We start from the raw sequence: 115,343 nt of genomic DNA, 5'->3' as shown, positions 1-115,343 counted from the left end.
GGCGACGAATTGGTCAGATGGTCAACGGGTGACTTTGCCGCATGAAGAGGATCAGCCTGCAAGTCGCGTCATGGGTTGGGGCTCCAGCAGGGCAGAAGATCGTTTTCCTGGGGGGTGGCGCAATAGACTGCGCGGGCGATGGCGCGGCTCAGGCAGAGCGAGGCCGCATGGCCGATCTGGCCCAGCTCTGTGTCGATATCATCCAGCACGCGCCCGCCGGTGCTGGCAGCAAAGACCAGATCGCCGTCGCCGGGCGCATGGGCGGGAACAGTGGCGCGGCCAATCCCATCGTGGGCGGCGGTGGCCATCCGCTGACACTGCGCCTTGCTCAGGGCGGCATCGGTCGCAACGATGGCAATGGTGGTATTGCCGCGCTCGCTGGGCAGGCTGTCTGTCGCGGCCAGGGCGTGCATGGCCCGCATCTTGCGACTGTCGAGGCTGCGACCCAGCCCACTGGCGCTATCCGGGCCGAGGCCGCCAAATTCACCGTCCACCTCAAAGGGGGCAGCCCAGAAATGCCGATCCCCCGGGGTGGTGACGCTGCCCATCGGATTGGCGGCAACAAGGGCGCCAACGGTGACGCCATTGTCCAGCACAAAAGAGGCAGAACCCAGCCCGCCCTTTACCATGGCGGTCAGCGCCCCCATGCCAGCCCCATGGCTGCCAAGGGCGAAATCGGTTGCGGCCGCCTGAAAGGCGGCGCGGCCCAGGGCGCGATAGGGGTTATCCTGCCAGTCCTTGTCGCCACCATTCAGCAGATCAAACAGGATGGCGCCGGGCACCAGCGGGATGATGGCGGGACCCAGGGCAAAGCCCCTGCCAGCGGCCCGCAGCCCATCCACCACGCCGGAACAGGCATCCAGCCCATAGGCCGACCCGCCAGAAAGCACCAGCGCGTCAATCTTGGCGACCGATTTATCCGGTGCCAAGAGATCTGTTTCGCGGCTGCCAGGCGCGCCACCCATAACATGGACCGACGCGGTCAGCGGTTCTGGGCTCAGCAGTACGGTGGTGCCTGATTTTACCACCGGATCATCGGCATTGCCGACCAGCAGGCCGGGGACATCCGTGATAAGGTTCTTGGGACCTGGGATCATTTTGGCGGGTTCCTGTTCCAAAGCCAAGAACTGGGCAGAGAGGCCCAGCTCTATAGATGTCATCTGCCCGGTCTTTGATCTGTCTCAAACACACCTAAGGGTGCGGTCAAGACGACCGGGCAGGTGGGGGGGAGGCGGGTGGCCCCTAGATGCAGCGGCCGCCGTCGACTTCCATGGCGACGCCTGTGACCATGCTGGCCTCATCCGAGCAGAGATAGCAGGCGGCATTGCCCATGTCCTCGGGGGTGGAAAACCGCCCGATTGGAATCGACGAGATGAACTTGGCGCGCACCTCCGGTGTGTCTTCGCCCATGAAGGATTTCAGCAGCGGCGTTTCCCCGGCGACCGGGTTGATCGCATTGACCCGGATGCCCTGCGGGGCCAGTTCGACGGCCATGGTTTTGGTCGCGGTGATCATCCAGCCCTTGGAGGCGTTATACCAGTTGAGATTGGCACGCGGCGAGACCCCTGCTGTTGAAGCCACGTTGAGAATCACTCCGCTCGCGCGGGATTTCATGTGGGGCACCAGGGCGCGGGCTGTCAGGTAGACCGATTTCATGTTCACATTGAACACCCGGTCAAAGTCGTCTTCGCTGACCTCATCCAAGGGGGTCGGCAGATGGGTGACGCCGGCATTATTGACCAGGATATCGACCTGGCCAAAGTGGGCGATCGCGGCCTCGGCCATGGCGTTGACCGAAGCGGCATTCGCCACATCAACCTGCTGGGCCATGGCTGCGTCGCCGCGCTCTGCTGCCATGGTCTGGGCGGCTTCGGCATTGATGTCTGCGATCATCACCCGCGCGCCCTCGGCTAGAAATTTATCAACGATACCAAGACCAAAACCAGATGCGCCGCCTGTTACAATTGCGCATTTTCCAGCAAGCCGCATGATGTGCTCTCCTCAAAAATAATTTGGGCACAACATGGCGAAGGCGGCGGGTGGGTGCAATCGCTAGGATCACTCTGGAGTGATTTTTCCACGAGTTGATTTGATCGCACCGCGCTGTTTTTTGCTGTCCAGCCGCCGCTTGACGGATCCGCGGGTGGGTTTGGTCGCTATACGACGTTTTGGCGCCACCAGGGCCTGGCGGATCAGCGCCACCAGTCGGTCGCGCACCAGTTCTCGGTTGCGTTGCTGCGAACGGGTTTCGTCGCATTGCAACAGGATCGCGCCTTCCTTGGTCCAGCGGCGTCCGGCCAGCCGTTTGAGGCGGGATTTCACCGCCGGGGTCAGTGCCGGACAGCGGGCCGCTTCGAAACGCAGTTCAACCGCGGTGGCCACCTTGTTCACATTCTGCCCGCCCGGCCCCGAGGCGCGCATGAAGCTCTCGCTGAGTTCCCAGTCCTGCACTGTGATGTTATCTGTGATTTCGAGCATGGGGCAGGATCTAGCGCGACTGGGCCAAATGGAAAAGGCTGCAGCCGGGCAGGGCGCAGCCTTTTGTCGGAACTGTTGTATTGCGGCGTGGTGCTGCCTTAGCGGGCTGGCGTGGCTGTCAGCCGGGTCACCAGAAAGCGGAAGGGGATCAGCGCCAGCAGCGCCAGGCCCAGCTTGACCAGCCAGTCAGCCAGCGCCAGCGATACCCAAAGCGGCACCAGGGGGCCAAGGCCCAGCAGCGGCAGCATATCTTGCGCCCAGGAGGTGTCATTGCCAGGTTCAATCCAGGCCAGCGCACCGGAAAAGGCTATGGTGAAGAACAGCGCCGTATCCACCACAGAGCCAATCAGGGTCGAGGCCAGCGGCGCCCGCCACCATTTTCCGTCGCGCAGGGCGGCAAAGATCGAGACATCCAGCAGCTGCGCGGTGAGGAAGGCCAGGCCAGACCCAAGTGCGATGCGCAGGGTGACCAGGGGGCCAAATTCACCAATGATCTGGGTGCCGATGAGCGAGCAGGCCACCCCGGTGACAAAGCCGACCAGCACCACGCGGCGCGCAGCAGCGCTGCCATAGACGCGGTTCATCACATCGGTGATCAAAAAGGCAATGGGATAGGTGAAGGCCCCCCAGGTCAGCCATTGGCCAAACAGGAATTGCACCAGGATATTCGAGGCCACGACAGTGGCCGCCATGGCAAGAATACCAGGAAGATGAGAGCGGTTCATTTTTCAGTTCCGTTTTTTATACAAGGTCGCGGCGACTTGTTCCGCAGGATCTGCGAAAGACGCGCCCGTTTATCGCTGTGCAGGCCATTTGGCAAGCCTTTTGCCCCTGTGTGGCAGGTGGTGGCGTGACGGCAGCGATGACAACAGCCAGAACACAGGCGGGGCTCCCGCCCGGCTCCACACAGTCAAAGACTGTGCCTCTCCCGTTGGGCCGGGCACCGCGCGGTGCCCGGTGCGGCCGCGCCCGGTGGCGGGCGGGCAAAAGGAAGAGGCGGCGATACCGGAGGGGACAGGCCCTATTCGGGCAGGAAAAACTCTACCAGTTCGGTGCGCTGCAGGCTGCGGAAATTGTCATCCGACACCATGGTGGCCCGCAGCCGGTCTGCGGCGTCGCGCCAGACCGATAGTCCTTCGAGATTGTCGTAGGCGCCAAGCGCGCTTTGGAACAATGTGACCTCGTTCTGCGGCCCCTGTGCGGTGATGTCCCAACGACGCAGCCGACTGCGAAAGCCGATCAGCATAAAGCTGCGCTCAAGCAGGTAAAACCGGCCATCCGGGCCAAAATCCGCCCCTACAGGGAGAAAGCCGTCCCGGCGTGGCAGCGCAAAAGGCTGGCTCCAACGGTGGCCATTCCAGCGCCAGACAGGTATATCGCCAGCAGCATTCGGGGCATTTTCCGGCAGGGTGTACAGCCGCCCCTGCGCATCAACCGCCAGGGCCTCCAGCGCCTTGTTCAGGGGCATCGCGTCAAAGGCATCGGGGCGCGGCAACACCTGCGCGCGGGCGCTGTCGGCCCGCTGATAAGCCACCCGTGGCACCCCCTCGAAAGAGATGTAGACTGTGCCATCGGCGGAAATCGCCAGGCCTTCGCTGTCCATGACGCGGCCAAACAGGGTACGCCCGGTGGAGGTGCGCAACTGCTGGGAACTGCGCAGCTGGACCTTGGAAATCGTGCCCCTGTCGCGCTGGATATCGGCGCGGACCAACCGGGCACGATCGCTGAGCACCGTCATCGCGCTGCCATCTGCCGAAACATTGATCCCTGAAAATCCGCCAAACCAGCTTTGGCTTTCCTGCCAAATGTAGCGCCCGGCGAATTGGGCGGTCTCGTGGCGCGGGCGGGGACGGTTTGCGGCATAGGCCGCAACCGCCGCCAGACCGCTGGCCAGCAGCAGACAGATGAGCAGGCTGCGGCGCGATCTAGCGGCCATACGGGGTTTGCCGAGGTTCACAGCGTGTTGGTCCGTTTTGTATGGGCCGTGTCTGCTGCGGCGCAGTTTGCACACACCCAGTCTGCGCAGGCCCGTTCTGCATGGCTTCGCCTGCCGACTCTCGGGAATTCAGCTTTTAGTCTGATTGCAGAACGGCTGCGCATTGTCTGGGTAAATCCGATAGGGTGTAGTCGCGCCGAGGCTTAGGCGCTGGGGCGTTGGGGTCAACCGGTTTTGGTGGGGGAGGGTTCAAAATGTCATTGACCCAGCGCTGCGCGGCCTCGCAGCCGTCGCCACGTGGCGGGCGATCCTGATCGACGCAGCCGCGTGCGCCCCTTGGGCAGGCCAGCCGGACATGGAAATGATAGTGATGTCCCCACCAGGGGCGAATTTTGCGCAGCCAGCGCCGATCCCCCTTGGCATCCTTGCACATCTGCACCTTGGCACCGGGGAAGACGAAAATCCGCGCCACCCGCTTGTCCTGGGCGGCGGCCTTGATGATCTCGTGGTGGGCGCGGGTCCAGTCGGAATTCACATAGGCCCCGTTGTTGCGACGCATGGAAATGGAAGAGAGCTTTTCGCGCTGCGAGCGGCTATAATTCAGCCGGTCCGCCGGGCGCATCCAGATATCAATATCCAGCCCAACCTGATGGCTGCGATGCCCTGAGGTCATCGGACCGCCGCGGGGCTGGCTGATATCGCCGATATACAGGCCGTTCCAGCCCGGCTGACGGGCGGCAATACGGCTCAGCTTTTCTATGAAATCAATGGTTTCAGGATGGCCCCAGTTGCGATTTCTGCTCAGCCGCATGGCCTGCCAGGTGGGGCCGGTTTCCGGCAGTTGCACGGCACCAGCAACGCAGCCCTTGGCATAGGACCCATGCGGCGCCGCTGCCTGGCGAGAGCCGGTATCCTTGGCCCCAAACAGCTGCTTGGCCGGGGTGGCGGCGCTGGCCGGTACTGCCAGCGCAAACACAACACAAATACTCGCTATCAGTTTTTTCAAAACTGGTCTCCTCTTGCCTCGACCCGGTGCAATAGGATCAATCCAAGGATGAACAGAAAGACCACCGGGGTAATACCCAATCGTGCGCTACCTGTCAGGGTTGTGGCAACCCCAATCAGGAGCGGTGCCAAAAAGGCGGTCGCCCGACCGGATAGACCGTATAGTCCAAAGCTCTCTGTTGCCTTGGCAGGATTGGTATGGCGCACCATCAGGCTGCGGCTGGCGGCCTGCAAGATTCCGCCGAAACCGCCGATCAACATGCCGCAGCCAAAGAAAATCGCATCGGGCAGGCTAGAGCCAGGGGCAAGAGGCACGCCAAACAGTGTCTCACGCGACATGTTGACCACGATGATGCAGACTAGGGTCAGCACCAGAATCGACCCCACGATGACCGGCTTGGGGCCAAGCCGCTTGTCAGCAAAGCCGCCGACCCAGCTGAAGAGGGCCGCCGCAACAGCCGAGATGACGCCGAAAACTCCGATCAGCGTGATTTCCCAGCCCAGCACCAAGGCGGCATAGACACCACCAAAACTATACAGTCCGTTCAGCGCGTCCCGGTACAGCATCGAAGACCCCAGATACCGCATCAGGCTGGGCCGCTGGCGCAGCGCCTTGACCGAGGTGACCACCAGCCCGATGGCCTGGCGCAGGGTGCCGCGCTCGCCCGTGCGGGCATCATCCTTGACCCAGAGAAAATAGGGCACCATGAAGACGATGAACCACAACGCAGTGAAGGGCCCCACTGCGCGGGTGCCCTCGCGGCTTTCGGCGTTCAGTCCCAGAATGGGATCCAGCCCGATCAGGGTCTTGCCTGTTCCCTGTTCCACAAACAGCAGCAGCATGATGAACAGCGCAAGCACGCCGCCCAGATAGCCAAAGGCAAAACCGGACCCAGAGATCGCCCCGACGTCGTCTTTATCGCCAAGGCTGGGCAGTTGCGAATTGGCAAAGATCAGGGCGAATTCCGCGCCGATAAAGCCAAGGCCAAAGCAGATCAGCATTGTCCAAAGATTGGCACCGCCCGGATCCATGAACCAGATCGCCCCGGCACCGACAACATACATCAGCGAAAACCCCAAGAGCCAGGGTCGCTTGTGCCCGGAAATATCGGCCATTGCGCCAATGAAAGGCGCGCCAAAACCGATGAGCAATCCGGTAATGGTCAGCCCGCGCGACCACATGGTCTGGGCCTGGGCGCTGGCGGCTTCGGGGTCCAGGCCTTCCCCCATGTAGTAATTTGCGGCGACAGCGGCAAAGAAAGGGCCAAAGACAAAGGTCACCAGCAGCGTGTGATAGGGCTGGCTGGCCCAGTCAAAGAACCACCAGCCCCAAATGCGCTTGCGCGCCGAAATATTGCTCATCCTGTCCCCACCTGTTTTTCTGTGGCGATAAGACAGGGGTGGGGGCCGCTAGGCAAGCCCATCTTGCATCGGCGGTCGGGGGCGTTGCGCGTCCGCCGCGCGCCAGGCATCACTCCAGTCGGGCGTCGCTGTTTCTTGGCATGTGCCCCTGGTGCCACCGTTTAACCAATGGTCAACCGCAACCTCGTGGAAGCCTTGCACATGGGGGCCGGGCTGCTTACCTAGGGACTTGATATTTGAAAGAGGTAAATGATGCTCTCGCTGTTCCAAATTTTGCTGCTGGTCCTGGACATTGTCTGGTTCTTTATCATTGCCCATGTGATCATGAGCTGGCTGATCAATTTCCAGGTGCTGAACCTGCAACAGCAGCTGGTTGGGCAGATCTGGTACATGCTGCAACGCATTCTTGAACCGCTTTATGCCCCGGTGCGCCGCATTCTGCCCAATATGAGCGGCATTGATCTGGCGCCGCTGGTGGTGCTGATCGCGGTCTATGCGCTGCGCATCATCATTCAGAATAATATGATGGCCTTCTACTAGGCGCGATCAAACCGCCGCCGAATGCAATTTCAGCGGGCGAAGCCGATTAAATGTGTAGGGGTGAAGCGTAAAGCTTTGCCCCTTTCGCTTGCCGCCCGAATCGACCTGTGGGATTGTAGCGCCTAAATCAGAGCAGCCGCCCCCAACGAGGTCCCACTTCATGACAGCCGCGCCAGCGACCCCCGAGACAGAGGCCTCTGTCACTCCGCTATTGCGCGATATCTTTGGCTTTGATGCCTTTCGCCCCGGTCAGGAAGAGATCGTCGATGCGGTGACGCGCGGCGAGAACGTGCTGGCGATCATGCCCACCGGTGGCGGTAAATCGCTGTGCTTCCAGCTGCCCGCGCTGCAACGGGCGGGCATAACCGTGGTGATCTCGCCGCTGATTGCCCTGATGCGTGACCAAGTGCGCGCCCTGCAGGCGGTTGGCGTCAATGCAGGGGCGCTGACCTCTGGCAATACCGAGGAAGAGACCGAAGCCGTCTGGCAGGCCATCGAGGCGGGCGAGCTGAAGCTGTTGTATATGGCGCCCGAACGTCTGGCCTCGGGGTCGACCCTCAGCATGTTGCATCGCATCAATGTCAGCCTCATCGCGGTGGATGAGGCCCATTGCGTCAGCCAATGGGGCCATGATTTTCGCCCCGATTATCTGCGCATCGGGGAACTGCGTCAGGCGCTGGACGTGCCCCTGGCTGCCTTTACCGCCACCGCCGATTCAGAAACCCGCGAAGAGATCGTGCGCAAGCTGTTTGACGGCCATGTCCCGCGCAGCTTTCTGCGTGGCTTTGACCGGCCCAATATTCATCTGGCCTTTGCCGCCAAGGATGGTCCACGGCGTCAGATCATGGAGTTTGCAGGGGCCCGCAAAGGGCAGTCTGGCATTGTCTACTGCGGCACCCGCGCCAAGACCGAAGACCTGGCCCGCGCCCTGCGCGATGCCGGTCACGCCGCCTGCCACTATCATGGCGGTATGGAGGCCGGGGAGCGCCGCGATGTGGAAACACGGTTTGCCCGCGAAGATGGTCTGATCGTGGTGGCCACCGTGGCCTTTGGCATGGGCATTGATAAGCCGGACATCCGCTGGGTCGCCCATGCGGATCTGCCCAAAAGCATTGAATCCTATTATCAGGAAATTGGCCGGGCTGGTCGTGATGGGGCGCCTGCTGAAACGCTGACGCTGTTTGGATCGGATGACATCCGCCTGCGGCGCAGCCAGATCGACGAAGGTCTCGCACCGGCTGAGCGTCGCGCCGCAGATCATGGGCGGCTCAATGCACTGCTGGGGCTGGCCGAGGCCCTGACCTGCCGCCGCCAAAGCTTGCTGAAGTATTTTGAAGAAGCGTCAGAGCCATGTGGCAACTGCGATCTCTGCGATAGCCCGGTAGATGTGTTCGACGGCACGACGGCGGTGCGCAAGGCGCTGTCGGCTATTTTGCGCACCAATGAAACCTATGGCGCGGGCCATCTTATCGACATTCTGTTTGGCAATGAAACTGACCGGGTGCGCGAAAAAGGCCATGATGATCTATCGGTCTTTGGCTGCGGCAAAGAATACAGCAAACGCCAGTGGCAGGCGGTGTTCCGTCAAATGATGGGCCATGACCTGGTGCGCCCCGACCCCGAACGCCACGGCGCCCTGCGCATGACCGAGGCCGCCCTGCCGGTGCTGAAAGGCGACGCGCAGATCTCGCTGCGCCGCGATACCATCAAATCGGCGGAACGCCGCCCTGCAGTCAAGATGCTGGTCTCGGAAGAGGATGCGCCGCTTCTGTCGGCGTTGAAGGCTAAGCGTCGCGCCCTGGCCGAGGCGCAGAAAGTGCCCGCCTATGTGGTGTTCAACGACAAGACCCTGATCGAAATGGCCGAAGCCCGCCCGGAAACCCTGGATCAGATGGCCCGGATTGGTGGGGTGGGGGCCAAGAAGCTTGAGCGCTACGGGGCGGAGTTTCTGCAAGTCATCACCGGCGCGGTGGAGCAGCTGCACCCCGCAAGGCGCAAGCTGGCCATGCGGGCGGGGGCAGGCAGTACATATGACGCGCTGATGGCGGTGCAGGCGCAATTGACCCGTGGCACCTGTGGCACCCTCAAACCGCTGAGCTGCCCGGCGCAGTTGCTGGCCAAGGTGGCGCAGATGCGCGCGACGGATGAACGCGGCATCGCAATCCTGCTTGGCGACCGCCGGGCAGAGAGATTCTTGCCCGCCTTTCTGGACGTTCTGCGCCAGACTGACTAAGTCTGATCACGGAAACAAAGCGGCAACAAAAGGAGCGCGCGATGCTGGTAGTGGTATCCCCGGCCAAAAAGCTGGATTGGACAGAGCGGGAACAGGAGATGACCTTTCCTGCTTTTCAGAATGATGCCATCGCTCTGAATGCCGTGGCGCGTGGTCTGTCTGCGCCAGAGCTGATGAAGCTGATGCATATCAGCGAGGATCTGGCCAAGCTGAACTATGACCGGTTCCGCGACTTTGCCGCAGATCCGCAGGCCAAAGACCTGCGCCCTGCCGCGCTGGCCTTTGCCGGCGATACCTATCAGGGGCTGGAAGCGGCTTCGCTGGAGCCCGAAGAAATGGCCTGGGCACAGGATCACTTCCGTATTCTGTCCGGGCTTTATGGCCTGCTGCGGCCGCTGGACGGTTTGCAGCCCTACCGGCTGGAGATGGGATCGCGGCTGAAAACCCCGCGCGGCAAGAACCTGTATGAATACTGGGGCAGCCAGATCGCCGAGGCGCTGAACGCCCAGGCCGAGCAGATCGGCGCGCAGGTTCTGGTCAACTGCGCCAGCCAGGAATATTTTGGTGCCGTCGATCTGAAGGCGCTGAAATTGCAGGTGGTGACGCCGGTCTTCATGGAGCTGAAAAACGGCACGCCAAAGATTGTCAGCTTCTACGCCAAACGTGCCCGCGGGGCGATGGCGCGCTACGTGATTCAGCACCGGCTCTGCGAGGCCGAGGCCCTGCAGGGATTTGATGCCGGTGGCTATTGCTATCAGCCAGAGCTGTCCGAGCCGCAAAAACCGGTTTTCCTACGCAAGCCAGAGGCCTGATCCTAGGCGGCGGTGGTTACTTTGACGGGTTGGAAATCGGTCGTGGCGTGTTGCAGAATACGGTCCAGAATGACCGCCTTGCGCAGGGGTTTGGTCAGATAGTGATCCAGCCCAGCGGCAAGGATGCCTTCGGAATCTCCGTTCATGGCATGCGCCGTCAAGGCCACGATGGGCACGTGACGACCGGTCAGCATCTCTAGCTGACGGATGCGCTTGGTGGCCTCTTTGCCGTCCATCTGCGGCATGGAAATATCCATGAAGATCAGATCAGGTTCAAAGCTTTGATACTGTTCAAGCGCCTCTAGGCCATTGTTGGCAAACTGTAGTTCGATGTTGAGATCTTTGACCATCTTGCGAAAGACCAACTGGTTGGTCTTGTTGTCTTCGGCGGCCAGAATGCGCATCTGCCGCGCCTGCATCTCTTGCGGGGGCAGGGGAAGCTGTTTGGCTGCTGCATTATCTGCGGCATAGGCCTGTTCCAGGGTCAGTGGTTCTGGTTCGGCCTCTGCGGTCCCGTCTTCCAGTGTGATCAACTCTGGTACGGCGTTGCCGTTGGCGTCTGGGGCCTGGGGCCTGGTGATGGCATCGGCAGCGGTTTGTCTATCCAGCAGGGAATTGCCCAGGGTCGCAAGCTTGGCAAACAGCGCGTCGCGCGGCGTCGGCCTTGGCAGCAGATCCAGAGAGAGCTCCTCTATGTCGCTAGTGGGGTATTCGTGCAGATTGGAGCAGAGCATCACAATGGGCACATCCTGCCACCCCTGCTCGCGCAGCTGCCGGGGAAGCGCCAGCCCCCCATCGCCGGAGAGGGTGTGATCGCCAATGACGATGTCGATGCCATCGTGCATCTTTGCCCCTGCCTCTGAAACGTTCCTTGCTGCGGTGACTTCAATCCCCAGCAACATCAATTGTCGCTGCAGAATTTCAGTATTGAGCGCCGAATCGTCCACCAGCAGAATATGTTGCAGACTTTTGGGCAGATTGGGGGCGGGGCTATGGGTTAGCCCGACGGTGGGCAGCGGAATGCGGAAACCAAAGCAGGATCCTTTGCCCTCGTCGCTTTCGACCCAGATTTCGCCCTCCATCAATTCGATCAACCGCCGCGAGATGGCCAGCCCCAGACCGGTGCCTTCGAACTTGCGATTGCTCTCATCCTCGACCTGGTTGAACTCACCAAAGACGTGATCGATCTTGTCCTCCGGGATGCCGATGCCGGTGTCTTCAATCATGCAATGCACCGAGCAGACGCCTTCTTCCGGGTCGGAAACCCCGGTGACGCGCAGGGTGACATGGCCTGATTTGGTGAATTTCACCGCATTGCCTGCCAGATTGGTCAATACCTGACGGATCCGCCCCGGATCGCCAATGAACTGGGTGGGCAGAAACAGGTCGTAATCCACCAGCATCGACAGACCCTTGTCGCGCGCGGTGGGCTGCAACAGCATGACGATTTCGTGGATGCAGCGCTCCAGATCAAAGGCTTCCGTGTGCAGGACAAGCTTGTCGGCCTCGATTTTGGAATAGTCCAGCACGTCGTTGATGATCACCAAGAGCGCCTCACCCGAGTTCTGGATGGTCTTGGCGTAGAGCTGTTGTTCTTCGTTCAGGGCGGTGTCGTTCAGCAGTTCTGCCATGCCGACAACGCCGTTCATCGGGGTGCGGATTTCATGTGACATATTGGCGAGGAAGGCTGATTTGGCGCGGTTGGCCGCCTCGGCCCGTTCGCGGGCGTTGCGCAGCTCTTCCTCGTAATGCACCGAAGAGGTGATATCGAGTGCCAGGCTCACCACGTCGCCGCCATGGCCGCGTTGGTCAATAAGGCGCAGATAGCGGTCGTCCCACAGCTGGATGATAATGGGGTCGGGCGAGATCGACAGCCAGCGGTCGCCCATCATGGCGCGCCAGGCGTCTGGCTTCAGCTTGCCGGTATTGACCAGGCCTTCATCGGTCAGAATTTGCAGGATCCGCATGTACGAAACCCCTGGAGAGACCTCTTCCAGCCCATCAAAGATGTTGAGATAGGCAGTATTGGCACCAATCAGCTGGCTGTCTGCGTTGAAAAAGGCAAAGCCATCCTGAAAAGCCTGGATCGAATGCCAGAGCCTGCGTTCTGCAGTTTCGATCTTTTCATTGGCCATGCTGAGGTCGGATTTGACCTTGGCATTTTCATCCCGCACCGTTGCCACTTCGGCTTGGCTGACGCCGATCTGCTTGGTCAGCGCCAGTGCATGACGGCCCAGTTTGCGATTCGCAGCCGAGAGTTCAGCCTGCTTGAGCTCAAGCAGTCGTTCCGCGGCCAGTCTGGCGCGGCGCTCTTCTGTGATCTTGTCAGCAAGGCTCATCCCTGCGAGCTCCATCAAAATAACAACAGTTAGAATCCCCATAGGGGGCAACGGTTCAGCAATAATCAAATGTCTGGTAACTAGTCTTACGCGTGAACATCTTGCTATGACGTTAAGCCCGTGTCAGCCTTGTAGCGATTTGGGAGAGCGTCATGTCAGTTCAATTTTTTACACGAACCACGTTTTTTATTGTTTGGGCGCATCGGGTTGCTGCCAAAGTCGCCGCTGCTTTGGCAGGGCAGGTCAAAGGGTCCAGCTGCGCGCTGGTCGTGCTGGCGTTTGCGGCGACGGTCGCTGGCCTGCCCCAGCGTGCCACGGCAGACCCAGCTATTCCGCCGCTGCGCTATCAGGCCTTTATGGATACGGATTATTACGGATCGGACCTTCAGGCGCTGTTTGATACTGACCTTGCCGCCTGCGAACGGGCCTGCTCTGCCCAGGACAGCTGCGCTGGATTTTCCTATAATACGCGGGCCAATGCCTGTTTCCCAAAGCAGAATATGCAGACGGCCACGCCCTTTGTCGGGGCGGTTTCTGCGCTGAAGCGTGCCCAATCCCCACAGATGCTGGCCCAGGGCGAGAGCCGCGCCAAGGATCTGGCCTTCCTGCGCGAATCGGATTTGCAGCTGGCCTATCGCCAGGCGAAAGAGATCGGCCTGCGTCATGCCGCCGAAGGCGCCACCCTTGAGGACATGGTGATTGCCGGGCAGATCCAGGCCCGCAATGGCAATGACAAGGGCGCGTTGCGCTGGCTGGCGCAGGCGGTGGCGCTCAGTGATGAGGCTGGGCTATGGGCAGAATATTCCGCCGTATTGCTGCGCTACAGCGGGGACAAAAGCCGGGGCCAACAGGAACTGCGCAATCAGGCGCTGGCCTCCGGGTTGAACGCTTTTTTGCGCGCGCCTTCAAATGCGGTGCAGGCCAATGGGCTGGTTGCCGCCGCGCTGGCGCTGGAAAAACTGGGCCGGGGGCGGGACATGCTGCCGGTGCTGCGCCTGGCACAGGCCCGCTCTCCGCGCCAGGATATCGCCGGGCTGCTTGATCGCTCAATCGCAAAATACGGCTTTCACGTCACCGACAGCCGGGTGCATAGCGACAGTGCCAATCCGCGGCTCTGTGTTGAATTCTCGGAACCCCTGCTGCTTAGTGGGGTTTCCTATGAGGATTATGTCAAACTGCCAAGGCCCGGTGTCGTGGCCACTGCCCAGGGGCAGGAGCTTTGCCTCGAAGGTCTGGAGCATGGGACGCGCTACAGCCTGACCCTGCGCCGGGGGCTGCCTGCGGCGAATGGCGAGGCGCTGCTCAAAGATGTAGACCTGACCCATTATATTGGTGACCGCAGCCCGGCGGTGCGTTTCCCCGGGCGCGCCTATGTGCTGGCCAAGACAGATCAGGCGGCGCTGCCGATTGAAACGGTCAATCTGGATGAGGTCGATCTGCGCCTGCGCCGGATGAGTGACCGCAACCTGCTGCGCAGCATTCAGGATGGCTATTTTGGCCGCCCGCTGTCGCAGTGGCAGGAAGAACATTTTGCCAGCGATATCGCCGAAGAGATCTGGCGCGGCACCGCAGTTCTGCAGAATGAACTGAACCAGGATATGACCACCCGGCTGCCCCTGGCCGAAGCAATAAGCGGGCAACCAGTTGGCATCTACGCGCTTTCGGCCAGTATCAAGGGTGCCGACCCCTATGACAACCCCGGCGCCACCCAGTGGTTTGTTCTGACGGATCTGGGGCTTAGCTCTCTGTCTGGCAGCGATGGGCTGCATGTGCAGGTGCAGGGGCTGTCGGATGCCAAGCCGCGGGCCGGGGTTGAGGTCACGTTGATTTCCAACGCCAATGCAGTGCTGGGTAAAACCACCAGTGACGCAACAGGCTATGCGCATTTTGCGCCTGGTCTGGCGCGCGGGCGTGGTGGGGCTGCCCCGGCCATGGTTCTGGCCCGTGTACCTGGCTCTGATGACACAGAGGCGGGCGAGGATTTTGCCTTTCTGTCACTGAAAGATGCGGCCTTTGATCTGTCCGATCGCGGCGTCGAGGGCCGCCCGGCCCCTGGCCCGGTGGATGTCTTTCTGGCCACGGATCGCGGCGCGTATCGCGCCGGAGAGGTGATCCATGTCACTGCGCTGACCCGTGACAGCACCGCCCATGCGATCGAAGGCCTGCCGCTCAGCGCTATTTTGACCCGTCCAGATGGGGTGGAATACAGCCGCCATCTGTCGAGCGGCGGCAAGATGGGCGGTCATGTCTTTGCCCTGCCCGTGGGTCCAAGCGCGCCGCGGGGCACCTGGCGGCTGGATATCAAAAGCGACCTAAAGGCCCCGGCCCTGGCCACGCGCCAGATCCTGGTCGAAGATTTCATGCCGGAACGCATCGATTTTGAACAAAGCGTCGCCAATGCCGATCTTCTGCGCCAGGGCGAGGCCGCGCAGATCGACATCAAGGCGCGGTATCTGTTTGGCGCCCCCGGCGCTGACCTGGCCATCGACGGCGATCTGCGTCTGCGTCCGGTTGACCGTCTGGAAGGCTGGCCCGGCTATCGCTTTGGCCGTCATGACGCGCCGCGCGACAGCCAACGCAACTATTTTGGCGATGAAAGCACCGATGCGGCAGGCGCGGCCCGGATCACCGTGGCCCTGCCCGAGATCGAGGCCGCAGGCCGCCCGCTTGAGGCCTCGCTGACCACCCGGCTGACTGATGGATCGGGCCGCCCGGTGGAACGCAGTCTGGATCTGCCGGTCAGCCCCGAGGGGCCGATCCTCGGCATCAGGCCGCTGTTTGAGGATGTGGTCGCCGAGGGCACCGAAGCCGGCTTTGAACTGGTGGCGCTGTCGCCCAGCCGCCAGCCGATGCCGATGCGGGTGAAATGGAGCCTGAACCGGATCGAGACCCGCTATCACTGGTATCAGCTCTATGGCAATTGGAACTGGGAACCCAGCACCCGCCGCAAGAGCATCGCCACAGGCGAAGCCACGCTGGGCGAGACCCCCTTTGTGCTGTCGACCCCAACCGATTGGGGCCAGTATGAATTGGTGGTGGAGCGGCTGGATGGGGACTATGTCGCCGCTTCGCTGGATTTCTATGCCGGCTGGTACGCCCCGGCCGATGCTTCGGCAACGCCGGACCGACTGGAGGTGTCGCTGGATCGCGATAGCTATAGCCCCGGCGATACTGCCCGGCTGCGGCTGCTGCCGCAAAGCAGCGGCACGGCGCTGATATCGGTACTGTCGAACCGGGTCATCGAACGCCAGGCCGTAGAGGTCGAGGCCGGTGAAGTGGTGATCCCGCTGAACGTGACGCAGGACTGGGGGAGTGGTGCCTATGTGACCGCGACGATGCTGCAACCGCTGAGCGGGCGGGCCAGCCGGACCCCGACACGAGCGCTGGGGCTGGTGCATGCCAAGGTGACCCAACCGGGACAAGAGCTGCGGGTCAGCGTCGAGGCTCCGGAACTGGCGCGCCCCCGCAGCACGGAAACGGCGCGCATTGCCGTGACCGGGGCCGCACCCGGGGCGCAGGTCTGGCTGACGGTGGCGGCGGTGGATCTGGGTATTCTGAACCTCACCGGATTCAAATCGCCAGACCCAAGCGGGTACTATCACGGCCAGCGCCGCCTCGGGATGGAGCTGCGCGACCTTTACGGACGGTTGATTGATCCGGGCAACGGGGCCTTTGGGCAGTTGCGATCCGGTGGTGATGCGAACCGTGGCCTGCAGATGCAGTCGCCGCCGCCCACCCAGGATCTGGTGGCCTTCTTTTCCGGCGCAGTTCAGGTGGATGAAAGTGGATCGGTGGATTTTCCGATGGATCTGCCGGCCTTTAACGGTACCGTGCGGCTGATGGCTGTGGCCTGGTCCAAAACGGCGGTTGGCCAGGCCGAAGCCGATATGCTGGTGCGCGACCCGGTGGTTGTGACCGCGACCCTGCCGCGCTTTCTTGCGCCGGGAGATCAAAGCCGGGTGCGGATCGAAATGGTGCATGCCGACGGCCCGGCGGGTGAAATGCAGCTAAGCGTACAGAGCCTTGGCAGCGGCCTGTCCCTTGGAACGCTGCCCGCTTCGGTAGTGTTGGAAGAAAAGGGCAAGGCGGTGCTGGAATTGCCGGTCACCGCCACGGCTGTTGGTGATCCGGAACTGGTGTTGTCGCTGGTGACGCCTGCGGGCAAACAGCTGAGCCAAGTTCTGCGCCTGCCGGTGCGGGCCAATGATCCGGTTGTGGCGACCACCCGCCGTTTCAGCCTGCAAAAGGGCGGGACGTTCCAGCTGACGCCGGATGTCTTTGCCGGGCTGAACCCGGGCACCACCAGCGCCGTGCTCTCGGCGGGGCCGCTGGCCCGGTTTGACGTGCCCGGTCTGCTGCAAAGTCTGGATCAATACCCCTACGGCTGCACCGAGCAGGTGACCTCCAAGGCGCTGCCGCTGCTCTATCTGTCTTCGGTGGCGCAGTCGCTGGGCCTGGGGCAAGGGCCGCAGGTGGATGCGCGCATTCAGGCGGCAATTCAGCGGGTGCTGACCCGCCAGGCCGGCAATGGCGCCTTTGGCCTCTGGCGGGCCGAAAGTGGTGATTTCTGGCTTGATGCATATGCGTCTGACTTCCTGTCGCGGGCGCGGGCACAGGGGCATACCGTGCCCGAAAAGGCCTTTGTGCGGGCCATGGACAACCTGCGCAACCGGATCAACTATGCCTCTGATTTTGACGGAGGCGGCGAAGATGTGGCCTATGCGCTGCTGGTTCTGGCCCGTGAAGGGGCCGCTGCGATGGGCGATCTGCGCTATTATGCCGACGTAAAGGCAAATGATTTTGCCACGCCTCTCGCGGCGGCGCAGTTGGGGGCGGCGCTGGCGGCTTACGGCGATCAGCGCCGGGCGGACCGGATGTTTGCCCGTGCGGGCGCGTTGCTGGAACAGGCCGGGGCGGAACGCCCGGTTTGGCGCGCCGATTATGGCACCCAGCGCCGCGATGCGGCTGGCGTGCTGGCATTGGTGGTCGAGGCCAGGTCCGACGCCCTGCCGCTGGAACGGCTGACCCAGCTGGTGACGGCAACAACCGACCGCAGATCAACGCAGGAATCTGCCTGGACCCTGCTGGCGGCGCATGCGCTGATCAAATCGCCAGAGGAGTCAGGCATTCTGGTCAATGGCCAACCAAGCAAAGGCCCCTTTGTGCGGGTGAGCGGCGATCAGCTGGGGCTGGATCTGGCAATTTCCAGCGCCAGTGGCGCGGCGGCGGATCTGACCCTGACCACGCTTGGCGTGCCAGAGGTGGCGCCCGCAGCGGGGGGCTATGGCTATACCATCCAGCGCAGTCACTACAGCCTGGACGGGCAGAAGCTGGCCGGTACGGAGTTTGCGGTTGGCGATCGCTTTGTCACCGTGCTGCAGGTCACGCCGCATGAAACGACTGGCGCGCGGCTGATGGTGAATGATCCGCTGCCCGCCGGGGTGGAAATCGACAATCCCAACCTGCTGCGCTCGGGCGATCTGCGCGATCTGGAGTGGTTGCAACTGTCCGTGGCCGAGCACGCGGAATTCCGCAGTGATCGCTTTCTGGCGGCGGTGGATCTGTCCGGCAGCAAGCCGGTGACGCTGGCCTATATCAGCCGGGCGGTGACGCCGGGGCGGTTCCACCATCCGGCGGCGCAGGTCGAAGACATGTACCGCCCGGCCTATCGCGCCCATACCGCTGCCGGATCGGTTGAGATCCGGTGACCCAGGGCGCATCTGCCGGGTCGCAGGCCGGGGGGGCTTCGCGGCTGTGGTACCGGGGCTTTGCCCTGGCGCTGCTGCTGGCCCTGGCATCGGCCGGGCTGCGGGGGCTGGACCGCTGGGTGGCGGATACGGCGCTGCCGGTCACCCTGGCGGAAACCTCGACAGAGGTGCTGGACCGCAAGGGGGATCTGCTGCGGGTCTATCCCGTGGGGACCGGCATCTGGCGGATGGCACCGCAGCTGGAACAGGTCGATCCGCGCTTTATTGCGATGCTCACCACCTATGAGGACCGGCGGTTCCAGTCCCACGCGGGGGTGGATCCGCAGGCCCTGCTGCGGGCGCTGGGGCAGGCGCTGTGGCACGGGCGCACCGTGTCGGGCGGATCTACCTTGACGATGCAGCTGGCGCGGCTGCTGGAGGATGGCACCACGGGGGCCTGGGCGGGCAAGATCCGCCAGATGCGCCTGGCACTGGCACTGGAGCGGCACCTGTCCAAGGATCAGATCCTGGCGCTTTACCTCACCCATGCGCCCTATGGCGGCAATCTCGAAGGTATCCGCGCTGCCAGCTATGCCTGGTTTGGTCGCGCGCCCAATCGACTGACACCCTCGCAGGCGGCGCTGCTGATTGCCCTGCCACAATCGCCAGAACGTCGCCGCCCGGATCGTGCGCCGGTGGCGGCGCAGGCGGCGCGTGATCGGGTGCTGGATCGGTTGGCGCAGGCGGGATTGCTGACAGGAGCCGAGGTTGCCATGGCAAGCCAGGCCCCGCTGCCCTCTGTCATGCAGCCCTTTCCGCGTCTGGCGCCACATCTGTCGGACCGGCTGCTGGCGGCGCGACCGGGGGCGGCACGGCTAACGCTGACCCTGGAAGGGGAAGTCCAGGCCAAGATGGAACAGTTGGTGGCAGAGGCTGCGACCCGTGCGGGCGCGCGGATCTCGGCGGCGCTGCTGGCGGTGGATCACCAGACCGGAGAGATCATCGCCTCGGTGGGCTCCCCCGCCTATGCCGACAGCGCGCGGCAGGGCTTTGTCGATATGACCCAGGCGCTGCGCTCGCCGGGATCCACCCTGAAGCCGCTTGTCTATGGCATGGCGTTTGAGGCCGGTCTGGTGCATCCCGAAAGCCTGATCCATGATGGCCCGATTGATTTTGACGGCTATGCGCCGCAGAATTTTGATGGGGCCTTTCGCGGCGATATCCGTGTGCGTCAGGCGTTGCAACTGTCGTTGAATATCCCGGTGGTTCGCCTGACCCGAGAGATCGGCCCGGCGAAGCTACTGGCCCGGTTGCGGCAGGGAGGGGCGCAGCCACAATTGCCCGCCAGTGACAAGCCCGGATTGGCCATCAGCCTGGGCGGCATCGGCACCTCACTGCAGGATCTGGTGCAGGTCTATGCGGGGATTGCGGCGGGGGGGCAGGGGGTTGCCCTGCGCAGTGATCAGACCGTTACCCGCCGCCCGTTGCCCCGGCTGCTGTCCGAGGAGGCTGCCTGGCATTTGGGCGATATCCTGTGCGGGCTGGCACCGCCAGCGGGGGCGCGGGCTGGGGTGCTGGCCTATAAAACCGGCACCTCCTATGGCCACCGGGATGCCTGGGCCATTGGCTGGGATGGGCGGCATGTGATCGGGGTCTGGCTGGGGCGGGCGGATGGCACCCCGGTACCGGGGGCCTTTGGCGGCGATCTGGCCGCCCCATTGCTGTTCGAGGCCTTTGGCCGTCTTAAACCCGAGATGACGCCCTTTGCCCCGCCGCCTGCGGCGACGCTGTTGGTCGGGGCGGCGGAGCTGCCGCTGCCGCTGCGCCGGTTTCGCCCCCGCGATGCGGTTTTTGATGCGGCAGCGGATGCGCCGCAACTGCTGTTCCCGCCGGATGGTGCCCATCTGGCGCTGGAGGGCGGCCCGTTGGTGGTGAAACTGCGCGGCGGCCTGGCCCCCTTTGCCCTGCTGGCGGATGGTCGGGTCCTGACCAAGGGTCAGCGGCGGCGCGAATTCGAAGTGCCCAATCCCGGACAGGGGTTTTCCAGCCTGGTGGTGGTCGATAGCGCGGGCCAAAGCGCCCGTGCCGGGGTGGAGATCGACGCGCCTGGCCTCTGAGGCTGATCGCTGTGCCGGTTGTTTGTGGTGCCTCTTTGCCTGCCCGTCTGCCTGCCCGTACACCTGTGCGCCTGCCGTTTGGCCCGCCGCCCCTACTAGCGACGACCTTCGCGCAGCCAGCCAGCCAGTATGAAGGCAGCCGCCAGCAGCAGCCCCAGCCAAGCCGGCAAAAGCGCTGTTTGCGAGACAGATAGGGTTTCATGCGCGGCGCGGGGGGTCAGGCCTATCCAGTTGCGCCCGGCGGCGGGGCGGCCCGGCTTTACGTCGCGCAGCCTTGGCAGCCCCTCTTCCAGGCGCAGGCTGCCGCCGCGTAGCGGGGCCAGCACCGGGGCCAGGACTGTATCGGTGGCGATGTTCTGCTGGAATTCGCGCGGCGTCGCAGGGCCAAGGCCGACAACCGCGCTGGCCTCGCCTTCGCGCAAGCGGTAGAGGCCCGGCATGCTGCCGGTATGGGTTGCCTCCCACAGGCCGGGGGCGCGTTGCTGCATGGTCAGGGTGGTCTCTTGCCCATCGGGGGCGGTGATCACCAGCGGCCCGGCTGCGCCCTGCATGCGGCGGCGGAAAATCTGCATGCTCTGGCCGGTGCTTTCCGCCCAGAGCATCTCTTCCTCCAGTTCCGGTTCCTTCATCATCCAATGGGCAAGGCGGCGCAGCAGTTCCAGCTGTGGCCCGCCACCTTGATAGCCGCGACTCCAGAGCCAGGCATGGTCCGAGGCCAGGAGCGCCACCCGTCCGGCCCCAACCCGGTCAAGCACCAGCAGCGGCCGGGGGCCGAGGCCCTGCATCAGCACATGTCCCTGCGGCGAAGACAGTTCGATCTGGCGCAGCCAGCTGCCCCAGCTGGGGCCGTCATCGGGGCCGGTATTGGTGGATGTGGCGATGGTTCGATGAGCCTGTTCCAGGCCGGCGGTGACGGGGTGGCGATGGCCAAGATCGGTGATCCGGGGGCGGTAGGGCTGTTCCAGCACCCGCGCGGTGGGGGCGGCAGGCAGCACCCGCGACAGGGGCGAGCGATAGATCGAATCAGCGCTGGCAAAATCCGGCCCCGCCGCCACCAGAACAGCACCGCCCTGTTCCACATAGTTGGCCACGTTATCAAGATAGAGCGCCGGCAGAATGCCGCGCCGTTTGTAGCGATCAAAGATGATCAGATCAAAATCCTCGATCTTTTCCAGAAACAATTCGCGGGTGGGAAAGGCGATCAGTGACAGTTCATCCACTGGCACCCCGTCCTGCTTTTCTGGCGGGCGCAGGATGGTGAAATGCACCAGATCAACCGAGCTGTCGGATTTCAGCAGATTGCGCCAGGTGCGCCCGCCTGCATGGGGCTCTCCCGAGACCAGCAGGACCCGCAGCCGGTCACGCACGCCATTGATCTGCACCAGGGCGGCATTGTTGCGGTCAGTCAGTTCGCCCTCTGCCTGCGGCGTGGCAAAGCGGATCACGTTGCGCCCGCCATGTGGCAGGGTCAGGGGCAGGTCGAAATCCACCCCCAGCGGCAGGACAAAGCTCTGCACCGGGCCACCGTTTATGGAAATTTCCACCGGGGCCTGGCCTTGATCTGGCGGCGCGGCGCCTTGATCCTCGATCCGCAGGGTCAGGGTGACAGGTTCGCCGATAATGGCAAAGGCGGGTGCCTGGCGCAGCACCAGGCGGCGATCCCAGTCGCCCTGCCGTCCGGTCAGCAGCAGATGCATCGGCGCGGGCAGATCAACCGGCTGATCGGCATCATGCACCAGCCCGTCTGACAGCGCGATAATGCCAGCCACACGGCCCTGTGGCTCATCCGCGAGCGCCCGTGACAGCGCCTGCATCAGCGCGGTGCCACTGTCCGCTGCGCCATCGGGGAGGTCGATCCAGCGGGTTTCGGTATTGGGTCGCGCAGCCAGCTGCTGCTCCAGCCCGGCGCGGGCGGTTGCCAGCTGGGCCTGCCGGTCTGACAGATGCTGGCTGGCGGTATTGTCCACCGCCACCAGCACGATATCCTTCAGGTCTGCGCGGTTTTCTTGCTGCGCCACTGGCCCCATCAGCGCCGCCAGCAGGCACAGCGCTGCTAGCCCACGCAGCCCCCAGCCGGGCAACCGGCGCCATAGCGCCAGCGCAATGCAGGCCACAGCCAGCGCCATCAGTGCCCAGAGCACCGGCCAGGGCAGCAGTGGATCAAAGAGCAAAACCTGTGTCATCGCATCTGCCCCTATTGTCCCAGCCGTTCCAGCAGGGCTGGCACATGCACCTGGTCTGATTTGTAATTCCCGGTGAGCACATGCATCACCAGATTGACCCCAAAGCGAAAGGCCAGTTCGCGCTGGCGTTCGCCGGAATAGCCACGCCCGACTGGCAACAAGGGCCTGCCGTCGCGATCCACCGCCCAGGCCGCAGCCCAGTCATTGCCGCCAATTACCACCGGCGTCACCCCATCGTTGAGGTCGCGAAAGGGGATGCCTTCGACCTGCACTGCATCGGCAGGTGCCGCCTCAACCCAAAGCGGGCCGCGCGGATGGCGGCCGGGAAAATCCTGCAACAGGTAAAAGGCCCGGGTCAGCACATGATCGGATGGCAGCGGCTCCAGCGGCGGGATATCCAGCGGCAGGGCCAGTTGCTGCAACCGGCGTGCGGCGGCGCTGACCGCCCCATTGGTTGGGCGGCCGCTGGCCAGCGCTGCATCGCGGGTGTCGAACAGGATCATGCCGCCAGAGCGCAGATAGGCATTGAGCCGCGCATAGGCCGCTGCCGAGGGCAGCGCTTGTTCCGGGATCACCGGCCAGTACAGCAGCGGATAGAGCGCAAGATCGTCGCGTTCCAGATCAATGCTGACCGGCAGTGCGGGTTCCACCGAGGTGCGAAAATACAGGGTGTCCGACAGGCCACGCAGCCCGGCCAGGGCGATACGGTCGGTTGTGGCATCGCCCGTGAGAACATGCGCCAGGGTCAGCTCAGCAGCGCGGGTGACATGATCTGCGGGGATGTCCTGACCGGCGTTTGGGTCTGTGTTTCCAATGGTATCCTGACCAGAGCCTGCGGGGGTTTGCACTGGAACTTGGGCCTGAACCTGCGCCTGCGCGGGGGCGGGGATCAGGCCAGCAATCAGCAGACCAGCCCCAATCAATCCAGCTCCGGCGATCATGCCCACCCCGGAAGCGCGTCGCAAAAGGCCGCTGATCTGCAGGGTTGCCAGCACATCCAGGCTCAACAGCAGCAGCGCCAGCCCCAACAAAAGCCCCGCCAGCGGACGTTCCGGGGTGCTGTCATAGCCGGCAAGGCTGATCCCAGCCCCCCAGCGCGCCGGGGGCAGGCTATCGCCCTGGCGCAGGGTGTTGCGGGCCAGACTGCGGCTATCGCTTTGATAGAGACCAGGGCGCAGCCCAGGCCCGGCCTCGGCGGTGATCAGATCAGGGCCGGATACACCGGGCAGGGTGCCTGCCTCGGCCCGACGGCCATAGCCATCCAGCACCGTGACGGGCCGCCAGGTGGTGCCCTCCAGGCTGGTGGCCTCTGGTGGTTTGGCAGCGGAAGAGACCGCCAGTCGTTCCAGCATGCGCACAAAGAGACCCGAAAGCGGCAGGCTGCTCCATTCCGCATTTGCGGTGACATGGAACAGCACCACCTGCCCCTGTCCCAGTGGCTTGCGGGTGACCAAGGGGGTGCCATCCTCCAGCGCAGCGATGACGCGATCAGCCAGGCTCGGGTCGGGTTGGGCCACCACCTGGGATGAAACAGAAACCTCTTCGGGGATGGTCAGGCCAAAGAAGGGAGAACCTGCGGCAAAGGGGGCCAGGGTCTTGGGTTCCCCCCAGCTCATGGCGCCGCCGATGCTGCGCCCGCCAATGCGCAGCCGCACCGGCATGAGGGTTTCTTCATCCTTGCGGGCGGTGTCGCTGCTGGCCAGACGCGGCCCGGCAAAGCGCAGCAGCAAGCCGCCCCCCTCGACCCAGGCGATCAGCGCGTCGTTGATCTGTGGCGAGAGGCGCGCCACATCGGCCAACACGATAACATCAGGGTTGGCGGGCAGGATCTCGCTCAGGCTGCCCTCCAGCAGGTCAGCGGTGGGGGCCAGGGCCTGGCGCAGGTAGTGCAGCTGCGAGAGCAGCGCCAGCCCTTCATCCGCAGCGCCGGCGGCAATCAGGGCCACCTCACGCCGCCGCAGGCGATCATCGCTCAGGCTGACGGCACCGGCAGACCGCTGGCCGGTGATTTCAAAGCGTTCAATGCGGGCGCGCAGTTCGGCGGGCAGGGTCAGCCGGGTGCTTGCCAGCAGCGCGTCGGGTGCAAAGGACAGGCCAACCTGTGCCAGGGTGCGCTGGGTGCCGCCGGGGTCACGGCCACGGGCCTGCACCACTATCTCGGTCGGGGTGTTGATATTGGGGCCCGCATGGCTGCGCAGGGCGGAAATTTCCAGGGCGCCGTCTTGTGCTTCGGGCGGCAGCAACCCCAGCACCGGCAACCCCGAAGAGACCACGGTGACCGCGCCCCGAGCGGCCAGCGCGGTTGTGATGCTTTCCTGCTCCGAATAGGCCAGCCCATCACTGAACCAGAGGCTGTCAAAGTCCATATCGCTGTTGTTCAAATGGTCCAGTGTTGCCTGGATCTGCGCCGGGCCGGGCTGCCAGGGTTGGGGGTGCAGGCCAGCCAGTTGGCTTTGCCAGGTGCTGGCGGCCTGAAACTGAAGCGCCTGCGGTGCGCTTAGCTGCAATAGGGCCACGGGGCGATTGGCGCGCCCGGCATCTTCAAGCCGGGTGGCGATCTGCTTGCGGGTCTGGGCCCAATGCGCGGCCCCCGCCCAGGAGGCATCGACCACGACGACCAAAGGCCCGGACCCTGCCGTCTCGCGGGTTGGGTTCAGCACAGGCCCGGCAAAGCCCAGGATCGCCGCCGCCACGGCCAAGAGCCGCAGCACCAAGAGCCACCAGGGGGTGCGGTCAGACTGGCTGTCGCGGTCCGACAGGCCCAGCAGCAGGATCACTGCCGGAAAGACCCGTTTCTTTGGTGCAGGCGGTACCGCCCGCAGCAGGATCCACAGAATGGGCAGCGCCAGCAGCCCCAGCAGCAACCAGGGCGCGGCAAAGCCAAGGCCGGCAATTGATGTCATGGCTGGCCTCGATCCATCGCATGATAAAGCCACATAAGGGCGGCAAGGGCGGGGTCATTGCTGTGGTGCAGCCCCAGGCGCCAGCCGGTGGTGCGGCACAGCTGATCCAGCGCATCGCGCCGTTCGGCCAGCCGCGCCAGATAGCTATGGCGCAGGGCATCTGCCTTCAGGGTTTCATGGCTGAGCGCCCCGCCGACGCTTTCGAACCGGGTGCGGCCAGCATAGGGAAACTGCTCTTCCGCCGGGTCCAGCACCTGCAGCAAGACCCCGTGAACGCCGCGATCCGCCGCCTTGGACAGGGCGCGTTCCAGCGGCGCAAAGGGGCCGAGAAAATCTGAAATGAACAGGGCGCGGGCCTGCGGAGCCATGGCGCGGTCCTCGGGTGGTGCATAGTCTGCAACCTGCACAGAGGGGGCTTTGGGGCTGTCTTGGGCAGTGCTGAGCGCCTCTGCCAGACGCAGGCTTTGCAGGGTGCCGCGACGCGGCGGCAGGCTGCCACCGGTCAGCCCGACCCGTTCACCGCCCCGCAGCATCAGAATAGACAGGGCCAGGCCAATCAGGCAGGCGCGGTCGATCTTGCGCGGCTGTTCAGGCGAGGAGGCAAAGCGCATAGAGGCCCCCGCATCAACCCAGAGATAGACCGTCTGGGCAATCTGCAATTCGCGTTCACGAACAAATTGCACATCCCCGCGCGCGGATCGACGGTGATCGACCATCCGGCGGCTGTCGCCCTGTTGCAACGGACGATATTGCCAGAAATCATCACCCATGCCGGCCCGCCGCCGCCCGTGGTCACCGCTGAGCACTGACCCGGCCAGTTGCTGCGCCTGCACCAAGAGCGGCGGCAGGGCGCTGGCGGCGCTTTCGGCGGCGCTGCGCAGTCTGGCGGGGGCATTTGCGGCCTCCTGAGGGGCGGCGGTCTGGCTCATGCGGCGATCCCGCTTTTGTTCAGGTCGGCGGCGGTTTCGCTGATCAGATCCGCAAGGCTGTCACCGCGCGCCCGTGCCGCAAAGCTGAGCTGCATGCGATGGCTAAGCACCGGCAGCGCCATGTCGAGCACATCCTCGGCGTTTGGCGCAAGACGGCTGTGCAGCAGGGCGCGGGCGCGCACCGCCAGCATCAGCGCCTGCGCGGCGCGGGGGCCGGGCCCCCAGGCCACGGTTTGCGCCACCTGCTGAGATACATCGGGTTCACTGGGGCGGAAGGCGCGCACCAGATCCAGGATCAGCTCTACCACGGCGTCGCCCACGGGCATGCGCCGCAGCAGGGTTTGGGCCGCAACAAGCTCGGCGGCGCTAAAGACCGCATGGGCGCTGTCTTCGCTGTTTCCCGTGGTGGCCAGCAGGATGTCGCGTTCGGTATCGCGGGTTGGGTAGGGCACGTCGATCTGCAGCATAAAGCGGTCCAGCTGCGCTTCGGGCAGCGGGTAGGTGCCTTCCTGTTCGATCGGATTCTGGGTGGCCAGCACGTGAAACGGCTGGCCCAGCGGCCGGTCAGCACCGGCAACGGTGACCTGGCGTTCCTGCATCGCCTGCAGCAGCGCTGATTGGGTGCGCGGGCTGGCCCGGTTTATTTCATCCGCCATCAGCAGCTGGCAAAACACCGGACCCGGCAGAAAGCGAAAGGCCCGGGTGCCATCTGCGGCGGTGTCCAGCACCTCCGAGCCGAGAATATCGGCGGGCATCAGATCGGGGGTGAACTGCACCCGTTTGCCATCCAACCCCATCACGGTCGATAGGGTTTCCACCAGCCGGGTCTTGCCCAGGCCGGGCAGCCCGACCAGCAGCCCATGGCCGCCGCACAGCAGGGTGGCCAGCGTCAGGTCCACAACCCGTTCCTGGCCGATGAAGCGGCGGGTGATCGAGTCGCGCGCCAGTTGTAGCTTTTGCTCCAGCGCTTCGATGCCGGCCAGCAGGTCATCAGGTTCGGGCATGACATTCCTTTCTCAGCGGATATACAATCGTATTGTATCGCGGTTGAGGGAAATGGCAAAAGCAATGAGTGGACAAAAAACTGTGACACCGTCGGCAGATGGGCTGGCCGCCTCGATCCGGGCGGCAGAGAAGGCGACAGGCAAAGCGGGTGGCACGCGCGGATTGCCGCCGGTGCATCTGTGGAACCCACCCTATTGCGGTGATCTGGACATGCGGATCGCCCGTGACGGCACCTGGTATTACCTTGGCAGCCCGATTGGCCGCTTTGAATTGGTCAAGCTGTTCTCTTCGATCCTGAAGCGTGAAGAGGGCAAATATTTCCTGGTCACCCCGGTTGAAAAAGTCGGCATCACCGTGGAGGATGCGCCCTTTGTCGCGGTTGATTTTGAGGCCACCGGGGCGGGGGCAGAACAGCAGCTCTGCTTTACCACCCATGTGGGCGACCAGATGGTGGCGGGCCCGGAGCACCCGATTCGGGTGGAGCGGGACGCCGAGACCGGCGAACCATCGCCCTATGTGCGCGTGCGCAGCAATCTGGAGGCGCTGATTGACCGCAAGAGCTTTTATCGGCTGGTCGAGCTGGGCTGCCACCATGACGGCTGGTTTGGTCTCTGGTCCGGTGGGGTGTTTTTCCCGGTGATCCCTTCGGATGAGCTGCCCGTAGGCTAGGGCATGGTCTGGGGCTTGCTCTGGGTGCGGGTTAGGAAAAATGCGTTATTTTCGGTGCTTGGCCTTGCCTGGGCGGGGCGCTAGACCCTAGCGGGATCATCGGTGCCTGCGTGGTGCCAACAGACCGGAGGTTTCCTTGAATGCCTAGATTCGCGGCAAATATTTCAATGCTCTTTGCTGAACTGCCCTATCTGGAGCGTTTCGCCGCCGCGGCCGCCGCCGGGTTCACGGCGGTGGAAATCCTGTCCCCCTATGATGTCGCGGCAAAAGAGACCCAGCGAGCGCTGCTGTCGCAAGGGCTGGAGCTGCTGCTGATCAATGCGCCGCCGCCCAATTACACGGGCGGGGTGCCGGGCTATGCGGCACATCCTGATGGGGTTGACCGGTTTCAGCGTGATATTCGCCGGGTGCTGCGCTACGGCGAGGTGCTGAGAGTGGGGCTGATCCACATCATGGCTGGCTATGCCAAGGGCGATGAAGCCCGCGAGACCTTTATCAACAACCTGCGCTGGGCCGCGGATCTTGCGCCCAGGCAGCGCTTTACCATCGAGCCGTTGAATGCCGGGGATCAGCCGGGGTATTTTCTGGACGATTATAACCTCGCCGCAGAGATTCTGGAGGCAGTGAACCGCCCCAATGTCGGGCTGCAATATGATGCCTATCACGCGCAGATGATCCATGGCGATGCCGCGCAGGTCTGGCAGAACTTTGGCAAGCAGGCGCTGCATGTCCAAATTGGTGCCGCGCCCAGCCGATGCGAACCCGGCACCGGGCCGGTGGATTTTGAGGCCCTGTTCCAGGCCATTGATGCCAGCGGCTACAAAGGCTGGATCAGCGCAGAGTACACCCCCTCGACCCGGCGTACCGAAGATAGCCTGGGCTGGCTGCCAAGATCACGGGTGCTCAGCATCGCACGAGGCTGAGGGCGGGTCTGATGGCAGGGCGGGGGGCTGGGCTGAAGGCGGCGTGTTGCCTTGCGGTAAAAGGCAGGCGCTCCCGCCAATTCCGCAACATCCCCAGGGGGATGTCGCTTCATTGTTGGGGGTGGCGCCGCGCTGACGCGCGGCGAAACGACCTGCTGAGATGCGCTTCAGGGGCAGATTTGCCCAGAAGCGCCTTTGCAAGGTTGGGGCCTGCTGAGTCGCCTCAAGGGCAAGCCGCGCTGGGCGCGGCGGCTTTGCCGCCCTTGACCCGAATCAGCAGAAAAAAGCGATCGTGCAGGCCTGTGAGGCCCAAAAAGCCCGAGGCTTGGTGCGGGCGCGCCGCGCGTCTGCGCGGCGCCACCCCCAACGGGGGAGGACCAATCTCTGATTGTTCCGAGACGGGCGGGAGAGCCGCCTTGGTGCAGAGTGAGTGAATCCTGGCCTGAAAGCATGTCGCGTTCATGGCCATTCAGACGGCATGCTCTAGTGCGCTTCGGCCCAATTTCTGCCCTGGCCTGCCTCGACGCTCAGCTTCACGTCCAGATGCACTGCGGGGCTGGCGGCACCCTCCATGACCTGGCGGGCGGTCTCTATGGTTTCTGCCACCGCCTCTTTGGGGACTTCAAACAGCAGTTCATCGTGGACCTGCAGCAGCATCCGCGCAGGCAGGTGGGCGATGGCCTGGGGCATCCGCACCATGGCGCGACGGATCACGTCGGCGGCAGTGCCCTGGATCGGGGCGTTGATGGCGGCGCGTTTGGCAAAGCTGGCGCGCGGTCCCTTGGCGGCGATTTCGGGCGTATGGATCTTGCGGCCAAACAGCGTCTGCACATAGCCGTGCTCTTTGGCAAATTCCACCGTCTGATCCATATAGGCGCGAATACCCGGAAAGCGTTCAAAGTAGCGGTCGATAAAGCCCTGGGCCTCGGCGCGTGGAATGCGCAGATTGCGGGCCAGACCAAAGCCGGAGATGCCGTAGATGACGCCAAAGTTGATCGCCTTGGCCTGACGGCGAATATCCGGGGTCATTTCCTCCATCGGGACGTTGAACATTTCTGACGCGGTCATGGCGTGGATGTCGTGGCCTTCGGCAAAGGCGGCCTTCAGCGCGTCGATACCGGCGACATGGGCCAGGATGCGCAGCTCAATCTGGCTATAGTCGAGGCTGAGCAGAAGATTGCCTTCATCCGCCACAAAGGCCTCGCGGATGCGGCGGCCTTCCTCGGAGCGCACGGGAATATTCTGCAGGTTGGGATCTGATGACGCCATGCGGCCGGTATTGGCACCGGTCTGGATATAGGAGGTATGCACCCGGCCAGTATCCGGGTTGATATGGTCCTGCAGCGCATCCGTATAGGTGGATTTCAGCTTGCTCAGCTGGCGCCAGTCCAGCACCAGGCCCGGCAGCTTATGTTCGGTGGCCAGATCTTCCAGAATATCGGCGCCGGTGGCATAGGCACCTGTCTTGCCCTTTTTGCCGCCGGGCAGTTCCAGCTTGTCAAACAGGATCTCGCCCAGCTGTTTGGGCGATCCGACATTGAAGGGCTGGCCCGCCAGGGTGTGGATTTCATCCTCCAGCCCGGCCATTTTCTGGGCAAAGGCATTGGACATGCGGCTGAGTGTATCGCGGTCCACCTTGATGCCATTGCGCTCCATCTCGGCCAGCACCGGCACCAGAGGCCGTTCCAGGGTTTCATAGACCGTGGTGACCTGCCGCTGGTGCAATTCGGGTTTGAAATGCTGCCACAGGCGCAGGGTGATATCGGCGTCCTCCGCGGCATAGGGGACTGCATCGGCCAGCGGCACCCGGTCAAAGGTGATGGCGGATTTTCCCGTGCCCAGCAGAGGCTTGATTGGCAGGGGCGTGTGGTCGAGATAGCGTTCCGACAGGGTATCCATACCGTGGTTATGTTCACCCGCGTGCAACGCGTAGGACATCAGCATGGTGTCATCAATCGGGGCCACATCAATGCCATAGCGGTGCAGGATCTTGGCGTCATATTTCATGTTCTGCCCGATTTTCAGCACCGCCGGATCCTCCAGCATCGGCTTCAGGATCGCCAGCGCATCGTCCAGCGGCATCTGCCCCTCCGCCAGACCTTCGCCGCCAAACAGATCATCTCCGCCCTGTTTATGGGTCAGCGGAATGTAGCATGCCGCCCCCGGTTCAACGCAGAGCGAGACGCCGACCAGATCTACCACCATGGCATCCAGCCCGGTGGTTTCGGTATCCACCGCCACATAGCCGCGCGCATAGATCTGATCGATCCAGCCCTGCAGGGCGGCGGTATCCCCGACCGAGGTGTATTTTTCCGCGTCAAAGGGCACCGCGCTGGGGGCGGCGACAGGGGCGGCTTCGCTCACGGGGGCTTCCGGGATGCTGGGCACCTCGCGGCCCAGCTGTTCGGCCATGCGCTTGGCCAGGGTGCGGAACTCCATTTCCGCAAGAAAGCCCAAAAGTACCTCGGCATCGGGTTCCAGCACCTCAAGATCTTCGAGGGTGAAATCCAGATCCATGTTGCAGTCCAGCTGCACCAGTCGTTTGGACATTTCGATCTGGTCGCGCTTGTCGATCAGGGTCTGACGGCGTTTGGGCTGTTTGATTTCTTCGGCCCGGTCCAGCAGCTCTTCGAGCGAGCCAAATTCATTGATCAACAGCGCCGCGGTCTTGATGCCGATGCCAGGCGCGCCGGGGACATTGTCGACGCTATCGCCAGCCAAGGCCTGCACATCGACCACCCGGTCGGGGCCAACGCCAAACTTTTCCACCACGCCGTCGCTGTCGATGCGTTTGTTCTTCATTGCGTCCAGCATTTCAACGCCGCCGCCAACCAGCTGCATCAGATCCTTGTCCGATGAAATGATGGTGCAGCGCCCGCCGGCATCGCGCGCCTGACAGGCGAGGGTGGCGATAATGTCGTCGGCTTCATAGCCCTCGACCTCTTTGCAGGCGATGTTAAAGGCGCGCGTTGCCTCGCGGGTCAGCGGAAATTGCGGTCGCAGATCTTCCGGCGCAGGCGGACGGTTGGCCTTGTAGAGATCATACATTTCATTGCGGAACGACTTGCCGGAATGGTCAAAAATCACGGCGACATGGGTGGGCGCATCCGGGCCGGTATTGGCCTCGACATAGCGGTGCAGCATGTTGCAAAAGCCCGCCACAGCGCCAATTGGCAGCCCGTCTGATTTGCGCGTCAGTGGCGGTAGGGCGTGATAGGCCCGAAAGATAAAGGCCGAACCATCAATCAGATGCAGATGGCAGCCCTTGCCGAATGTACTCTCGCTCATGCCTGTCGCGCTCCCCTGGGAAATCCGTTCGTGTTCCGTTTCCGGTTATCGGTGATCTGGCGCGTAAGGGCAATTGCCGTTTGGGCCAGAGCCTAGAACATGCCCATGGCCAGCCCCGCGCCCAGAGCCTGACCCAGATCGGCGCAGCGGGCCAGCTCTGCTGGGGCAATGGATTTCTCGGCCAGAATCGCCTCGGGTGTCTGGGCATGGGTGCATAGGATCAGCGGCGGCTGGATCTCGCGCAGGCGCCAGCCCTGGGCGATGCGGGCCAGTTGCCGGGCCGCGCCGGTCCCATCCGAGCCGGCGCAGATCATCTGGGCATAGGCACGCCCGTTGAGCTGGCCCAGCACCGGGTAGTAGCAGCGGTCAAAGAACTCTTTCATCTGCCCTGATAGGCTGGCCAGATTCTCTGGGCCGCAAAACAGATAGGCCCCGGCCGCCAACAGATCGTCGGGACCGGCCTCGGCGGCCTGCAACAGCCGGGTGTCGCATTCCTGGCTGGCCGCGGCTGTTGCAGCCTTCGCCATTTGCCGGCTGCCGCCGGTGCGGGAATGATAGATGATAAGAAGCGTGCTCATGCCTTCAGCATATCCAGAATGGACTGTGGTGTCAGCGGCATCAGAAAATCATGGTGGGCCGAGGCTGCGACAGGCTGCACCGCATACGGGCACCAAGCATGTTTCAGCCCCCTGGCGATCCTGACGGCAAAGCGCGCGAGCGATCCGGCCTGCTACATCGCTTTGTCTTCGAAACCCTTGAGGATGTATTTGCAATCGCAATAGGGACATTCCACAAAGCCGGTGTCCTCGGGGATCTGCAGATAGACACGGGGATGACCCAGCGCGCCTTCGCTGCCATCGCAGGCAACGCGGCTGGTCTCGACGATTTTGGTTTCGGGCGCTTCAATGGTCATCGCTGGCGGTCCTTATGAATTTCGGCTAGGCGCATGGTGAAACCATGTATGTATGATGCAAAAACCGGGGGCAAGAGCTGCAATGAGAGATGACGCAATCCATATCGAAAGCTTGCGCAAAACCTACAAGGGCGCCAAGGGCCAGCCGGAAAAGCAGGCCCTTAAGGGCATCGATCTGACCATTCCGCGCGGGTCTGTCTTTGGGCTTCTGGGGCCAAACGGAGCGGGAAAATCTACCATGATCAATATCATGGCCGGGTTGGTGCGCAAATCTTCCGGGCGGGTGACGATCTGGGGCTTTGATCAGGATGCCAACCCGCGCCAAAGCCGCGCCGCCATTGGGGTGATGCCGCAAGAGTTGAACCTGGACCCGTTCTTCACCCCGCGCGGCGCGCTGGAGGTGCAGGCAGGCCTTTACGGCGTGCCAAAATCAGACCGGCGCAGCGATGAGATCCTTGCCATGGTGGGGCTGACCGACAAGGCCCATGCCTATGCCCGCACCCTGTCGGGCGGCATGCGTCGGCGGCTGCTCTTGGGCAAGGCGCTGGTGCATCATCCGCATATTCTGGTGTTGGATGAACCAACTGCCGGGGTGGATATTGAGCTGCGGCAAATGCTTTGGGCCAATATCCGCAAGCTGAACCAGCAGGGCATGACCATCATCCTGACCACCCATTACCTGGAAGAGGCCGAAGAGATGTGCGACGAGATCGCCATCATCGATCAGGGCAGCGTGGTGGCGCGCGACAGCACCGCCAACCTGCTGGGCCGTCTGGATGCCAAATCCATGATCGTGCAGCCCGCCAGCCCGGTCACGATCCTGCCGCAGGGGGCTGGCATCACCTCTGAACTGCGCGAAGACGGCGCGGTGGTGCTGCGCTACCACGGCAATGAAACCAGCGCCGAAGAGGTGCTGTCAGCCGTGCGCGCCGCCGAAATTTCCATCCGCGATGTCAAAACCGCCGAGGCCGATCTGGAAGATGTCTTCCTGTCTCTGACCAAATCGGGCTGAGCTGACAGGCTGGCCCCTTGCTCCCCCCCCCTCCCGGCGCGCGCCGGGGCAGGGGATTGGCAATCGTTGTGAACAAAGTCTTGCACTGTTTCGCGGGCGAAACATTTGCCGCCGCGCGGAAGGTGGTTCACCCCGGCGGGGCAAGAGGGTAAAAGGCTGCAAACCTGTTGCAACACCGCCCTGATCCGGAGCCCTGATATGTCCACGCCCAAACCTGTTGTTCTGTGTATTCTTGATGGCTGGGGCAGTGCGGAACCCGGTGCCGCCAACGCGCCCTATCTGGCCAAGACCCCCACCTTTGATGCGCTGATGGCCGCAGGGCCACAGGCGCGGCTGGTGACCCATGGGCCGGATGTTGGTTTGCCCAGTGGTCAGATGGGCAATTCCGAGGTGGGCCATACCAACATCGGTGCTGGCCGCGTGGTGGCGATGGATCTTGGCCAGATTGATCTGGCAATCGAAGATGGCTCTTTTGCACAGAACGCCGCCCTGTTGGATTTCATAGCTAGGCTCAAGAAAACCGGTGGTGCGGCGCATCTGATGGGGCTGGTGTCTGATGGCGGGGTTCATGGGCATATCAGGCATATTCTGGCGGCGATCCGCGTCCTCACCGACGCGGGCGTGCCGGTCTGGCTGCATACCATCACCGACGGGCGCGACGTGGCGCCGAAATCTGCCTATGGCTACTTTGAACAGCTGAAAGAGGCCCTGCCGCAGGGGGCCAGGATTGCCACGGTGACGGGGCGCTATTTTGCCATGGACCGCGACAACCGCTGGGAACGGGTGGGCGAAGCCTATGCCGCCATGATCAAGGGCGAGGGCCGTTCGGTGGCGGATGCCCATGATGCGGTGACCCATGCCTACAACCAGTCCGAAACGGATGAATTCATCGGCGCCAGTGTGATCCGCGGCTATGATGGGGTGCAGGATGGCGACGGCTTCTTCTGCCTGAATTTCCGCGCCGACCGCGCCCGTGAAATTCTGCGCGCCATTGGCGAGCCGGGCTTTGCCGAATTTGACACCGGCCCGCGCCCCAAACTGGCAGCGCTGCTGGGCATGGTGGATTATTCTTCCGCGCATAACGCCTATATGACCACCGCCTACCCCAAGGCTGAACTTGTCAATACGCTGGGCGAATGGGTTGCCAAACAGGGCAAGCGGCAGTTCCGCCTGGCGGAGACTGAAAAATATCCGCATGTGACCTTCTTCCTCAATGGCGGCAAGGAAGAACCAGAGCAGGGTGAAGACCGTGCCATGCCCCAATCCCCCAAGGTGGCGACCTATGATCTGCAACCAGAGATGAGCGCGCCAGAGGTGACCGAGAAATTCGTTGAAGCCATCAATGCGGGCTATGACCTGATTGTCACCAATTACGCCAACCCCGATATGGTCGGCCATACCGGTGATATCCAGGCCGCGATCAAGGCCTGCGAGGCGGTGGATCAGGGGCTGGCCCAGGTGGTAGAGGCGCTTCGGCGCGTGGGTGGTGCCATGCTGGTCACCGCAGATCACGGCAATTGCGAGGTCATGGTCGACCCGGAAACCGGCGGTGCCCATACCGCGCATACCACCAATCTGGTGCCGCTTGTGTTGGTGGGTGGGCCAAAGGGCGCCGGGCTGCGCAACGGCCGCCTTGCCGATCTTGCCCCCACCCTGCTAGAGCTGATGAACCTGCCCAAGCCAGATGAGATGACGGGCGAAAGCCTGCTGACCTGACAAAACAGACCAAGAAGATCTGAACCACATGATGACACGCGCCGCTGGGCTGCTTTTCCTTGCACTGATCACCCTTGCCGCACCGCTGCAGGGTCTGCAGGGGGCTGCCCGCGCGGCCGAGACGCCACCGGCCCCGGCAGAGGCCGCACGGCAGGCCGCGCGCCAGCTGGAGGCGGCAACCGTCGCACTGGAGGCGGCAGACAGCGCGCGCGACCGGGTCAAGGCGTTGACGGAAACCCTGCACGCCTATGAGGCCGGGCTGGGTGCCATGCGCGAAGGTCTGCGGCGGGTTGCGCGGCGCGAAAGCCAGCTTGTGGCGCAGCTGAAATCCCGCGAAGACGAGGTGGCCGAGCTGCTGGGCATCCTGCAAACCATCGAAACTTCGGCACCGCCGGTGCTGATGCTGCACCCTTCGGGGCCTTTGGGCGCGGCGCGGTCGGCCATGATGGTCGCCGAGGTGACACCGGGACTTTATGCCCGCGCCGAGGCCCTGCGCCAGGACCTGGAAGAGGTACAGACCCTGCGCATTCTGCAACAGAGCGCGGCCGACACCCTGCAAGAGGGGCTGGCCGGGGTGCAAGAGGCGCGCACGGCGCTGTCGACCGCCATTTCCGATCGCACCGACCTGCCGATGCGCTTTACCGAAAATGGGGTGCGCACCGCGATCCTGATTTCCTCGACGGAAACGCTGACCGGCTTTGCCAGCGGGCTGGCCGAGGTGGCGGGCGGTGCGGATAAGATCACCCCGCTATCAGTGGATATCAGCGCCCAGCGGGGCAGCCTTGCGCTGCCGGTCGAAGGTCTGCTGCTGCGCCACTTTGGGGCGCGGGATGCCGCCGGCATTGCCCGCCCGGGGGTGCTGATTGCCGCGCGCCCGCGCGCCTTGGTCAGTTCTCCGACGGCGGCGACGATCCGCTATCGTGGCCCGCTGCTGGATCTGGGCAATGTGGTGATCCTGGAACCGCAGCCCGATACGCTTTTTATTCTCTCGGGTCTGGAAGAGGTTTTTGGCATCGCCGGGCAGGTCATTCCCGCAGGCACTCCGGTGGGCCTGATGGGGGGCAGCCCGCCCCAGGCTGGTGCCATTTTGTCACGTAGTGGTGAAGGGGGTGGAACTGACCGGACAGAAACGCTCTATATAGAAGTTAGAATGGACAACAGTCCGGTGGATCCAGAAACATGGTTCCAAATCGGAAAAGGTGGATAAGGTTTCATGAAAAAATTTGTCATGGCGGCTCTTGGCGGTACACTGGCCGGGATCGTTGCAACAACCTATGTGGCCGGGCCCCTGCTGGCGCAGGAGGCAAGCCGCGAGGCGACGGTCTATGAACAGCTGGATCTGTTTGGTGACATTTTTGAGCGTATTCGCGCGCAATATGTCGAAGAAGTCGATGAGAAAGAGCTGATCGAGGCGGCGATTGGCGGCATGCTGTCCTCACTGGATCCGCATTCCAGCTATCTGTCGCCAGAGGATGCCGCCAGTATGCGGGTGCAGACCCGTGGCGAATTTGGCGGCCTTGGCATCGAGGTGACCCAGGAAGAGGGCTTTGTCAAAGTTGTCTCCCCGATTGATGGCACCCCGGCAGACGAGGCCGGTATGGAAGCGGGCGATTTCATCACCCATGTGGATGGCGAAAGCGTGCTGGGCCTGGGCCTGGACGAAGCCGTTGATCTGATGCGCGGCCCTGTCGGATCTGAAATCATCATCACCGTGGTGCGCGAAGGCGAAGGCGAGCCCTTCGATGTTTCGATCATCCGCGACACCATCAAGCTGACAGCCGTGCGGGCCCGTACCGAAGGCGACACCGTGGTGCTGCGCATCACCACCTTCAACGACCAGACCACCCCCAATCTTGAGGCCGGTTTGCAAGAGCAGGTCGAAGCGGCCGGCGGCATGGATAATGTCAACGGCATCGTGCTGGATCTGCGCAACAACCCCGGCGGGCTGTTGACCGAAGCAATCAGCGTTGCTGACAGCTTCCTCGACAGTGGCGAGATTGTCTCTACCCGTGGTCGCGACCCGGAAGACGGTGAACGCTTTAACGCGGTGCCCGGTGATTTGTCGAATGGCAAACCCATCGTGGTGCTGATCAATGGTGGCTCTGCCTCGGCCTCTGAAATTGTCGCCGGTGCGCTGCAGGATCATCGGCGCGCTATCGTTGTTGGTACCAAGAGCTTTGGCAAAGGCTCGGTGCAGACGGTGATGCCACTGCGCGGCGATGGCGCCATGCGTCTGACCACTGCGCGCTACTACACGCCGTCGGGCCGTTCCATTCAGGCCCTGGGCGTGTCACCTGACATCGTGGTGCAGCAGCCCCGTCGCTCGGCCGAACCCGAGGACGAGGAAGAAAGCCTGGCGCGCCGGTCTCGTAGCGAGGTGGATCTGCGCGGCAGTCTCAACAATGACAGCCTGACCGAGGATGAAATTCGCCAGATCAAGGCAGATCGTGCCAAAGCGGAAAAGGCGGCGGAATTGCGCGAGCAGGACTATCAGCTGGCCTATGCCATCGACATCCTCAAAGGGCTTGTCGCCCTGGGACCAAAGCCATAACTGCCAAGGTGTTTTTCATCACCTGTTCAGGGGGGAACTCCCTGAATTTGCACTGCGCAACACCCAAGGCCGCCCCTCACGGGGGCGGTCTTTTCTGCCCTGTTGCGCTGAAACAGAGACTTTGCCCCGGTTTTGGTCTATGACCAAGAGCGCACCGCCCTGTGCGGCCCCCCTTGAAAGCCCGTGCCTATGACACCAACCGACGATCCGATTGACGCACCAGCCGGTGCCACCCCAGCCGCCTCTGCCACAGGGCTGAGCCCGCTGGAAAAGCTGGGCTGGCAGCCGTTTTTTGCGGATCAGGTGGTGGATGAGGATCTGCAGGCAACCCCGCCGGCGCGCGTTGTCGAGGCCCATCGCAGTGGGCTGCGGGTGCGGGGGGATGGCATTGATCAGCTGGTGCCGCCCAAGCTGGCCGCCACCGTGGGCGACTGGGTGTTGCTGGATCGGGTGCTGCCGACCTCTAGCCGGGTGCTGGAGCGCAAGAGCCTGTTCAAGCGCCGTGCGCCGGGCCATGATCGCAGCCTGCAGCTGATTGCTGCCAATACTGACACGAGCTTCATTGTTTCCTCGTGTAATCCGGATTTCAATCTGGCCCGGCTGGAACGCTATCTGGCGCTTGCCTTTGGCGCGGGCGTAGACCCGGTGATCCTGCTGACCAAGCCGGACCTCTGCGACGACCCGACGCCCTATGTGACCCAGGCAGAAGCCATCTCGGAGCGGGTGCCTGTGGTGCTGCTGAACGCCAAGAGCGCAGAGGCCAAGGTGCAACTGGCCCCCTGGTGTAAACCTGGCGAAACGCTGGTGTTTCTTGGGTCCTCCGGGGTGGGGAAATCAACCCTAGTCAACGCGCTGTTTGGCAAGGAAACGGCCGAGACCGCCGCGATCCGCGAAGATGACGCGCGAGGCCGCCACACCACCCGGCACCGCCACATGCGGTTTCTGCCCAATGGCTGTGCGGTGATGGATACGCCCGGCATGCGTGAATTGCAGATGGCCGAGGCCGAAAGCGGCATTGCCGATCTGTTTGAGGATCTGACGGAACTGGCCAGCCAGTGCAAATTTCGCAATTGCAAACATCAAAGCGAGCCGGGCTGCGCCCTGACCGCCGCCTTGGCAGAGGGCACCATCACCCAGGCGCGACTGGAACGCTGGAACAAGCTGGCGGCAGAGGATTTGTTCAACACCGCCTCGCTGGCAGAGCGCAAGGGCAGCGACAAGGCGCTGCACAAAACCATTCGCGCGGTTCAGAAACGCAACAAGAAGTCACGCCGCTAGGGGGTGTTTTTGACATTAACGCCCGGAAATCGGCGCCACGCCTTGCCGGGATTGGCTAGGCTGGCCCCATGATGTTTGACCTGCCTGATTCCCAGACGCTCTATACAGCGCTTTGTGCCCGCGATCCCGCCTATGAAGGGCGCGCCTATGTGGGCGTGTCTTCTACCGGGATTTTTTGTCGCCTGACCTGCCCGGCGCGGAACCCCAAGTTTGAAAACTGTCAGTTCTTTGCCAGCCCCGGTGCCTGTATCGAGGCGGGGTTTCGCGCCTGCAAACGCTGCAAGCCGCTGAAGGCTGCCGCCGGTGATGACCCGTTGGTGCAACCCCTGATCGACGCGCTGGAGGCACGCCCGACCCATCGCTGGCGCGAGGGGGATCTGGTGGCATTGGGGCATGATCCCTCTACCGTGCGGCGGGCCTTCAAGCGCCATTTTGGCATGACCTTTCTGGAAATGGCCCGGCAGCGTCGGCTGCGGGAAGGCTTTACCGCGCTTTCTGCCGGGGCGCCGGTGATTGCGGCGCAGATTGATGCGGGCTTTGACAGCCCTTCGGCCTTTCGTGCTGCCTTTGCCCGGTTGGTGGGGATGGCGCCGGGGGCGTTTCGCCGTGATGCATTGCTGCTGGCGGATTGGATCGACACGCCGCTGGGGGCGATGATCGCCATCAGCTGTCCGCACCGGCTGCATTTGCTGGAATTTGCCGACCGCAAGGCGCTGCCGCGTGAAATGATCCGGCTGCAAAAGGCGCAGCCCGGTGGCGTCGGCTTTGGTCGCCCACCGCCAACCCAGCAGATCGCGGCAGAGCTGGCGCGCTATTTCGCCGGAGAGGTCGCCCGGTTTCAGACGCCGCTGGCGCTGCATGGCACGGCCTTTGAACAAGAGGTCTGGCGCCATCTGTTGCAGATCCCCGCGGGCGAGACCCGCAGCTATTCGCAGATCGCCCGCGATCTGGGGCGCGCCAGCGCGACACGGGCGGTGGCGCGGGCCAATGGCAGCAACCAGATTGCCGTGGTGATCCCCTGTCATCGGGTGTTGGCGGCAGATGGCAGCCTGACCGGCTATGGCGGTGGGCTGTGGCGCAAACAGCGTCTGATCGAGATAGAGACCGGATTTCGTGGCCGCCTGATGGCCTGACCGGCCCTGTTGTGCCTAGGTGGTTTCCAGACAGTGGCGGCGAAAGGCCCGTTTCAGCATGTCAAGCTCGGCGCGCAGCAGCTCGATTTCGGCGCGCATATCATCCACGGCTGCCTCGCCTGCGATCAGGGAAAAGCTGTCCAGCTTCTGCCCGCCGCTGCCGCCTTCGGCGATGACAAAGGTCTGCACCCCATCGGCAATGGCCGTTGCCGGAATGGTGATGTGCAGGTTCCATTCAGCATCGGTACTGCCTTCGCTGATCACCACCCCGTCGAGCGGGCGATCCTGAAACAGGACCTGGATATCGGGCGGCAGGCCAGTGTCGTTGGCGCCGGTGATCACGCCTTCCCAGGTGCCATTGCGAAAGCGGATCTTGGTAACGGTGAGCTTGCTCATCTTTCGGGGCCTCAGATATTGGCGCGACGGTAGCGCGCAAAGGTCAGATCGCGGATCACCACCTGGTTCATGTCCGGCGCTTCAAAGATAAGATCCAGCCAGATCCGCTCGATGCGCTTTTCGTTCAGGGTGGAATAGGCGAGGTCATATTCGACGGTGACGTTTTTTTCACCCAGGGGCAATTCGCGCACCAGCTGTTCGGTATTGGGCCCATGGCGAATGTTCAGCCGGGCAAAGATCTCCAGCGGCTTTTCGCTCTCCAGGATCGTGTCGACGCGGATCAGGTGGTGCCGGGCAAGGTTGGTACAGGCTTCGGGCGGCAGATCCACCACCAGCGACAGGAAAGAGCCGTCAAACTTGAACACATCCATGCGCAGGCCAAAAGGTGCCAGATCTTCTTCGCGGCTGTTGCGTAGCTGGCGCAGGGTCAGTTCGGAAATGCTGCAATCATGGAACAGGCTGACCTCATCGCTGAGCCTGGATTTCGACGGCACCGAAGACAGCCCCGGAGTAGGCAGCGGCCCGCGCCAGAGCTCTGGTCGCCAGGACCAATCGGTGCCATGCGGGCGGGGAAAGGCGGAAGTTCCGATCTGCGGCAAGGCCAGGCGTCCGTCTGCGATATGGATCAGCCGGTCCAGCTGGCCACGCAGGGCGCGCGCCTGATTGCGCTGCTGGCGCAGCTGCGGCAGCGCCATGGTTGCGGCCTGCGCCACTTCGCGCCGCCAGCGGCGCAGCGCCAGCCGGTGAAACACCCTGTTCAATAAACCGCCCATATCGCCTGTCGCTACCTTTGATTGCCCGCCAGCCTGTGCGGGTGCCTGTCCCCAGATCGGGATCTTTGTTCTGGCCTGTCAGTCCACTGTCAATCTAGCCGGGGCAGCGGGGTGAAATAAACCTGCAATTTTTTGCCGCATTGATTGTTGCTGGCGGTGTTTCTGCGGCGGCTCTTGCGCTGCCGGGCTGGCGGCGGCGGTCGGGCGCGCCCTGGGGCGCAGGCCTGATGCCGTCTGCGGGGCTGCGGCAGGCGCGGTTGCACCGGGAGCGGCCGTGGCGGGCCCTGCCTGGCTGGCGGCGAGGCTGCGCCGGGCCATCTCGGTCAACAGATCCGCGCCGTTTCGCCCAAGCAGCGGGCTGCCTTCGGGTGCATAAAGCGCCAGCACCACCAGCTGATCCCCGATCACAAAGGCACCGCGCCAATGATCGGCGCTTGCGGCGGACACACCCATCGCGCCATGGCCGGGCCAGCGCAGTTTGATCAGCGGCAACAGGCCTTTGTCATTGTAAGACAACATCTGCGCCCCCGCGGCAGAGCGCGCCAGTTCGGCGGTTGAGGGCGGCGCGCTCTGGCTGGTCCTGCCCAGGGTGGCCGTGATCACGGCGGCGCGGTGACGACCAAACAGGCTAGGACCCTTCAACAGATTGCAGCGCGGCAGCAGGGCAAAGCCGCCATCGGGATCTTGGCGCAGCGTCGCCTGGTCAATGCAGTGTCCCCTGGGGGCCACCAGGGTGACGGCACCTTTGGCCAGGCGGACCTGTGTTTTCGTCTGTCCCGGCGCAGCCCCCTGCGGCGAAGTCTGGCCAAATCCTGTGCTGGGGGCGGCAAAGGAAAACCCGGTTTCTGGCAGTGGTCCGCAGGCCGACAGAGCACCGATAAGGGCAAGGGCGGCAAGGCGTGCCGCTCTCCCGCCAGGGGCGCGCCGCTGCGCGGTCCGCCACAGTCTCCAGCGCCCATTCAGCCCGGTGTGCAGTTCCGGGGGCCGGTGTCGCGTGATTGCATTCATCTGTGTTGGTCTTCTGGCCACGCGGGCCAGCCCTTGTTGCCCCGGAACTGGGGTCTGTTGTTCTGGGAGGTGCAATAATTCCACCCTTTCGGCAGCGCAAGTGAACAGAAGCGTGACCTAGATCACCTTGCTTTTGTCCAATATGGTGCATACCCAGGCCAGGTTTTGACACAGTGACTCAGTTTCTGCTGCACGGGGCAAGCTGGTGGCCAGTGCAAGACCCTACCGTGCAGCTTTTATGCCACAAGGACCGGCTATGCCATCAACGCTGTTTTTGTTTATCTGGCGCTATTCCAAGCGGCAGCAATTGGGGCTTCTGGCGCTGACGCTGCTGATCTTTCCCTTTCTCTATGCCGCCTTGGAACTGCCCAAGCGGATCATCAACGATGCCATCGGCGCGCCGGAACCCATTGTCATGGTCTGGGGACATGAGATGAGCCAGGTCGGCTATCTGCTGGTGCTGTGCTGTGGCTTTCTGGCGGCAGTTGTGGTGGCCGGGGTGCTGAAGATGCGGCTGAACACCGCCAAGGGCGTGGTGGCGGAACGGTTGCTGCGGCGGCTGCGCTATAGCCTGATCAGCCGGATGATCCGCTTTCCCAAGCCCTATTTCCGCACCACCAGTCAGGGGGAACTGGTGTCGATGATCACCTCGGAAAGCGAACCGATGGGCGGCTTGATGGGCGATGCGCTGGCGCAGCCGGTGTTTCAGGCGGGGCAGATGCTGACCATCGTGGTCTTCTTGTTCATGCAGAGCGTCTGGTTCGGGCTGGTGTCGATCGCGCTGATCCCATTGCAGGCCTGGCTGATCCCGCTATTGCAGCGCCAGATTAACCTGCTGAACAAAGAGCGCATCCAGGAGGTGCGCGCCCTGGCCGCCGAAATCGGGGAAACCGCCGCCGGGATCTCTGATCTGCGGGGCAATGGCGGCTGGCGGTTTCGTCTGGCGCAGATCTCGGATCGGCTGGGGCGTTTGTTTGAAATCCGCCGCCGGATTTACAACAAGAAATACTTCATGAAGTTCCTCAATAACCTGATCGGCCATATGACACCTTTTGTGTTTTATTCCGCTGGTGGGGTTCTGGCGATCCGCGGTGAAATCACCGTTGGCGCGTTGGTGGCGGGACTGGCGGCCTACAAGGATCTGTCAGCCCCCTGGAAAGAGCTGTTGACCTACTACAATCAGGTGCAGGACATGGGGCTGCGCTGGTCAATCATGACCGAACGCTTTGCCCCCAAGGGTATGATCGATGCAGCCCTGATCGAGGGCATGCCCGAGGATCTGCCGCATCTGCGCGGCGATGTGGTGTTTCGCAATGTGTCGCTGCGCGATGGCGATGGCAATATGGTGCTGGAAGATCTTTCCCTCACCATTCCCGAAGGCGCGCGGGTGGCGGTGCAGGCCAGCAGTGACGCTGAGCGCCGGGCCTTTGCCCAGTTGCTGACCCGCGATGTGCTGCCGACGCGGGGCTCCATTCTGCTGGGCGGGCACCGGCTGGAGGCGCTGCATCAGGGGGTGATTGCGGCGCGGGTTGGCTATGCCTATTCGCAGCCCTATCTGTTTGACGGCTCGCTGGGGGATAATGTGCTGATGCCGCTGCGGGCGACCCCGCAGTTGCCACGCCCTTCGGTGCGGACCCAGCGCCAGATCGCCGAGGCAGGGCGCGCAGGCAATAGCGCCGACCCGCTTGAGGCGGATTGGGTCAATCCGGCGCTGGCCGGGCTGGGGTCTGAAGGCGATCTGCGCGACTGGTGGTTCCAGCTGATAGAGGCCATGGGCGTTGATCAAGAGCTGTTCCGCCGCACCCTGAAGACGCAGTTTCAGATCGGCAACCATCCGGCGCTGGAACAACAGATCGTGGCGCTGCGGCCACTGATCAAGCAGCGACTGCTGGCGGCGGGGCTGGACGATGTGGTGCATCACTTTGATCCTGACAGCTTTCATCCGGCGGTGCCCCTGGCCGTCAATATCCTGTTTGCCGCCCCCCGACGAGACATCCCCCCGGAAGAGCTGCTGGCACCTGGGCGGTTGTTTTATCAGGTGATCCAGGACCAACATCTGGAAACCGAGACCCTGGGCATTGGTCTTGGCGTAGCAGAGATCCTGGTCAAGACCTTTGGCCGCGACAACTATGACCACCCGCTGTTCCAACGGCTTGGCATGGATGAAGCGCTTTATGCCCGTCTGTGCAGCGCCGTAGAGGAACATACCGCCCTGCAAAGCCAGTCGCCGGTGCCCGCCGAAGGACTTAGCGAAGCGGCGCGGGCCAGTTTGATGACCATTCCGTTCCTGCTCTCGGCCGAGCAGATAGGCCCCGGTTTTCCAAATGGGTTCAAGGCGCGCATTCTGAACATTCGCGCCACCATCGGTGCGGCCTTGCGGGCGCGTTCTGGCGGGCTGTTTGTTGCGCTGGATCCGGCGGCCTATGTGCCGCGCCTCTCGGTGCTGGAAAACGCGCTCTATGGTAAAATCTCGCGCCATGCCGGCAACAAGGCGCATCAGGTCGAAGCCCTGGTGAGCGAGGTGATGACCGAACAGGGGCTGAACAAACGGCTGGCCCTGATCCTTTACGATCTTCCCTCTGGGCTGGGCGGGTCGTTGTTGGATCCGATGTTCCGCGAGCGTGCAGCCTTTACCCGTGCGGCAATCAAACGCCCCGACATCCTGATCCTGGATCGGGCCCTGGCCAGCCATGATTCCGCCAGCCGCCTGCGCACCCGCGACCGGCTGCGCGATCTGCTGCCCGCCAGCACCATGATCTTCATGGAGGACGAATTCCGCCACCCAGAGCGCTATGATCTGTTTGTCGAGATCCGCGATGGCCGTATCGACGGGGTTGAACGGCGGATGGATCCCAGCCCCGAGGGGATGGCGGCAGAGGATTTCCGGCAAAAAGCCGAGGTGATTGCCCGCGCCGATCTGTTTGCGCAGCTGGACACCCGCAACCAGCGCCTACTGGCCTTTTCCGCCCAGTGGCACCGGGTGGCACAGGGGGAGCTGGTGTTTGCCCAAGGCGAAAGCGGCGATGCCGTCTATCTCTGTCTGGAGGGGCGGGCAGAGCTGTTCTGGCCCGAGACCTCGGGCGGTGATGGGGGGATCGGCGCGGTGCCGGTGACCGTGATCGAGCCGGGCCGCTTGATTGGCGATCTGGCAGTGATCTTGCAGCAACCGCGCGAAATGGACCTGCGCGCCGTGGTCGACTGCCTGTTTCTGCGCATCGGCGCCGAGGAATATCGCGCGGTGATCGAGAGCGATGCCAAGGTCGCTACCCAGTTGCTGGAGACGGTCGCGGGACATTTGGTGGGCCTAGCAAAACAGGTGCGGCTTGCCGGGTTTCCGGTGGCAGAGCCGCTGGAGGTTGCAGTCTTTCCCGTTTCGGGCTCTGGTGTGTCTGGCGCGGATGAGCCCGGATCTTGTGATGCGCCGGACAAATGAGACCCAGACAGAGGGCCATGTAATATGAATGCAGAATCCGCTTATCAGGCGCATGAAACCCTGGTGGCACCGGGGCGGGCGAAATCCCATATCTGGCGGATACTGGCCGGGCTTGGCATCATTGCAGGGGTCAGCTACGCGCTGAACCTTGGGGCCTTCTTGCTGGTTCTGCAGCTGAGCTCTGCGGCGGATCTGGCGGCGGTGGTACAGGGCAGCACGCCTGCGGCAATGCTGCTGGTGCTGGTAACCTTTGGCTTTATGGCGCTGGGTGCCGGCGTCGCGGGGCGGCTGTTGCAGGGGCGCTCTTTTGTCAGCCTGGTCGGGCCGTTGGCGCCTCTGCTGCATCAGTTTACCCGGGTTTTTTTGCGGTTGCTGATTGTCTTTGGCATCGTGCTGTTACTGCCGCCTTATGATTTTGGCGCGCCGCTGGTGCCCAATCTCGCGCTGTCGCTCTGGCTGGGGCTGCTGCCGCTGTCGCTTTTGGCGGTTCTGGTGCAGGTCAGCGCCGAAGAAGTGGTGTTTCGTGGCTATTTGCAACAGGCGCTGGCGGCGCGATTTCAAAACCCGCTGATCTGGCTGCTGCTGCCCTCGGCGCTGTTTGGGCTGGCCCATTACATGCCGCAAGAGGCCGGCGACAATGCGTGGCTCTTGTGTCTGTGGGCCATGGGCTTTGGCTTGGTCACGGCAGACCTGACCGCGCGGGCAGGCACGCTTGGCCCAGCCATTGCGGTGCATTTCTTTAACAATATCGTTGCCTTGCTGGTTGTGGCATCGCCCAGCAGCCTGAACGGGCTGGGGCTTTACCTGCTGCCCTATGATCTGTCGGATGTGGCAGGGTTGCGGCCCTGGCTGATGGTGGACTGCGCGACCATGCTGGTGGCCTGGCTGGTGGCGCGGTTGGCGATACGGCGCTGATTGCAATTCGCGTCAATGCACCTTATCTGGGATGCCAAACCGGCCCCCCGATAGAGGCATGATATGAACTGGATCACCAATTACGTTCGCCCAAGGATCAATTCGATCTTTTCGCGCCGCGAAGTGCCTGAGAACCTTTGGCACAAATGCAGTGAATGCGGCACCATGCTGTTTCACCGCGAACTGAGCGACAATCAAAACGTCTGCACCAACTGCGGTCACCACATGCATATCACGCCGCGTGATCGTTTCACCGCGCTGTTTGATGGCGGTGTCTTCACCGAGGTCTCGGTGCCGGAACCGATTGCGGATCCGCTGAAATTCCGGGATCAGAAAAAATATCCCGACCGCATGAAGGCGGCGCAGAAAAAGACCGATGAAAAAGAGGCCATGCTGGTCGCGGCGGGTGAAATTGGCCGCACGCCGATCATCGCCGCAGCGCAGGACTTTTCCTTTATGGCCGGCTCCATGGGGATGTATGTCGGCAATGCGATTATCGCCGCCGCCGAAGAGGCCGTGAAGCTTGGCCGCCCGCTGGTGCTCTTTGCAGCCGCTGGGGGGGCCCGCATGCAGGAAGGCATCCTGTCGCTGATGCAGATGCCGCGTACCACCGTTGCGGTGCAGATGCTGAAAGAGGCGAACCTGCCCTATATCGTTGTGCTGACCCACCCCACCACCGGCGGCGTGACGGCATCCTATGCGATGTTGGGCGATGTGCATATTTCCGAACCCAATGCGCTGATCTGCTTTGCCGGGCCGCGGGTGATCGAACAGACCATCCGCGAAAAACTGCCCGAGGGCTTTCAACGGGCGGAATACCTGCTGGACCACGGCATGCTGGACCGGGTGATCCCGCGTACCGAGATGCGCGATGAACTGATCACCATCATCCGCATGCTGATGGGGCTGCCACCACAGGTGGTGGGGGATCTGCCCGCCCCGAGCGAAGGCGAAACCGCCGCTCTTGAGTCCCCGGATGCCGCTCCACCCGCCCCATCGGACGGCTGAATGCGCTAGGCTTTTGTGATGCGGCCCGCCTTTTACCAGGGTGGGCCGTTTGTCGTTTATCTGATCCCTGTCTTTGTTGACCCGCTGCCAGTTGAGTATGCTTCATGTCCCAGCCCAAATCCGACGTCATCCTCGCCCGCATGCTGGCGCTGCATCCAAAGATTATCGATCTGACGCTGGATCGGGTCTGGCAGCTGCTGGCGCGGCTGGACAACCCGCAGGACAGCCTGCCGCCGGTGATCCACCTGGCGGGAACCAATGGCAAGGGGTCAACCCAGGCGATGATTCGCGCCGGGCTTGAAGGCTGGGGGAAATCTGTCCACGCCTATACCTCGCCGCATCTGGCGCGGTTCCATGAACGCATCCGCCTGGCCGGAGAGCTGATATCCGAACCGCATCTCAGCGAAATTCTTGATGAGTGTTACGCCACCAACGGCGGGGAAAGCATCACCTATTTTGAAATCACCACCGTGGCCGGGCTGCTCGCCTTTGCCCGCACCCCGGCGGATTATACCCTGCTGGAGGTCGGCCTTGGCGGGCGGCTGGATGCCACCAATGTCATCGCCAAGCCAGAACTCACGGTGATCACGCCGATCTCGATCGACCATGAACAGTTCCTGGGCAATACCCTGGCCAAGATCGCCTTTGAGAAGGCTGGCATCATCAAGCGCGGCGTGCCGGTGGTGGTGGGCCCACAACCCGAAGAGGCCCTGGAGGTCATCGAAGCCAGGGCGGCGCAGCTTGGCGCGCCGGTCCTGGCCTTTGGACAGCAGTGGCATGTCAGTGAAGAACGCGGCCGCCTGGTGTATCAGGATGAGCGCGGCCTGCTGGATCTGCCAATGCCCGCGCTTCTGGGCGCACATCAGGTGCAGAACGCAGGCGCGGCCCTGGCGGCGCTGCGCCACCTGGGTGCTGATGAAACCGCCTGCGAAGCGGCCATGCTTCAGGCGGAATGGCCGGCCCGGATGCAGCGGTTGAAAACCGGCCCGCTGGTTGCGGCGGCCGGGCAGGCCGAACTCTGGCTGGACGGCGGCCATAACGCTGCCGCCGGTAGCGCCCTGGCAGAGGCCCTCGCAGCCTTGCCCAAACGACCGACCCACCTGATCTGCGGCATGCTCAACACCAAGGATGTGACCGGATATCTGGCCCCGCTGGCAATCCAGGCCGAGAGCCTGACGGCGGTCTCCATCCCGGATGAGGTCAACACACTGACGGCCAGCGAAACCCAGGCCGCCGCCGTGTCGGTTGGCCTGCCCGCCAACTGCGCAGAAAACACCGCCGCCGCCCTGGCGCAGATCCTGCACCAGGCCCCGCAGGCGCGGGTGCTGATTTGCGGTTCTCTTTACCTTGCGGGCCATATCCTGCGCGAAAACGGCTGAACGAAATACTCTGCCCCTGCTTCATTTGGCCCTAAATATCCACTTTTTTGCCCGCTCAACGGCTGGGCGCACTGGCCGCAAGGGCAGGGCTTGGTTGCGCCTGTGTTCCAATCGCAACCGGGGCGCGCAGTTCCAGGCCGAGGGGCAGGCTGGTCGAGCCTGGCAGCGAAACCAGAACATCGCAAATTCATGGGGCCTGAAAGCCCCTTATAGCCTGCCCATACCGATGAACAATTGCCGCTCTTGATCTTTGATCGCGCGGCGGCCGTGCATGACACGGGTATTGTCGATAATGGCGACATCGCCGTCCTGCCAGTTGATCTCGACAGTGCAGGTCTCGGCGATCTCGCCCAGCTCTTCGATTTCATCCTTCGCAACGGTGCTGCCGTCGTCCAGTGTGTAGACGGGGGGCTCATAGTTATGCGACGGGCCAAGAATCGCGTTGGCAAAGGCCTGTCCCCCCGACAAGGCAGAGGCCCGCACCGGCGAGACCTTGATGCGGTACTCCAGCGATCCGTCGTTATTGAGCGTGAAATCCTGATCCGGGATCGCTGATTTGAACTGCAGGATATGTTCATGCGTGACCTCTTCGGGGGCGCTGATGGCTGGGTGTTCGTTTGCAAGATACCGTTTCCACAAGGTTTCAGGCAATGTACGGGTGACCATCATGCGCTGTGACCAACGCTGCTGCTGCGCATCTGAAAACGCATCAAAAACACGGCGGCCGTCGCAAATTGTGGTCTGGGATCCCTCAAAAGCGGCCCGAGCGCTGTAGAAGGCAACCATGTCCGGGCAAACGGGTGTGTTGCCGTTTTCGATATGCAGGCCAATGGGGCCCAGACCTGCGTCTACCTTTTGCGTGTTCTTGTCTGAATTTTCGCGCGCAGGATCAAAGGTGATAGTCTTGCACAGCTGCGAGGTGACGGCGCTGAACGTGGCCATATCCATGGGAAAACCGCGCAGCAGGGTCCAGCCGTCCGACTGCAAATGGCCCTTGATCTGCGCAAGGATGGCGGGCGTGACAGAGGTTTCGCCAGCTTCGGCGGCACGGATAATATTATAGGTCATGGGGAATCCTGTGGATTTTGTAGGTTACGGACGTTGCAGCGGCTCAAGCGCCGCCAGCGTTTTGGGATCGCGGGCCTGCGCGCCGACCGATCTATCAACCAAAGCGGGCAACACGCGCTGCACTTTGACAAAGATGCTTTCCTTGCCTTTTGGGAAACTTTCGCGTTTGCCTTTCAGGATGGCATCCCATGCCTGCGCGGCGACCGTTTCGGCAGAGTCGAGCGTCATGTCCAGCGGTTCGATCAATGCGCTGAATGCGCCTTCTGCGGCGGTTCGGGTGGCGCGCGGCGCAATATAGGTCAGGCCAACGCCGGTGCCTGACAGCTCTCGCCGTAGCGCGTCCGAAAACCCGCGCAGGCCGAATTTCGTGGCCGAGTAGCCGGCAAAGAAGGGATAGGCGATGTCACCAAAAACAGAACCGATGTTGACAATGCGGCCTTTGCTGTGGTGCAGGGCGGGCAGCAGATCGCGGGTCAGGGCCATCGGTGCCACAAGGTTGGTCGTGGTCATCCGCTCAAGGTCTGCGTCGGCCATATCGGCGATGTGGCCAACGCTAAGCACACCTGCATTGTTGATCAGAATGTCCAGCCCGCCCTTTGTCGCCTGAACCAGCGCGGCGCGTCCCTTTGCCGTGGTTACATCCGCCGGGATGCAGCGTACATCGGCATCGCCACAGGCGAGCTTGGTCTGGTCCAATGTTGCGGATGTGCGGCCAGCAAGGATCAGCGCAAAGCCTTTGGTCGCGGCCTGAATGGCCAGTGCCCGGCCAATGCCGCTGCCTGCACCGGTGATGAGAACAGTATTTGCACGCGTCATGATGCGATCCTTCCTGCGGGATTGGGCAGGGCAAGGGCACTGCGGGAATTGATGATTTCTGCAACGACAGACCGGTTTGGCGTTCCTGCCGGGAAAAGCAGCCGCGGTTCGCACGGATCGGTGATGATGACGTCACTTGGGCGCGCATAGGGCGGCAGGTCCCTGAGGTAGCTATCAATCTGCGCCAGCTCGATCGGGGCCGCAGCCACCACGATCAAGACCAGGGCATCGTCTGACCTGCGCAATCCCAGCCCGGAGCTGACGATACGCGGATCGGCGTTGATGCGCTGTTCAATCCATTCAGGCGATATGTTGCGCCCCTCGCCGGTAATCAAAAGGGCGTCCTTGCGTCCATCTATGACCAGTCGTTCCCCATCAAAATGGCCCAGATCGCCTGTGCGCCACAGGTCCGGCGCAGCGGCACCGTTGAGATAGCCCGCCATGACCGTGGGGCCAGAGACAACGATTTCACCGTTGTCCAAGCTCACGTTGAGCCCCTTTAATACGGGCCCTACCGTTCCGGGGTGATTGTCGCCAGGGGTGTTCATGGCCACGACGGCACAGCATTCCGATAGCCCGTAGCCTTCGTGAACCGGGATGCCTGCGGCCAGGGCCTTGTTGATCAGATCAGGTGCGCAGGCAGCCCCGCCCACGGCGACGAAACGCAGGCTGTCGGGGGCGTGGCGGTCAGCCAGGGCCGTGACCCACCGGCCCAGAAGCGCGGGGGCCAAAAGGCTTGTGGTGGGGCGAATGTCGTCAAAGGCTGCGACCAGGGGGGCAATTGGCGCGCCGAAGAGGGATCTGGTCGCCGTATGCCGGAACACGGTTTTGGCACCGGCGACGATGGGCAGGAAGATCCCGCAGATTTGTTCCAGCAGCTGGGCCAGGGGGAGGAGGGAAAGATGCGTATCCGTTGCATTGGCGGCGATGACGCGACTGAGCGCAGTGATAGAGGCACCCAACTGGCGGTCGCCCAGCACGACGCCCTTGGGCGTGCCGGAAGAGCCGGAGGTGTAAATGACCCGCTCTGCCCCGCCCGTATAAGGCCGAAGCTCCAGCGGTTCCGATGGGGTGGTCGACGCGTCTACGATCTTGAGATGCGGCAGGGCGGCAAAAAGGTCAGGGGAGGTTGTGATAACGGTGCCGACCTTGGCATCCATCAGGATATGCGCGTTTTGGTCAGCACTGAAAAAGAACGGCAAAGGGACCTGTCGTTTGCCGCAAAGCGTCGCTGCAAGATCGGCCACCACATAGTCGATACCGCCAGCCAGACCTATCGCCACACTGCTGTCGATGGTCTCTAGATCGCGGGCCAGATGTTCCACTCGGGTGGCGAGGTCTTGCCAGCTGATACGGCCTGCGTCGTCTTCAAAAGCAATCTCTTGCGGGCGGGTGGCCGCGTGGTGATGTAACGCATCAAAGACTTGTTTCATCGCGCGGCCTCTGCCGCGATTTGCACGGCTGACACGGCGCGTGCGCGCGGGGACAGCACAACCGGCTGAGACAACACCTCACTAAATGCGCATACTCTTGGATCGGTGTCATAATAGCTGCCCCAATCCAGCGGATTGTCCACCATGCAAGCCCGTGCCTGTGCCAGTTCAACATATCCAAGCCCGGTTCTGCGCAACAAACGGCGCAGCGGCGTGGTGGCCGTGAAGACACCACAGGTCATGCCATTGTCGCGCCCCCAGCTGATCATTCTGTCCAGCATCGGCAGAATTGGAAACGGTGTTGTGGATGCGAGAGAGACGACTTCCATGATCTGGTCGGCAGGCACATGGATGTTTGCGGCGCTTTTCAAGGATGTTGAAAAATCCGACGCTAGATATGCATCGGAAAAGAACCCGTCCCGTGCGGTACGAATACCCGCAGCGCATAGAATTTCGCCATCCATGCGCTTTGCCGCAACCAAGAGCGGTGCAAATTCGCGAACTCTTGCGCCAAAGGCGTTCCAGTAAATATTCGTGATGTGATTTTGGATTGCCGCGCGCTCGGGGCAATCACCACTCAGAAACTCGATTTTCATTTGCGACCTCAACGTGCCTTGTTTTGACGTGTTGAGGCAGCATCGCGCGCCTGACTTACATGAGACTTACAGCAAGGGCCTAGGGATCAGAATTAAAGATAAAGGAGAAAACACTGCCGCCGCCGGTACGGTCTGCAATGCTGACCGTTGCGTTATGGCAGTCTGCCACGGATTTGACGATGGCCAGCCCTATTCCCGATCCGCTCTCTGTCGCATGGGGTTGGATGCCACGGTTGAACCGCTCAAACAGGGCTGTTTTTAGCGGGTCCGGCACGCCCGGTCCCCGGTCCAGGACCCGCCAGCCGGCCGGGTTTGACAAGATCTCTATTTCCACTTCGCTGTGTACAGCCGTGTAGTGCAGGGCATTCGCGATGAGATTGCCAAGCGCAATGGCCAAGAGGCCGGCGTTGCCGACGACCTCTGCCTGTTCGGCACCGGTGACGGACAAACTGCGCCCCGCGCGCAGGGCATCCTGCACATAGTTCTTTGCGGTTTCGACGGCAACGGTGTGCAAATCCACAGTTCCAAAACCGGTCAGAGGGGCGGAATCGGCCCGCGCCAGATCAATCAGCTGACTGAAGATTCGGTCGATCTGGTCTGCGTCCTGTGACAATGTTTGTTTGAGTGCCGCGTCCTCGATCCGGTCAATGCTGGACCTGAGCACTGCAATCGGTGTGCGGATTTCATGTGCTACATTCGACGAGAAATCCCGCTGCGCCTTGTATCCCTGTTCCAGGCGGTCAAAGGCCTTGTTTACATCTGCGACCAGTGGAACAAATTCAGCGGGCAGCCGGTCGGCATCAAGTCGGCGGCTGGCGGCAAGCGGACCAATCTCGCGTGCCTGTTCTGACAGGGCGCGCAGCGGCGCCAGTGATCTGCGGGTTGCCAACAAGGCTGCCGTAATCACCATCAGGACGCCAAGGGCACCCCACCAGATCTCTTCTTCGATTTCGTGCAGCAGTTTGGAAAATTGGGTCTCGTTGTTTCCCTTGGGATAGGTCGAGACCAGAACAAATATGTCCTGTTCCATGATGATCGCCCGCAGACCCAGGCCGACGCGTTCACCCGGTAACGTGACCGCGCGCGGTTTGCCCAGTTCCAGTGCTGCGAGTTGCTGCCAGATTCTATCCGATGCTTCTGCCCCGACAACGGGGCTGCCACCTCCGGTAAAGACAGTATAGCGAAAGTTCCCGTTGATCCCCCTAAACCGCAAGGCGTCGGGGTTCAGCCCAAAACTTGCGCTGGTTGGGTCGATCTGGCCGATGACCTCCCTGGCTTCTTCGATCATTGCCTCCCGGAGGTTCTCTTCGAGGTGTTCTTTGAACTCTTTGATCAGTACCAAACCGGCGAGGAGCAAACACAGGATCAACGCCGCCATGATGTTCAGCAGCAGCCCGCGTTTCAACGATCTTTGTGGCCCGAATAGAAACGCCCACAGGCTCATGCCAGACGTTCCTTGAGGACGTAGCCGATGCCACGCAGATTGTTGATTTCGATAGAGGCCCCCTTTTCGGCCAGCTTTTTGCGGACCCGGTGGGTCAGGACCTCAATTGCATTGGGCGTCGCCGCATCATCAAAACCATAAAGCGCGTTTTCAATGGCGTCTTTGGTGATGACCCTATCGGAGCGGCGCAGGAACAGCTCCAGCAATGCAAGCTCGCGTCTGGAGAAGGCGCAGGTCGTGCCCGCAATCGCCAGTGACCGATCTGCGGTTTCAAAGGTCACGTTCCCACATGTCAGGGTCACCCCAAGCGCCCCACCGGGGCGACGCAGCACGGCGCTAATGCGCGCGATAAGTTCGGCAACCGCAAAGGGTTTGACCAGATAGTCGTCAGAGCCTGTATTCAGCCCCTTGATGCGATCCTCCAATGCATCCCGCGCGGTGCAGATGATCACAGGCAATTGCGGATTGATCTGTTTGATCTGTGGCAGCAATTCCAGGCCATCGCGGTCCGGCAAGCCGAGGTCCAGAATAACCGCGTCATAGTCAAAGCTCCTGGCTGCATGCAGGGCATCGTCTGCTGTGTGGACCAGGTCGACGACGAAACCTGCATCACGCAAACTGGCGCTCGTGTTGAGCGCCAGTTTGTCGTTGTCTTCGATATATAGAAGCCGCATTTATTAGATCGCCCTATTTCCGAATGTATATAACCGTTGACCCATCATCCGCCTTGAACGCGACCTGTGCAAGGATGCCGTCAGCGTCATACCAAAGGTCACGCGCCAGATCGCCGGACACGCGGTAGTGATGTGCCGGGACACTCCCCGCTTTGGTTTCTACGGTGTCTGCGCCCAGATCGGCGACACGTACCGTCATGATCTTGCCATCAATGGTGTTCATCAGCTTGCTGCTGCGCAGGATATCATCGTTCCAAAGGCTGGCGGGCAAAGCCCCCTTGTTCGCAGTTTGCAAGCTGTGAGGCGCGCCATCATCATTTGTTGCTGAACTCAGTTCCTGCAACTTGCCGCCTTTCCACCTCTCTACACTGGTGTGTTTGAAGCTATAGGCGGTGGTTCTGATCAAAGGCACCTTTACCACAATGTCCGTCGCCACCTTCACAGTCAGTGCGCCGCCGCCACCGGAAAAACTGTAGCTGTGATCGCCAATATCCTTGCCTTTGCGCATGACGTCAAAGGCCAGTTTTCCATTTGAGGGGACCGAGAGGGCGTGAACAGGTGCGGCCAAGGCGACGGCAATCCCGGCGACCAGTGCAAGAAGACGCATATCAAACTCCATTGTTGTGCTGCGATTTGCGCTTCAATGGAGGGCGAGCCTTACAAGAGACTTACAAACGATCTCCCCCTGAACATGCCGCTGTGCCGTGAAACGGGCAAGGCAGCGGTCAAAGATTTCGCTGGTGTTGTGCCCGCCGGGAAAAGACCCGGATATGATCTGTTCAGTCGGTCCCTTTGTCCGAACCGCCGACAGGCAATGGCTTGGTGTTGACAGGCGTTTCCAACAAGACCTCTAGAAATGCACTGGCTGCCGGTGAGAGGGATCGCCCGGTTTGACGCACCAGTCCGATCCGCCGCCGGGCCCCGAAACCGATGATGGATCGCTGGACAAGGCGTTCGGTCGGCAAAATCGGTAGTGTCAATTCCGGCAGCGCCGTAATGCCCAACCCCTCGGCCACCAATGCACCGGCCGTTGCAAGATGCGCGACCTCAAACCGCGGCGACAGCGGCCGGTTCAGTCGAAGGCAGGCGCTGTCCAGCAATTCACGTACGGATGTGCCCTGTGCCATTGCGATGAACGGCATCTCTACCAGTTCCGACCAATCGTATGTCCGGTCTTCCGCAAGCGGCCCATCGGGTGCCCCAATCGCAACAAAGGCATCATCCATCACTGGCTGAAACGCGAGCCGAGACCGTGTTGACAGCGTTCCCGCAGTAAAGCCGATTTCTGCGCGCCCGGTTTCAATAACCTCGATCACGCTTTCAGATAGCGCATCAATGATTTTCAGGTCGATGTCCGGATACTTCGATGTAAAACGGCGCAGGACCTGGGGTAAAAAGGCCGCCGTGACAGAGGGCAGCCCGGCAATGGTCAGCTGCCCATGCCGCGCCGAAAGGTGCGCGTCGAATTCTGCATAGGCATCCTGGGCGGTGTGAACCATACGCGCTGCGATACGGGCAAGCACAGCGCCGCTGGTGGTCAGCCTGACATTGCGGGTATCCCGGTCAAAAAGGCGGGTGCCGAGCTGATCCTCAAGCGCCGAAATGTGGCGAGAGAGCGCAGATGGCGATATGCGAAGCGTCTCGGCGGCGGCGCGGAAGGATCCGGTTTCTTGCAGTGTCAGCACCGCAGTGTAGTCAGACAAAGACATATTGTTGCGTTTCATGCATCAATTATTCCAGAATCAGCCATTTTCGCAACAGGTAATTCATTGCATGATCGCCTGGCCCCCATAGGGCATCCAAGGGAGGAACTCATGAAACACAAAATCGCCGCGCTTTTTGGCGCAACTTTGCTGGCATCGCCACTGGCCGCGCAGGAAACTGACCTGCTGATCGGCTCTACCTCGGCATCGTCGAGCCACTACGGATATTTTGTTGCAGTAGGCCAACTGATCAATGAAAACACCGAAGGGCTGAAAGCCTCTGTGGTTGAAACAGGCGCGACGCTGGACAACATCCGCCGCATGGGTCGCGGACAGATTGACCTTGGCCTGGTGACGACAAATGCCGTGCAGCACGCCGTATCGGGCACCAACGCCTTTGAAGGCAATGCGCAAGACCTGCGCCTGCTGTGGGTGTACACCAACGCGCCGCAAAACGTCGTCGTTCGCGCCGATGCTGATGTCGATAACCTGGAGGGGCTGGCAGGAAAGCGGTTCAACCCTGGCATCAAGGGTGGATCGACCGAAGCGACAACCGAAGCCGTGTTCAAAGCGCTTGATCTCAGCGCCGATTACGTGCGCGGCTCGACAACCGATATTGTCGGCGCAATCAAGGACAACCGCCTTGTGGGCTATGTCAAATCGGGTTCGGGTCCAAAGCTTGACGGGTCCACCATGGATATCGCAGTTTCGACAGATATTTCGGTTCTTGGCTTGAGCCCGGAACAGGCTGAAACCCTGCGGGCAGATATGCCGGATATTTCCGTCGTGGATATTCCAGCAGGCGCTGCTGATGGTATCCCTGCGTATAGCACCTGGGCCTTTGGGGTTGGGGTCGCTGCGCCTGCATCAATGGACGACGAAACGGCTTATCAAATTGTTTCTGTCATCATGGCCGACAAGACCGCACAGGCCAATGCCATGGCTGCGCTTGCGGGGGCGAACCTGGCCCAGATGACTTTGGATTATGGCACCGTGCCGTTGCATCCGGGGGCCGCGCGCTGGTTCGAAGAACAGGGCATGGAGCTTCCTGCCAAGTTGATGGCCAAGTGATATGACCCTTGCGAATATTCAAAAAGGGCTTGCCATATTGGTAGGAGCCTTCGTTTTCTACACAGCGGCAAGCGGTCCGTTCGAAGGGCTGATCCAGCGCGCGCTTTTCCTCGCGTTGGTGTCCTCTTTGGGTTTCGCGCTTTACCCGTTGGGCGCTGGTACCCGCTGGCGTCCGATTGGTGTGGCAATTGATCTTGCGCTTTGCAGCCTTGTGCTGATCGCTTGTGGTTATGTCGTTTGGAACTACGACGAAATAATGACCTCGCTGCCCTGGGCCACAACCATAGACAAAGTGCTGACTGCAGGGCTTGTGCTGGCGGTGCTGGAGCTTGGGCGGCGCACCGTGGGACTGATCTTTCCGGTCCTCGTTCTGGTGGGGCTGGGCTATGCTCTGTTTGGCAATTTGCTGCCTGGTGCCCTGCGTCATCGCGGTTTTGATACGGCCTTTGTGACCGAGACGATCTTTCTTGGGGATCTTGGGATCTGGGGCATGTTGACGGGGGTGGCGGCAACGGTCATCGCCGCCTTCGTCCTGTTCGGGGCGCTTTTGCTGCATACCGGGGGTGGGCAGGCCTTCATGGATCTTGCCATGCGCCTTGGCGGCCGTCAGCCCGGTGGGGCGGCCAAGATCGCAACCATTGCAAGTGGCCTGTTCGGGATGATCTCTGGCTCGGCGGTGGCAAATGTCGCGACCACGGGCAACTTTACCATTCCGATGATGATCCGGCTTGGCTATCCGCGGCCCTTCGCAGCCGCAGTAGAGGCCGTGGCGTCGACAGGGGGGCAGATCGCGCCGCCAATCATGGGGGCTGCGGCCTTCGTCATGGCGGAAATTCTGGGCCTTCCCTACACCACAATTATCCTTGGGGCGATCATTCCGGCTGTCCTGTTCTATGCCTCGGTCTTTGTTACCGTGCATTTTGTCGCCCTGCGCCGTGGCCTTGCGGTTGTGCCCGAAGACGAGCTGCCTGCCTGGGCCACCATCCTGTCGCCGCGTCGCGTGGCACCGATCCTTTGTGCGCTGGGTGGGCTTGGCATTGGTATCTGGCTTGGCCGGTCGATTGCCACCGCCGCGTTTTATGGTGTCATTGGGCTGTTGATCGCATTCATTGCAACCGAAGCGGGCCGCCTGTCCCCGCGTGCGATGATCGGCAAGGTCATCAACGGGTTGGAAGACGCCGGAAAAGGCATGGTCATCATCGGCGTGCTCTTGGCGGGTGCGCAGGTGCTGGTGTCGATGATCAACCTGACGGGCATCGGCGTGACCCTGTCATCCCTGATCGTGTCGATGGCGGGCGACAGCGTGCCGATGGTTGCGGTAATCGTGGGTTTTGTCTGCCTGATCATGGGCATGGGCCTGCCGACCACCGCCGCCTATGTTCTGGTTGCAGCCGTGCTGGCACCCGCCATGACAGCCGTGGGTGTTGACCCCTTGGCGGCCCATCTCTTTGTGTTCTATTTCGCCACGATTTCCGTCATCACGCCCCCTGTCTGTGTGGCAGTCTTTGTTGGGGCTGGCATCGCAAACACCAACTGGCTCCCGGCTGCGGGGCACGCTGTGCGCCTTGGCGCGGTGACCTATCTTGTGCCCTTCCTGCTGCTGCTCTTTCCGGGCATGTTGTTTCAAGGCGGCCCGACCGCGATAGCGGAAGCGATCCTGGCGGGGGCAGTGCTGGTGCTTGCGGTGCCGACGCTGCTGACAGGATCGCCGCTTGTCGGAAACCGGCTGATCGATACGGCTTTGCTTCTTGTTGTGATTGCCCTGGCAATCTGGCCCCATCCAATCACCCCTGTCATTGCCCTTGCCGTATATTTCGGCGCCCGCAGGCTGGGCCAAAGGCACAAGGAGGTCTTGGCATGAAACCCTTCAGAATTGGCTGTGGCGCGGGATTTCAAGGGGACCGGATCGAACCGGCCGCCGATCTTGCAAATCGCGGGGCGCTGGATGTTCTGGTCTTTGAATGTCTGGCCGAACGCACCATCGCACTGGCGCAAAAGGCGCGGCTTGACGATCCTGACGCGGGCTATGATCCGCTGCTTGAACGTCGCCTGCGCGCAACCCTGCCGGGCTGTGCAAGACACGGCACCAAGATTATCACGAACATGGGTGCGGCCAATCCGGGCGCCGCAGCGAAAAAAGCGCGCGCCATTGTGGCCGATCTTGGGCTGTCACTGAAAGTTGCGATGGTGACGGGGGACGATGTCTCTGATCAGATCGCAGATTTCATCCTTGACGAAACCAAGCAACCCGCCTCGGCGCTGGGGCAACGCATGGTTTCGGCAAATGCCTATATCGGCATTTCCGGCATTGTCGCGGCGCTGGAGCAGGGGGCTGACATTGTTATATGCGGGCGTGCGTCTGATCCTGCACTGTTCCTGGCGCCTTTGGTGCATCACTTTGGCTGGGCGATGGACGATTACCAAAAGCTTGGGCGCGGTACATTGATTGGCCACCTGCTTGAATGTTCGGCGCAGATTACCGGCGGGTATTTTGCGGATCCGGGCGTCAAGGATGTACCAGACCTTGCCAATATCGGCTTTCCCTTGGCCGAGGTAACAGCAGATGGCAACGCAGTTGTAACCAAGCTTGCGAATACCGGCGGGATTGTCACCCCGGCCACCTGTACTGAACAGCTGCTTTATGAAATCCATGATCCGGCGCGCTATCTGCAGCCGGATGTCGTGGCGGATTTCTCGAAAGTGACCTTCGAAGCCGTTGGCAAGGATCGCGTGGCGGTACGCGGTGCAACGGGCCAGCCCCCGACCGGGCAGCTCAAGGTTTCGGTTGCCTACCGGGATGGCTGGCAAGGCGAGGGGCAAATTTCGTACATGGGAAGCAATGCCCGCGCCCGCGCCGATCTGGCGAGGTTCATTCTGGATCAGCGCCTGACCGCATCGGACATCGACGAACGCCTTGGCCACCTGATCGGCAGCGAAGAAGACATGCGCCTGCGCTATACCGCGCGCTGCACCAGTGCCGCCACCGCCCGTTCGATCGGCGAAGAGGTGGAATCGCTCTACCTATGCGGCCCGGCAGCAGGGGGGGGCGTTTCGAAATCAGTGCGGGAAATCATCGCCATTGCCTCGACATTGATGCCTTCGCATCGTGTTCAATTGCGCGCTGATATCTTGGGAGTGAACCATGAAGCTGCATGAACTTGCGCACGGCCGAACCGGGGATAAAGGGGATACCTCCAATATATCCATTATCGCCTACCGCGCAGAGGATTTTGATCGTTTGCTTGCCGAGATTTCAGCCGAACGTGTCGCCGCCTATCTCAATCAGCCGACCAGCGCAGTGTCACGCTATGTGTTGCCGCAGCTTTGCGCCATGAATTTTGTCCTTAAAGGTGCCCTGAAAGGCGGGGTCACAAGATCCCTGGCACTGGATGCGCATGGCAAATGTCTCTCTTCGGTGCTGCTTGAAATGTCGTTGACCTCTGACAGCGCGTAAGCACCCGCGCCCCCTCACCCTGGGGGCACGGGCTGTCCTGAGTTGCCCGGGCCTAGATTCTGCGGAATGTTTCCTGGATGACCTGTTCGGCCACGGGGGAAAGCTGGCGGTCTTGCTGGACGATCACAAAAAACGGCGAGACCAGAATATCTTCGACGAGATCCAGCCGCGTGACATTGACGTCCAGCCCAGAGCCGGTCAGCAGCTCTGCGACCTCGTAGGATTGCGGCGCGATGGCGGTTGACCCCTGCAAGAGCGCCAGCGCCACAAGCAGGGATGACGTGTTGGTGACCTGGGTCGGCCGCTTGACGCGATTGGCGTAGAAGGCCGCCTCAACCGCTGCGCGGATTGGTGTGCCACGGTCTTGAATGACCCATTCGAAATCGGCCAGATCGCGCAGGCGGAGCGCCTTGCGCCCGGCCAGGGGGTGGTCGCGGCAGACCAGCATGGAGACCACCTCGTTGCGGGCAGGATGAATGCGGTAGTGGTGGCCGCTGTCGTCGGGCGGAGGCCGGGCGATGATGAAATCGAAATTGCCCTCGTCCAGCCCGCGCAGCAAGGTGGCTGAGGGCGCGACCTCGACGGTGAATTCTATCTCTGGGGCCAGTTCACGGATGGCGCGGATCACCGGAACGACCATGCCCACCGCTGGGCCCGTCACCGTGCCGATGCGTACTGATCCCGTGCGGCCGTCGGTGACGTGTTGCACATCGGTTTCCAGCCTGTCGAAACTCTGGAGGATCTGCCGGGCGTGGCGCACAACAGTTTCGCCGATCGCGGTTGTTGCCATGCCTTTGGCGTGGCGGGTGAACAGTGGCGCGCCGACAAGGGTTTCGATTTCAGAGAGCATTCGCGATGCCGCAGGTTGCGATATTGCGATTTCTTCGGCGGCGGATTGAAGCTTGCCTGTCTCTGCGACCCGCAGGATCAGGCGCAGATGAGAGGTCTTGAGACGGCGTGCAATCGACATGAGCATATCACCTTTGGTATGATCTGGGCGAATATTAGAATTTTACTGTTATGTAAACCTGCCTTACCCATGCGGCGAGCCTAATCGCTCGGAATGAGGAAACGCGCGATAGATATATAAATGACCGCGCATTTTGGGAGGAAACCATGAAACTCACCCGCCTGCTTATCACAGCGGCGGCGTCGGCACTCGTGTCGACTGCTGCCTTCGCTGAAGGAACCGTTGGTATCGCAATGCCGACCAAATCGTCTGCGCGGTGGATCTCGGACGGCAATTCGATGGTGGAACAGTTCGAAGCTGCTGGCTATGGCACCATCTTGCAATATGCCGAGGATGACATCCCCAACCAGCTGGCCCAGATTGAAAACATGATCACCAACGGCGTTGATGTTCTGGTGGTTGCCGCGATCGACGGTACAACGCTTTCGAACGCGCTGGAAAACGCCCATTTCGCCGATATCAACGTCATCGCCTATGACCGGCTGATCCGCGACAGTGAATATGTTGACTACTACGCCACCTTCGACAATTTCAAAGTTGGCGTTCAGCAGGCGACATCGCTGGTTGACGGGCTGAAAGACCGCTTTGGCGATGGCCCCTATAATGTCGAGCTGTTTGGTGGTTCGCCCGACGATAACAACGCCTATTTCTTTTACAATGGCGCGATGTCGGTCCTGCAGCCGCTGATCGACGCGGGGACCGTCAATATTGTGTCCGGCCAGATGGGTATGGAAACCGTCGGCACCCTGCGCTGGGATGGCGCGGTGGCGCAGGCCCGCATGGATAATCTTCTCTCGGCCCATTACACCGAAGCCCAGGTGCATGGTGTCCTCGCCCCCTATGATGGCCTGTCGATTGGGATCATCTCGTCGCTCAAGGGGGTGGGCTATGGTTCGGATGATCTGAAAATGCCGATCATCACCGGCCAGGATGCTGAACTGCGCTCGGTCAAGTCGATGCTGGCAGGCGAGCAATATTCGACCGTTTTCAAAGACACGCGTGAGCTTGCCCGGGTGACTGTGGGCATGGTTGATGCGCTGCTCAAAGGTGGCGAGCCTGAGATCAATGACACCAAGACCTATGACAATGGCGTCAAGATCATCCCAAGCTACCTGCTGGAGCCGGTCTCTGTCGACATGTCGAACTGGGAAGAGGTGATCATCGGGTCCGGTTACTACACGATGGATGAAGTCCAGTAACCTGGTTTCCCTTTGGTTCTGTCCGCTTGCGGGCGGGCAGGGCTATTCAATCATGGAGGTAGGGCTATGAACGCGCTACTCGAGATGCGCTCGATCACCAAGGAATTTCCTGGGGTCAAGGCGCTCGATTCGGTGAACCTGGCCGTAAAGCAGGGCGAAATTCATGCACTCGTCGGGGAAAACGGCGCTGGCAAATCTACATTGATGAAGGTGCTATCCGGTGTTTATGCGGCGGGAAGCTATGAGGGCGAAATTCACTATGACGGCGCGCTGGCCGAATTTTCCGGCATCTCGGATTCCGAAGCGCGTGGCATTATCATCATTCACCAGGAACTGGCTCTGGTGCCGCTGCTGTCGATTGCCGAAAATCTCTTTCTTGGCAATGAACACGCGGTTGGTGGCATTGTCGACTGGCGTGAAACCAATCGCCGCACCGAAGAGCTTCTGCGCAAGGTCGGGCTGTCAGAACCGCCCAGCGCGCTGGTTGATGCGCTGGGCGTGGGCAAACAGCAGTTGGTCGAGATTGCCAAGGCGCTGTCGAAAGAAGTTCGCCTGCTGATCCTCGACGAACCCACTGCCGCGCTCTCGGAAAGTGATAGCCAGGCGCTGCTGGATCTGATGCTTGAATTGAAAGAACAGGGCGTCACCCAGATCATCATCAGCCACAAGCTGAATGAGGTGCGCCGCGTGGCCGATACCGTGACCGTTATTCGCGATGGCACCAGCGTTTCTATCATGGAGGCCGAAAAGGGCGAAATCACCGAAGACCGCATCGTGCGTGACATGGTGGGCCGTGACATGGCCGACCGCTACCCTGGGCGCGCCCGCCGGGCGGGTGAAACGCTGATGGAGGTCAAAGGCTGGAACGTCTGGCACCCGCAGCATAGCGAGCGGCAGATGATCAATGACGTCAATCTGGCGGTGCGCGCCGGCGAAGTCGTCGGTATTGCCGGGCTGATGGGGGCGGGGCGCACTGAACTGGCGATGAGCATCTTTGGCCAGTCCTACGGCCGCAACATATCCGGCAGCGTCGAAATGAAGGGCACCCCGGTTGATGTGAGCTCGGTCTCCAAGGCGATCAAGGCCGGGTTGGCCTATGTCACCGAAGATCGCAAATCGCTGGGTCTGGTTCTTGATGAAACCATTCAGCGCAACATCACCTTGGCCAATCTGCCTGAGGTATCGCGCAACATGGTCCTGAACGAAGCCCGCGAAACGCAGGTGGCAGAAGACTACCGGTCGGCGCTGAACATTCGAACCCCCAGCGTGTTTCAGAAGGTTATGAACCTGTCAGGCGGCAACCAGCAAAAAGTTGTGCTGTCCAAGTGGTTGTTTGCGCAGCCCGAGGTACTGATCCTGGACGAACCAACCCGCGGCATTGATGTCGGGGCCAAATTTGAAATTTACGGCATCATCAACGACCTTTCGGCCCAGGGCAAAGGAGTCGTGATGATTTCCTCCGAGATGCCCGAACTTCTGGGCATGTGTGACCGTATCTACGTAATGAACGAAGGCTCCTTCGTCGGCGAACTCTCAGCCGAAGACGCCAGCCAAGAGCGCATCATGTCGCTCATCGTGACCGAATAGGAGACAGCAAAATGGAACTTGCAGAAGGCACCGCAGGGGCCCCCAAGAAACTGGGGATCAAGGAATACCTCGTGCGGCATATGCGTGAATATGGTCTCTTGTTTGCCCTGATCGCGATCATGGCGTTTTTCCAGATCGTCACCAATGGCACGCTGTTGAAGCCGGTGAACGTGACCAATCTGCTGTTGCAGAACAGCTATATCATCATCATGGCGCTGGGGATGCTGATCGTCATTGTCAGCGGCAATATTGACCTGTCGGTGGGCTCTGTCATGGGGTTTGTCGGGGCGCTGGCCGCCGTGATGATCGTCGAATGGGAACTCTCTACCGGGGTCACCATGGTGACCTGCCTTGTGGCGGGCGGCCTGATTGGTGCGGCGCAGGGCTATTGGATCGCCTATTGGAAGATCCCCTCCTTCATCGTTACGCTGGCGGGGATGCTGGTGTTTCGCGGCCTGTCGCTCTGGCTGCTGGAAGGCCAATCCCTGGGCCCGTTCCCGCGTGAATTCCAGATGATATCAAACGGATTTGTGCCGGATATTTTCCCATCATGGCTGTCCTCGGGGCTGGCGGGTCTGCTGGATGCCAAGCGGGTGAATGTGCTGTCGCTTTCGACGGGGCTGGTCGCGGCAGGGCTGATCACCTGGATGGGCATGAAGTCACGCGCCCAGAACCGCGCCTATGGCATGGAGGTAGAGCCAAGTGCCTTCTTCTATGCGCGGATCGGGATCACCTCGCTGGCGCTGATCTTCATTTTCTACAAGCTGTCGACGTTTCGCGGTCTGCCCAATGTGCTTTTGACCATGGGTGTGCTGACCCTCATCTATGCCTTCTTCACAGAGCGTACCGTCACCGGCCGTCGCATCTATGCCCTGGGTGGCAACGAAAAGGCCGCCAAGCTGTCGGGCATCAAGACCGAGCGTCTGACCTTTCTGGCCTTTGCCAACATGGGGGTTCTGGCCGCAGCGGCGGGCATGGTCTTTGCCGCACGGCTGAACTCGGCCACGCCCAAAGCAGGCTTTGCGCTTGAACTGGATGTGATCGCGGCTGTCTTCATTGGTGGTGCCTCTATGTCGGGCGGTGTCGGCAAGATCGTCGGCGCGGTTGTCGGGGCCTTCCTTATGGGCGTGCTGAACAACGGCATGTCGATCCTTGGCATTGGCATCGACTACCAGCAGGTGATCAAGGGGCTGGTGCTGCTGGCTGCCGTGATCTTCGATGTTTACAACAAATCAAAGCAGGCCTGATATGATATTCAAACCCGCAAAATGGCCCCGCAAGCTGCGCTCTGCCGAATGGTACAGTGGCAGCACCAAGGATGTGATCTACCATCGCGGCTGGATGAAGAACCAGGGCTATCCGGACGATCTGTTTGATGGTCGCCCCGTGATCGGCATCCTGAACACCTGGTCGGACATGACGCCCTGCAACGGCCACCTGCGCGAACTGGCTGAAAAGGTGAAGGCCGGCATCTGGGAGGCCGGGGGCTTTCCGCTGGAGGTGCCTGTCTTCTCGGCCTCGGAAAACACGTTTCGCCCTACGGCGATGATGTTTCGCAACCTTGCGGCGTTGTCGATCGAAGAACAGATCCGTGGGCAGCCGATGGATGGCTGCGTGCTGATGGTCGGCTGTGACAAGACCACACCCTCGCTGCTGATGGCTGCGGCGTCCTGCGATCTGCCCTCTATCGTGGTGACGGGTGGGCCGATGCTGAACGGCTGGTTCCAGGGTGAACGTGTAGGCGCAGGCACCCATCTGTGGCGCTTTTCCGAGGCGGTCAAAGCCGGGGAAATGACGCAGGAGGAATTCCTGTCCGCAGAGTCTGCGGTGACCCGTTCTTCCGGCACCTGCAACACCATGGGCACAGCCTCCTCTATGGCGTCTATGGCCGAAGCGCTGGGCATGGCCCTGTCCGGGAATGCCGCGATCCCGGCTGTCGACAGCCGCCGCCGCGTGATGGCGCAGCTTTCGGGGCGGCGCATCGTGCAGATGGTCAAAGACGATCTCAAACCCTCTGACGTGCTGACCCGCGCGGCCTTTGAAAACGCCATCCGCTGCAACGGCGCGGTGGGGGGGTCAACCAATACGGTGGTGCATATGCTGGCCATCGCCGGCCGTGTCGGCATCGACATCACCCTTGACGATTGGGACCGCTGCGGCCGTGACATTGCCACCATCCTGAATCTGCAACCTTCGGGCAAATACCTGATGGAAGAGTTTTTCTATGCCGGTGGCCTTCCGGTTGTTCTGAAACGGCTGGCAGAGGCGGGGAAGCTGCATAAGGACGCGCTGACCGTTTCGGGGGAAACCGTCTGGGATGAAATCAAGGACGCGGTCAACGGGAACGAGGATGTGATCCTGCCCATTGACAAACCGCTGACGGAGAAAGGCGGTATTGCCGTTCTCAAGGGTAATCTTGCCCCGAAGGGCGCGATCCTGAAACCTTCGGCGGCCTCTGCCCACTTGATGCAGCATCGCGGTCGGGCAGTCGTTTTTGAAGATATCGACGACTACAAGGCCAAGATCAACGATGATGCGCTGGATATCGACGAGACCTGCATCATGGTGCTGAAGAACTGCGGCCCAAAGGGCTATCCCGGCATGGCCGAGGTGGGCAACATGGGGCTTCCCCCCAAGGTGCTGAAGAAGGGGATCACTGATATGATCCGCATTTCGGATGCGCGCATGTCCGGCACCGCCTATGGCACCGTGATCCTGCACACCTCGCCCGAGGCGGCGGCTGGTGGCCCGCTGGCGGTGGTACAGAGCGGTGACATGATCGAGGTCGATGTGGAAAACCGTCGCCTGCATCTGGATATTTCCGATGCCGAACTGGCCGAGCGCCTGTCCAATTGGCAGCCAAGCCACGAAACGGCGGCCTCCGGCTATGCCTGGCTACATCAGGCCCATGTCGAGGGTGCCGATACCGGCGCTGATCTCGACTTTCTCAAGGGGTGCCGTGGGGCGCCGGTCGGAAAGGATTCGCATTGATGAAAATTGCACTTGTAGGCATTGGCAAGATTGCTGTGGATCAGCATGTTCCGGCCATAGCCGCTGCGCCGGATTGGGATCTTGCCGCCACCGTATCACGCCAGGGCACAGTTGATGGCGTTCCCGCCTTCACCGATCTGGATGCAATGCTGAAGGACTGTCCCGACATTCGTGTCGTGTCGCTTTGTCTGCCGCCGGTGCCGCGCTTTGTTGCGGCCCAGGCCGCGATCCGTGCCGGGCGGCATGTCATGCTGGAAAAGCCGCCAGGCGCAACGCTGTCGGAATGCCACGCGCTGGAATCCCTGGCGCGGGCGCAGCGGGTTTCGCTCTTTGCGACCTGGCATTCGCGTGAAGCAGCAGGCGTGGCAGGTGCCAAGGCATGGTTGGCCGACAAGACCCTGCGCCGCCTTAGGGTGACCTGGAAAGAAGACGTGCGCCGCTGGCATCCTGGCCAGGACTGGATTTGGCAACCCGGCGGGCTGGGCGTCTTTGATCCGGGCATCAACGCCCTGTCGATCGTGACAGAGATCCTGCCCGACCCTATCCATGTGACCAGTGCGGTTCTGCAGGTGCCTGAAAACTGCCAGACTCCGATCGCCGCCTCGGTTGGGTTTTATCATCCGCAAGGGGCCGAGATTACGGCCGAGCTGGATTTCCTGCAGCAAGGCGAACAGATCTGGACCATCGAGGCAGAGACGGATCAGGGCACACTGGTGCTCTCCGGTGGCGGCGCAAGGCTGACCATCAATGGCAAAGAAACGCTGGAGGACACCGGCTTTAGCCTGACGGGGGAATATCCCCGGCTCTATGCGCGCATGGCGCAGGTTGTCGGCGATGGCGACATTGATATGGATCTGTCCCCGATGCGCCATGTGGCAGATGCCTTTACGCTGGGGCGGCGGGTGTCTGTCGCACCGTTCATCGAGTGAGCACAGCATGCGGCACCCACCCGTTGAAACCTTTGGCACGACGCCCGGCGGCGATCCCGTTCATCTTCTGCGTTTGGAAAACGGCGGCAGCCGTGCCGCAGTGATGAGCTGGGGCGCAAGCCTGCAGGATTACCGCGTGCAGGGCTGGGGGGCTCCGGTCATTCTTGGCAGTCCGGATTTTTCCGCCTATCTGGGGCCTTTGCTGCATTGCGGGGCCATTGCAGGCCGTGTTGCCAACCGGATCGCCAAGGGGCGCGCAATGCTGCAGGGCCGCGTGGTTGCACTGGATCGCAACGAAAACGGCAAGACCTGTCTGCATGGCGGTGCCCGTGGCACCAGTCTGCGCAATTGGACCATTGCCGAACATGACAGCGCGCAGGTGGTGCTGAAGGTCACGCTGCCTGATGGCGAAGGTGGCTTTCCCGGCAGGCTCGACATTACCGCGCGCTATGCGCTGGAAGAGGACGGCGCATTGCGCCTGACGCTCAGCGCCCGAACCGATGCACCGACATTTTGCAATCTGGCCCATCACGCCTATTGGAGCTTTGCCCCCGAGGATGGCCTGCAACACCATGACCTGACCCTGCCCGCCGATAGCTACCTGCCGGTTGATGCGGATCTGATCCCGCTTGGACCGCCCGCGTCGCTGGACGGGACGCGGTTTGATTTCCGCAAGCCACGGGCGGTCAAACGCGCGGGTGATGCGCTGCTGGATCACAACTTTTGCTTTGCCGAACCGACACAGGCGTTGCGCCCTCTGTGCTGTCTTGACTATGGCCCCATGCGGCTTGAGGTCGAGGCGGATAGCCCTGGCTTGCAGATTTATGAGGGCGCGCATCTTGATACGGGGCTGGCGGCCACGCTCACTGGTATGCCCTATGGCGCCAATGCCGGCGTAGCGATCGAACCGCAGGCCTGGCCCGACGCGCCCAATCATCCCGAATACCCGGATATCCGGCTGAACCCGGATGAGACCTATCGCCAGGTCTCGCGGTTTCATCCGCATGTCCGCGACTGACATCCAAGGAGACAGATATGAAGAAAACACTGACTGGCATTCTGCCCGTTGCCCCAACTCCCTTTCATGCCGATGGCCGTATCGACGAAGACGGGATGCGTCGTGTTCTTGACTGCATGATCGATCAGGGGGTCGATGCGATCTGCATCCTGGCCAATTATTCCGAACAGTTCCTGTTGTCGGATGAAGAACGCGCCACCCTGACCAGGCTGAGCCTTGAACATGTGGCAGGCCGGGTGCCGGTAATCGTGACGATCAGCCATTTTTTCACCGGTATCGCGGTGGCGCGCGCGCACGAAGCGCAGGAGATGGGCGCGGCGATGGTGATGATGATGCCCCCCTATCACGGGGTCGGGCTGGTCCCCGGGGAGACAGGGATCCATGAACATTTTCAGGCCGTTTCGGATGCGATCAACATCCCGATCATGGTGCAGGACGCGCCGCTGTCTGGTGTGTCGCTGCCAGTGCCGTCGCTGGTCAAAATGGCGCGCGAGATCGAAAATGTCAGCTATTTCAAGATCGAAACGCCTTTTGCTGCCGATAAACTTGCGGCGCTGATCGAGGCTGGCGGCGATGATATCGTCGGCCCGTTTGACGGTGAAGAAGCGGTAACACTGCTGGCCGATCTTGATGCGGGGGCAACCGGAACCATGACCTCGGCACTGCAGCCAGAACTGATCCGGCCAATCGTCATGCGCTATCTTGATGGCGATCACGACGGGGCGCTGGCGCAGTGGAAACTGTGCCTGCCGCTGATCAACCATGAAAACCGCCAATGCGGTCTGCGCGCGGCGAAGACCGTGATGATGGCTGGCGGCGTGATCGGATCCGACCATGTCCGCCATCCACTGAAGCCGATGAGCGAAAGAACAAAAACCAGACTCTTGCAACTTGCTGGTGAGCTTGATCTGATCTCGCTTCGCTGGGGCAAATAAGGAAACCAGGAACATGACATTTCAAGCACATGGAAAACATCTGATCGCAGGCGATTGGGTGGCAAGTGCCACGACATTCACTTCCGATCCCGCAGATGGTCCGGCCCGAAACTTCAGCCTCGGCACACCCGAGGATGTCGACCGCGCCTGCAATGCCGCGGAAGAAGCCTTCTGGTCCTACGGGTATTCCACCCGCGCTGAGCGGGCCGCCTTGCTGAACGCGATTGCCGACGAGATCGAGGCACGCGGCGATGCCATCACCGAAATCGGCATACAGGAAACCGGCCTGCCAGAGGCCCGCTTGCAGGGCGAACGTGGCCGAACCACCGGCCAGTTGCGCCTGTTTGCGGCGCATATTCTCAAGGGGGACTATCTGGATCGTCGCCATGACACCGCGCAGCCGGATCGTGCGCCGCTGCCGCGGCCTGATCTCAAACTGGTGCAGCGGCCCATTGGCCCGGTGGCTGTCTTTGGCGCCTCCAACTTCCCGCTGGCCTTTTCCACTGCAGGCGGTGACACCGCTGCCGCGCTTGCAGCCGGCTGCCCTGTTGTTGTCAAAGGCCATCCGGCCCACCCCGGCACCGGCGAAATCATCGCCGAGGCAATTCATGCCGCTATCGCCAGTTGTGGTGTGGCACCGGGGGTCTTTTCGCTGATCCAAAGCAATACGCGCGATGTCGGAGAGGCCCTGGTACAGCACCCGCTGATCAATGCGGTGGGCTTTACCGGTTCGCTCGGCGGTGGGCGCGCGCTGTTTGATCTTTGTGCCGCGCGGCCTGTTCCAATCCCTTTCTTTGGGGAGTTGGGCAGCGTCAATCCGATGTTCCTGTTGCCGGTCGCGCTGCAGGCCCGTGGCGGCGATATCGCCGCTGGCTGGGCCGGCTCGCTGACCATGGGTGCCGGGCAGTTCTGCACCAATCCGGGCATTGCCATCGTCATCGACGGCGCGGATGCAGATGCCTTTACCACGGCGGCGATCAAGGCGCTGGAGCCGGTCGGCGCGCAAACGATGCTTACCGATGGGATTGCCAGTGCCTACCGCGCCGGGCGCGATCGTCTGGCCGCCAGTGCAGGGGTGCAGGAACTGCTGACTTCCACCTGCGATCAGCGCAATGCGACGCCCTATCTGTTCGCCACAACCGGCGCAGAATGGCTTGCCAATCACGCGCTGGGGGAAGAGGTCTTTGGCCCGCTCGGCCTGATTGTCCGGGTCGCGGATGAGGCCGAAATGCTGAAGGTGGCGCAGTCCCTGGAAGGCCAGCTGACCTGCACGCTGCACATGGACAGCGGCGACACCGGCCTTGGGCAAAAGCTGATGCCCGTGCTGGAGCGCAAGGCTGGCCGTGTCATGGCCAACGGTTTTCCAACCGGCGTCGAGGTCTGCGAGGCGATGGTCCATGGTGGGCCATACCCTGCCTCGACCAATTTTGGCGCAACCTCGGTGGGCACCTTTGCGATCCGTCGCTTCCTGCGGCCTGTCTGCTATCAGAATGTCCCCCATACGCTGCTGCCAAGCGATCTGGACTGACATATGGCTAAAGCACACTGGATCGCCGCCGACTGGGGCACCTCACGCCTGCGCCTTTGGGCGCTGGATGGCTTGGATCAGGTTGTCGGCGATGCGGCGTCCGACAGGGGCATGGGGCGTTTGCAGCCAGATGCCTTTGAGGGCGCGCTGCTGGAACTGGCCGCGCCGTTCCTGGCCGAGGAAGGCCGCACCAAGGTGTTGATCTGCGGGATGGCCGGGGCGCGGCAGGGCTGGATCGAAGCGCCCTATGCCGCCGTGCCCTGCCTGCCGGCAAAGGGGCACACCGTCCGGGCTCCAACGCGGGATCCGCGCCTTGAAGTGCATATTCTGCCCGGGCTTTGCCAGATGGACCCGCCTGATGTCATGCGCGGCGAAGAGACCCAGATCGCCGGTATTCTGGCAGGGGATCCCGGTTTTGACGGCACGCTTTGCCTGCCCGGTACCCATTCTAAATGGGTGCGCGTTGCGGGTGGAGCGGTGCAGTCCTTCAACACGGCCATGACGGGAGAGCTGTTTGATCTGCTGTGCAACCAGTCAATCCTGCGGCATTCTCTTGACGCTGGCTGGGATGACGCGGTTTTTGCTGCGGCAATTACCACCTCTGCGGCGCAGCCCGCGCAGGTCTTTTCACAGCTGTTTGGGCTGCGGGCCGGGTCGCTTGTCGGCGGAGCGGCGCAAGATGCACCGCAGGCCCATCTGTCGGGCCTGCTGATCGGGGCCGAACTGGCGGCAATGCGCAACTACTGGCAGGGCAGGGCGGTGGCCGTGATTGGTGCCGATAACCTGGCCCGCTGCTATCATCGCGCACTTGCGCAGCTTGGCGGCGAGGTCACCACACTGCATGGGGTCGATCTGGCCCTGGAGGGGCTGAAAGCAGCCTATCGTCAACAAGAGGACAGCCCATGACACAGCGTAACCTTGTCGCCATCCTGCGCGGCGTGACGCCTGCCGAAGTGACAGAGATCGCCGAGCGGCTTATCGAGGCCGGTATCCTGCAGATCGAGGTGCCGCTGAACTCGCCGGACCCGCTGGAGTCTATCGCCCTGCTTGCACGGGCCTTTGGCGATACGGCGCTGATCGGCGCGGGCACGGTGCTAACCCCGCAGGATGTCGCGCGGGTGCAGGCGGCTGGCGGGCGGCTGATTGTGTCGCCCGACACCAACCCAGAGGTAATCCGGGCCAGCAAGGCGGCGGGTCTTGTGTCCTATCCCGGTGCCATGACCCCGACCGAGTGTTTTGTCGCGCTGCGGGCCGGGGCGGATGGGCTGAAGCTCTTTCCCGGTGCCCTGATCGGCCCGGCTGGGCTCAAGGCGGTGCGGGCGGTGCTGCCGCCGCAAACAACTGTATTGGCTGTTGGCGGCGCAGATCCTGACAGCTTTGCACAGTGGCGCGCGGCGGGGGCAGACGGGTTTGGCCTTGGTGCCGCGCTTTACCGTCCCGGCGACAGCGCGCAAGACGTGGCTATAAGGGCGCAAGAGGTGGTCGGCACCTATGACGAGGTGTTTGCATGACCAAGGCAGAGATTTTTGATAGCCGCGCCTGCGCGCTGGGTGAGGGGCCGCTTTGGCACCCTGAACGGCAGCAATTGTTCTGGTTCGATATTCTGGGCAAGCGGCTGTTGTCGCAGCTGGATGGCGCAGCGCTGGACTGGCAGTTTGACGAACATGTCTCGGCGGCGGGCTGGATTGATCGCGATAGGTTGATAATCGCCTCTGAAACCGGGCTTTTCACCTTTGATATCGCCAGCGGCAGCCGCAGCTTGCTGCACCCGCTGGAAGCCGAAAACCCGGTCACCCGGTCAAATGACGGGCGGGCCGACCCCTTGGGCGGCTTTTGGATTGGCACGATGGGCAAACAGGCCGAGCCGGAGGCCGGGGCGATTTATCGGCTCTACCAAGGGGAGCTTCGCAAACTGTTCGACGCGATCACGATCCCCAATGCGATCTGTTTTACCCCGGATGGCACCACCGCCTATTTCTGCGACACCCCCCGGGCAAAGATCATGCGCCAGCCGCTTGATCAGGCGGGCTGGCCAGTTGGTGACGCAACCGTCTTTGTCGACCTCGGCCCCGAGGCGCTGTTCCCTGACGGGGCGGTATGTGACGCCGAAGGCGCGCTTTGGAATGCGCAGTGGGGGGCTGGGCGCGTGGCGCGGTATTTGCCCGATGGCCAACTTGATCGCGTGGTTCATGTTGGCGGCAAGCACAGCTCTTGTCCGGTCTTTGGCGGTGCCGATTTTTCGCAGCTTTTTGTGACCACAGCGCGGCAGGGTCTACACGAGGCGGGACCGGGCGAGGGCTGCCTTTATCGCGCGGACACCAGCTACACGGGCTGCCCGGAAAACCGCGTCATTCTGTGAAACAACAGTGGCAATAGCCGCCCCGCGGGGGGCTGCGTCTACTTCATGACGGCGTCCATGCCGATGGCAGAGATAGTCCGGTAATAGATAAAGAGCACCAGCAAAAAGAAGGCGAACAATACCAGTTCATGCTTGAAATGGTGGGAATGAAAGAAGGCGCGATCTCGGTGGCGAATGACATCCATCAGCTCATCCCCGAAGCGGATCGACAGAAATGTGCCTAACCCGGACAGCATGATTATACCCCAATATGGGAATGGGTTCGTAAGTATGGTGTGCAAGAGTTCGGTGAGGACGGTCGTTTTATAGTAGCCAGGACCATAGAGCATCAGTGCTGCATTCAGGCCAAACGCCACAAGCCAGACGGCGATTTCCGAGACGACCATGCGAATGCCGAACAGCAATCGAAGGGGAAAATCCAGCAGGAACCCGGCATCGGCCACTGGCGTACACAGGACAAAGAAACTCCAGGTGATCAGTGCTGCTGCGCCGCCGGTTGCGATATCGTATTCGTAGCTGAGATAGCCAAAATACCCGACGAGAAGGCAGCAGAGGAGAAGGAACTTGATGAAAATCTGTCTGCTCGGTTTTGCTGTCATGTCCATGCCTATTTGCACCCCTCTTGGCAGCAGTAGTGAAAATCCCTCGGGTGATCCAGAAAGGATTGCGTAAAGGGGCAAGGCCGTAGGCCGTTGCGGACTTTGGCGTGGTGTCAGGCATTGGATCGGATCCACCGGGAGGCACCCGGCTGGACCCCCTGTGCCCCCTGCACCAGTTCTTTGTCGGGGGGGCATCTTGTTCTCCGGCGGCTGTTACTTTGGTTGCTTGGCTGAACAGGGGCAAACATATCTCTTGCCGGGTTGCGTCAACCTGTAATATAGGTATACAGGATTGCAAGGCACAGCCCCCTGCTCTGCCTCCCACGCGTAAGGGATTGCCGTGAGTGATGACTTTGACAACCTGGATCGGCGCCCGCTTTATTCCCGCGTGGCCGACAGCATCCTGTCCATGATTGCCGAGGCTAGGCTTCGCCCAGGCGATAGGCTGCCCTCTGAGGCAGAGCTGGGCGCGCGCGCCGGGGTCAGCCGGGTGGTGATCCGTGGGGCCCTGGCCCATCTGGCGGGGGCCGGGCACATCAAGATTTCCAATGGGCGCAGGGCGCAGGTCAATGCCATCAACCCAGATATTCTGGCCGGTACCTTCAGTCATGGGCTCGCCACCGCGCAGTTTTCAGTTAGCAAGGTGTTGGAACTGCGCCAAGGCATTGAAACCGCTACCGCCGCGCTGGCTGCGACCAACCGTACCGCCGCCCAGGCCGAGGCTCTTGCTGCGCTTTGCGCCCAGATGGAACAGGCGGTGCGCGATCCCGAAGCCTTTGCCGATCTGGACTATCTGTTTCACCTGACCATTGCCGAGGCCACGGATAACCCGCTTTATGTCTATATCGTCACGCCGCTGCGCCGGATCATAAAAGAGTCTATCACCGCAGGGCGGCGCGCCCAGCCGTCGCCCGAGGCGCAAAACCGTATCCTTGAGGATCACCGCCGTATCCAAGAGGCCATTGCCAAGGGCGATGCCGCCGCCGCCAGCGATGCGATGCGCCGCCACTTTGCAGCCGCCAACCAAGCACTGCACCCAGAGGATGCCAACAGCTTTACAGGACCGTCCACATGACCACGCCCCACCGCCGCCCACTGGACATCCTGTGTTTTGGCGAACCGATGTTTGAATTTTCCTGGCTTGAAAAAGATATGATCCGCCCCGGCATTGGCGGTGACGTGTCCAACACCGCCGTGGCGGCGCGCAGGGCCGGGGCCACATCCGGGATGCTGACCCACCTGGGGAGTGACGGCTTTGCCGATCATATTCTCACACTCTACCAGGAGGAAGGCATCGACGCCTCGCGCATTGTGCAAAAGGAGGGGGCGCAGACCGGGCTATACTTCATCGAATACGGCCCGCAGGGGCACCAGTTTTCCTATCGCCGCGCCGGTTCCGCTGCCAGCCAGATTACCCCGGAAGACCTGACCCCGCAGATGTTCGAACAGATAGGTGTGCTGCATCTCAGCGGCATCACCCAGGCGATTTCTGACAGTTCCTGCGCCGCGGCACTTCGGGCCGCAGAACTGGCACGCGCGGCCGGGGCACAGGTGTCTTTTGATACCAATCTGCGGCTGAACCTTTGGTCGGCGCCCCAGGCCTGGCGGGCGTTGCAGCAAATCCTGCCCCTGGTGGATCTGGTTTTTCCGAGCATCGAAGATTGCCAAGCCCTGTTTGGCACCAGCGACACCACCGAGATCTGCGATCGCTTCTTGTCTTTTGGGGTACAGATGGTTGTACTGACGCTGGCTGAAAAGGGCGCGCTGGTGGCAACCCCGCAGGGCCAGCACAGGATCGACGCCTTTCCAGCCGATCTGCGTGATGCAACCGGGGCTGGCGATACCTTCGATGGCGCCTTTCTGGCTGAATATGCCAGAACTGGCGATCCTGTTGCCGCCGGACGGTTTGCCTGCGCGGCGGCCTCTCTTTCTGTCGAAACCAACGGGGCTGTTGCGTCGATCCCCGCCCGAGAGTCAATTCTTGCCCGTCTCAACCAAGGTGATACCCAATGAAATTGAATTCCGAAGCCGCCCGCAGCGTGACCCGCGACATCTGCAATCTGGCACCGATCATGCCGGTGCTTGTGGTGCGTGACGTGGCCCATGCGGCCCCCCTGGCCAAGGCGCTCATCGCCGGAGGTCTGCCTGCGCTGGAGGTCACTTTGCGCACGCCTGCGGCGCTACAGGTGATCGAAGCCATGGCAAAGGTCGAGGGCGGTGTGGTGGGCGCTGGCACCCTGGTCACGCCGCAGGATGTCCGCGATGCCAAGGCGGCTGGCGCTGTTTTTGGCGTCTCGCCCGGTGCCACGGATGCCTTGATCGAGGCCTGCCTGGAGGAAGAACTGCCGTTGCTGCCCGGCGCGGCCACCGCCAGCGAAGCCATGCGCCTGCTTGAACGTGGCTTTACCACCCAGAAGTTTTTCCCCGCCGAAGCCTCTGGCGGTGCGCCCGCGCTCAAGGCGATTGGCGCGCCACTGCCGCAGATCAGTTTCTGCCCAACCGGCGGCGTCAACCTTGCCAATGCCAAGAGCTATCTGGATCTGGCAAATGTTCTCTGTGCGGGGGGCAGTTGGATTGCCCCCGATGCGCTGGTCGCAGCGGCGGATTGGGATCAGGTTGAGGCCCTCGCGCGTGAAGCACGGCAAACACTGTCTGTCTGATCACCCCCGCGCGGGGGGGATGCCGCCATCTTGTGGCCGCGAACCGGGACTGCTGCAGGATAGCGGCGCAGGATTTGGGGGACGGGGTACTTCACTGTTCCCGGAATGCCCTGATCATACTGTCTGCGACAGGTTTCATAAGGTATTGGATGAAGGTCCTGTTCTGGGTTTGAATCATGATCTGGGCAGGCATGCCCGGAGTGGGGGTAAAGCCCCTGACGCGCTGCAATTCGCTGGGGGCCACGGAAATACGCGCCACATAGATTTCTTGTGGCAGCTCTTGCGAGCGGTCCAGAATCGCGTCTGCGGATACGTAATAGACCTTGCCTTCAAGGATTGGCGTTGTGCGTTGGTTCAGGGCGGTCAGCCTGACTGTGGCAGCTTGCCCCTTGCGGACCACGTCAATTTCGGTGCGCGGAATCTGGGCTTCGATGATCAGGGGTTCGCCGGTGGGCAATATTTCCAGAATAGCCTTGCCACTTTCGACGACACCGCCCGGAGTGTGATAGTGCAGGCGAACAACCGTCCCTGAAACCGGCGCAACAATTTCGGTCCGGGTGAGGATGCTTTCGGCTTTGCGGGCCTGTTCGCGAACGCTTTCCAGCTCTGATTGTACCGCTTGCAACTCGTCAAGTGCTGCGCTTTGGGTTTCGTTGATGGTCTGCGAGATCTGCGACTGGTAGCGCTGGGACAGCGAGGCGGTTTCGTCGATTTCGGATTGCAGGCGGCCAATCTGGCCCTGGGCTTCAGCCAAAGCGCGGCGCAGGGTGTTGTATTCCGATTTGCGCACCAACCCCTTTTCCAACAGCACTTCTTTCGCCTGAGAATCTTCTTCCAGAATTTCCAGTTGAGCCTGGGTGGCAGCCAGTTGTTTTTCATAGCCGACCGACCGGCTTTTCAGGGCTTCGATGCTTTGCTCTAGCAGGTTTATTTCATTCTTTAATTGCTGGGTGGCGGCGTCGAACACAATCTGCTGCCCATCAAGCATTGCGACCACATTGTAGTCTGAGCGGAGCTGTTCCAGTCTGGCGGGGTAAACCAGCGTATCCTTGCGATTGTATTCAGCAAGAATACGGCTTTCCATCGCTTCCAATCTGACCTGACGCAAGAACAGCTCGCGTTCGGTTGCAAGGGCAGAGGTTTCATCAAGCAGCACGATTGGCTGTCCTGCGACGACGTTTTCGCCTTCTTCGACAAGAATGGCTTTGATGATGCCGCCTTCGAGGTGCTGAACAATCTTGTTGCTGCCGGTGGCAACAAAGCTGCCCTGAGAAATGACCGCGGCGGCCAAGGGCGCCCTGAAGGCCCAGACCCCAAAGCTGCCAAGCCCAAAAATCATCAGGAACAGACCGAAGGAGACATGCTTTTTGATCGACCGGGGCACATCGTCATACCATTCTGCCGGTTCAGCAAGTGCGATCGGGTTAGGCATTGCCCTGTCCTCCATTGCCTTGTGGCGGTAGCTTGCCAGCGGCGTTTGTGCGTTCCGACAGTTTTTGCAGAACCTGATTGCGTTCGCCAAACAGTGCAATATTGCCATCCGCCAGCAGCATGATCTTGTCGACGACGCTTAGCAGTGATGGTTTTTGGGTGATGACAACCACGGTGATACCGGCCTCGCCCGCGTGGCGGATGGCATTGGCAAGCGCCCGGTCCCCAGAGGTGTCGAGGTTGGAGTTGGGTTCATCCAGAACCAAAAAACGGGGGTTGCCGAAAAAGGCGCGCGCCAGGGCAATACGTTGCTTTTGCCCGCCCGACAGTGGCGAGCCATCGGCAGCGACCATGGTTTCATAGCCATGCGGCAGCGAGGCGATCATATCATGCACATCCGCCAGAAGCGCGGCGCGATGGATGTCTTCGTCGCTGGCACCTTCGCGCATCCGGGCGATGTTGTTCTTGATGGAGCCCGGAAACAATTGCACGTCTTGCGGCAGGTAGCCGATGTTTTCGCCCAGTTGTCGGTCATCCCAATTGCGTAGGTCCATCAGGTCAAGCCTGACGTTGCCTGAGGTCGGCAGAATTGAGCCCACAAGCATTTTCCCCAGTGTTGTCTTGCCGGCGCCAGAGTTGCCGATCACCGCCAATGAATCCCCCGGATTCAGGCTGAACGTCAGACCGTTGAGGATGACCTGTTTCGTGCCTGCCGGGACAAAGAGCAGGCGCTCGACATTCAGACGGCCCTCGGGGCGGGGCAAGCGGAGTTTTTCGTACTTTTGTACCGATGACATCATCAGGTTGCTGACCCGGTCATAGGCCGCGCGGGATTGTGAAAAGCCGTTCCAACCTTCGATCGAGCCTTCGATCGGTGCCAGCGCACGACCGGCAATGATAGAGGCCGCGATGACCATGCCGCCGGTTATCTCCCCTTCGAGCGCCAGATAGGCCCCCCAGCCCAGCATCGCAATCTGGGTGAGCAATCTTGCCCCGCGTGAGACGGCAGCCCAAATGATGTTTCGATCCTGTGCCAGCACCTGGGCGCGCAGCGACGCGGCGGTGTCACGGCCCCACAATGCGACCGCCTCGGGGACCATGGCGAGGGCGTTGATGATCTGGCTGTTGCGCGACATCGAGTCGAGATGCATGTTTGCCCGCGACTGGGCCTGATTTGCCTCTGCAAAGGGTTTGGATGTAGCCCTTTGGTTGATCAACGCAATGAGCATGAGCGTAACCGCCGTCGCAATCACAATCATGCCGAGATGCGGGTGAACGAGGAAAATCGCGGTAATGAACAGGGGGGCGAAGGGGACATCCAAAAACGAGATCAGCGTACCGGATACCAAAAAGGACCTGAGCAATTGCAGGTCGCCCAAGGTCTGATACTGACGGCCGTTGTCTTGCAGAGAGGCATGTGCCGCCGCACTCAGGACTGGGGCGCCCAGCAGGACAGCCACCTCTACGGCCGTGCGCATCAAGACGAAGCGTCGGACAGCATCAAAGATGGATTGCATGATCACCGCACCAGCGATGACAATTGTCAGCATGATCAGCGTGTCGAGCGACCGGCTGGTCAAGACCCTGTCGGAAATCTGGAATAGGTAGATTGGGATCGCCAGCACCAGAAGATTTGTCGCGCAGGTCAACAGCATGACAAAGCCGAGATTGCGGCGCACGACTTTTCGCCCTTGGCGCAGCTTTAGGGCAAATTGTTCCGGGCCACCGCGCTTGTGAAACTGTGGTTTTGCACCACCACCACCGTCGCCACCACCACCACCGCTGTTGGTATTGGCAGGTGGCTTGCCGCCGCCTGGCTTCAGGACTGGTCCGGTATCGGCATCAATCTGAACGCCACCGATCCCCCTGGCGATAGGCTGCTTGGTGTCGATTTTCTCGGGTTTGTTGCATCGTTGTGCGGGCGTCAGCAGTAGTGGCTGTTTTGCTGTAACATTCTGCGCGGTGCCGTTTGCGCCGTTCGTGGTGGTGTTTTGTTGCGTTTTGTTGCGAATGCTTTGGTCAGCTTCGGAAACAGATTTATCTAACATTTTTTGTACTCAATTCTATTATGCTAACATTGTTTGCATCATGTCTGGGTTCCCGCTGTATTCGGGGGCTGTTGCAACGATTTCGGCATCAGACGGTGCCTCGCCGTCCGGGCTCATCATTCCCTCCGCCAGAAATGCGACGGCCTCATTGGCAAGCGCGGGTAACTCTACGCCCAGTGGATCTGCATCCGTGTCGATGAGATTGGCCTGGTAAAGAAGCGCGTCGCTGTAGGCTTCGCCACCGACACGCACTTCAGAATCCACGCCATAGATATTTACGGATGCAGTATTGATCGCGGCATTTGAGCCGGTCACCAGCTCTATCGACGCGCCGGTCTGTGCTTGGAAATTATCAAGTGCCATATGCACCTGGTCGGAATCTCCCATGATATTGGTTTGTTCCAACCAATTGAGGGTCGTGAAATCCCCGGAGATGTACAAAACGGTCAGGATGTCATCGCCTGCAAATGCGTTATCATGGGCGACGCTGTCGTTGATCGTTGTCGCGCCATTCGCAAATGCATTGCTCGCATTCGCAAAATTCGAGGTCATATCCGTGTAGCTGTCGATCCCGGTGGTTGAGATATTCGCGCCGTTGAACAACAGGTTGTCGCCGCCGGAAAAGCCGAAAGGCACATCGCCTGTGAATGTGACGGTGTCATAATCCATCACGACGTTCATCTGGCTGATCTGATTGACCGTGATCATGTTGCCACCGATCATCACCAAATCGTAGCCATATCCGATTTCCATGAAACCGGCCAAGTTCACGATGGTGTTGTCCCCCATCACGATCTGCGTGTTGCTCCCGGTGAACTGGACATCGGCGCGATCATGGTCGGTCATGAAGCTGAACTGGCTGACCCAGTTTGCCATGATAATATCGCCATCAATCCGGGTAACCGCCCAGTTTTGCGGCAGGCCGGTGGGCGCGCCGCCTGTGTCCTCGGCCATGGCTGCGTCGTCTGTGACGGGCTGTGAAGAGATATGCGACATTGTCGCCACGTTGAAGTTGGCAGAGACCGTTGCCCCATCCTGTGCGTTCAACGTGACGTGTTCGAACAGCACATTCACCTGGCTTATCACGTTCAGGTCGACCACATCCCCCATGACCGAAATCACCGGCGCGTCAAGCCAGCCCACGGAAATGGACGCGTCATTCACCATGACGTTGGCACCGGTTACCAAATGGTGCCCGTCATCAATCTCGAACTGTTCGGAAGCGGGCGATGGTCCGTCGAGCCCCTGGAAGGGATCGGTGTTTGCCAGTGCGTCGGGGTCTTCCTCGTCCTCGGGGGCGTCATCGCTCAGCACGACATCGGGGTTTTCCGCCTGGAAGTAGGCCGGCATGATATCGTCCAAAATCGGGGTTTCTTCGACGGTTTCACCATTCACATAGCTGCCGTAGGCATCATCCCCGTGCTGGACGGTTACGGTTTCACCAATGCGGGATGTGCCATCTGTGTCACCCATGCTTTCATGCAGGGCTTTCACGGTGTCGAGGGTGCTTTTGCTAAAGTCCAGCGGCGCGCTGGTTGCAACCACCCCCAGGGCCTGTGCAATCGCATTGATGCTCTGCAAAGTGGTAAGATACTCGGCAGGGTCAACAAAATCCGCCGGTATTTCGTTCATGAAGAGATCGTCATTGTCTTCCATCCAGGCGTTCTGGATCGTAATCGTCACAACGCTGCCCGCAGGCTCCAGCGTTAAGTGAGGCCGATTGAAGCTGAAGGACAGGGAAACCGATCCTGATGCAGCCCATGCCAGTTCGTCTGCGCCCTCTGCCAAAGGATGATAGTAGGGCAGGTGAGTGTTCAGAATATCAGGGCCGTAGAATTGGGGTACCTGTTCCAAATCCGGCGGGGTGTATTCCAGAACGGGGGTAAAGTCCGTGAGTGTGTAGGGGGCCTTGAACGTAACAACAATATTGGTCAGATCATTTGTTTCGGCATCTGCTAATTGGAGCGCTTTGAAGTCGTCATAGGCATCGCGCATGCGTTCCTCTTCTACCGCAATATGGAAGAACCCGATCATGTGGGCGACGATTTCGGTTACTTTGTCAAACATTGTACTGGCCCCAATTTCTGCGATTGAATGGCCGCTCACCTCATAAATTTCTTGGCTTTTTGGCAGACCAATCCCGTCTGCAATTGTGGTTGGATGTTTTGGAACGGAACCGGGCCCAATGTATTGGGCCCGGCTTGGTGTGATTAAGGCCTATGCGCCGTCGCTGTCGTCGCCGATATAGCTGGAGCTGAAGCCCCCGCCGACCACGGTCATGTCGACACTGTTGCCAAGCACGTTGGCACCCATGACGATGCTTTGGTTAAACGCCGTGGTGTCGATCTGCGAGGCTGCCGAAGCAAAGGATTCCCCGGTTACGAACCCGTCGTCACCGTTGTGCGAACCCCACATTCCGGCATCACCGCCAGCACCACCGGCGCCGGTTGTGGCGTTGCCACCATTGCCGCCGGATCCACCGCCAGACTGAACGCCGCCAGCAGTTGCGTGGCCGCCAAATGCGTTGCCGCTATCGCCGCCCCACGAGTGGCCGCCGTAGCCGTCGCCGCCGTCACCAGCCCCAGCGAGGTTGATCCCGCCGTTGCCCTGGGCGTTGCTCAGCGCAGCAGACCATGCGGCGGCATCGCCGCCGTCACCGCCGTTGGCGTTGCCGCCAGCGCCGAAGCCTGCGCCATTACCGCCAGCAGCCGCGAGCGAACCAGCGTCGCCGCCGTTGCCGCTTTCACCCGAACCGGCACCAAGGCCAGCACCAAGTGCATCAGCATCGGCGTTGCCGGTGTCGCCACCGTCAGCCCCGGCCAATCCAAGGCCAAGCAGGCCCAGACCGATGCCAGCCGCACCGGCGTCACCGCCATCGCTGCTGTCCGCACCAGCACCTGCAGCACCGACGCCTACGCCAGCACCGCCGGCATCACCGGTATCGCCGCCTTCGGCATTCGACCCGGCAAGACCAAGTCCCAGACCAAGGCCAGCACCGATGGAAGCAGCATCGCCCCCGTCGTCGCCGTCGGCATCTGCGTCAGAACCGGCACCGCCGATACCAACACCCAGGCCGATTGCAGCGGCACTACCGCCGTTTGCGCCTGTGCCGCCAGCAGCCGCGCTGTTGCCGCCATTGCCGCTTGCACCACCGGTTGCACCAGCAGAGCCACCAATGCCAAAGCCACCCAGGGCAACGCCACCGTTTGCATCGGCATGGCCGCCACCGGATCCGCCATCTGCGTCAGCATCAATGCCGTCTTCGGATTTCGCAAAGCCGCCGTGAGAGGTGTTGGTCTGGTTCATCGTGCCGCTGTTGGACACGTTGCTCAGGTGATCATTGTCTTGCAGGTTGTTGGACTGCGTGTTGATCGTTCCGGCATCGTTGCCTGCACCGTTCAGCGCGTCATTCAACATGTCGTCCAGATCCAGATCATTGCCGGGATTGTAGTCAATGTCGCCATGCGCCATGATGAAATCACCAGCATTGGAATGGTCCAGATCAATGTCAGCAAAGTCATCGTCTGTTGGCTCATAGCCGCTCAGATCGATATCAATGTCGACACCAACGGTGGTTTCGCTGGTATTGGTGTTGGAGTTGTGGTTGCCGTTGGCGTTCAGGTTGGCATTTCCGTTGGCATTTCCGTTGGCATTGCCATTATGGTTGCCATTACCATTGTGATTGCCATTACCGTTATGATTGCCATTGCCGTTATGGTTCCCATTGCCGTTGGCGTTCAGGTTGCCATTACCGTTGCCGTTATGGTTCCCATTACCATTTCCATTGCCGTTCAGGTTGCCATTCCAGCTTTCGCTGGATTGAGATTGGTCCTGATCCTGATCAGAATGCTGACCCTGCGCCTGCAGCTGGGCCTGAAGTTCGGCCTGTGCTTGCGCTTGCGCTTGATCCTGTTCCTGATCCTGGGAGTCATTGTTCCAAGGACCAAACTGGAAGAGGTTGTTTTTCGTACCCATTGTGTTTCTCCGAAAAATGCATCGTCCGGATCGCCACTCATTTCAAAAGCGATCATCGGGGTCTGCGGTTGGATTGTAGGTGATTTTCAGTCCGTGGCGCCGACAGGAACATGAGGTTGAGACATGAAGTCGTCCTGACCTGGCACCAAAAAGTATGATTGTTTTTCGTTTTGCCCCCCCTTTATCTATTTCGATTTTGGAAACGATGGTCGCGGAAATGCCGAACTGGATAATTGTGGTCTGGTTGCCGAACCATCCTTCAGCAGCATTGCGAAACTGGGTTTGAAAAACCAGCCAACCAAAAGGCTTAAGCAGTGGGGTTTCTTGTTACTGATTGTTAATATTTGATTTTTGGAGATGTGCTGAGCCTTCGCAGCACAATGGGCCTGGTCTCTGTGCAGGGGGCGGTAATCCGTTTGAGGAGGAGGACCTAATCCGTTTGATAGAGACGGTTGTGTGTGAAGCGGGGTTTCACTTATTGGTTGCGGTCGGCAAAGAATCGCCAGAAATGCCGATTTCGCTATATAATTATGCTAATTTTATGTTAATGCTTGAGATCCGGGCGCATTGAGAGATTCGTGAGCTATCGCCCGAGACTTTGAAAAAACTGAAGCTAGTTGAGAGTTGTTCTTACAGGGCTGAGCGCAAAATCACCGTATATTGGTTTGATTTTGAAAGTTTTTATTGCCGTTAGATGCAGGCACGATGCGTAGTAAGCAAGTGGAGCATAGGGTGGACGTTGAAGAAAAAATTGATTCGATAACCTGTATTTTCGTAGGGAATTCGCATGATTTCTCGGATCACGCGATTGATCTGGCCACGATCAGTGTAGGATCAGTTAAGTTCAGGCGGCTGGGAAAAATTGAAGACCTGCTATCTCGCAAGTTTGATCGGCCGGATCGGGTGCGATCAATCATTCTAAATCAATCTATGGCACATAGTTTTATTGATGTAATAGATGAGCTGCAAAAACGATTTCCCAATGCAACAACGGCATTGGCCTTCCGACAGCCCGAGCTGGCCCGCATGGTTCTGACGCAGGTGGGCAGGCAACGCCCAACGGGAGGAATCGCGTTTCTGCCGATGAATCGCGATATGGATCGCTGGTTGACGGTGCTGCGGCTTTTGATCTGTGGTGAAAACTTCATTCCAAGTGATTTGTACGATTTTTCTGCCCACAATATGGATGCAAAGCCAATTCACAACGGCTCCGGGGATGGTCATGCCGCGCCCTGCGGGATGCCAGAAGGGAAGAACAACACGCCGACCAATGGAGCATCCGGGGTTCGATTGACCCTGCGCGAAGCAGAGGTCCTGTCCTGTGTGGCGGAGGGCAAGCAAAACAAACTTATCGCAAATCGGTTGGGTTTGTCAGAGCATACGGTAAAATTGCATATCCACCATGTGATCGCCAAGCTTGGCGTGCACAACAGGACAGAGGCGGCGGTTTGGTTCCTTGAAAACCAGGGGGGCGCGCAGGTCACCCAATGAGTGAGGCGGAAAAGCAGCTCAACTTTGACGCCTTCCTCTTGCTTGTCGGCAAGCTGAACTATGTTTGGACCAACACCGAAAGTTTGCTCATTCATTTAATAGCCGGGCTTGCTGGTCTGGATAAAGAAACAGCCACGGTTATTTTCCTGACATTGAACACCACGCGCGCGCGTATCGATCTGGTCGAGCGGCTGTCAAAACTTGACAAAATTGATGCCGTTGAAAGAAGTGCTATTTTGGATTTGACAGGTCGCATTCAGCGGCAGTCGGCATTACGCAACAGATACAATCATTGCATTTATGCATTTGACGCCGAAGGCGGTAATCCACACACAATATTAATGAGAATTGCGGATCGCAAAGATACCCTCAAGATTGGACAATCTAGACCGCTGAATGATGCGGCTGCAGAAGATATCGAGGCGGCGATATCCGAGCTGAAGGAAATTAATAAAAACATTTGGAATACAATTTTGCATTTTGGCTACCCTAGCTAGAAAACAACCCCGCCTGATAATGGTTGGGGTTTAATATTTATCTGCAGGATAATTATCCTTGCTTCAGGTCCACCGCCATATTGCTTGCATTGTTTTCTGTGTGATCGTCACCGAAGATTGATACCTACCCTAACCAACTTGGCACTTTGACCGGGAAGAACCGGCACCTGGCGCTGTATTGCGCTTGTCGCCATCCATGTCTCGCTTCCATGACAGGCATTTGCACCGTGGCATCTAGGTTGAGGCGGGATGACAACGAAGGGCACGGGTATGACCCGGCGGCGACAAAGCTGAGACTGGGGGCAGTGGCGACTCGCAGCCCCTTTGCAGGGCGCCCAATTTGGTCGTCTTGTGCCCAGAACGGGTCTGCATCGGCAAAAAGACGCAGGATCGGGCGGGCTGTGCCGGCGGAAAAACACTCAATCAAAAAGAGCGGCAGTAAAGCGCACACAACACATGGCTGTTTTGGCGGCACGGCGCCGGAAATCCGGCCTTTGCCATCCTGGGCTGGAGGCGCGTAGATGCCGGGCCTACCTCTTGTTCACGGCCCGCAGAGATGAAGGCGCGCCGAAGAAAACACAGAATAATGAATGGAGTGTACAACATGACCAAGATTTCCCTAGCCGCCGTTGCTGTCGCAGCTCTGACCGCATCTCCACTTGCAGCTGAATCTGTCGCTGGCGTGGATGCCGACGGAAATGGCACCTTCTCCCTCGAAGAACTTCAGGTAGCCTATCCAGAGCTTACCGCCGAAGTCTTTGTGCAGATTGATACCAATGCCGATGGCACCGCTGATCTGGACGAAGTGCAGGCGGCCCAGGAAGCAGGTCTTCTGCCGACCGCAGGTTAAGCGGCGCTTTCCTTACAGTTCACCACTCATGAGAACAGCCTGGCCCTGCTGACGCGGGGCTAGGTTCCTGGTGCCCCTGCCCATAATAATCCAGCTTTGTGCTGCGGCCTGGCGACTGCTATGGATCCCAGGCGATGCGAAACCCCTGATGGCTGGTGGTGCTGTCGGGTGTGTTGCCGGTGCGTGCGGCGATGCGGTATCTGTGGCAGTAGCTGTGGTGACACAGGAAAGATCCGCCCTTCAGCACTTTGTGTCCCTGCATCGCCTTTGCCCTCTGGCGCAGACGTTTCTTGAGCGAGGCGATGCGGAAGGGGTCAGCGGTCCATTCCCAGGTATTGCCAACCATATTGTACAGCCCATAGCCATTGGGCTGGAAGGCGCGTACCGGCGCGGTGCTGGCATAGCCATCGGCGCAGCTGTTGGCACTGGGAAACGGACCCTGCCAGATGTTGCAGGGCAAAAAACCCTCCTCTTGCGGTTCGTCGTCGCCCCAGGGGTAGCGCACATCTGCTTTGCCGCCGCGCGCGGCATGTTCCCATTCTGCTTCGGTGGGCAGTCGGCCGCCAACCCAGTTGGCATAGGCGCGGGCGTCGTTCCAGGAGACATGCACCACCGGGTGGTCTGGTGGTAGCTCTGGATCTGCGGCGCGACTGCCATGCGGATTGCGCCAGTTGGCCCCATCGACGCGGCGCCACCATGCGATGCCATCCACCGAATGAGTTGCCCTGGCGCGTGCGGCAAGGTCGGCCCAGAACACAAAGGACCAGCCATAGGTTTCGGCCTCGGTGATATATCCCGTCTTGGTGACAAAGGCGTCAAACTCTGCGTTGCTGACCGCACTGGCGCACAGGGAAAAGGGCTGGATCAGTTGCCGCCGCAGCGGGCCTTCGCCATCCTCTGGGTGCAGCGGGTGACGGGTGCCAACAAGTCCCGGCCCGCCGGGAATTTCACATAGGTCTGTGGGCTGACGGGGCAGGGGTCGGCCTGTCTGTATGGCCTGCTTTCGCGCGGCGGTGCCTTGCTTTGGCCCGGTTGGCGGGGGGGGCGTGCAGCAGGCTTTAGGCAAGGGTGGTTTTCCCGTCAGTGGCAGTGTCGTTGGTAGCGGCATTGGGCTGGCGGGCTGGTGGTGCAGACAAATCGAGCCCGTAGTCCAGACAGCACTGCGCATGGGCCTGGCGCATCTCTTGATAGGCCGGGTGCTCGGGGCTCAGGTTGGTGGTCTGCCACCAGTCCTCGGTCAGATCATAGAGTTGCTCGGCCCCGTCGCCATACCGGATGAAACGATAACGCCCCTTACGGATCGCGGCATGATCCTCAAAAAAGGTCGGCACGGCGCGGTCAGGCACCCTTGCGCCCCGGATCTGCGGCAGCAAAGAACGTCCGGCGCTATGTGCAATGGGGGGCAAGTCAAGATATGCCATCAGGGTTGGCCCAAGATCAATCAGCCCAACTGGATCGGTGATCACCTGGCCCTCGGGCTGGTGGGGGTCGTGAATGATTAGCGGCACATTGGCCACCTGTTCCCAAAGGGTGGACTTGCCAAACCAGTTGCGCTCTCCCAGGTGCATTCCATGGTCCGACAGGATGACAACCAGCGTGTTGTCCGCATGGGGCGAGGCCTTGAGCGCATCCCAGACCCGGCCAATCTGGTAGTCGGCGTAAGACAGCGCGGAAAAATAGTTCCGCACACTTTGCCGCCAGTACCTGCGGCGGCGACTGTCGATATTTTCCCGCGCCAGTTCTGCGGGCGTCTGGGTCAGATCAAAGCCGCGCGCCCAGTCTTTGGGTTGGTTCAGGCTTTTGAAATCATACATCTCCTTGAAGCGCGCAGGCGTGGTCCAGGGGCCATGCGGGCTTTGCAGGCCGACCTCGCGGTAAAAGGGGGCGTCCTGGTCGTAGGACTGTAGAAAGGCGATGGCAGAGTTCGCAACCTGGTTGTCGTAAAGCTGGTTGTCGCTCTCTGGTGTTGTTGTGGCGGGGCCGCCCCGGTGGCCGCCATATTCAACCTGATCGGGGATCACCCGGCCTGCAAAATGGCGCTTGCGCCTGCCAAGCGTGAACTGCCCCAGGCTTTCGCTGTGAGGCGTTGAATATATCTCTTCGTGCACCTCTTGGGGCAGGGCACTGTATCCGCGCATGACCTTGCCACCCGGCGCGCAGTAATAGCCCTGTTTGCGCAGCTTTGCTGGCCACATCTTTGGCGGCGCGACTTTGTCAAAATAATGCGCATCGGCTTTGGTGACGCCGGTGTGATGCGGCGACAGTCCCGACATGAAACTGGCCCGTGAAGGGCTGCAAACCGGCGCCTGGCAATAGGCAGAATGAAAGCTGGTGGACTGGGCGCAGATCCGGTCCAGATTGGGCGTCTGCAGCGCCCCGCCAAAGATCGACTTATATTTCCAGAAGGCCACTGCATCATCCATGCTGATGAGCAGGATGTTCTTTTGGGGGTCGTTTGCCATTTCAGGTGTCTCGGGCTGTCTTAATCCTTTGGCGCACCCCTACCGGGACCACCTGCCTAAACTGGATGGCAGACATGGGTCTGATCGACAAGCAGGCAGTTGGTGAAAAATCCCGGCCTTGGTGATTTCGGCCAGCGGCACTGTGCCAATAGGGATGGCGCGCGAGTCTCCCCGCGGGCCATGTGTCTGTGGGGTTACACTTGTATCTGCTGGGCCCGTGGCAGACCCTGCCCTGTTGGCAGAAAGGCGGGGTCCATCGGGTCGGGCCGTGCAGCGCCACCCTTGCTGACCGTCAGATGCGCCGGGCCCTGCCCCTGCAGATGGCGGTCATAGGCCATATCAAAACCCTGCTCTATCGCCGCCGCAAAGCCGGTGGTGTCAAACAATGCGGTGGTACTGCGGTTGCGCTGCAACTTGCTGCGCAGGGCGGCAAGGGCATCGGTATCGCAGGCCAGATCGCGGGCGCGGCTCTCGTAGTCGGCGGCGGAACTGGCGATGAGTTCCGGCATGTCGATCGCGCTGAGCAGGCTGGCCCCAACGCGGGCTGCAAATTGCCGCCCCGGCAGTGTCAGGACCGGTAGCCCAGCCCAAAGCGCATCGCTGGCTGTGGCATGGCCATTGACCACAAAGGTATCAAGGAACAGATCGGCGGCCTGGTGCCGTGCAAGGTGCTCGTCCTGCGGCAGATGGGGGGCAAAGATCAGCCGGTCCGCATCCTGGCCCCGCTCTTGCGCGGCGCGGCGCAGATTGGCCTTGGCGCTGTCGCCGCAATCCAGCAGCCAGAGCACGCTGCCCGGCACCTGATCGAGCAGGCGCATCCAGATGTCAAACTCGGCCGGGGTGATCTTGTCGCTGCTGTTGAAGGAACAGAACACAAAGCCCCTGTCCGGCAGGCCGCAGTCCTTGCGGGTGTATTGATGTGCTGAAATGTGCCGTTTGTTGTCATTGGCCTGATAGCTATGGGGCAGGCGCAGCAAGTGTTCTTCGTAATAGCGTTCGCTACCAAGAGGGCAGGTAACGGAATCTGCGATGAGATAATCCATCGCGGTGCTGCCCAGGGTGCCGGGAAAGCCCAGATACGACATCTGCAGCGGGGCCAGCCGTTCGGCAAATAGCGCGGTGCGGCTGTTTGGGGCAAACCCCTTCAGATCCACCGCGATATCCAGCTTATCCTGCTGCACCAACTGGGTGGTCTCTGCGTCAGACAGGCGGCTGATATCCTTGAAACTGGTGACAGCCTTGCGGATCCGGCTGCGCATGGCATCGGCGGGGGTGGCATCATAGGAATAGGCAATGATGTCAAAGCGGCTCTGGTCATGGGCTTCAAACAGCCCGGCCATCAGGCGCATGGTGGCGTGGTCGTGGTAGTCCGGGGAAAAATAGCCGATGCGCAGGCGCTGGGGACGGTCCTGTCCCAGCTGTTCCGCCGCGAGCGGCCTTGCGGCGCGAACCGAGGGCAGAGCGGCGTTGGCATGGGCCTGGATGCGCAGGCGCAATAGGTCGGGGTTGTCTTCAAAGGTCAGCGCGGCAAGGGGCGGGCAGGCCTGTCCCGCGAGGCCAAGTTGGCGGCGCAGGCGTTGGTATTCCGCCACCCAGCCCCAATCACAGAGCTGTGCCTGGGCATGCAGTTTTTCGGCGCGGGTACGGTCATCGCCGGGGGTCTTTTCCAGCATGGCGTTGAAGCCTTCGATCGCCTGTTCCGTGTCGCCATCCATGGATTGAAGCTGGGCTAGTTTATACTGGGCATTCTCCAGCTGGGGGGCCAGTTCGGTGGCGCGTTCCAGCAGGGCCTTGGCCTTTTGGGTCTGGCCGGTTTTCAGCAGGACATTGCTATAGTTGGACAGTACGTCCGGATCATCGGGGGCAAGGCTGGCGGCCTGCTGCAGCAGTGGCGTTGCCTCGTTCAGCCGCCCCAGCCCAATCAGCGTATCAGCCATGTTGCTGAGGCCGCAGACCAGGGTTTCATCCAGTTTCAGAGCCTTGCGATACAGGGTCAGCGCATTGTCGATCTGGCCCTGGGCGCGGCAGACATCCGCCATGGCCGCAAAGGTTGCCGCATCCCTGGGGGCAAGCTCACAGGCCTTGTTGAGACAGGTTGCTGCTGCGTCCAGATCCTGGGATTTCAGGTGGCAATTCCCCAGCATGTTCCACAGAAAATGCGATTTCCGGTTGCTGTTCAGCAAGGCGGCGCAGGTGCTGGCAACGGCGGCGTATTTTTCCGCCGCAAAATCAGCGCGCAGTGCGTTCTGCTGTTCCTCTGATAGGGGCAGCTCTTGCCGGGGCGTTGTCTTTAAGGCGATCAGGGCATCCCGCGCACGGGTGTTCTTTGGGAACTTGGCAAGGATGTCACCATAGATCCTGGCGGCGTCTTGGTGCTTTTGATCTCGTTCCGGCTGTTCGGCTTTGGTCATGGATCTAGCGATGTTCATGGAATCCTATCTCACAGTCACGCAATTGGCGGCCAGTCATCGTTCTGAGACTTTCAGGCCGTCTCTCTAGGGGTAGGGTATGGGCATTAAAATTGGGTTTCTTTCCCTTGCCAGGGGGGGCTGGTCGCCGTTTTGTGGGGGATGGCGGCAGAGATCAGGCTGCATGGCGGGGCTGATCCGGGGTGCTGGGCGCCTGTCCGATCTGCGTAAAGCAATTGTTTTTGGCAGGCGTCGCGCCTAGGCTGGGCGCAAATCGGAACAGATCTATCGGCAGGCGTGACGACATGAGCGAGCAAACCCCCAACCCCTATGTGGGGCTGCCCGAACGGGCCTTTTGGAAGCGCGCGGTGGCGGCGCATAACCCGCTGGAAATTTCCCAGTTGTGGCAGCCAAAGTTCCCGATCGGGCGGCGGCACAGGGTTATAACGGCCGGGTCGTGTTTTGCGCAGCATTTCAGCCGGGCTCTGGTGGCGCGTGGCTATCGTTGGCTGGATGCGGAGCCCGCGCCAAAACTGCTGAGCGAGACCCAGGCGCGCGACTATAACTATGGGATTTTCTCTTGCCGAACGGGCAATATCTACACTGCGCGCATGCTGCGCCAATGGTTGAGCTATGCCCTCGAAGAGGCCCCGCTCCCGGTGGAGCACTGGGAAAAGGCGGGGCGGTTTTATGATCCCCTGCGCCCGGGGATCGAACCAGATGGCTTTGTCGATCTGGCAGATCTGCAGGGCGCGCGCGGCGCGGTGCTGGCGGCCCTGCGCAGGGCGGTAAGCGAGGCGGATGTCTTTGTCTTCACCATGGGGCTGACCGAATGCTGGCGGCACCGGGAAAGTGAACTGGAATATGCCATGTGTCCGGGGACCCTGGCCGGAGAATTCGACCCGGATCAGCATGAGTTCGTGAACCAGAGCTTTGTTGGCATTCACCGCGATATGCGCGCCGCGATCAAGATGCTGCGCCAGGCAAACCCCAAGCTGAAGGTGCTGTTGACCGTGTCGCCGGTGCCGCTGACCGCCACGGCCTCGGGGCAGCATGTGCTGACGGCGACCAGTCATTCCAAATCGGTGTTGCGCGCGGTGGCGGGGGAACTGGCGGCAGAGCTTGCGCAGGTGGATTACTTTCCGTCCTACGAGATCATCACCCACCCGGCCTATCGTGGTATGTTCTATGCCCCGAACCAGCGCAGCGTGGTGCCGCAGGGGGTCAACCACGTGATGGAGAGTTTCTTTGCCTGCCAAAATGCTGCTTTCCCCTGGCTGCAGCGGCAGGGCAAAGGGGGGCGGCAGGGGCAGGACAAGGGGGCAGCCCCCAGCGCACGCGCGCTGCAATGCGATGAGGAGTTTCTGGATGCCTTTGGATAAGCCCAAGACGGGGCAGGCGGGGACGGATCAAACCGAAAATGCCCCGCAGGCGAGCCTGCGCTTTTGCGTTTTTGGCGACAGTCATATCGCCTGTATCAAACATGCGCAGGATGAAGGTCTGTTGGCGCTGGATGGCGTCGTGCTGGAATACTGGGGCGCGCCGGGGCCGCAGTTTCGCGATCTGCACCTGCAAGACGCGCGCCTGGTGGCGACCACCGCAGCGGCCCAGGCCAGTCTGGCCAAGATCAATCCGGCCCGCAGTACCGCTCTGGCACCGCAGGATTATGATGGCTTTCTCTTTATCGGTTGCCGTTTGCGCAGCTCGGATTATCTGGTGCCGCTGCTGCGCAGTCAGCCGGGCAGCCCGGGCTACCTGAGCGCGGCGGTGCGTGGCTTGATGTTGGATCGCTGGCTCGAGAGCTGCCGGGGCTATCGTGCCGCGCGCGAATTTGCCAAGGCCCGGCCTGTATTCTTTTCCCCGGCCGGTTTTCTAAATGAGGGCACGCTGAGCGAGGAGGAGCTGGCAGAGACCCTTGATAGCGAGGCAACGCCCGAGGCCCGCGCAGCGCTGTGGGACGAAATTGCGCAGGCCATGGCAGCAGACGGGGTGCATCTGCTGCGCCAACCCGAAGAGACCATCACCCATGGCGGCTTGACCCGGCGGGACTATGCGACCAGCCTGGGCGCGGAAGAAGATGACCGGGTGCACAAGAATGGTGCCTATGGCGCGCTGATCCTGAACCATGCGCTATCGCAGCTGCCTTTGGTGCCGTCCTGAAAGGGCGTCACAACTGCGGCGGCGAAATCGAGACTTGAAATCAAGGGAGGTTGGCGTTAGATGCGCCAGACCCTGCTAGCAGAGAGACACAAGGCACATGGCCACCATAAATCCTATTCAGTTCATCCAGCAAGTTCGTGCAGAGGTGAGCAAGGTCGTCTGGCCTACCCGCCGCGAAGTTCTGCTGACCACTGTTATGGTCTTCATCATGGCGGCCCTGACAGCTGTCTTCTTTGCGATGGTTGATCTTGTGATCCGCTTTGGTCTGCAAAGCCTGCTGGGCATGTTTGGCTAAACGGTTGTCTGCGGCACGCGTCGCACGCGGCTGCGGGCCTTGCCAGTCCCAACCCCCGCTGGCCCCTGGCCAATCGCAGGCCTATATGCCTGCAGGAAAACCTGCTCCGGCTCTTGATCTTGAACCCATTGGCGGGTAGTTGAGCCGGAACTTCTGACGTGGGCGTGCGGCGATTCGAGTTGCGCGCCGATTTTTGTTAGGACGCAGCTTGCGTCTGACGCAGGATCACGGCAGAAATCATATTCACTGACGGCGCTGAAAATACTTCGCGCGGCAAATCTAAGGACGGTCAAGTTCATGGCGAAACGGTGGTATTCGGTCAGCGTTCTTTCGAACTTCGAAAAGAAAATCGCAGAGCAGATTCGCACCTCGGTTGCCGAACAGGGGCTTGAGGATGATATCGATGAGGTCCTGGTCCCCACCGAAGAGGTGATCGAGGTCCGTCGCGGCAAAAAGGTCTCGACCGAGCGTCGCTTTATGCCCGGCTATGTGCTGGTGCACATGGAAATGTCCGATCAGGGCTATCACCTTATTTCCTCGATCAACCGGGTTACCGGCTTCCTCGGGCCGCAGGGACGCCCGATGCCGATGCGCGACGCCGAAGTTCAGGGTATCCTGGGCCGCGTCGAAGAGGGCATCGAAGCCCCACGCACCCTGATCTCCTTTGAGATCGGTGACCGGGTCAAGGTCAACGACGGTCCGTTTGAAGACTTTGACGGCATGGTTGAAGGCGTCGATGACGAGGCGCAAAAGCTGAAGGTTTCCGTGTCGATCTTTGGTCGCGAAACTCCGGTCGAGCTGGACTTTACCCAGGTTACCAAGCAGAGCTGATCTCTCGCTCGATACAGAATTTGAAGCGCCGCGCAGCCAAGGGTTTCGCGGCGTTTTGCGTTTTCACTGTCGCCCTGATTGGTTTCATGCCCTTCCAGCAGGGGGGTAATTCTTTGTGACCGGGCTGGCAACGGGCCGACTTTGGGCCAGTTGCGGGCCGGGGCTGGTCAGTGTTGGTCATCGTAACCGGGATCTGGCACTTGCCACCTGAACCATTCCGCTGTAGATGCCCCCAATCGTCTTTGGGCGAGATTCTCTCGTGGGAGATTCGAAGGTCGCGATCTTCGGTCGGACCACGCAACACCAAACCGGATGGGACGCGTCTCATCCTTCGTTGAAAGGACAACCAAATGGCTAAGAAGCTTGTTGGTTCGATGAAACTGCAGGTTGCTGCAGGTCAGGCAAACCCATCCCCACCCGTTGGCCCTGCTCTGGGTCAGCGCGGCATCAACATCATGGAATTCTGCAAGGCGTTCAACGCCAAGACCGCAGATATGGAGCCAGGCGCGCCTTGCCCCACCGTGATCACCTATTATCAGGACAAGTCCTTCACCATGGAAATCAAGACGCCACCTGCGTCTTATTACCTGAAGAAGGCTGCCAAGGTTAAGTCCGGTGCCAAGACACCTTCGCGTGAAACCGTTGGTACCGTGTCTGTTGCTCAGGTGAAAGAAATCGCCGAAGCGAAGATGAAAGATCTGAACGCCAACGATATCGAAGCGGCGATGAAGATCATTCTGGGCTCCGCCCGCTCTATGGGCATCGAGGTGAAGTAAGATGGCAAAGTTCGGAAAACGTACACGCGCCGCGCGCGAAGCAGTCGCTGGCAAAGCCAACCTCTCCGTTGCTGATGCCGTTGCCCTGGTGAAGGCCAATGCAACCTCGAAGTTCGACGAAACCATCGAGATTGCCTTGAACCTGGGCGTTGACACCCGTCACGCAGACCAGATGGTTCGTGGCGTTGTTGGCCTGCCAAACGGCACCGGCAAAACCATGCGCGTTGCAGTCTTTGCCCGTGGCCCCAAGGCTGATGAAGCCAAGGCCGCCGGTGCAGATGTGATCGGCGCAGAAGACCTGATGGAAGCCATTCAGGGCGGCACAATCGATTTTGATCGTTGCATCGCCACCCCTGACATGATGCCCGTCGTTGGTCGTCTGGGCAAGATCCTTGGCCCACGTAACCTGATGCCAAACCCCAAGGTTGGCACTGTGACCATGGACGTCAAGGCAGCTGTTGAAGCGGCCAAGGGCGGCGAAGTCCAGTTCAAAGCGGAAAAAGGCGGCGTTGTGCATGCCGGTGTTGGCAAGGCTTCTTTTGATGCCGCCAAGCTGGCCGAAAACGTCTCTGCCTTTATCGACGCGGTTGCCAAGGCGCGCCCAAGCGGTGCCAAAGGTGCCTACATGAAGAAGATCGTTCTGTCTTCGACCATGGGCCCAAGCGTGACCCTGGATGTGGACGGCGCTGTTTCTGAGTGAGACCGCGGTCCTCTGGATCGGATATGGAATGGGCGGCGCTTACGGGTGCCGCCCATTTTCGTTGGCGCTGATCTGAGTGGCAGTGCTGCTTGGGGCGCGTATTGTGATGGTCTCCGCCAAAGGGGGCGGTTTTTCGCCTCGGCGGCGCGATTGCCTGCCGCTGGATCGCGCCAGGTGGAATTATCGCTTGGAAATCCTTCGAATTGGCAGTAATACGACCAAGAGGTAAAGCGTGCGATTCGTCGTGCGCTTTATTTCATTTCGTCCAAGATGGTGGGTGACCTGTCGATCGGGTCTTAATTTCCCTCCTGAGACGGGAGAGACAAATAAGATCGAGGGTTTTTTTACCTTCGGGCGAAGTTGGCTATCCCGGTAAAACGGACTTGAACGCCAGGCAGTTTTGTCTGGCACATCAATGAGCCGGGGTGTTTACACCCCAAATTTGGAGAGAACTGTGGATAGAGCCCAGAAAGAGAAATTGGTCGAGGAACTCGGCCAGATCTTCGAAAGCTCTGGCGTCGTGGTGGTTTCCCACTACGTCGGTCTGACAGTTGCTGAGATGCAGGACCTACGAGCGCGCGCAAGTGCAGCTGGTAGTTCCGTGCGTGTTGCCAAAAACAGGCTCGCCAAAATCGCCCTCGAGGGTAAGCCGTGTGAAAGCATGTCTAACCTGCTGACGGGGATGACCGTTCTGACCTATTCTGAGGACCCTGTGGCAGCTGCCAAAGTGGCCGAAGATTTCGCCAAAGAGAACAAGAAATTCGAAATTCTTGGCGGCGCAATGGGTGAGAACGCTCTGGACCGGGCTGGTGTTACAGCTGTGTCGAAAATGCCTTCGCGCGACGAGCTTATTGCTCAGATCGCAAGCTGCATCGGCGCACCTGCAAGCAACATCGCTGGGGCCATTGGCGCACCTGCAAGCAATATCGCAAGCATTCTTTCGACCATCGAAGAGAAGGCGGAAGCTGCGTAAGCGGTTGGCACTGAATGACTGGCGTGGGGATTATCTCACACGTTGGAACACACATACTGAACACGGAAAGAGCTGATACAATGGCTGATCTGAAAGCACTCGCAGAAAGCATCGTGGGTCTGACCCTGCTGGAAGCACAAGAACTGAAAACCATCCTCAAAGACGAGTATGGCATCGAGCCCGCCGCTGGCGGCGCAGTAGTCATGGCAGCTGGCGACGCCGGCGGTGAAGCTGCAGAAGAAAAAACTGAATTCGACGTCGTTCTGAAGAACGCCGGCGCATCCAAAATCAACGTGATCAAAGAAGTTCGCGCGATCACCGGTCTTGGCCTGAAAGAAGCCAAGGAGCTGGTCGAAGCTGGCGGCAAGATCAAAGAAGGCGTTTCGCAGGACGAAGCCAACGACGTCAAAGGCAAGCTGGAAGCAGCTGGCGCCGAAGTCGAAGTGGCCTAAGCCGTTTCTTCTGGGGGATGCGGCGGACCGTTCCGCTGCATTCCTTGAAAAGTTCAGGCTGGATCCGAGGTAATTCGGGTCCAGCCGAATCTGTCTCAGCAAGGACCATTCTTTGGTCTTTCCTAAGGCGAGGTTCAACGGATCGGGAGGCCGCCATTCGGGACGGTGGCCATGAATAGATCCAACCATGCTGTCTCGTATGGGCAAGATGCTGTGGCCCGGCAGCAGTCTTGACCGGTGAGAACTCGAAAGGTGACATCTGACATGGCTCAAACGTTCCTTGGCCAGAAACGTCTACGCAAGTATTATGGCAAAATCCGCGAAGTGCTGGATATGCCGAACCTCATTGAGGTTCAAAAATCGTCATACGACCTGTTTCTCCGTTCCGGAGATTCCCCAGAGCCGCTCGACGGTGAGGGCATCAAGGGCGTATTCCAGTCGGTTTTCCCGATCAAGGATTTCAACGAAACCTCCGTTCTGGAGTTCGTGAAATATTCCTTCGAGAAGCCTAAATACGACGTCGAAGAATGCATGCAGCGCGACATGACCTATTCAGCACCGCTGAAGGTTACCCTGCGCTTGATCGTGTTTGATATCGATGATGACACTGGCGCCAAGTCGGTCAAGGACATCAAAGAGCAGGACGTCTTCATGGGCGATATGCCTCTGATGACGCCCAACGGCACCTTTGTTGTCAACGGGACCGAGCGGGTTATCGTTTCTCAGATGCACCGCTCTCCTGGCGTGTTCTTTGATCACGACAAGGGCAAGACGCATTCTTCGGGTAAACTGCTGTTTGCCTGCCGGATCATCCCCTATCGCGGTTCCTGGCTGGACTTCGAATTCGACGCCAAAGACATCGTCTTTGCCCGGATCGACCGCCGCCGCAAGCTGCCTGTGACCACCCTGCTTTATGCGCTGGGGCTGGACCAGGAAGCCATTATGGATGCCTATTACGACACGGTGAACTACTCGCTGGATACCAGCCGTGGTTGGGTGACTCCCTTCTTCCCCGATCGTGTTCGTGGCACCCGTCCAACCTTTGACCTGGTTGATGCTGCCTCTGGTGAAGTCTTTGCCGAAGCCGGCAAAAAGGTCACTCCGCGCGCTGTGAAGAAAATGATCGACGAGGGCGCGATCAGCAATCTTCTGGTGCCGTTCGAGAACATCATCGGCAAGTTTGTCGCCAAGGATATCATCAACGAAGAAAACGGTGCGATCTACGTTGAGGCCGGCGACGAGCTGACCATGGAATACGACAAGGGTGGCGAAATCATTGGCGGTACCGTCAAAGAGCTGATGGATGCCGGTATCACCGATATCCCGGTTCTGGACATCGACAATATCAATGTCGGCCCCTACATGCGCAACACCATGGCGGCAGATAAGAACATGGGTCGCGATACCGCGCTGATGGACATCTACCGCGTGATGCGTCCGGGCGAGCCGCCCACCGTCGAAGCGGCCTCGGCGCTGTTTGATACATTGTTCTTTGATAGCGAGCGCTATGATCTCTCGGCCGTTGGCCGGGTGAAAATGAACATGCGTCTGGCGCTGGACGCCGAAGACACCCAGCGGACCCTGCGCAAGGAAGACATTGTTTCCTGCATCAAGGCCCTGGTTGATCTGCGTGACGGCCGCGGTGGCATCGACGATATTGACCACCTGGGCAACCGTCGTGTGCGCTCGGTTGGCGAGCTGATGGAAAACCAGTACCGCGTTGGCCTGCTGCGCATGGAGCGCGCGATCAAAGAGCGGATGTCCTCTGTCGAGATCGACACTGTGATGCCACAGGATCTGATCAACGCCAAACCAGCTGCAGCCGCGGTGCGTGAATTCTTTGGCTCTTCGCAGCTGTCGCAGTTCATGGACCAAACCAACCCGCTGTCGGAAGTCACCCACAAACGCCGTCTCTCGGCGCTTGGGCCTGGCGGTCTGACCCGCGAACGTGCCGGTTTTGAAGTGCGAGATGTTCACCCGACCCACTATGGCCGGATGTGTCCGATTGAAACGCCAGAAGGTCCGAACATTGGTCTGATCAACTCGCTTGCGACCTTTGCCCGCGTCAACAAATATGGCTTCATCGAAACGCCCTACCGTGTTGTGAGCGAAGGTCAGGTGACCGACGAAGTTCACTACATGTCGGCGACCGAAGAAATGCGCCACACCGTGGCCCAGGCCAACGCCTCGCTGGATGAAAACGGCAGGTTCACCAATGATCTGGTGTCGACCCGTCAATCTGGTGACTATACGCTGGCGCCCAGCGAAAGCGTTGATCTGATCGACGTTTCGCCCAAGCAGCTGGTCTCGGTTGCGGCGTCGCTGATTCCGTTCTTGGAAAATGACGATGCGAACCGGGCCCTGATGGGTTCGAACATGCAACGTCAGGCGGTTCCATTGCTGCGCGCCGAAGCGCCGCTGGTCGGCACCGGCATCGAAGAGGTTGTGGCGCGGGATTCCGGCGCTGCGATCATGGCGAAACGCGGCGGTATCATCGACCAGATTGATGCGCAGCGTATCGTGATCCGTGCCACCTCTGATCTGGAACTGGGCGATGCAGGGGTAGACATCTACCGCATGCGCAAGTTCCAGCGCTCGAACCAGAACACCTGCATCAACCAGCGTCCGCTGGTGCGTGTTGGTCAGGAAGTCCGCAAGGGCGAAGTGATTGCCGATGGCCCCAGCACCGATATCGGTGAACTGGCGCTGGGTAAAAACGTCGTCGTGGCCTTCATGCCCTGGAATGGCTACAACTACGAAGACTCGATCCTGATCTCGGAACGTATTGCCCGTGATGACGTCTTTACCTCGATCCACATCGAGGAATTCGAAGTCGCCGCCCGTGATACCAAACTGGGCCCAGAGGAAATTACCCGCGACATTCCAAACGTTGGTGAAGAAGCGCTGCGCAACCTCGACGAGGCAGGCATCGTTTACATCGGCGCTGATGTTGAACCCGGTGATATCCTGGTCGGCAAGATCACACCAAAGGGCGAAAGCCCGATGACGCCAGAAGAAAAACTGCTGCGCGCCATCTTTGGTGAAAAAGCATCTGACGTACGTGACACATCCCTGCGGGTGAAGCCTGGCGACTACGGCACAATCGTCGAAGTCCGCGTCTTCAACCGTCACGGTGTCGAAAAAGACGAACGTGCGCTGCAGATCGAGCGGGAAGAAGTGGAACGCCTGGCGCGTGACCGCGACGATGAGCTGGCCATTCTGGACCGCAACATCTACGCCCGCCTGCGCAGCATGTTGCTGGGTAAAGTGGCCGTCAAAGGCCCCAAGGGCGTGCGCTCTGGTGCGACAGTCGACGAAGATACCCTGTCACAGCTGAGCCGTGGCCAGTGGTGGATGGTTGCCCTCGAAGAGGAGCAGGACGCCAAGGTGGTCGAGGCCCTGAACGAGCAGTACGAGGCACAGAAGCGCGCCTTGGATGCCCGTTTTGAGGACAAGGTCGAAAAAGTCCGCCGTGGCGATGATCTGCCACCCGGCGTGATGAAGATGGTCAAAGTCTTTATCGCGGTGAAGCGCAAGCTGCAGCCCGGCGATAAAATGGCGGGTCGTCACGGCAACAAAGGTGTGATCTCGAAAGTGGTCCCAATGGAGGACATGCCGTTCCTTCAGGACGGTACCCCGGTTGATTTCTGTCTGAACCCACTGGGCGTTCCCTCGCGGATGAACGTTGGTCAGATCCTTGAAACCCACATGGGCTGGGCCGCGCGCGGTCTGGGCATCCAGGTGGACGAGGCCCTGCAGGACTATCGCCGCTCTGGTGATCTGACGCCTGTGCGGGACGTGATGAAGCATGCCTATGGCGAAGACGTCTACGCCGAGGGCATCGCGGATATGTCCGAGTTCGACCTGATCGAGGCGGCTGGCAACGTGGTGAACGGTGTTCCAATTGCGACACCTGTTTTTGACGGTGCCAAAGAGGCCGATGTGAACGACTCGCTCATCCGGGCTGGGTTTGACACCTCTGGTCAGTCGATCCTGTTTGATGGCCGTACAGGCGAGCAGTTTGCCCGCCCGGTGACCGTCGGCATCAAGTATCTGCTGAAGCTGCATCACCTGGTTGACGACAAAATCCACGCCCGTTCCACCGGCCCATACTCGCTGGTTACCCAGCAGCCATTGGGTGGTAAGGCGCAGTTTGGTGGTCAGCGTTTCGGGGAAATGGAAGTCTGGGCGCTGGAAGCCTATGGCGCTGCCTATACCCTGCAGGAAATGCTCACCGTCAAATCGGATGACGTTGCCGGTCGGACCAAGGTCTATGAATCGATCGTCAAGGGCGAGGACAACTTTGAAGCGGGCGTACCCGAAAGCTTCAACGTTCTGGTCAAAGAAGTCCGGGGCCTCGGCCTGAACATGGAACTCCTGGATGCGGAGGAGGAGGAGTAAGGGCGCCAGCCTTTATCTCCACTCCCCCCTTCCGCACAAATTTGAGGAAACACAAATGAACCAGGAAATCACCAACAACCCGTTCAACCCGCTGACGCCCACCAAGGTCTTTGATGAAATCAAAGTCTCGCTGGCGTCACCGGAACGGATCCTGTCTTGGTCTTATGGCGAAATCAAAAAGCCAGAAACCATCAACTACCGGACCTTCAAGCCCGAGCGCGACGGCCTGTTCTGTGCCCGTATCTTTGGCCCGATCAAAGATTACGAATGCCTCTGCGGTAAATATAAGCGCATGAAGTATCGCGGCGTTGTCTGCGAGAAATGCGGCGTTGAAGTTACCCTGCAAAAAGTGCGCCGCGAGCGCATGGGCCATATCGAACTGGCCGCGCCAGTTGCGCATATCTGGTTCCTGAAATCGCTGCCATCGCGCATTGGTCTCATGCTGGACATGACCCTGCGCGATCTGGAGCGGGTTCTGTACTTTGAAAACTATGTTGTCATCGAACCCGGTCTGACTGATCTGACCTATGGCCAGATGATGACCGAAGAAGAGTATATGGACGCGCAGGATGCCTATGGCATGGATGCTTTCACCGCCAATATCGGCGCCGAAGCCATCCGCGAAATGCTGGCGGCCATTGATCTGGATTCCGAAGCCGAGCACCTGCGCGCCGAACTGGCCGAAGCCACCGGCGAGCTGAAGCCCAAGAAGATCATCAAACGTCTGAAAGTTGTGGAATCCTTCCTGGAATCCGGCAACCGTCCAGAATGGATGATCATGACCGTGATCCCGGTGATCCCGCCAGAACTGCGCCCACTGGTGCCGCTGGACGGGGGTCGTTTTGCGACCTCTGACCTGAACGATCTCTATCGTCGGGTGATCAACCGGAACAACCGTCTGAAGCGTTTGATCGAGCTGCGCGCGCCTGACATCATCGTCCGCAACGAAAAGCGGATGTTGCAGGAATCTGTGGATGCGCTGTTCGACAACGGCCGTCGTGGTCGTGTCATCACCGGTGCCAACAAGCGTCCGCTGAAATCGCTCAGCGATATGCTGAAAGGCAAGCAGGGTCGCTTCCGTCAGAACCTTTTGGGTAAACGCGTCGACTTCTCTGGTCGTTCGGTCATTGTGACCGGCCCGGAACTGAAGCTGCATCAGTGTGGCTTGCCGAAAAAGATGGCGCTCGAACTGTTCAAGCCCTTCATCTATTCGCGTCTGGAGGCCAAAGGTCTGTCCTCTACCGTGAAGCAGGCGAAGAAGCTGGTGGAAAAGGAACGTCCCGAAGTCTGGGATATTCTGGATGAAGTCATCCGTGAACACCCTGTCATGCTGAACCGTGCGCCTACGCTGCACCGTCTTGGCATCCAGGCCTTTGAACCCACGCTGATCGAAGGTAAGGCTATTCAGCTGCACCCGCTGGTCTGCTCGGCCTTCAACGCTGACTTTGACGGTGACCAGATGGCTGTTCACGTTCCGCTGAGCCTTGAGGCCCAGCTGGAAGCGCGTGTTCTGATGATGTCGACCAACAACGTTCTGTCGCCTGCAAACGGCGCGCCAATCATCGTTCCTTCGCAGGATATGATCTTGGGTCTCTACTATGTGACCCTGGACCGCGAAGGCATGATCGGTGAAGGCAAGGTCTTTGGCACCATCGAAGAAGTGCAGCACGCGCTGGACGCTGGTGAAGTTCACCTGCACAGCCGTGTGACTGCGCGGATCACCCAGATCGACGACGAAGGCAACGAGGTGCTTCAGCGCTTTGAAACCACGCCGGGCCGGGTTCTGCTGGGCGCGCTGCTGCCAAAGAATGCGAAGGCACCGTTTGAACTGGTGAACCGTCTTCTGCGGAAGAAAGAGGTGCAGCAGGTCATCGACACCGTCTACCGCTATTGCGGTCAGAAAGAGTCGGTCATCTTCTGTGACCAGATCATGACCATGGGCTTCCGCGAGGCCTTCAAGGCAGGCATTTCGTTTGGCAAGGACGATATGGTTGTTCCTGAAACCAAATGGCCCATCGTCAACGAGACCCGCGATCTGGTGAAGGACTTTGAACAACAGTACATGGACGGCCTGATCACTCAGGGTGAAAAGTACAACAAAGTTGTCGATGCCTGGTCGAAGTGTAACGACCGCGTCACCGACGCCATGATGACGACCATCTCCACTTCCAAGCGCCACGAAGACGGCTCTGAGGCGGAACCGAACTCGGTCTACATGATGGCGCACTCCGGTGCCCGTGGTTCGGTTACCCAGATGAAACAGCTGGGCGGTATGCGGGGTCTGATGGCCAAGCCAAACGGCGACATCATCGAGACCCCGATCATCTCGAACTTCAAAGAAGGCCTGTCGGTTCTGGAGTACTTCAACTCTACCCACGGTGCCCGTAAAGGTCTGTCGGATACGGCTCTGAAAACCGCGAACTCGGGCTATCTGACCCGTCGTCTGGTTGATGTTGCACAGGATTGCATCGTGCGCGATCGTGACTGCGGCACCGAAAATTCGATCACGGCCTCTGCCGCGGTCAATGACGGTGAAGTGGTTGCCAGCCTCGGCGAACGCATCCTGGGTCGTGTCACCGCCGAAGACGTCAAGCGTCCCGGCACCGATGAGATCCTGGCGGCCTCTGGCCAGCTGATCGATGAACGTCTGTCCGACATCATTGAAGAGGCCGGCGTTGCAACCATGCGGATCCGTTCGCCACTGACCTGTGAGGCCGAAGAAGGCGTCTGCGCCATGTGCTATGGTCGTGACCTCGCGCGCGGCACCATGGTCAACACCGGTGAAGCTGTCGGCATTATCGCCGCGCAGTCGATTGGTGAACCCGGCACCCAGCTGACGATGCGGACGTTCCACATCGGCGGCGTTGCTCAGGGTGGTCAGCAGTCCTTCCAGGAAGCCAGCCACGCAGGTACGATCGTCTTTGAAAACGAGAACACGCTGAAGAACTCCGATGGGGATGTTCTGATCGTGGGCCGGAACATGAAGATGATCATCCAGGACGAACACGGCGAAGAGCGGGCCAGCCACAAGCTGAGCTATGGCTCCAAGCTGATCGTTTCTGCAGGTCAGACCATTGCCCGCGGCGATAAACTGTTTGAATGGGATCCCTATACCCTGCCAATCATCGCCGAAAAGGCCGGTACTGCCAAATATGTCGATCTGGTGTCGGGCATCGCTGTGCGTGATGAAACCGATGAAGCCACCGGCATGACCCAGAAGATTGTGATTGACTGGCGCGCCGCCCCCAAAGGCAGCGAACTCAAGCCTGAAATCATTCTGGTTGGTACCGATGGTGAGCCGCTTCGTCTGGATAACGGCAACCCCGTGACCTACCCAATGTCCGTGGATGCGGTCCTCTCGATCGAGGATGGCGATGCGGTACAGGCAGGTGACGTTGTTGCACGTATCCCGCGTGAAGGCGCCAAGACCAAGGACATCACCGGTGGTCTGCCACGGGTTGCGGAACTGTTCGAAGCCCGTCGCCCCAAAGATCACGCGATCATTGCTGAACTTGATGGTTACGTCCGCTTTGGCCGCGACTACAAGAACAAGCGCCGTATCGCGATTGATCCAGTGGATGAGAGCAAGGATGCCGTCGAATACATGGTGCCCAAGGGCAAGCACATTCCTGTTCAGGAAGGTGACTTCGTCCAGAAGGGCGATTACATCATGGATGGTAACCCTGCGCCGCACGATATCCTTGCCATCATGGGTGTCGAGGCTCTGGCCAACTACATGATCGACGAAGTGCAGGACGTGTATCGCCTGCAGGGTGTGAAGATCAACGATAAGCACATCGAAGTCATCGTGCGCCAGATGCTGCAGAAGTGGGAGATCTCGGACTCGGGTGAAACCACGCTGCTCAAAGGCGAACATGTGGACAAGCAAGAGTTCGAAGCGGCCAATGAAAAGGCTCTGTCGCGCAACAAACGTCCTGCCAAGGGCGGGCCGATCCTGCTTGGGATCACCAAGGCATCGCTGCAGACCCGCTCCTTTATCTCGGCGGCCTCCTTCCAGGAGACCACCCGCGTGCTGACCGAAGCTTCGGTGCAGGGCAAGAAGGACAAACTGGTTGGTCTGAAAGAGAACGTCATTGTTGGCCGCCTGATCCCAGCCGGGACCGGTGGCGCCACCCAGCGGGTTCGTCAAATTGCCCAGGGTCGCGACAATGTCGTGCTGGAAGCGCGCCGCGAAGAGGCCGAAGCCGCAGCAGCGCTGGCTGCCCCGGTGGCAGAGGATACTCTGGCAAGCGATACATTCGACAATCTGGTGGATACACCGGAAAGCCGCGATTGATCGCTACCTGATATTTGAAATGAATGGCAAACCCCCGCACCCTTGGTGTGGGGGTTTTCTTTTGCGCGCCCTTCAGGTCAGTTTTTGTTGGGTTGATTTTTTACCTGCCATTTTGCGCAGGGATCGGCGATAGAGGATAAGGAGATGCAGGCGGGGCGGGAATGACGCAGAGAATGAAAATGGTGGGGCTGGTGCGCTTTTCGGTGCTGACACCAACCTATTATTCCGAACGCTTTGCCACGCTGGACGAGACGGCCGCCCATCTTTTCGCGCCCGAGCGGATGGCGCTGCGCTTCAGCATTTTCGAAAACCTCTGCCTGCCGTCGTTGCTGCGCCAAAGCGATGGTGATTTTGATCTGGTGGTGCTGACCGCTGCCGCCATGCCAAAGCCTTATCTGCAAAGGCTGCGGGCGCTGCTGGAACCACATGACAACATTCACCTGCGCCCAGTCGGAACCCGCAATCACTACCGCTTGCTGCGTCAGGGCTATGACTCGGTGCCGCAGAACGATGCCAGCCATCGCATCCTGTTCCGGCTGGATGACGACGATGCTGTCGATCTGGATTTTGTCCGTCGCACCCGTGCATTGGCCACCGGTCTGCTGCCGCTGCAGCCACCTGAAACCGGTTTTGTGATCGCCCACAATCGGGGGTTTTACCTGCGGGCCACCCCCCAGGGGCCGCAAATTTTTGACGCTATTGAACAGGCGCCGCTGTCCGCAGGCACAGCATTGGTTGCGCCGAAAGGCACCAGCACCAATCCCTATAGGTACAATCACCGTAAACTGGCCCGGCACTATAATCTGTATTCGGACATGCAGGTGCCGACCTATATTCGCACCATTCATGGCGACAACAAATCGGAACCTGCCCAGACCGGGATCACCCACCGGATGGAACAGGCAGAGATGGACGCCAGCCTGCAGCGCCATTTTGGCCTCAACCTTGCAGATCTGGAGGCGATCTAGATGCTATCCTCAAATCAAAGGGGCGCCTTCTTGATGATGGGTGCCATGGCGGGCTTTACCGTCAATGATGCCCTGGTCAAATCTGTGGGCAGCGGGTTGCCCCTGTCGCAGATTCTGGTTCTGCGCGGCCTTATGGCCAGCGCGCTGATCTTTGCCCTGGCCCGATACTACGGCAGTCTGCGCTTGCGGCTCAGCCGCCGGGACTGGGGGTTGGTGGCGCTGCGGTGCCTGTCAGAGGCGGGGGCGACCTTCTTGTTTTTGACCGCACTGATGCTGATGCCGCTGGCCAATATTACCGCGGTGTTGCAGATGCTGCCGTTGACCGTGACTCTTGGTGCGGCGCTTCTGTTCAAGGAAACGGTCGGTTGGCGCCGGATGCTGGCAATCCTGGCCGGGTTCTGCGGTATGTTGCTGATTGTGCGACCCGGACCGGAGGGCTTTGATTTGGCCTCGATCTATGCCCTGGGAGCGGTGGCCTGCGTCACCCTGCGAGATCTGTCGACCCGGCGGATGTCAGAGAATGTGCCCTCGCTGACGGTGACCCTGATGGCGTCACTTTCGGTGCTGACCTTTGGCTGTGTCTACAGTTTCTGGCAGGATTGGACACCGGTTGCACCAGTGCAGCTGGGCATGCTGGCGGCGGCGGCCTGTTTCATTCTGCTTGGCTACCTGTGTTCGGTGATGACAATGCGGGTGGGCGATGTCGCTGTGGTTTCGCCGTTTCGCTATACTGGGCTGCTTTGGGCGTTGATTTTGGGTTGGCTGGTATTTGGGGATTGGCCTGCTCCGCTGACGCTGCTTGGCGCGGCGCTGGTGGTTGGGGCAGGGCTGTTCACCCTTTACCGCGAACATCGGCTGGCGCGCCGACAGGCCACCGCAGGACGCCGCAGCTAGGGCTGGTTGCCGTTGCCAAAAACCGCCCGCACCTGAGATTGGCGCAGGGCAAAGCGGATCTCGAACTCGGCCTCTAGCGCCGCATCAATTGGTGTCACCGGGATTGGCTTTACCTTCTTCTGGCGAGAGTCGTTATAGCCGTTATGGCTGCGCACGAACATCGGCGCATCGCTGATGGTGATGGTTGGCATGAAGCGCAGGATCTTTTCATGGGCAAAGTTCATGATGGTCAGCGGGCAGTTGCCCTTCACATACATGCCAAGCGCGGCGACATAATAGGGGCGATGAATTTCGGTGGCGGCGATGCCTTTTGCGCCAAGTTCGGCGATATACCCGCGGTTGAAATCAACCGCCAGCGTCCGGTGTTTGGCCACCAGGCCGGGGCAGTCGGTAATGGTTTGGCGCAGCCGCTCGACAAAATCAACCGAGATGGCATCATCGTCATCATGACGAAACTGCAGGCAGGGGGCCTTGGGGTCGCGCCGCGCGGCGTTGAGAATTTCTTTCATCACCTGGCGTTGTTTGCGCGGGGGTTCCACATGAATGGTGATCTGGGCAATATCGGCGCAAAGATCGCGCAGCCGGTCAGCATGGCGGACCGGTAGGCTGTCGCCAATCACCACAATCAGTTCGAAATCCTGATCGGTCTGTTCTCGCAGACAGGGCAGGGCGATGGTTTCCATCAGTTGAAAGCGTTCTTCCAGTCGCGCCTCGGCGTAGAGAAAGGCAATGCGATCTTCGATACTGTCGTGTTCGACCTGAAAGCCCCCGATGGCGGGATAGGAAAAACGACAAAGGCCAATAACCTGCATGGTGACGTCCTGAAAATTCACTAAAAGAAAGCGGGTGGGATCAGTCTGTCGCCACGTTAGCCACGTCGGCCCCACCGGCGCAAGCATTGGCCTTGGGTTGAATACAATTCGCGGGCCAGGGCGCGGGCCGGATGAAATGCGTCATTTCCGGCCCCAATTGCGGCCTCTGGGGAAATCGGCAAAGACCGGCCCTGCGCAGACGGGGACAGAGTTGACAAGGACCGCGACTCCCCATATACGCGCGCTTATCCGGCACTTCGGGGGTCGCCCCAAAAGCCGATATCATACTGTTGTAGACCAAGGTTCGGGAACTTTTATCACCCGAACCCTCTGTTAAACCGCCGCGTCGCTTACCTCGGAATGGAAGCGATTGCGGTTTTTACGCTTGCGGACGCGCCTGCGTATGAAGACCTAGCCGTATGCTTTCTGAGCGTACATGACCAAAGTTGCGAAACGGGGAAAAAACCGGAATGCCAACGATCCAACAGCTGATCCGCAAACCGCGGCAGCCAAAAGTAAAGCGCTCCAAGTCCATGCACCTGGAGCAGTGCCCACAGAAACGCGGCGTGTGCACACGTGTTTATACCACCACACCTAAGAAGCCGAACTCCGCGATGCGGAAAGTTGCGAAGGTTCGCCTGACCAACGGTTTCGAAGTGATCTCCTATATCCCAGGGGAAAGCCACAACCTTCAGGAACACTCCGTGGTTCTGATCCGCGGCGGTCGTGTAAAAGACCTTCCGGGTGTCCGTTACCACATCCTGCGTGGTGTGTTGGATACCCAAGGCGTCAAAGACCGTAAACAACGTCGTTCGAAGTACGGCGCGAAGCGTCCTAAATAAGAAGGAGAGGCTGATATGTCACGTCGTCACGCCGCTGAAAAACGCGAAGTACTGCCAGACGCCAAGTTTGGTGACCGCGTTCTGACCAAGTTCATGAACAATCTGATGATCGACGGTAAAAAGTCGGTTGCAGAGAAAATTGTCTACAACGCTTTTGATCGCGTTGAAGTCAAAATCAAGCGCGCCCCCGTGGAAGTGTTCCACGAAGCGCTGGAAAACATCAAACCATCGGTAGAAGTTCGCTCCCGCCGTGTGGGTGGTGCAACCTATCAGGTTCCCGTCGAAGTTCGCCCCGAGCGTCGTGAAGCATTGGCCATCCGCTGGCTGATCACTGCGGCCCGCAAGCGTAATGAAAACACCATGGAAGAGCGCCTCGCAGGCGAGCTGATGGATGCTGTTCAGTCGCGCGGTACTGCTGTTAAAAAGCGCGAAGACACTCACAAAATGGCCGAAGCCAACAAAGCCTTCAGCCATTATCGTTGGTAATTTCCAAAGGACATTAGACCAATGGCACGCGACTATACACTCGAACATTACCGCAACTTCGGTATCATGGCGCATATCGATGCAGGTAAAACCACCTGTTCCGAGCGCATCCTGTTCTATACCGGCAAATCCCACAACATTGGTGAGGTGCACGACGGTGCGGCCACCATGGACTGGATGGAGCAGGAGCAGGAACGCGGCATCACCATCACCTCGGCGGCGACCACCACATTCTGGGAACGCACCGAAGATGGCGAAACCGCTGACTCTCCCAAGCACCGTCTGAACATCATCGACACTCCCGGCCACGTTGACTTCACCATTGAAGTTGAGCGTTCGCTGGCGGTTCTCGATGGGGCTGTCTGTGTTCTGGACGCCAACGCCGGTGTTGAACCCCAGACCGAAACCGTGTGGCGTCAGGCTGACCGCTACAAGGTTCCGCGTATGGTTTTTGTCAACAAGATGGACAAAATCGGCGCTGACTTCTTCAACTGTGTTGCAATGGTCGAAGACCGCACCGGTGCACGTGCTGTGCCTGTTGCTTTCCCGATCGGTGCCGAAACAGAGCTGGAAGGTCAGGTTGACCTGGTTACCATGGAAGAATGGCTGTGGCAGGGTGAAGACCTTGGTGCATCCTGGATCAAAGCCCCCATCCGCGACAGCTTGAAAGAGCTGGCCGATGAATGGCGTGGAAAAATGATCGAAGCCGCCGTCGAAATGGACGACGACGCCATGGAAGCCTACCTGGAAGGTGAAGAGCCCGACGTTCCAACTCTGCGCAAACTGCTGCGCAAGGGGACACTGGCGCTGGCATTCGTGCCTGTTCTGGGTGGTTCCGCGTTCAAAAACAAAGGTGTTCAGCCGCTGCTGAACGCTGTGATCGACTATCTGCCCAGCCCGCTGGACGTTGTTGATTACATGGGCTTCAAACCAGGTGACGAAACAGAAACCCGTGACATCCCCCGCCGTGCGGATGACAACATGGCGTTCTCTGGCCTGGCGTTCAAAATCATGAACGACCCCTTTGTTGGCTCGCTGACCTTCACCCGGATCTACTCCGGTGTGCTGAACAAGGGCGACACACTGCTGAACTCGACCAAAGGTCGTAAAGAGCGTGTTGGCCGGATGATGATGATGCACTCGAATGACCGTGAGGAAATCACGGAAGCATTCGCGGGCGACATTATCGCGCTGGCAGGTCTGAAAGACACCACCACTGGTGACACGCTCTGCGCCGTCAACGATCCGGTGGTTCTGGAAACCATGACCTTCCCCGATCCGGTGATCGAGATCGCGGTTGAGCCAAAGACCAAAGCGGACCAAGAGAAAATGTCTCAGGGTCTGGGCCGTCTGGCTGCTGAAGATCCATCCTTCCGTGTGGAGACCGACATCGAATCCGGTCAGACCATCATGAAGGGCATGGGCGAACTTCACCTGGACATCCTGGTTGACCGTCTCAAGCGTGAATTCAAGGTTGAAGCCAACATCGGTGCCCCGCAGGTTGCCTACCGCGAGACCATCGGTCACGAGGTCGAGCACACCTACACCCACAAGAAACAGTCTGGTGGTTCGGGTCAGTTCGCTGAGGTGAAGATGATCATCTCGCCGACAGAAGCTGGTGAAGGCTATTCCTTCGAATCCCGTATCGTTGGTGGCTCGGTTCCAAAAGAATACATCCCAGGTGTCGAAAAAGGCATCAACTCGGTGATGGATTCCGGCCCGCTTGCAGGCTTCCCAGTGATCGACTTCAAGGTTGCTCTGATCGACGGTAAGTTCCACGATGTGGACTCATCGGTTCTGGCCTTTGAAATCGCAGCCCGTATGTGTATGCGTGAAGGTATGCGCAAAGCTGGCGCCAAGCTGCTTGAGCCAATCATGAAGGTGGAAGTGATCACGCCGGAAGAATACACCGGCGGTATCATTGGTGACCTGACCTCCCGTCGTGGTCAGGTGTCGGGCCAGGAACCCCGTGGCAACGCGATTGCGATCGAAGCAAACGTGCCGCTGGCGAACATGTTCGGCTACATCAACACCCTGCGTTCGATGAGCTCGGGCCGCGCCCAGTTCACCATGCAGTTCTCGCACTACGATCCCGTGCCGCAGAACATCTCGGACGAAATTCAGGCTAAATTCGCGTAAGCGAAAGATATTGGAAGGTTCGCCAATTGCGCGGGCCTTCCTCAATCTCAAAAGGAGGCCATCATGGCTAAGGAAAAGTTTGAACGTAATAAGCCGCACGTCAACATCGGCACCATCGGCCACGTTGACCACGGTAAAACCACTCTGACCGCAGCGATCACCAAATATTTTGGTGACTTCAAAGCCTACGACCAGAT

91 protein-coding genes are annotated in these 115,343 nt (G+C 60.5%); 55 read left to right on the top strand and 36 right to left on the bottom strand.

The genetic code is table 11. From position 1 onward, the window contains the following. Nucleotides 1-68 precede the first annotated feature (68 nt). From ACN0VH_RS16205 to ACN0VH_RS16175, 7 genes are all read right to left on the bottom strand, one after another. The gene (locus tag ACN0VH_RS16205) at nt 69-1,097 is read right to left on the bottom strand and encodes a P1 family peptidase (RefSeq protein WP_278923969.1); all 1,029 of its coding nucleotides are present in this window, start codon (nt 1,095-1,097) and stop codon (nt 69-71) included. Nucleotides 1,098-1,242: 145 nt separating this feature from the next. Then, nucleotides 1,243-1,989 (bottom strand): SDR family oxidoreductase, encoded by a 747-nt coding sequence (locus tag ACN0VH_RS16200; protein ID WP_278923903.1) that lies wholly within the window; start codon nt 1,987-1,989, stop codon nt 1,243-1,245. 69 nt (nt 1,990-2,058) lie between these two features. Beyond that, on the bottom strand, nt 2,059-2,478 hold the full coding sequence (arfB, locus tag ACN0VH_RS16195) for an alternative ribosome rescue aminoacyl-tRNA hydrolase ArfB (RefSeq protein WP_278923904.1): 420 nt from the start codon (nt 2,476-2,478) through the stop codon (nt 2,059-2,061). Between the two features lie 98 nt (nt 2,479-2,576). After that, on the bottom strand, nt 2,577-3,203 hold the full coding sequence (locus ACN0VH_RS16190; RefSeq protein ID WP_278923905.1) for a queuosine precursor transporter: 627 nt from the start codon (nt 3,201-3,203) through the stop codon (nt 2,577-2,579). A 296-nt stretch (nt 3,204-3,499) separates the two neighbouring features. Next, nucleotides 3,500-4,414 carry an esterase-like activity of phytase family protein gene (locus ACN0VH_RS16185; protein WP_417701267.1) on the bottom strand — a complete coding sequence of 305 codons (915 nt, stop codon included), beginning with the start codon at nt 4,412-4,414 and terminating at the stop codon, nt 3,500-3,502. Between the two features lie 136 nt (nt 4,415-4,550). Beyond that, nucleotides 4,551-5,411, bottom strand: coding sequence for a penicillin-insensitive murein endopeptidase (mepA, locus tag ACN0VH_RS16180; RefSeq protein WP_278923970.1), 861 nt, complete (start codon nt 5,409-5,411; stop codon nt 4,551-4,553). A gap of 5 nt (nt 5,412-5,416) precedes the next feature. Further along, the gene (locus ACN0VH_RS16175; protein ID WP_278923907.1) at nt 5,417-6,781 is read right to left on the bottom strand and encodes an MFS transporter; all 1,365 of its coding nucleotides are present in this window, start codon (nt 6,779-6,781) and stop codon (nt 5,417-5,419) included. 252 nt (nt 6,782-7,033) lie between these two features. Here ACN0VH_RS16175 and ACN0VH_RS16170 point away from each other — a divergent pair, with 252 nt between their 5' ends. From ACN0VH_RS16170 to yaaA, 3 genes are all read left to right on the top strand, one after another. Further along, nucleotides 7,034-7,321 carry a YggT family protein gene (locus ACN0VH_RS16170; protein WP_278923971.1) on the top strand — a complete coding sequence of 96 codons (288 nt, stop codon included), beginning with the start codon at nt 7,034-7,036 and terminating at the stop codon, nt 7,319-7,321. 160 nt (nt 7,322-7,481) lie between these two features. Next, on the top strand, nt 7,482-9,554 hold the full coding sequence (gene recQ / locus ACN0VH_RS16165) for a DNA helicase RecQ (RefSeq protein ID WP_417701264.1): 2,073 nt from the start codon (nt 7,482-7,484) through the stop codon (nt 9,552-9,554). A 41-nt stretch (nt 9,555-9,595) separates the two neighbouring features. Beyond that, nucleotides 9,596-10,366 (top strand): peroxide stress protein YaaA, encoded by a 771-nt coding sequence (gene yaaA / locus ACN0VH_RS16160; protein WP_417701262.1) that lies wholly within the window; start codon nt 9,596-9,598, stop codon nt 10,364-10,366. Between the two features lie 2 nt (nt 10,367-10,368). On the opposite strand, the gene ACN0VH_RS16155 is transcribed toward yaaA, so the two are convergent. After that, nucleotides 10,369-12,705, bottom strand: a complete 2,337-nt coding sequence (locus ACN0VH_RS16155) for a response regulator (protein ID WP_417701260.1) — start codon at nt 12,703-12,705, stop codon at nt 10,369-10,371. Between the two features lie 152 nt (nt 12,706-12,857). Here ACN0VH_RS16155 and ACN0VH_RS16150 point away from each other — a divergent pair, with 152 nt between their 5' ends. Next, a complete protein-coding gene (locus tag ACN0VH_RS16150) occupies nt 12,858-18,413 on the top strand; it encodes an alpha-2-macroglobulin family protein (RefSeq protein WP_490362988.1) in 5,556 nt (1,851 codons plus the stop codon). Nucleotides 18,414-18,457: 44 nt separating this feature from the next. Beyond that, the gene (gene pbpC, locus ACN0VH_RS16145; RefSeq protein WP_417701347.1) at nt 18,458-20,509 is read left to right on the top strand and encodes a penicillin-binding protein 1C; all 2,052 of its coding nucleotides are present in this window, start codon (nt 18,458-18,460) and stop codon (nt 20,507-20,509) included. A 95-nt stretch (nt 20,510-20,604) separates the two neighbouring features. Here pbpC and ACN0VH_RS16140 read toward each other — a convergent pair whose 3' ends face one another. Genes ACN0VH_RS16140 through ACN0VH_RS16125 form a run of 4 tightly spaced genes read right to left on the bottom strand, consistent with a single transcriptional unit; the run spans nt 20,605 to nt 27,528 of the window. Next, a complete protein-coding gene (locus ACN0VH_RS16140) occupies nt 20,605-22,692 on the bottom strand; it encodes a hypothetical protein (RefSeq protein WP_278923911.1) in 2,088 nt (695 codons plus the stop codon). A gap of 11 nt (nt 22,693-22,703) precedes the next feature. Next, a complete protein-coding gene (locus ACN0VH_RS16135; RefSeq protein WP_278923912.1) occupies nt 22,704-25,595 on the bottom strand; it encodes a DUF4159 domain-containing protein in 2,892 nt (963 codons plus the stop codon). Continuing rightward, nucleotides 25,592-26,524 (bottom strand): DUF58 domain-containing protein, encoded by a 933-nt coding sequence (locus ACN0VH_RS16130; RefSeq protein WP_278923913.1) that lies wholly within the window; start codon nt 26,522-26,524, stop codon nt 25,592-25,594. The genes ACN0VH_RS16135 and ACN0VH_RS16130 overlap by 4 nt, the downstream gene beginning before the upstream one ends. Continuing rightward, the gene (locus ACN0VH_RS16125; protein WP_278923914.1) at nt 26,521-27,528 is read right to left on the bottom strand and encodes an AAA family ATPase; all 1,008 of its coding nucleotides are present in this window, start codon (nt 27,526-27,528) and stop codon (nt 26,521-26,523) included. Before ACN0VH_RS16125 ends, ACN0VH_RS16130 begins: the two co-directional genes overlap by 4 nt. Nucleotides 27,529-27,592: 64 nt before the next feature. On the opposite strand from ACN0VH_RS16125, the gene ACN0VH_RS16120 reads away from it, so the two are divergent. Beyond that, on the top strand, nt 27,593-28,198 hold the full coding sequence (locus ACN0VH_RS16120) for a DUF1285 domain-containing protein (RefSeq protein ID WP_278923915.1): 606 nt from the start codon (nt 27,593-27,595) through the stop codon (nt 28,196-28,198). 140 nt (nt 28,199-28,338) lie between these two features. Beyond that, nucleotides 28,339-29,121: a hydroxypyruvate isomerase family protein gene (locus ACN0VH_RS16115; protein ID WP_278923916.1), complete on the top strand. Its 783-nt coding sequence runs from the start codon at nt 28,339-28,341 to the stop codon at nt 29,119-29,121. Nucleotides 29,122-29,604: 483 nt separating this feature from the next. On the opposite strand, the gene polA is transcribed toward ACN0VH_RS16115, so the two are convergent. The 3 genes from polA to ACN0VH_RS16100 all read right to left on the bottom strand — a co-directional run bounded on the left by polA (nt 29,605) and on the right by ACN0VH_RS16100 (nt 33,322). Next, nucleotides 29,605-32,409 carry a DNA polymerase I gene (polA, locus tag ACN0VH_RS16110; protein ID WP_278923917.1) on the bottom strand — a complete coding sequence of 935 codons (2,805 nt, stop codon included), beginning with the start codon at nt 32,407-32,409 and terminating at the stop codon, nt 29,605-29,607. Nucleotides 32,410-32,501: 92 nt separating this feature from the next. Then, nucleotides 32,502-32,987, bottom strand: a complete 486-nt coding sequence (locus ACN0VH_RS16105; RefSeq protein ID WP_278923918.1) for a flavodoxin family protein — start codon at nt 32,985-32,987, stop codon at nt 32,502-32,504. Between the two features lie 152 nt (nt 32,988-33,139). After that, nucleotides 33,140-33,322, bottom strand: coding sequence for a zinc-finger domain-containing protein (locus ACN0VH_RS16100; RefSeq protein ID WP_278923919.1), 183 nt, complete (start codon nt 33,320-33,322; stop codon nt 33,140-33,142). Between the two features lie 82 nt (nt 33,323-33,404). Here ACN0VH_RS16100 and ACN0VH_RS16095 point away from each other — a divergent pair, with 82 nt between their 5' ends. The 6 genes from ACN0VH_RS16095 (at nt 33,405) to ACN0VH_RS16070 (ending at nt 41,012) form a co-directional block, all read left to right on the top strand. Beyond that, the gene (locus ACN0VH_RS16095) at nt 33,405-34,334 is read left to right on the top strand and encodes an ABC transporter ATP-binding protein (RefSeq protein WP_278923920.1); all 930 of its coding nucleotides are present in this window, start codon (nt 33,405-33,407) and stop codon (nt 34,332-34,334) included. Nucleotides 34,335-34,532: 198 nt separating this feature from the next. Next, on the top strand, nt 34,533-36,050 hold the full coding sequence (gene gpmI / locus ACN0VH_RS16090) for a 2,3-bisphosphoglycerate-independent phosphoglycerate mutase (RefSeq protein WP_417701255.1): 1,518 nt from the start codon (nt 34,533-34,535) through the stop codon (nt 36,048-36,050). 28 nt (nt 36,051-36,078) lie between these two features. Next, nucleotides 36,079-37,257, top strand: a complete 1,179-nt coding sequence (locus ACN0VH_RS16085; RefSeq protein ID WP_417701253.1) for a murein hydrolase activator EnvC family protein — start codon at nt 36,079-36,081, stop codon at nt 37,255-37,257. 6 nt (nt 37,258-37,263) lie between these two features. Then, nucleotides 37,264-38,601, top strand: coding sequence for a S41 family peptidase (locus tag ACN0VH_RS16080; protein ID WP_278923922.1), 1,338 nt, complete (start codon nt 37,264-37,266; stop codon nt 38,599-38,601). A 189-nt stretch (nt 38,602-38,790) separates the two neighbouring features. Further along, nucleotides 38,791-39,879 carry a ribosome small subunit-dependent GTPase A gene (gene rsgA, locus ACN0VH_RS16075; protein WP_417701251.1) on the top strand — a complete coding sequence of 363 codons (1,089 nt, stop codon included), beginning with the start codon at nt 38,791-38,793 and terminating at the stop codon, nt 39,877-39,879. A gap of 68 nt (nt 39,880-39,947) precedes the next feature. Beyond that, nucleotides 39,948-41,012 carry a bifunctional transcriptional activator/DNA repair enzyme AdaA gene (locus ACN0VH_RS16070; protein ID WP_417701249.1) on the top strand — a complete coding sequence of 355 codons (1,065 nt, stop codon included), beginning with the start codon at nt 39,948-39,950 and terminating at the stop codon, nt 41,010-41,012. A 15-nt stretch (nt 41,013-41,027) separates the two neighbouring features. On the opposite strand, the gene ACN0VH_RS16065 is transcribed toward ACN0VH_RS16070, so the two are convergent. From ACN0VH_RS16065 to ACN0VH_RS16055, 3 genes are all read right to left on the bottom strand, one after another. Then, complete coding sequence (locus ACN0VH_RS16065) at nt 41,028-41,408, bottom strand: hypothetical protein (protein ID WP_278923925.1); 381 nt, start codon at nt 41,406-41,408, stop codon at nt 41,028-41,030. Nucleotides 41,409-41,419: 11 nt separating this feature from the next. Next, nucleotides 41,420-42,181 carry a DUF6478 family protein gene (locus ACN0VH_RS16060; RefSeq protein WP_417701247.1) on the bottom strand — a complete coding sequence of 254 codons (762 nt, stop codon included), beginning with the start codon at nt 42,179-42,181 and terminating at the stop codon, nt 41,420-41,422. 78 nt (nt 42,182-42,259) lie between these two features. Beyond that, nucleotides 42,260-43,189 (bottom strand): hypothetical protein, encoded by a 930-nt coding sequence (locus tag ACN0VH_RS16055; protein ID WP_417701245.1) that lies wholly within the window; start codon nt 43,187-43,189, stop codon nt 42,260-42,262. A gap of 256 nt (nt 43,190-43,445) precedes the next feature. On the opposite strand from ACN0VH_RS16055, the gene ACN0VH_RS16050 reads away from it, so the two are divergent. The 4 genes from ACN0VH_RS16050 (at nt 43,446) to ACN0VH_RS16035 (ending at nt 49,924) form a co-directional block, all read left to right on the top strand. Next, nucleotides 43,446-46,622 (top strand): ABC transporter transmembrane domain-containing protein, encoded by a 3,177-nt coding sequence (locus tag ACN0VH_RS16050; RefSeq protein ID WP_417701243.1) that lies wholly within the window; start codon nt 43,446-43,448, stop codon nt 46,620-46,622. A 24-nt stretch (nt 46,623-46,646) separates the two neighbouring features. Continuing rightward, a complete protein-coding gene (locus tag ACN0VH_RS16045; protein WP_417701241.1) occupies nt 46,647-47,537 on the top strand; it encodes a CPBP family intramembrane glutamic endopeptidase in 891 nt (296 codons plus the stop codon). 63 nt (nt 47,538-47,600) lie between these two features. After that, on the top strand, nt 47,601-48,545 hold the full coding sequence (accD, locus tag ACN0VH_RS16040; protein ID WP_417701239.1) for an acetyl-CoA carboxylase, carboxyltransferase subunit beta: 945 nt from the start codon (nt 47,601-47,603) through the stop codon (nt 48,543-48,545). A gap of 104 nt (nt 48,546-48,649) precedes the next feature. Then, entirely contained in the window at nt 48,650-49,924 is a 1,275-nt protein-coding gene (locus tag ACN0VH_RS16035; protein ID WP_278923931.1) for a bifunctional folylpolyglutamate synthase/dihydrofolate synthase, read from the top strand. Nucleotides 49,925-50,131: 207 nt separating this feature from the next. Here the strand turns inward: ACN0VH_RS16035 and ACN0VH_RS16030 are convergent, their stop codons facing one another. The 8 genes from ACN0VH_RS16030 to ACN0VH_RS15995 form a co-directional block, all read right to left on the bottom strand. Beyond that, the gene (locus tag ACN0VH_RS16030) at nt 50,132-50,992 is read right to left on the bottom strand and encodes a TauD/TfdA family dioxygenase (protein ID WP_417701237.1); all 861 of its coding nucleotides are present in this window, start codon (nt 50,990-50,992) and stop codon (nt 50,132-50,134) included. Between the two features lie 24 nt (nt 50,993-51,016). Next, a complete protein-coding gene (locus ACN0VH_RS16025) occupies nt 51,017-51,808 on the bottom strand; it encodes an SDR family NAD(P)-dependent oxidoreductase (protein ID WP_417701235.1) in 792 nt (263 codons plus the stop codon). Next, the gene (locus tag ACN0VH_RS16020) at nt 51,805-53,241 is read right to left on the bottom strand and encodes an AMP-binding protein (RefSeq protein WP_417701233.1); all 1,437 of its coding nucleotides are present in this window, start codon (nt 53,239-53,241) and stop codon (nt 51,805-51,807) included. The genes ACN0VH_RS16025 and ACN0VH_RS16020 overlap by 4 nt, the downstream gene beginning before the upstream one ends. Then, entirely contained in the window at nt 53,238-53,837 is a 600-nt protein-coding gene (locus tag ACN0VH_RS16015; RefSeq protein ID WP_417701232.1) for a thermostable hemolysin, read from the bottom strand. Before ACN0VH_RS16015 ends, ACN0VH_RS16020 begins: the two co-directional genes overlap by 4 nt. Nucleotides 53,838-53,916: 79 nt before the next feature. Further along, entirely contained in the window at nt 53,917-55,281 is a 1,365-nt protein-coding gene (locus ACN0VH_RS16010; RefSeq protein WP_417701230.1) for an ATP-binding protein, read from the bottom strand. After that, the gene (locus ACN0VH_RS16005) at nt 55,278-55,955 is read right to left on the bottom strand and encodes a response regulator transcription factor (RefSeq protein WP_278923937.1); all 678 of its coding nucleotides are present in this window, start codon (nt 55,953-55,955) and stop codon (nt 55,278-55,280) included. The genes ACN0VH_RS16010 and ACN0VH_RS16005 overlap by 4 nt, the downstream gene beginning before the upstream one ends. A 13-nt stretch (nt 55,956-55,968) precedes the next feature. Next, nucleotides 55,969-56,562, bottom strand: a complete 594-nt coding sequence (locus tag ACN0VH_RS16000; protein WP_417701228.1) for a DUF6134 family protein — start codon at nt 56,560-56,562, stop codon at nt 55,969-55,971. A 172-nt stretch (nt 56,563-56,734) separates the two neighbouring features. Beyond that, nucleotides 56,735-57,679 carry a LysR family transcriptional regulator gene (locus ACN0VH_RS15995; RefSeq protein WP_278923939.1) on the bottom strand — a complete coding sequence of 315 codons (945 nt, stop codon included), beginning with the start codon at nt 57,677-57,679 and terminating at the stop codon, nt 56,735-56,737. A 90-nt stretch (nt 57,680-57,769) separates the two neighbouring features. Here ACN0VH_RS15995 and ACN0VH_RS15990 point away from each other — a divergent pair, with 90 nt between their 5' ends. Genes ACN0VH_RS15990 through ACN0VH_RS15975 form a run of 4 tightly spaced genes read left to right on the top strand, consistent with a single transcriptional unit; the run spans nt 57,770 to nt 62,183 of the window. Then, nucleotides 57,770-58,729 carry a TAXI family TRAP transporter solute-binding subunit gene (locus ACN0VH_RS15990; RefSeq protein ID WP_417701226.1) on the top strand — a complete coding sequence of 320 codons (960 nt, stop codon included), beginning with the start codon at nt 57,770-57,772 and terminating at the stop codon, nt 58,727-58,729. 1 nt (nt 58,730) lies between these two features. Continuing rightward, a complete protein-coding gene (locus tag ACN0VH_RS15985) occupies nt 58,731-60,590 on the top strand; it encodes a TRAP transporter permease (protein WP_417701224.1) in 1,860 nt (619 codons plus the stop codon). Then, a complete protein-coding gene (locus tag ACN0VH_RS15980; RefSeq protein WP_278923942.1) occupies nt 60,587-61,885 on the top strand; it encodes an acyclic terpene utilization AtuA family protein in 1,299 nt (432 codons plus the stop codon). The genes ACN0VH_RS15985 and ACN0VH_RS15980 overlap by 4 nt, the downstream gene beginning before the upstream one ends. Then, complete coding sequence (locus tag ACN0VH_RS15975; RefSeq protein WP_232401882.1) at nt 61,872-62,183, top strand: AtuA-related protein; 312 nt, start codon at nt 61,872-61,874, stop codon at nt 62,181-62,183. Before ACN0VH_RS15980 ends, ACN0VH_RS15975 begins: the two co-directional genes overlap by 14 nt. Nucleotides 62,184-62,235: 52 nt before the next feature. Here the strand turns inward: ACN0VH_RS15975 and ACN0VH_RS15970 are convergent, their stop codons facing one another. Continuing rightward, nucleotides 62,236-63,153 (bottom strand): LysR family transcriptional regulator, encoded by a 918-nt coding sequence (locus ACN0VH_RS15970; protein WP_278923943.1) that lies wholly within the window; start codon nt 63,151-63,153, stop codon nt 62,236-62,238. A gap of 146 nt (nt 63,154-63,299) precedes the next feature. Between ACN0VH_RS15970 and chvE the strand changes: the two genes are divergently transcribed. The 11 genes from chvE (at nt 63,300) to ACN0VH_RS15915 (ending at nt 75,699) form a co-directional block, all read left to right on the top strand. After that, nucleotides 63,300-64,352 carry a multiple monosaccharide ABC transporter substrate-binding protein gene (gene chvE, locus ACN0VH_RS15965; RefSeq protein WP_278923944.1) on the top strand — a complete coding sequence of 351 codons (1,053 nt, stop codon included), beginning with the start codon at nt 63,300-63,302 and terminating at the stop codon, nt 64,350-64,352. Nucleotides 64,353-64,418: 66 nt separating this feature from the next. Then, nucleotides 64,419-65,939 (top strand): multiple monosaccharide ABC transporter ATP-binding protein, encoded by a 1,521-nt coding sequence (gene mmsA, locus ACN0VH_RS15960; RefSeq protein WP_278923945.1) that lies wholly within the window; start codon nt 64,419-64,421, stop codon nt 65,937-65,939. An 11-nt stretch (nt 65,940-65,950) separates the two neighbouring features. Further along, a complete protein-coding gene (gene mmsB / locus ACN0VH_RS15955) occupies nt 65,951-67,186 on the top strand; it encodes a multiple monosaccharide ABC transporter permease (protein ID WP_278923946.1) in 1,236 nt (411 codons plus the stop codon). 1 nt (nt 67,187) lies between these two features. Then, entirely contained in the window at nt 67,188-68,930 is a 1,743-nt protein-coding gene (araD, locus tag ACN0VH_RS15950; protein WP_417701219.1) for an L-arabinonate dehydratase, read from the top strand. Then, nucleotides 68,930-69,859 (top strand): Gfo/Idh/MocA family protein, encoded by a 930-nt coding sequence (locus ACN0VH_RS15945; protein WP_417701217.1) that lies wholly within the window; start codon nt 68,930-68,932, stop codon nt 69,857-69,859. The genes araD and ACN0VH_RS15945 overlap by 1 nt, the downstream gene beginning before the upstream one ends. A 7-nt stretch (nt 69,860-69,866) precedes the next feature. Next, a complete protein-coding gene (locus ACN0VH_RS15940; RefSeq protein WP_417701215.1) occupies nt 69,867-70,877 on the top strand; it encodes an aldose epimerase family protein in 1,011 nt (336 codons plus the stop codon). Nucleotides 70,878-70,894: 17 nt separating this feature from the next. Next, nucleotides 70,895-71,812, top strand: a complete 918-nt coding sequence (locus ACN0VH_RS15935; RefSeq protein ID WP_417701213.1) for a dihydrodipicolinate synthase family protein — start codon at nt 70,895-70,897, stop codon at nt 71,810-71,812. Nucleotides 71,813-71,825: 13 nt separating this feature from the next. Continuing rightward, nucleotides 71,826-73,340 carry an aldehyde dehydrogenase (NADP(+)) gene (locus ACN0VH_RS15930; protein ID WP_278923951.1) on the top strand — a complete coding sequence of 505 codons (1,515 nt, stop codon included), beginning with the start codon at nt 71,826-71,828 and terminating at the stop codon, nt 73,338-73,340. Between the two features lie 3 nt (nt 73,341-73,343). Next, nucleotides 73,344-74,246, top strand: a complete 903-nt coding sequence (locus ACN0VH_RS15925) for a 2-dehydro-3-deoxygalactonokinase (RefSeq protein WP_417701211.1) — start codon at nt 73,344-73,346, stop codon at nt 74,244-74,246. After that, entirely contained in the window at nt 74,243-74,851 is a 609-nt protein-coding gene (locus ACN0VH_RS15920) for a 2-dehydro-3-deoxy-6-phosphogalactonate aldolase (protein WP_417701209.1), read from the top strand. The genes ACN0VH_RS15925 and ACN0VH_RS15920 overlap by 4 nt, the downstream gene beginning before the upstream one ends. Continuing rightward, entirely contained in the window at nt 74,848-75,699 is an 852-nt protein-coding gene (locus ACN0VH_RS15915; RefSeq protein WP_417701207.1) for an SMP-30/gluconolactonase/LRE family protein, read from the top strand. The genes ACN0VH_RS15920 and ACN0VH_RS15915 overlap by 4 nt, the downstream gene beginning before the upstream one ends. Nucleotides 75,700-75,737: 38 nt before the next feature. On the opposite strand, the gene ACN0VH_RS15910 is transcribed toward ACN0VH_RS15915, so the two are convergent. Continuing rightward, nucleotides 75,738-76,304, bottom strand: a complete 567-nt coding sequence (locus ACN0VH_RS15910) for a hypothetical protein (protein ID WP_417701205.1) — start codon at nt 76,302-76,304, stop codon at nt 75,738-75,740. Nucleotides 76,305-76,638: 334 nt separating this feature from the next. On the opposite strand from ACN0VH_RS15910, the gene ACN0VH_RS15905 reads away from it, so the two are divergent. From ACN0VH_RS15905 to eda, 3 genes are read left to right on the top strand one after another with little or no spacing between them, the layout of a single operon-like run. Then, nucleotides 76,639-77,373, top strand: a complete 735-nt coding sequence (locus ACN0VH_RS15905) for a FadR/GntR family transcriptional regulator (RefSeq protein ID WP_417701203.1) — start codon at nt 76,639-76,641, stop codon at nt 77,371-77,373. Beyond that, a complete protein-coding gene (locus ACN0VH_RS15900; protein ID WP_278923957.1) occupies nt 77,370-78,311 on the top strand; it encodes a sugar kinase in 942 nt (313 codons plus the stop codon). Before ACN0VH_RS15905 ends, ACN0VH_RS15900 begins: the two co-directional genes overlap by 4 nt. Next, nucleotides 78,308-78,958: a bifunctional 4-hydroxy-2-oxoglutarate aldolase/2-dehydro-3-deoxy-phosphogluconate aldolase gene (gene eda / locus ACN0VH_RS15895; protein ID WP_278923958.1), complete on the top strand. Its 651-nt coding sequence runs from the start codon at nt 78,308-78,310 to the stop codon at nt 78,956-78,958. Before ACN0VH_RS15900 ends, eda begins: the two co-directional genes overlap by 4 nt. A 91-nt stretch (nt 78,959-79,049) precedes the next feature. On the opposite strand, the gene ACN0VH_RS15890 is transcribed toward eda, so the two are convergent. From ACN0VH_RS15890 to ACN0VH_RS15875, 4 genes are all read right to left on the bottom strand, one after another. Then, nucleotides 79,050-80,390: an HlyD family type I secretion periplasmic adaptor subunit gene (locus tag ACN0VH_RS15890; protein WP_417701200.1), complete on the bottom strand. Its 1,341-nt coding sequence runs from the start codon at nt 80,388-80,390 to the stop codon at nt 79,050-79,052. Further along, nucleotides 80,383-82,437, bottom strand: coding sequence for a type I secretion system permease/ATPase (locus tag ACN0VH_RS15885; protein WP_278923960.1), 2,055 nt, complete (start codon nt 82,435-82,437; stop codon nt 80,383-80,385). Before ACN0VH_RS15885 ends, ACN0VH_RS15890 begins: the two co-directional genes overlap by 8 nt. A gap of 18 nt (nt 82,438-82,455) precedes the next feature. Then, nucleotides 82,456-84,504 carry a type I secretion protein ATPase gene (locus ACN0VH_RS15880; RefSeq protein WP_417701198.1) on the bottom strand — a complete coding sequence of 683 codons (2,049 nt, stop codon included), beginning with the start codon at nt 84,502-84,504 and terminating at the stop codon, nt 82,456-82,458. Between the two features lie 150 nt (nt 84,505-84,654). Then, nucleotides 84,655-85,908, bottom strand: a complete 1,254-nt coding sequence (locus tag ACN0VH_RS15875; protein WP_278923962.1) for a hypothetical protein — start codon at nt 85,906-85,908, stop codon at nt 84,655-84,657. Here ACN0VH_RS15875 and ACN0VH_RS15870 point away from each other — a divergent pair. The 4 genes from ACN0VH_RS15870 to ACN0VH_RS15855 all read left to right on the top strand — a co-directional run bounded on the left by ACN0VH_RS15870 (nt 85,900) and on the right by ACN0VH_RS15855 (nt 89,250). Continuing rightward, entirely contained in the window at nt 85,900-86,526 is a 627-nt protein-coding gene (locus ACN0VH_RS15870; protein WP_417701196.1) for a hypothetical protein, read from the top strand. The genes ACN0VH_RS15875 and ACN0VH_RS15870 overlap by 9 nt on opposite strands. Before the next feature lie 618 nt (nt 86,527-87,144). After that, nucleotides 87,145-87,903 (top strand): response regulator transcription factor, encoded by a 759-nt coding sequence (locus tag ACN0VH_RS15865; RefSeq protein WP_278923964.1) that lies wholly within the window; start codon nt 87,145-87,147, stop codon nt 87,901-87,903. Further along, entirely contained in the window at nt 87,900-88,400 is a 501-nt protein-coding gene (locus tag ACN0VH_RS15860; RefSeq protein ID WP_278923965.1) for a hypothetical protein, read from the top strand. Before ACN0VH_RS15865 ends, ACN0VH_RS15860 begins: the two co-directional genes overlap by 4 nt. Before the next feature lie 604 nt (nt 88,401-89,004). Then, entirely contained in the window at nt 89,005-89,250 is a 246-nt protein-coding gene (locus tag ACN0VH_RS15855) for a penta-EF hand family protein (RefSeq protein ID WP_417701193.1), read from the top strand. Between the two features lie 118 nt (nt 89,251-89,368). Here the strand turns inward: ACN0VH_RS15855 and ACN0VH_RS15850 are convergent, their stop codons facing one another. The 3 genes from ACN0VH_RS15850 to ACN0VH_RS15840 all read right to left on the bottom strand — a co-directional run bounded on the left by ACN0VH_RS15850 (nt 89,369) and on the right by ACN0VH_RS15840 (nt 94,141). Next, entirely contained in the window at nt 89,369-90,316 is a 948-nt protein-coding gene (locus ACN0VH_RS15850; RefSeq protein ID WP_417701191.1) for a formylglycine-generating enzyme family protein, read from the bottom strand. Next, nucleotides 90,309-91,712, bottom strand: a complete 1,404-nt coding sequence (locus ACN0VH_RS15845) for a sulfatase-like hydrolase/transferase (RefSeq protein ID WP_417701189.1) — start codon at nt 91,710-91,712, stop codon at nt 90,309-90,311. The genes ACN0VH_RS15850 and ACN0VH_RS15845 overlap by 8 nt, the downstream gene beginning before the upstream one ends. 194 nt (nt 91,713-91,906) lie before the next feature. Next, nucleotides 91,907-94,141: an O-linked N-acetylglucosamine transferase, SPINDLY family protein gene (locus ACN0VH_RS15840; RefSeq protein ID WP_417701187.1), complete on the bottom strand. Its 2,235-nt coding sequence runs from the start codon at nt 94,139-94,141 to the stop codon at nt 91,907-91,909. A gap of 284 nt (nt 94,142-94,425) precedes the next feature. Here ACN0VH_RS15840 and ACN0VH_RS15835 point away from each other — a divergent pair, with 284 nt between their 5' ends. From ACN0VH_RS15835 to ACN0VH_RS15780, 12 genes are all read left to right on the top strand, one after another. Further along, entirely contained in the window at nt 94,426-95,502 is a 1,077-nt protein-coding gene (locus tag ACN0VH_RS15835; RefSeq protein WP_417701185.1) for a GSCFA domain-containing protein, read from the top strand. Then, a complete protein-coding gene (locus ACN0VH_RS15830) occupies nt 95,489-96,280 on the top strand; it encodes a hypothetical protein (RefSeq protein ID WP_417701183.1) in 792 nt (263 codons plus the stop codon). The genes ACN0VH_RS15835 and ACN0VH_RS15830 overlap by 14 nt, the downstream gene beginning before the upstream one ends. 97 nt (nt 96,281-96,377) lie before the next feature. Then, nucleotides 96,378-96,575: a preprotein translocase subunit SecE gene (gene secE / locus ACN0VH_RS15825; RefSeq protein ID WP_278924472.1), complete on the top strand. Its 198-nt coding sequence runs from the start codon at nt 96,378-96,380 to the stop codon at nt 96,573-96,575. Nucleotides 96,576-96,872: 297 nt separating this feature from the next. Then, nucleotides 96,873-97,406, top strand: coding sequence for a transcription termination/antitermination protein NusG (gene nusG, locus ACN0VH_RS15820; RefSeq protein WP_417701181.1), 534 nt, complete (start codon nt 96,873-96,875; stop codon nt 97,404-97,406). Between the two features lie 350 nt (nt 97,407-97,756). Next, nucleotides 97,757-98,182: a 50S ribosomal protein L11 gene (rplK, locus tag ACN0VH_RS15815; RefSeq protein ID WP_278924474.1), complete on the top strand. Its 426-nt coding sequence runs from the start codon at nt 97,757-97,759 to the stop codon at nt 98,180-98,182. A gap of 1 nt (nt 98,183) precedes the next feature. After that, nucleotides 98,184-98,882: a 50S ribosomal protein L1 gene (gene rplA / locus ACN0VH_RS15810; RefSeq protein ID WP_278924475.1), complete on the top strand. Its 699-nt coding sequence runs from the start codon at nt 98,184-98,186 to the stop codon at nt 98,880-98,882. Nucleotides 98,883-99,336: 454 nt separating this feature from the next. After that, nucleotides 99,337-99,855, top strand: coding sequence for a 50S ribosomal protein L10 (rplJ, locus tag ACN0VH_RS15805; RefSeq protein WP_232401940.1), 519 nt, complete (start codon nt 99,337-99,339; stop codon nt 99,853-99,855). A gap of 80 nt (nt 99,856-99,935) precedes the next feature. Then, nucleotides 99,936-100,307, top strand: a complete 372-nt coding sequence (gene rplL / locus ACN0VH_RS15800) for a 50S ribosomal protein L7/L12 (RefSeq protein ID WP_278924476.1) — start codon at nt 99,936-99,938, stop codon at nt 100,305-100,307. A 264-nt stretch (nt 100,308-100,571) separates the two neighbouring features. Further along, the gene (gene rpoB / locus ACN0VH_RS15795; protein WP_278924477.1) at nt 100,572-104,708 is read left to right on the top strand and encodes a DNA-directed RNA polymerase subunit beta; all 4,137 of its coding nucleotides are present in this window, start codon (nt 100,572-100,574) and stop codon (nt 104,706-104,708) included. A gap of 55 nt (nt 104,709-104,763) precedes the next feature. Further along, the gene (gene rpoC / locus ACN0VH_RS15790) at nt 104,764-109,005 is read left to right on the top strand and encodes a DNA-directed RNA polymerase subunit beta' (RefSeq protein ID WP_278924478.1); all 4,242 of its coding nucleotides are present in this window, start codon (nt 104,764-104,766) and stop codon (nt 109,003-109,005) included. A gap of 161 nt (nt 109,006-109,166) precedes the next feature. Further along, a complete protein-coding gene (locus ACN0VH_RS15785) occupies nt 109,167-109,973 on the top strand; it encodes a glycosyltransferase (RefSeq protein WP_278924479.1) in 807 nt (268 codons plus the stop codon). Then, nucleotides 109,974-110,867, top strand: a complete 894-nt coding sequence (locus ACN0VH_RS15780; protein WP_278924480.1) for a DMT family transporter — start codon at nt 109,974-109,976, stop codon at nt 110,865-110,867. On the opposite strand, the gene ACN0VH_RS15775 is transcribed toward ACN0VH_RS15780, so the two are convergent. Next, nucleotides 110,864-111,679 (bottom strand): putative rhamnosyl transferase, encoded by an 816-nt coding sequence (locus ACN0VH_RS15775; RefSeq protein ID WP_417701178.1) that lies wholly within the window; start codon nt 111,677-111,679, stop codon nt 110,864-110,866. The two genes, ACN0VH_RS15780 and ACN0VH_RS15775, sit on opposite strands and share 4 nt — an antisense overlap. A 470-nt stretch (nt 111,680-112,149) precedes the next feature. On the opposite strand from ACN0VH_RS15775, the gene rpsL reads away from it, so the two are divergent. The 4 genes from rpsL to ACN0VH_RS15755 all read left to right on the top strand — a co-directional run. After that, nucleotides 112,150-112,521 (top strand): 30S ribosomal protein S12, encoded by a 372-nt coding sequence (rpsL, locus tag ACN0VH_RS15770; protein ID WP_005621086.1) that lies wholly within the window; start codon nt 112,150-112,152, stop codon nt 112,519-112,521. Between the two features lie 15 nt (nt 112,522-112,536). Further along, nucleotides 112,537-113,007: a 30S ribosomal protein S7 gene (gene rpsG, locus ACN0VH_RS15765; protein ID WP_232401950.1), complete on the top strand. Its 471-nt coding sequence runs from the start codon at nt 112,537-112,539 to the stop codon at nt 113,005-113,007. A gap of 21 nt (nt 113,008-113,028) precedes the next feature. Then, nucleotides 113,029-115,146: an elongation factor G gene (gene fusA, locus ACN0VH_RS15760; protein ID WP_278924482.1), complete on the top strand. Its 2,118-nt coding sequence runs from the start codon at nt 113,029-113,031 to the stop codon at nt 115,144-115,146. Between the two features lie 63 nt (nt 115,147-115,209). Further along, nucleotides 115,210-115,343, top strand: a 134-nt coding sequence (locus ACN0VH_RS15755) for a GTP-binding protein (RefSeq protein WP_254445441.1), incomplete at its 3' end; no start/stop codon positions are given.

Origin of the sequence: Pseudophaeobacter sp. (genome assembly GCF_048267565.1) — a bacterium.
In the GTDB taxonomy this organism is placed as follows: domain Bacteria; phylum Pseudomonadota; class Alphaproteobacteria; order Rhodobacterales; family Rhodobacteraceae; genus Pseudophaeobacter; species Pseudophaeobacter profundi.
The sequence above is the reverse complement of the archived record's forward strand: the minus strand, read 5'-3'. Positions and strand labels throughout refer to the sequence as shown.

Bases quoted from the DNA above. Each gene is read 5' to 3' on its own strand.
- ACN0VH_RS15915 (WP_417701207.1), top strand. From the start codon at position 74,848: ATGACCAAGGCAGAGATTTTTGATAGCCGCGCCTGCGCGCTGGGTGAG.
- eda (WP_278923958.1), top strand. From the start codon at position 78,308: ATGAAATTGAATTCCGAAGCCGCCCGCAGCGTGACCCGCGACATCTGC.
- ACN0VH_RS16105 (WP_278923918.1), bottom strand. From the start codon at position 32,987: ATGAGCACGCTTCTTATCATCTATCATTCCCGCACCGGCGGCAGCCGG.
- ACN0VH_RS16055 (WP_417701245.1), bottom strand. From the start codon at position 43,189: ATGAATGCAATCACGCGACACCGGCCCCCGGAACTGCACACCGGGCTG.
- ACN0VH_RS16135 (WP_278923912.1), bottom strand. From the start codon at position 25,595: ATGACATCAATTGCCGGCCTTGGCTTTGCCGCGCCCTGGTTGCTGCTG.
- ACN0VH_RS16175 (WP_278923907.1), bottom strand. From the start codon at position 6,781: ATGAGCAATATTTCGGCGCGCAAGCGCATTTGGGGCTGGTGGTTCTTT.
- ACN0VH_RS15875 (WP_278923962.1), bottom strand. From the start codon at position 85,908: ATGGCGCATGGCGACATTGACTACAATCCCGGCAATGATCTGGATCTG.
- arfB (WP_278923904.1), bottom strand. From the start codon at position 2,478: ATGCTCGAAATCACAGATAACATCACAGTGCAGGACTGGGAACTCAGC.
- ACN0VH_RS16155 (WP_417701260.1), bottom strand. From the start codon at position 12,705: ATGAGCCTTGCTGACAAGATCACAGAAGAGCGCCGCGCCAGACTGGCC.
- ACN0VH_RS15970 (WP_278923943.1), bottom strand. From the start codon at position 63,153: ATGTCGATTGCACGCCGTCTCAAGACCTCTCATCTGCGCCTGATCCTG.
- ACN0VH_RS15880 (WP_417701198.1), bottom strand. From the start codon at position 84,504: ATGTTTGACAAAGTAACCGAAATCGTCGCCCACATGATCGGGTTCTTC.
- nusG (WP_417701181.1), top strand. From the start codon at position 96,873: ATGGCGAAACGGTGGTATTCGGTCAGCGTTCTTTCGAACTTCGAAAAG.
- rplK (WP_278924474.1), top strand. From the start codon at position 97,757: ATGGCTAAGAAGCTTGTTGGTTCGATGAAACTGCAGGTTGCTGCAGGT.
- ACN0VH_RS15990 (WP_417701226.1), top strand. From the start codon at position 57,770: ATGAAACACAAAATCGCCGCGCTTTTTGGCGCAACTTTGCTGGCATCG.
- ACN0VH_RS16060 (WP_417701247.1), bottom strand. From the start codon at position 42,181: ATGGGCGGTTTATTGAACAGGGTGTTTCACCGGCTGGCGCTGCGCCGC.
- ACN0VH_RS16120 (WP_278923915.1), top strand. From the start codon at position 27,593: ATGAGTGGACAAAAAACTGTGACACCGTCGGCAGATGGGCTGGCCGCC.
- ACN0VH_RS16050 (WP_417701243.1), top strand. From the start codon at position 43,446: ATGCCATCAACGCTGTTTTTGTTTATCTGGCGCTATTCCAAGCGGCAG.
- ACN0VH_RS16025 (WP_417701235.1), bottom strand. From the start codon at position 51,808: ATGACGCGTGCAAATACTGTTCTCATCACCGGTGCAGGCAGCGGCATT.
- ACN0VH_RS16000 (WP_417701228.1), bottom strand. From the start codon at position 56,562: ATGCGTCTTCTTGCACTGGTCGCCGGGATTGCCGTCGCCTTGGCCGCA.
- ACN0VH_RS16045 (WP_417701241.1), top strand. From the start codon at position 46,647: ATGAATGCAGAATCCGCTTATCAGGCGCATGAAACCCTGGTGGCACCG.
- recQ (WP_417701264.1), top strand. From the start codon at position 7,482: ATGACAGCCGCGCCAGCGACCCCCGAGACAGAGGCCTCTGTCACTCCG.
- ACN0VH_RS16010 (WP_417701230.1), bottom strand. From the start codon at position 55,281: ATGAGCCTGTGGGCGTTTCTATTCGGGCCACAAAGATCGTTGAAACGC.
- ACN0VH_RS16080 (WP_278923922.1), top strand. From the start codon at position 37,264: ATGAAAAAATTTGTCATGGCGGCTCTTGGCGGTACACTGGCCGGGATC.
- rsgA (WP_417701251.1), top strand. From the start codon at position 38,791: ATGACACCAACCGACGATCCGATTGACGCACCAGCCGGTGCCACCCCA.
- ACN0VH_RS15995 (WP_278923939.1), bottom strand. From the start codon at position 57,679: ATGAAACGCAACAATATGTCTTTGTCTGACTACACTGCGGTGCTGACA.
- ACN0VH_RS16015 (WP_417701232.1), bottom strand. From the start codon at position 53,837: ATGAAAATCGAGTTTCTGAGTGGTGATTGCCCCGAGCGCGCGGCAATC.
- fusA (WP_278924482.1), top strand. From the start codon at position 113,029: ATGGCACGCGACTATACACTCGAACATTACCGCAACTTCGGTATCATG.
- rplA (WP_278924475.1), top strand. From the start codon at position 98,184: ATGGCAAAGTTCGGAAAACGTACACGCGCCGCGCGCGAAGCAGTCGCT.
- ACN0VH_RS15975 (WP_232401882.1), top strand. From the start codon at position 61,872: ATGAAGCTGCATGAACTTGCGCACGGCCGAACCGGGGATAAAGGGGAT.
- ACN0VH_RS16170 (WP_278923971.1), top strand. From the start codon at position 7,034: ATGCTCTCGCTGTTCCAAATTTTGCTGCTGGTCCTGGACATTGTCTGG.
- secE (WP_278924472.1), top strand. From the start codon at position 96,378: ATGGCCACCATAAATCCTATTCAGTTCATCCAGCAAGTTCGTGCAGAG.
- ACN0VH_RS15840 (WP_417701187.1), bottom strand. From the start codon at position 94,141: ATGAACATCGCTAGATCCATGACCAAAGCCGAACAGCCGGAACGAGAT.
- ACN0VH_RS15870 (WP_417701196.1), top strand. From the start codon at position 85,900: ATGCGCCATGATGAAATCACCAGCATTGGAATGGTCCAGATCAATGTC.
- ACN0VH_RS16070 (WP_417701249.1), top strand. From the start codon at position 39,948: ATGATGTTTGACCTGCCTGATTCCCAGACGCTCTATACAGCGCTTTGT.
- ACN0VH_RS15835 (WP_417701185.1), top strand. From the start codon at position 94,426: ATGAGCGAGCAAACCCCCAACCCCTATGTGGGGCTGCCCGAACGGGCC.
- ACN0VH_RS16205 (WP_278923969.1), bottom strand. From the start codon at position 1,097: ATGATCCCAGGTCCCAAGAACCTTATCACGGATGTCCCCGGCCTGCTG.
- ACN0VH_RS16065 (WP_278923925.1), bottom strand. From the start codon at position 41,408: ATGAGCAAGCTCACCGTTACCAAGATCCGCTTTCGCAATGGCACCTGG.
- ACN0VH_RS15940 (WP_417701215.1), top strand. From the start codon at position 69,867: ATGCGGCACCCACCCGTTGAAACCTTTGGCACGACGCCCGGCGGCGAT.
- ACN0VH_RS15930 (WP_278923951.1), top strand. From the start codon at position 71,826: ATGACATTTCAAGCACATGGAAAACATCTGATCGCAGGCGATTGGGTG.
- yaaA (WP_417701262.1), top strand. From the start codon at position 9,596: ATGCTGGTAGTGGTATCCCCGGCCAAAAAGCTGGATTGGACAGAGCGG.
- ACN0VH_RS16200 (WP_278923903.1), bottom strand. From the start codon at position 1,989: ATGCGGCTTGCTGGAAAATGCGCAATTGTAACAGGCGGCGCATCTGGT.
- ACN0VH_RS16140 (WP_278923911.1), bottom strand. From the start codon at position 22,692: ATGACACAGGTTTTGCTCTTTGATCCACTGCTGCCCTGGCCGGTGCTC.
- ACN0VH_RS15945 (WP_417701217.1), top strand. From the start codon at position 68,930: ATGAAAATTGCACTTGTAGGCATTGGCAAGATTGCTGTGGATCAGCAT.
- gpmI (WP_417701255.1), top strand. From the start codon at position 34,533: ATGTCCACGCCCAAACCTGTTGTTCTGTGTATTCTTGATGGCTGGGGC.
- ACN0VH_RS16130 (WP_278923913.1), bottom strand. From the start codon at position 26,524: ATGAGCCAGACCGCCGCCCCTCAGGAGGCCGCAAATGCCCCCGCCAGA.
- ACN0VH_RS16085 (WP_417701253.1), top strand. From the start codon at position 36,079: ATGATGACACGCGCCGCTGGGCTGCTTTTCCTTGCACTGATCACCCTT.
- ACN0VH_RS16035 (WP_278923931.1), top strand. From the start codon at position 48,650: ATGTCCCAGCCCAAATCCGACGTCATCCTCGCCCGCATGCTGGCGCTG.
- araD (WP_417701219.1), top strand. From the start codon at position 67,188: ATGATATTCAAACCCGCAAAATGGCCCCGCAAGCTGCGCTCTGCCGAA.
- ACN0VH_RS16100 (WP_278923919.1), bottom strand. From the start codon at position 33,322: ATGACCATTGAAGCGCCCGAAACCAAAATCGTCGAGACCAGCCGCGTT.
- rpsL (WP_005621086.1), top strand. From the start codon at position 112,150: ATGCCAACGATCCAACAGCTGATCCGCAAACCGCGGCAGCCAAAAGTA.
- ACN0VH_RS15980 (WP_278923942.1), top strand. From the start codon at position 60,587: ATGAAACCCTTCAGAATTGGCTGTGGCGCGGGATTTCAAGGGGACCGG.
- ACN0VH_RS16185 (WP_417701267.1), bottom strand. From the start codon at position 4,414: ATGGCCGCTAGATCGCGCCGCAGCCTGCTCATCTGTCTGCTGCTGGCC.
- accD (WP_417701239.1), top strand. From the start codon at position 47,601: ATGAACTGGATCACCAATTACGTTCGCCCAAGGATCAATTCGATCTTT.
- ACN0VH_RS16150 (WP_490362988.1), top strand. From the start codon at position 12,858: ATGTCAGTTCAATTTTTTACACGAACCACGTTTTTTATTGTTTGGGCG.
- polA (WP_278923917.1), bottom strand. From the start codon at position 32,409: ATGAGCGAGAGTACATTCGGCAAGGGCTGCCATCTGCATCTGATTGAT.
- ACN0VH_RS16005 (WP_278923937.1), bottom strand. From the start codon at position 55,955: ATGCGGCTTCTATATATCGAAGACAACGACAAACTGGCGCTCAACACG.
- ACN0VH_RS15780 (WP_278924480.1), top strand. From the start codon at position 109,974: ATGCTATCCTCAAATCAAAGGGGCGCCTTCTTGATGATGGGTGCCATG.
- ACN0VH_RS15855 (WP_417701193.1), top strand. From the start codon at position 89,005: ATGACCAAGATTTCCCTAGCCGCCGTTGCTGTCGCAGCTCTGACCGCA.
- rplL (WP_278924476.1), top strand. From the start codon at position 99,936: ATGGCTGATCTGAAAGCACTCGCAGAAAGCATCGTGGGTCTGACCCTG.
- chvE (WP_278923944.1), top strand. From the start codon at position 63,300: ATGAAACTCACCCGCCTGCTTATCACAGCGGCGGCGTCGGCACTCGTG.
- rpoC (WP_278924478.1), top strand. From the start codon at position 104,764: ATGAACCAGGAAATCACCAACAACCCGTTCAACCCGCTGACGCCCACC.
- ACN0VH_RS15885 (WP_278923960.1), bottom strand. From the start codon at position 82,437: ATGTTAGATAAATCTGTTTCCGAAGCTGACCAAAGCATTCGCAACAAA.
- ACN0VH_RS15935 (WP_417701213.1), top strand. From the start codon at position 70,895: ATGAAGAAAACACTGACTGGCATTCTGCCCGTTGCCCCAACTCCCTTT.
- ACN0VH_RS16115 (WP_278923916.1), top strand. From the start codon at position 28,339: ATGCCTAGATTCGCGGCAAATATTTCAATGCTCTTTGCTGAACTGCCC.
- ACN0VH_RS15925 (WP_417701211.1), top strand. From the start codon at position 73,344: ATGGCTAAAGCACACTGGATCGCCGCCGACTGGGGCACCTCACGCCTG.
- ACN0VH_RS16190 (WP_278923905.1), bottom strand. From the start codon at position 3,203: ATGAACCGCTCTCATCTTCCTGGTATTCTTGCCATGGCGGCCACTGTC.
- ACN0VH_RS16030 (WP_417701237.1), bottom strand. From the start codon at position 50,992: ATGACCTATAATATTATCCGTGCCGCCGAAGCTGGCGAAACCTCTGTC.
- rpsG (WP_232401950.1), top strand. From the start codon at position 112,537: ATGTCACGTCGTCACGCCGCTGAAAAACGCGAAGTACTGCCAGACGCC.
- ACN0VH_RS15775 (WP_417701178.1), bottom strand. From the start codon at position 111,679: ATGCAGGTTATTGGCCTTTGTCGTTTTTCCTATCCCGCCATCGGGGGC.
- mmsB (WP_278923946.1), top strand. From the start codon at position 65,951: ATGGAACTTGCAGAAGGCACCGCAGGGGCCCCCAAGAAACTGGGGATC.
- ACN0VH_RS16125 (WP_278923914.1), bottom strand. From the start codon at position 27,528: ATGCCCGAACCTGATGACCTGCTGGCCGGCATCGAAGCGCTGGAGCAA.
- ACN0VH_RS15910 (WP_417701205.1), bottom strand. From the start codon at position 76,304: ATGGACATGACAGCAAAACCGAGCAGACAGATTTTCATCAAGTTCCTT.
- mmsA (WP_278923945.1), top strand. From the start codon at position 64,419: ATGAACGCGCTACTCGAGATGCGCTCGATCACCAAGGAATTTCCTGGG.
- ACN0VH_RS15785 (WP_278924479.1), top strand. From the start codon at position 109,167: ATGACGCAGAGAATGAAAATGGTGGGGCTGGTGCGCTTTTCGGTGCTG.
- ACN0VH_RS16095 (WP_278923920.1), top strand. From the start codon at position 33,405: ATGAGAGATGACGCAATCCATATCGAAAGCTTGCGCAAAACCTACAAG.
- ACN0VH_RS15845 (WP_417701189.1), bottom strand. From the start codon at position 91,712: ATGGCAAACGACCCCCAAAAGAACATCCTGCTCATCAGCATGGATGAT.
- ACN0VH_RS15920 (WP_417701209.1), top strand. From the start codon at position 74,243: ATGACACAGCGTAACCTTGTCGCCATCCTGCGCGGCGTGACGCCTGCC.
- ACN0VH_RS15860 (WP_278923965.1), top strand. From the start codon at position 87,900: ATGAGTGAGGCGGAAAAGCAGCTCAACTTTGACGCCTTCCTCTTGCTT.
- ACN0VH_RS15985 (WP_417701224.1), top strand. From the start codon at position 58,731: ATGACCCTTGCGAATATTCAAAAAGGGCTTGCCATATTGGTAGGAGCC.
- ACN0VH_RS15890 (WP_417701200.1), bottom strand. From the start codon at position 80,390: ATGCCTAACCCGATCGCACTTGCTGAACCGGCAGAATGGTATGACGAT.
- ACN0VH_RS15900 (WP_278923957.1), top strand. From the start codon at position 77,370: ATGACCACGCCCCACCGCCGCCCACTGGACATCCTGTGTTTTGGCGAA.
- ACN0VH_RS16020 (WP_417701233.1), bottom strand. From the start codon at position 53,241: ATGAAACAAGTCTTTGATGCGTTACATCACCACGCGGCCACCCGCCCG.
- rpoB (WP_278924477.1), top strand. From the start codon at position 100,572: ATGGCTCAAACGTTCCTTGGCCAGAAACGTCTACGCAAGTATTATGGC.
- ACN0VH_RS15830 (WP_417701183.1), top strand. From the start codon at position 95,489: ATGCCTTTGGATAAGCCCAAGACGGGGCAGGCGGGGACGGATCAAACC.